This is a genomic window from Flavobacterium cellulosilyticum, assembly GCF_004349355.1.
GTDB lineage: Bacteria > Bacteroidota > Bacteroidia > Flavobacteriales > Flavobacteriaceae > Flavobacterium > Flavobacterium cellulosilyticum.
Genome location: NZ_SMFK01000002.1, coordinates 57,672 through 173,014, shown reverse-complemented (window position 1 = coordinate 173,014; position 115,343 = coordinate 57,672). Strand labels below are relative to the sequence as shown.

107 protein-coding genes (2 of these 107 cut by a window edge) are annotated in these 115,343 nt (G+C 31.8%); 33 read left to right on the top strand and 74 right to left on the bottom strand.

Annotation, left to right across the window (positions count from 1 at the left end):
* The 32 genes from E0F76_RS04740 to E0F76_RS04585 all read left to right on the top strand — a co-directional run.
* Nucleotides 1-2,096 carry the 3' portion of a response regulator gene (locus E0F76_RS04740; protein WP_132002102.1) on the top strand. It extends 1,681 nt beyond the left edge of the window, so 2,096 of the gene's 3,777 nt are visible here — the last part of the coding sequence; the start codon falls outside the window, past its left edge; it ends in the stop codon at nucleotides 2,094-2,096.
* 7 nt (nucleotides 2,097-2,103) lie between these two features.
* Nucleotides 2,104-4,506, top strand: coding sequence for a response regulator (locus E0F76_RS04735; RefSeq protein WP_246021982.1), 2,403 nt, complete (start codon nucleotides 2,104-2,106; stop codon nucleotides 4,504-4,506).
* 559 nt (nucleotides 4,507-5,065) lie between these two features.
* Nucleotides 5,066-5,899 (top strand): ice-binding protein, encoded by an 834-nt coding sequence (locus E0F76_RS04730; protein WP_132002099.1) that lies wholly within the window; start codon nucleotides 5,066-5,068, stop codon nucleotides 5,897-5,899.
* A gap of 202 nt (nucleotides 5,900-6,101) precedes the next feature.
* The gene (locus E0F76_RS04725) at nucleotides 6,102-6,296 is read left to right on the top strand and encodes a hypothetical protein (RefSeq protein ID WP_132002096.1); all 195 of its coding nucleotides are present in this window, start codon (nucleotides 6,102-6,104) and stop codon (nucleotides 6,294-6,296) included.
* Nucleotides 6,297-7,115: 819 nt separating this feature from the next.
* Nucleotides 7,116-9,455 (top strand): glycosyltransferase, encoded by a 2,340-nt coding sequence (locus E0F76_RS04720; protein ID WP_220398898.1) that lies wholly within the window; start codon nucleotides 7,116-7,118, stop codon nucleotides 9,453-9,455.
* A 291-nt stretch (nucleotides 9,456-9,746) separates the two neighbouring features.
* A complete protein-coding gene (locus E0F76_RS04715) occupies nucleotides 9,747-10,082 on the top strand; it encodes a hypothetical protein (protein ID WP_132002093.1) in 336 nt (111 codons plus the stop codon).
* 404 nt (nucleotides 10,083-10,486) lie between these two features.
* A complete protein-coding gene (locus E0F76_RS04710; RefSeq protein ID WP_132002090.1) occupies nucleotides 10,487-10,870 on the top strand; it encodes a hypothetical protein in 384 nt (127 codons plus the stop codon).
* 55 nt (nucleotides 10,871-10,925) lie between these two features.
* Complete coding sequence (locus E0F76_RS04705) at nucleotides 10,926-11,153, top strand: hypothetical protein (protein ID WP_132002087.1); 228 nt, start codon at nucleotides 10,926-10,928, stop codon at nucleotides 11,151-11,153.
* 167 nt (nucleotides 11,154-11,320) lie between these two features.
* Nucleotides 11,321-12,079, top strand: coding sequence for an MlaE family ABC transporter permease (locus E0F76_RS04700; RefSeq protein WP_132002084.1), 759 nt, complete (start codon nucleotides 11,321-11,323; stop codon nucleotides 12,077-12,079).
* 4 nt (nucleotides 12,080-12,083) lie between these two features.
* Complete coding sequence (locus tag E0F76_RS04695) at nucleotides 12,084-12,818, top strand: ABC transporter ATP-binding protein (RefSeq protein ID WP_132002081.1); 735 nt, start codon at nucleotides 12,084-12,086, stop codon at nucleotides 12,816-12,818.
* A gap of 18 nt (nucleotides 12,819-12,836) precedes the next feature.
* The gene (locus E0F76_RS04690) at nucleotides 12,837-13,685 is read left to right on the top strand and encodes an MlaD family protein (protein WP_132002078.1); all 849 of its coding nucleotides are present in this window, start codon (nucleotides 12,837-12,839) and stop codon (nucleotides 13,683-13,685) included.
* 137 nt (nucleotides 13,686-13,822) lie between these two features.
* Nucleotides 13,823-14,590, top strand: a complete 768-nt coding sequence (locus E0F76_RS04685) for a DUF4382 domain-containing protein (RefSeq protein WP_132002075.1) — start codon at nucleotides 13,823-13,825, stop codon at nucleotides 14,588-14,590.
* Between the two features lie 239 nt (nucleotides 14,591-14,829).
* Nucleotides 14,830-15,063 carry a hypothetical protein gene (locus E0F76_RS04680; protein WP_132002072.1) on the top strand — a complete coding sequence of 78 codons (234 nt, stop codon included), beginning with the start codon at nucleotides 14,830-14,832 and terminating at the stop codon, nucleotides 15,061-15,063.
* A gap of 33 nt (nucleotides 15,064-15,096) precedes the next feature.
* Entirely contained in the window at nucleotides 15,097-15,315 is a 219-nt protein-coding gene (locus tag E0F76_RS04675; RefSeq protein WP_132002069.1) for a hypothetical protein, read from the top strand.
* Nucleotides 15,316-15,852: 537 nt separating this feature from the next.
* Nucleotides 15,853-16,038 carry a CsbD family protein gene (locus tag E0F76_RS04670; protein WP_132002066.1) on the top strand — a complete coding sequence of 62 codons (186 nt, stop codon included), beginning with the start codon at nucleotides 15,853-15,855 and terminating at the stop codon, nucleotides 16,036-16,038.
* A gap of 12 nt (nucleotides 16,039-16,050) precedes the next feature.
* Nucleotides 16,051-16,512, top strand: a complete 462-nt coding sequence (locus E0F76_RS04665) for a sll1863 family stress response protein (RefSeq protein ID WP_132002063.1) — start codon at nucleotides 16,051-16,053, stop codon at nucleotides 16,510-16,512.
* 18 nt (nucleotides 16,513-16,530) lie between these two features.
* Entirely contained in the window at nucleotides 16,531-16,683 is a 153-nt protein-coding gene (locus tag E0F76_RS04660; protein WP_132002060.1) for a lmo0937 family membrane protein, read from the top strand.
* Between the two features lie 29 nt (nucleotides 16,684-16,712).
* A complete protein-coding gene (locus E0F76_RS04655; RefSeq protein ID WP_132002057.1) occupies nucleotides 16,713-16,991 on the top strand; it encodes a YtxH domain-containing protein in 279 nt (92 codons plus the stop codon).
* A 226-nt stretch (nucleotides 16,992-17,217) separates the two neighbouring features.
* Nucleotides 17,218-18,141 carry a phytochrome family protein gene (locus E0F76_RS04650; protein WP_220398897.1) on the top strand — a complete coding sequence of 308 codons (924 nt, stop codon included), beginning with the start codon at nucleotides 17,218-17,220 and terminating at the stop codon, nucleotides 18,139-18,141.
* Nucleotides 18,142-18,470: 329 nt separating this feature from the next.
* On the top strand, nucleotides 18,471-19,958 hold the full coding sequence (locus E0F76_RS04645) for an Ig-like domain-containing protein (protein WP_132002054.1): 1,488 nt from the start codon (nucleotides 18,471-18,473) through the stop codon (nucleotides 19,956-19,958).
* Nucleotides 19,959-20,041: 83 nt separating this feature from the next.
* Complete coding sequence (locus tag E0F76_RS04640) at nucleotides 20,042-22,066, top strand: OmpA family protein (RefSeq protein ID WP_132002051.1); 2,025 nt, start codon at nucleotides 20,042-20,044, stop codon at nucleotides 22,064-22,066.
* A 195-nt stretch (nucleotides 22,067-22,261) separates the two neighbouring features.
* A complete protein-coding gene (locus E0F76_RS04635) occupies nucleotides 22,262-22,573 on the top strand; it encodes a hypothetical protein (protein WP_132002048.1) in 312 nt (103 codons plus the stop codon).
* A gap of 83 nt (nucleotides 22,574-22,656) precedes the next feature.
* Entirely contained in the window at nucleotides 22,657-23,136 is a 480-nt protein-coding gene (locus tag E0F76_RS04630; protein WP_132002045.1) for a hypothetical protein, read from the top strand.
* A gap of 246 nt (nucleotides 23,137-23,382) precedes the next feature.
* Nucleotides 23,383-23,991 (top strand): uridine kinase, encoded by a 609-nt coding sequence (udk, locus tag E0F76_RS04625; RefSeq protein ID WP_132002042.1) that lies wholly within the window; start codon nucleotides 23,383-23,385, stop codon nucleotides 23,989-23,991.
* A 208-nt stretch (nucleotides 23,992-24,199) separates the two neighbouring features.
* Nucleotides 24,200-24,532, top strand: a complete 333-nt coding sequence (locus tag E0F76_RS04620; protein ID WP_132002039.1) for an FtsB family cell division protein — start codon at nucleotides 24,200-24,202, stop codon at nucleotides 24,530-24,532.
* Nucleotides 24,533-24,720: 188 nt separating this feature from the next.
* Complete coding sequence (locus E0F76_RS04615) at nucleotides 24,721-26,004, top strand: T9SS type A sorting domain-containing protein (RefSeq protein WP_132002036.1); 1,284 nt, start codon at nucleotides 24,721-24,723, stop codon at nucleotides 26,002-26,004.
* A 14-nt stretch (nucleotides 26,005-26,018) separates the two neighbouring features.
* Nucleotides 26,019-27,386 (top strand): methylmalonyl-CoA mutase subunit beta, encoded by a 1,368-nt coding sequence (locus E0F76_RS04610; protein WP_132003124.1) that lies wholly within the window; start codon nucleotides 26,019-26,021, stop codon nucleotides 27,384-27,386.
* Nucleotides 27,387-27,400: 14 nt separating this feature from the next.
* Nucleotides 27,401-27,856, top strand: coding sequence for a hypothetical protein (locus tag E0F76_RS04605; protein WP_132002033.1), 456 nt, complete (start codon nucleotides 27,401-27,403; stop codon nucleotides 27,854-27,856).
* Nucleotides 27,857-27,980: 124 nt separating this feature from the next.
* Entirely contained in the window at nucleotides 27,981-28,214 is a 234-nt protein-coding gene (locus tag E0F76_RS04600; protein WP_132002030.1) for a hypothetical protein, read from the top strand.
* Nucleotides 28,215-28,503: 289 nt separating this feature from the next.
* Nucleotides 28,504-30,666, top strand: coding sequence for a methylmalonyl-CoA mutase (scpA, locus tag E0F76_RS04595; RefSeq protein WP_132002027.1), 2,163 nt, complete (start codon nucleotides 28,504-28,506; stop codon nucleotides 30,664-30,666).
* A 117-nt stretch (nucleotides 30,667-30,783) separates the two neighbouring features.
* Nucleotides 30,784-31,911, top strand: coding sequence for a methionine aminotransferase (locus E0F76_RS04590; RefSeq protein ID WP_132002024.1), 1,128 nt, complete (start codon nucleotides 30,784-30,786; stop codon nucleotides 31,909-31,911).
* Nucleotides 31,912-32,108: 197 nt separating this feature from the next.
* Nucleotides 32,109-32,990, top strand: a complete 882-nt coding sequence (locus tag E0F76_RS04585; RefSeq protein ID WP_165932636.1) for an SDR family oxidoreductase — start codon at nucleotides 32,109-32,111, stop codon at nucleotides 32,988-32,990.
* Nucleotides 32,991-33,191: 201 nt separating this feature from the next.
* On the opposite strand, the gene E0F76_RS04580 is transcribed toward E0F76_RS04585, so the two are convergent.
* The 29 genes from E0F76_RS04580 to E0F76_RS04440 form a co-directional block, all read right to left on the bottom strand.
* Nucleotides 33,192-34,538 carry an O-antigen ligase family protein gene (locus E0F76_RS04580; RefSeq protein WP_132002021.1) on the bottom strand — a complete coding sequence of 449 codons (1,347 nt, stop codon included), beginning with the start codon at nucleotides 34,536-34,538 and terminating at the stop codon, nucleotides 33,192-33,194.
* A 68-nt stretch (nucleotides 34,539-34,606) separates the two neighbouring features.
* Nucleotides 34,607-35,338: a class I SAM-dependent methyltransferase gene (locus E0F76_RS04575; protein ID WP_132002018.1), complete on the bottom strand. Its 732-nt coding sequence runs from the start codon at nucleotides 35,336-35,338 to the stop codon at nucleotides 34,607-34,609.
* A 222-nt stretch (nucleotides 35,339-35,560) separates the two neighbouring features.
* On the bottom strand, nucleotides 35,561-36,919 hold the full coding sequence (locus tag E0F76_RS04570; protein WP_132002015.1) for a hypothetical protein: 1,359 nt from the start codon (nucleotides 36,917-36,919) through the stop codon (nucleotides 35,561-35,563).
* A gap of 34 nt (nucleotides 36,920-36,953) precedes the next feature.
* Nucleotides 36,954-37,955, bottom strand: coding sequence for a glycosyltransferase family 2 protein (locus tag E0F76_RS04565; protein ID WP_132002012.1), 1,002 nt, complete (start codon nucleotides 37,953-37,955; stop codon nucleotides 36,954-36,956).
* Nucleotides 37,956-37,958: 3 nt separating this feature from the next.
* A complete protein-coding gene (locus E0F76_RS04560) occupies nucleotides 37,959-39,503 on the bottom strand; it encodes a glycosyltransferase family 2 protein (RefSeq protein ID WP_132002009.1) in 1,545 nt (514 codons plus the stop codon).
* A gap of 1 nt (nucleotide 39,504) precedes the next feature.
* Nucleotides 39,505-40,650 (bottom strand): glycosyltransferase family 4 protein, encoded by a 1,146-nt coding sequence (locus E0F76_RS04555; RefSeq protein ID WP_132002006.1) that lies wholly within the window; start codon nucleotides 40,648-40,650, stop codon nucleotides 39,505-39,507.
* Nucleotides 40,651-41,637, bottom strand: a complete 987-nt coding sequence (locus tag E0F76_RS04550; protein WP_132002003.1) for a class I SAM-dependent DNA methyltransferase — start codon at nucleotides 41,635-41,637, stop codon at nucleotides 40,651-40,653.
* On the bottom strand, nucleotides 41,627-42,712 hold the full coding sequence (locus E0F76_RS04545) for a glycosyltransferase family 4 protein (RefSeq protein WP_132002000.1): 1,086 nt from the start codon (nucleotides 42,710-42,712) through the stop codon (nucleotides 41,627-41,629). Before E0F76_RS04545 ends, E0F76_RS04550 begins: the two co-directional genes overlap by 11 nt.
* Nucleotides 42,705-44,102, bottom strand: coding sequence for a hypothetical protein (locus E0F76_RS04540; protein WP_132001997.1), 1,398 nt, complete (start codon nucleotides 44,100-44,102; stop codon nucleotides 42,705-42,707). Before E0F76_RS04540 ends, E0F76_RS04545 begins: the two co-directional genes overlap by 8 nt.
* Before the next feature lie 63 nt (nucleotides 44,103-44,165).
* The gene (locus tag E0F76_RS04535) at nucleotides 44,166-45,185 is read right to left on the bottom strand and encodes a glycosyltransferase family 2 protein (protein ID WP_220398896.1); all 1,020 of its coding nucleotides are present in this window, start codon (nucleotides 45,183-45,185) and stop codon (nucleotides 44,166-44,168) included.
* 185 nt (nucleotides 45,186-45,370) lie between these two features.
* Complete coding sequence (locus tag E0F76_RS04530) at nucleotides 45,371-46,369, bottom strand: GDP-mannose 4,6-dehydratase (RefSeq protein ID WP_132001994.1); 999 nt, start codon at nucleotides 46,367-46,369, stop codon at nucleotides 45,371-45,373.
* The gene (locus E0F76_RS04525) at nucleotides 46,366-47,430 is read right to left on the bottom strand and encodes a nucleotidyltransferase family protein (protein WP_132001991.1); all 1,065 of its coding nucleotides are present in this window, start codon (nucleotides 47,428-47,430) and stop codon (nucleotides 46,366-46,368) included. The genes E0F76_RS04530 and E0F76_RS04525 overlap by 4 nt, the downstream gene beginning before the upstream one ends.
* A 4-nt stretch (nucleotides 47,431-47,434) precedes the next feature.
* The gene (locus E0F76_RS04520; protein ID WP_132001988.1) at nucleotides 47,435-48,286 is read right to left on the bottom strand and encodes an NAD-dependent epimerase/dehydratase family protein; all 852 of its coding nucleotides are present in this window, start codon (nucleotides 48,284-48,286) and stop codon (nucleotides 47,435-47,437) included.
* On the bottom strand, nucleotides 48,273-49,415 hold the full coding sequence (gene neuC / locus E0F76_RS04515) for a UDP-N-acetylglucosamine 2-epimerase (protein WP_132001985.1): 1,143 nt from the start codon (nucleotides 49,413-49,415) through the stop codon (nucleotides 48,273-48,275). The genes E0F76_RS04520 and neuC overlap by 14 nt, the downstream gene beginning before the upstream one ends.
* Nucleotides 49,416-49,765: 350 nt before the next feature.
* Nucleotides 49,766-50,089: a GIY-YIG nuclease family protein gene (locus E0F76_RS04510; protein ID WP_132001982.1), complete on the bottom strand. Its 324-nt coding sequence runs from the start codon at nucleotides 50,087-50,089 to the stop codon at nucleotides 49,766-49,768.
* A gap of 442 nt (nucleotides 50,090-50,531) precedes the next feature.
* Complete coding sequence (locus tag E0F76_RS04505; protein WP_132001979.1) at nucleotides 50,532-51,572, bottom strand: N-acetylneuraminate synthase family protein; 1,041 nt, start codon at nucleotides 51,570-51,572, stop codon at nucleotides 50,532-50,534.
* A gap of 59 nt (nucleotides 51,573-51,631) precedes the next feature.
* Nucleotides 51,632-52,330: an acylneuraminate cytidylyltransferase family protein gene (locus tag E0F76_RS04500; RefSeq protein ID WP_132001976.1), complete on the bottom strand. Its 699-nt coding sequence runs from the start codon at nucleotides 52,328-52,330 to the stop codon at nucleotides 51,632-51,634.
* 28 nt (nucleotides 52,331-52,358) lie between these two features.
* Nucleotides 52,359-53,075, bottom strand: coding sequence for an FkbM family methyltransferase (locus E0F76_RS04495; protein ID WP_132001973.1), 717 nt, complete (start codon nucleotides 53,073-53,075; stop codon nucleotides 52,359-52,361).
* A 20-nt stretch (nucleotides 53,076-53,095) separates the two neighbouring features.
* Nucleotides 53,096-53,980 (bottom strand): glycosyltransferase family 2 protein, encoded by an 885-nt coding sequence (locus E0F76_RS04490; protein WP_132001970.1) that lies wholly within the window; start codon nucleotides 53,978-53,980, stop codon nucleotides 53,096-53,098.
* A 7-nt stretch (nucleotides 53,981-53,987) separates the two neighbouring features.
* Complete coding sequence (locus tag E0F76_RS04485; RefSeq protein WP_132001967.1) at nucleotides 53,988-54,998, bottom strand: glycosyltransferase family 2 protein; 1,011 nt, start codon at nucleotides 54,996-54,998, stop codon at nucleotides 53,988-53,990.
* Nucleotides 54,998-55,900: a beta-1,6-N-acetylglucosaminyltransferase gene (locus tag E0F76_RS04480; RefSeq protein WP_132001964.1), complete on the bottom strand. Its 903-nt coding sequence runs from the start codon at nucleotides 55,898-55,900 to the stop codon at nucleotides 54,998-55,000. The genes E0F76_RS04485 and E0F76_RS04480 overlap by 1 nt, the downstream gene beginning before the upstream one ends.
* 4 nt (nucleotides 55,901-55,904) lie before the next feature.
* Nucleotides 55,905-57,053 (bottom strand): glycosyltransferase, encoded by a 1,149-nt coding sequence (locus tag E0F76_RS04475; protein WP_132001961.1) that lies wholly within the window; start codon nucleotides 57,051-57,053, stop codon nucleotides 55,905-55,907.
* Nucleotide 57,054: 1 nt separating this feature from the next.
* Nucleotides 57,055-57,861 (bottom strand): glycosyltransferase family 2 protein, encoded by an 807-nt coding sequence (locus E0F76_RS04470; RefSeq protein ID WP_165932635.1) that lies wholly within the window; start codon nucleotides 57,859-57,861, stop codon nucleotides 57,055-57,057.
* Between the two features lie 13 nt (nucleotides 57,862-57,874).
* The gene (locus tag E0F76_RS04465) at nucleotides 57,875-58,654 is read right to left on the bottom strand and encodes a glycosyltransferase family 2 protein (RefSeq protein WP_132001955.1); all 780 of its coding nucleotides are present in this window, start codon (nucleotides 58,652-58,654) and stop codon (nucleotides 57,875-57,877) included.
* Nucleotides 58,654-59,670, bottom strand: coding sequence for a glycosyl transferase (locus tag E0F76_RS04460; RefSeq protein ID WP_132001952.1), 1,017 nt, complete (start codon nucleotides 59,668-59,670; stop codon nucleotides 58,654-58,656). The genes E0F76_RS04465 and E0F76_RS04460 overlap by 1 nt, the downstream gene beginning before the upstream one ends.
* Entirely contained in the window at nucleotides 59,670-60,485 is an 816-nt protein-coding gene (locus E0F76_RS04455) for an FkbM family methyltransferase (RefSeq protein WP_165932634.1), read from the bottom strand. Before E0F76_RS04455 ends, E0F76_RS04460 begins: the two co-directional genes overlap by 1 nt.
* Entirely contained in the window at nucleotides 60,451-61,074 is a 624-nt protein-coding gene (locus E0F76_RS04450) for an acyltransferase (protein WP_132001946.1), read from the bottom strand. The genes E0F76_RS04455 and E0F76_RS04450 overlap by 35 nt, the downstream gene beginning before the upstream one ends.
* On the bottom strand, nucleotides 61,058-62,314 hold the full coding sequence (locus tag E0F76_RS19565; protein ID WP_246021981.1) for an ABC transporter ATP-binding protein: 1,257 nt from the start codon (nucleotides 62,312-62,314) through the stop codon (nucleotides 61,058-61,060). The genes E0F76_RS04450 and E0F76_RS19565 overlap by 17 nt, the downstream gene beginning before the upstream one ends.
* A 278-nt stretch (nucleotides 62,315-62,592) precedes the next feature.
* Nucleotides 62,593-63,462, bottom strand: a complete 870-nt coding sequence (locus E0F76_RS04440; RefSeq protein ID WP_132001943.1) for an ABC transporter permease — start codon at nucleotides 63,460-63,462, stop codon at nucleotides 62,593-62,595.
* A gap of 339 nt (nucleotides 63,463-63,801) precedes the next feature.
* On the opposite strand from E0F76_RS04440, the gene E0F76_RS04435 reads away from it, so the two are divergent.
* Complete coding sequence (locus tag E0F76_RS04435; protein WP_132003115.1) at nucleotides 63,802-64,542, top strand: tyrosine-protein phosphatase; 741 nt, start codon at nucleotides 63,802-63,804, stop codon at nucleotides 64,540-64,542.
* 74 nt (nucleotides 64,543-64,616) lie between these two features.
* Here E0F76_RS04435 and E0F76_RS04430 read toward each other — a convergent pair whose 3' ends face one another.
* The 45 genes from E0F76_RS04430 to gmd form a co-directional block, all read right to left on the bottom strand.
* Nucleotides 64,617-66,554 (bottom strand): polysaccharide biosynthesis protein, encoded by a 1,938-nt coding sequence (locus E0F76_RS04430; protein ID WP_132001940.1) that lies wholly within the window; start codon nucleotides 66,552-66,554, stop codon nucleotides 64,617-64,619.
* Between the two features lie 239 nt (nucleotides 66,555-66,793).
* On the bottom strand, nucleotides 66,794-67,663 hold the full coding sequence (gene rfbA, locus E0F76_RS04425) for a glucose-1-phosphate thymidylyltransferase RfbA (RefSeq protein ID WP_132001937.1): 870 nt from the start codon (nucleotides 67,661-67,663) through the stop codon (nucleotides 66,794-66,796).
* A gap of 66 nt (nucleotides 67,664-67,729) precedes the next feature.
* On the bottom strand, nucleotides 67,730-68,581 hold the full coding sequence (rfbD, locus tag E0F76_RS04420) for a dTDP-4-dehydrorhamnose reductase (protein ID WP_132001934.1): 852 nt from the start codon (nucleotides 68,579-68,581) through the stop codon (nucleotides 67,730-67,732).
* A 1-nt stretch (nucleotide 68,582) separates the two neighbouring features.
* Nucleotides 68,583-69,134, bottom strand: a complete 552-nt coding sequence (gene rfbC, locus E0F76_RS04415; RefSeq protein ID WP_132001931.1) for a dTDP-4-dehydrorhamnose 3,5-epimerase — start codon at nucleotides 69,132-69,134, stop codon at nucleotides 68,583-68,585.
* Between the two features lie 53 nt (nucleotides 69,135-69,187).
* Complete coding sequence (locus E0F76_RS04410) at nucleotides 69,188-70,333, bottom strand: DegT/DnrJ/EryC1/StrS family aminotransferase (RefSeq protein WP_132001928.1); 1,146 nt, start codon at nucleotides 70,331-70,333, stop codon at nucleotides 69,188-69,190.
* On the bottom strand, nucleotides 70,326-70,970 hold the full coding sequence (locus E0F76_RS04405) for an acetyltransferase (RefSeq protein WP_132001925.1): 645 nt from the start codon (nucleotides 70,968-70,970) through the stop codon (nucleotides 70,326-70,328). The genes E0F76_RS04410 and E0F76_RS04405 overlap by 8 nt, the downstream gene beginning before the upstream one ends.
* Before the next feature lie 77 nt (nucleotides 70,971-71,047).
* Entirely contained in the window at nucleotides 71,048-71,776 is a 729-nt protein-coding gene (locus tag E0F76_RS04400; RefSeq protein ID WP_132001922.1) for an SDR family NAD(P)-dependent oxidoreductase, read from the bottom strand.
* Between the two features lie 26 nt (nucleotides 71,777-71,802).
* Complete coding sequence (locus E0F76_RS04395) at nucleotides 71,803-72,033, bottom strand: acyl carrier protein (RefSeq protein ID WP_132001919.1); 231 nt, start codon at nucleotides 72,031-72,033, stop codon at nucleotides 71,803-71,805.
* Nucleotides 72,034-72,046: 13 nt separating this feature from the next.
* Nucleotides 72,047-73,051, bottom strand: coding sequence for a ketoacyl-ACP synthase III (locus tag E0F76_RS04390; RefSeq protein ID WP_132001916.1), 1,005 nt, complete (start codon nucleotides 73,049-73,051; stop codon nucleotides 72,047-72,049).
* A gap of 1 nt (nucleotide 73,052) precedes the next feature.
* Nucleotides 73,053-73,655, bottom strand: coding sequence for a sugar transferase (locus E0F76_RS04385; RefSeq protein ID WP_132001913.1), 603 nt, complete (start codon nucleotides 73,653-73,655; stop codon nucleotides 73,053-73,055).
* Nucleotide 73,656: 1 nt separating this feature from the next.
* Entirely contained in the window at nucleotides 73,657-74,805 is a 1,149-nt protein-coding gene (locus E0F76_RS04380; RefSeq protein ID WP_181954031.1) for a glycosyltransferase family 4 protein, read from the bottom strand.
* Nucleotides 74,806-74,831: 26 nt separating this feature from the next.
* The gene (locus E0F76_RS04375; protein WP_132001907.1) at nucleotides 74,832-75,995 is read right to left on the bottom strand and encodes a hypothetical protein; all 1,164 of its coding nucleotides are present in this window, start codon (nucleotides 75,993-75,995) and stop codon (nucleotides 74,832-74,834) included.
* A gap of 2 nt (nucleotides 75,996-75,997) precedes the next feature.
* Complete coding sequence (asnB, locus tag E0F76_RS04370; RefSeq protein WP_132001904.1) at nucleotides 75,998-77,905, bottom strand: asparagine synthase (glutamine-hydrolyzing); 1,908 nt, start codon at nucleotides 77,903-77,905, stop codon at nucleotides 75,998-76,000.
* 75 nt (nucleotides 77,906-77,980) lie between these two features.
* Nucleotides 77,981-79,042, bottom strand: coding sequence for a glycosyltransferase family 4 protein (locus E0F76_RS04365; RefSeq protein ID WP_132001901.1), 1,062 nt, complete (start codon nucleotides 79,040-79,042; stop codon nucleotides 77,981-77,983).
* A gap of 9 nt (nucleotides 79,043-79,051) precedes the next feature.
* Nucleotides 79,052-79,879, bottom strand: a complete 828-nt coding sequence (locus tag E0F76_RS04360) for a glycosyltransferase (protein WP_132001898.1) — start codon at nucleotides 79,877-79,879, stop codon at nucleotides 79,052-79,054.
* A 58-nt stretch (nucleotides 79,880-79,937) separates the two neighbouring features.
* Nucleotides 79,938-81,179 (bottom strand): O-antigen polymerase, encoded by a 1,242-nt coding sequence (locus tag E0F76_RS04355; RefSeq protein WP_132001896.1) that lies wholly within the window; start codon nucleotides 81,177-81,179, stop codon nucleotides 79,938-79,940.
* The gene (locus E0F76_RS04350) at nucleotides 81,167-82,447 is read right to left on the bottom strand and encodes an oligosaccharide flippase family protein (RefSeq protein ID WP_132001893.1); all 1,281 of its coding nucleotides are present in this window, start codon (nucleotides 82,445-82,447) and stop codon (nucleotides 81,167-81,169) included. The genes E0F76_RS04355 and E0F76_RS04350 overlap by 13 nt, the downstream gene beginning before the upstream one ends.
* 94 nt (nucleotides 82,448-82,541) lie before the next feature.
* Nucleotides 82,542-83,603 carry a Wzz/FepE/Etk N-terminal domain-containing protein gene (locus E0F76_RS04345; RefSeq protein WP_132001891.1) on the bottom strand — a complete coding sequence of 354 codons (1,062 nt, stop codon included), beginning with the start codon at nucleotides 83,601-83,603 and terminating at the stop codon, nucleotides 82,542-82,544.
* Between the two features lie 61 nt (nucleotides 83,604-83,664).
* Nucleotides 83,665-86,091 carry an SLBB domain-containing protein gene (locus E0F76_RS04340; RefSeq protein ID WP_132001888.1) on the bottom strand — a complete coding sequence of 809 codons (2,427 nt, stop codon included), beginning with the start codon at nucleotides 86,089-86,091 and terminating at the stop codon, nucleotides 83,665-83,667.
* Between the two features lie 400 nt (nucleotides 86,092-86,491).
* Nucleotides 86,492-86,962, bottom strand: coding sequence for a UpxY family transcription antiterminator (locus tag E0F76_RS04335; RefSeq protein ID WP_132001885.1), 471 nt, complete (start codon nucleotides 86,960-86,962; stop codon nucleotides 86,492-86,494).
* Nucleotides 86,963-87,010: 48 nt separating this feature from the next.
* Nucleotides 87,011-88,057: a dTDP-glucose 4,6-dehydratase gene (gene rfbB / locus E0F76_RS04330; protein ID WP_132001882.1), complete on the bottom strand. Its 1,047-nt coding sequence runs from the start codon at nucleotides 88,055-88,057 to the stop codon at nucleotides 87,011-87,013.
* A gap of 147 nt (nucleotides 88,058-88,204) precedes the next feature.
* Nucleotides 88,205-89,488 carry a nucleotide sugar dehydrogenase gene (locus tag E0F76_RS04325; RefSeq protein ID WP_165932633.1) on the bottom strand — a complete coding sequence of 428 codons (1,284 nt, stop codon included), beginning with the start codon at nucleotides 89,486-89,488 and terminating at the stop codon, nucleotides 88,205-88,207.
* A 98-nt stretch (nucleotides 89,489-89,586) separates the two neighbouring features.
* Nucleotides 89,587-90,570: an SDR family oxidoreductase gene (locus E0F76_RS04320; protein WP_165932632.1), complete on the bottom strand. Its 984-nt coding sequence runs from the start codon at nucleotides 90,568-90,570 to the stop codon at nucleotides 89,587-89,589.
* 24 nt (nucleotides 90,571-90,594) lie between these two features.
* Nucleotides 90,595-93,063, bottom strand: coding sequence for a polysaccharide biosynthesis tyrosine autokinase (locus tag E0F76_RS04315; RefSeq protein ID WP_132001879.1), 2,469 nt, complete (start codon nucleotides 93,061-93,063; stop codon nucleotides 90,595-90,597).
* A gap of 13 nt (nucleotides 93,064-93,076) precedes the next feature.
* Complete coding sequence (locus E0F76_RS04310; protein WP_132001876.1) at nucleotides 93,077-93,865, bottom strand: polysaccharide biosynthesis/export family protein; 789 nt, start codon at nucleotides 93,863-93,865, stop codon at nucleotides 93,077-93,079.
* A gap of 800 nt (nucleotides 93,866-94,665) precedes the next feature.
* The gene (gene recR / locus E0F76_RS04305; protein ID WP_132001873.1) at nucleotides 94,666-95,286 is read right to left on the bottom strand and encodes a recombination mediator RecR; all 621 of its coding nucleotides are present in this window, start codon (nucleotides 95,284-95,286) and stop codon (nucleotides 94,666-94,668) included.
* Between the two features lie 363 nt (nucleotides 95,287-95,649).
* Complete coding sequence (locus E0F76_RS04300; RefSeq protein WP_132001870.1) at nucleotides 95,650-98,040, bottom strand: GumC family protein; 2,391 nt, start codon at nucleotides 98,038-98,040, stop codon at nucleotides 95,650-95,652.
* A gap of 4 nt (nucleotides 98,041-98,044) precedes the next feature.
* Entirely contained in the window at nucleotides 98,045-98,839 is a 795-nt protein-coding gene (locus tag E0F76_RS04295; RefSeq protein ID WP_132001867.1) for a polysaccharide biosynthesis/export family protein, read from the bottom strand.
* Between the two features lie 101 nt (nucleotides 98,840-98,940).
* Nucleotides 98,941-99,486 (bottom strand): sugar transferase, encoded by a 546-nt coding sequence (locus tag E0F76_RS04290; RefSeq protein WP_132001864.1) that lies wholly within the window; start codon nucleotides 99,484-99,486, stop codon nucleotides 98,941-98,943.
* 116 nt (nucleotides 99,487-99,602) lie between these two features.
* Entirely contained in the window at nucleotides 99,603-100,154 is a 552-nt protein-coding gene (locus tag E0F76_RS04285; protein ID WP_132001861.1) for a sugar transferase, read from the bottom strand.
* A gap of 92 nt (nucleotides 100,155-100,246) precedes the next feature.
* Entirely contained in the window at nucleotides 100,247-100,675 is a 429-nt protein-coding gene (locus E0F76_RS04280; protein ID WP_246021980.1) for a cupin domain-containing protein, read from the bottom strand.
* Between the two features lie 165 nt (nucleotides 100,676-100,840).
* Nucleotides 100,841-102,043 (bottom strand): glycosyltransferase family 4 protein, encoded by a 1,203-nt coding sequence (locus tag E0F76_RS04275; RefSeq protein WP_132001858.1) that lies wholly within the window; start codon nucleotides 102,041-102,043, stop codon nucleotides 100,841-100,843.
* Nucleotides 102,043-102,885 carry a sugar nucleotide-binding protein gene (locus tag E0F76_RS04270; RefSeq protein ID WP_132001855.1) on the bottom strand — a complete coding sequence of 281 codons (843 nt, stop codon included), beginning with the start codon at nucleotides 102,883-102,885 and terminating at the stop codon, nucleotides 102,043-102,045. Before E0F76_RS04270 ends, E0F76_RS04275 begins: the two co-directional genes overlap by 1 nt.
* A gap of 7 nt (nucleotides 102,886-102,892) precedes the next feature.
* Nucleotides 102,893-104,014: a non-hydrolyzing UDP-N-acetylglucosamine 2-epimerase gene (gene wecB / locus E0F76_RS04265; RefSeq protein WP_132001852.1), complete on the bottom strand. Its 1,122-nt coding sequence runs from the start codon at nucleotides 104,012-104,014 to the stop codon at nucleotides 102,893-102,895.
* A 16-nt stretch (nucleotides 104,015-104,030) separates the two neighbouring features.
* Entirely contained in the window at nucleotides 104,031-105,068 is a 1,038-nt protein-coding gene (locus E0F76_RS04260) for a polysaccharide biosynthesis protein (RefSeq protein ID WP_132001849.1), read from the bottom strand.
* Nucleotides 105,059-106,084 (bottom strand): glycosyltransferase, encoded by a 1,026-nt coding sequence (locus E0F76_RS04255; protein WP_132001846.1) that lies wholly within the window; start codon nucleotides 106,082-106,084, stop codon nucleotides 105,059-105,061. Before E0F76_RS04255 ends, E0F76_RS04260 begins: the two co-directional genes overlap by 10 nt.
* Nucleotides 106,085-106,092: 8 nt before the next feature.
* Nucleotides 106,093-107,109 (bottom strand): glycosyltransferase, encoded by a 1,017-nt coding sequence (locus E0F76_RS04250; RefSeq protein WP_132001843.1) that lies wholly within the window; start codon nucleotides 107,107-107,109, stop codon nucleotides 106,093-106,095.
* 2 nt (nucleotides 107,110-107,111) lie between these two features.
* On the bottom strand, nucleotides 107,112-108,185 hold the full coding sequence (locus E0F76_RS04245; protein WP_132001840.1) for an EpsG family protein: 1,074 nt from the start codon (nucleotides 108,183-108,185) through the stop codon (nucleotides 107,112-107,114).
* 77 nt (nucleotides 108,186-108,262) lie between these two features.
* A complete protein-coding gene (locus E0F76_RS04240; protein WP_132001837.1) occupies nucleotides 108,263-109,702 on the bottom strand; it encodes an oligosaccharide repeat unit polymerase in 1,440 nt (479 codons plus the stop codon).
* 4 nt (nucleotides 109,703-109,706) lie between these two features.
* Nucleotides 109,707-110,702 carry a CgeB family protein gene (locus tag E0F76_RS04235; RefSeq protein ID WP_132001834.1) on the bottom strand — a complete coding sequence of 332 codons (996 nt, stop codon included), beginning with the start codon at nucleotides 110,700-110,702 and terminating at the stop codon, nucleotides 109,707-109,709.
* Nucleotides 110,703-110,716: 14 nt separating this feature from the next.
* On the bottom strand, nucleotides 110,717-111,613 hold the full coding sequence (locus E0F76_RS04230) for a glycosyltransferase family 2 protein (RefSeq protein WP_132001831.1): 897 nt from the start codon (nucleotides 111,611-111,613) through the stop codon (nucleotides 110,717-110,719).
* A complete protein-coding gene (locus E0F76_RS04225) occupies nucleotides 111,585-112,652 on the bottom strand; it encodes a hypothetical protein (RefSeq protein ID WP_132001828.1) in 1,068 nt (355 codons plus the stop codon). Before E0F76_RS04225 ends, E0F76_RS04230 begins: the two co-directional genes overlap by 29 nt.
* A 3-nt stretch (nucleotides 112,653-112,655) precedes the next feature.
* A complete protein-coding gene (gene glf / locus E0F76_RS04220; protein ID WP_132001825.1) occupies nucleotides 112,656-113,756 on the bottom strand; it encodes a UDP-galactopyranose mutase in 1,101 nt (366 codons plus the stop codon).
* Nucleotides 113,729-114,997: a flippase gene (locus E0F76_RS04215; RefSeq protein ID WP_132001822.1), complete on the bottom strand. Its 1,269-nt coding sequence runs from the start codon at nucleotides 114,995-114,997 to the stop codon at nucleotides 113,729-113,731. The genes glf and E0F76_RS04215 overlap by 28 nt, the downstream gene beginning before the upstream one ends.
* Before the next feature lie 285 nt (nucleotides 114,998-115,282).
* On the bottom strand, nucleotides 115,283-115,343 hold the final stretch of the coding sequence (gene gmd, locus E0F76_RS04210; RefSeq protein WP_132001819.1) for a GDP-mannose 4,6-dehydratase. Its footprint extends 1,034 nt past the window's final position; 61 of the gene's 1,095 nt are visible here — the last part of the coding sequence; the start codon falls outside the window, past its right edge; its stop codon occupies nucleotides 115,283-115,285.

Genomic DNA, 115,343 nt, shown 5'->3' with positions numbered 1-115,343 from the left:
ATGAAGAATTGGAAGAGCAAACCCAATCATTGGAAGTGAAAAATAGAGAAGTTGAAGCTTCAAAAAATAATATTGAACAAAAAACAAAACAACTTGAAATAAGTAGCAAATACAAATCGGAATTTCTCGCCAACATGTCGCATGAGTTGAGAACACCACTCAACAGTTTGCTGATACTCTCTAAAGATTTATCCGAAAACAGAAAGAAAAATCTGGATGATGTTCAGGTCGAAAGTGCCGAAATAATATATAAAAGTGGTCATGACCTTTTGGTATTAATCAATGAAGTGCTGGATCTTTCCAAAATTGAAGCTGGAAAAATGGCTGTCAATGTTGAAAATGTACCTTTGAAAAAATTCACAGACAATCTTATTCGCAATTTTAAACATCATGCAGAACAAAAAGGGTTAAATATAATTTGCAAACTAGGCAAAACATTACCCGAATTCATTCGTACAGATGAACAACGTTTGAGTCAGATATTGAAAAATCTTATATCCAATGCCATAAAATTTACCGAAAAAGGAAGTGTAAGTATTCTTGTAGACCGGAATACAGAAAACACCTTGATTTTTTCTGTTATCGATTCTGGAATCGGAATATCGGAAGACAAACAAACGGCTATATTTGAAGCTTTTCAACAAGCTGAAGGGGGAACTTCCAGAAAATATGGAGGAACTGGTTTAGGCCTTTCCATTTCTAGGGAACTGGCAAAATTATTAGAAGGTGAAATTACAGTACGCAGTAATTTAGACGAAGGAGCTACTTTTTCTCTAGTTATACCTTTAGAAATAAATCCTGAACAAGAATCAATAAGTACAAAAATTGTAAAACCTTTTGTATATAAATCGCACCCAGTAAATGACATTAATTTTCTAGATTATCCTGGAATAAAAGATGACAGGGAGACCCTAGTTGCAAAAGATAAAGTAGTACTTATTATCGAAGACGATTTGAAATTTGCTGCTATTCTTTTGAAACAAGCCAATCAAAAAGGGTTCAAATGTTTGACAGCTGCAACTGGAGAAGATGGTTTAGTGTTAGCTTCAAAATACAAACCACAAGCGATAATTCTCGATTTAGGTTTGCCTGGCATCAGTGGACATTCAGTCCTGCAAGATTTAAAAGCAAATCCAGCAATAAGACATATTCCGGTACATGTTATTTCAGCAAATGACCGATCGCTCGAACCAATTAGAGAAGGAGCTGTAGAATACTTGATGAAACCAATCTCTAAAAATGAACTTGAAGAAGCTTTTAACAGAATTGAAAATTTTGTAAATAGGAAAATAAAAAATCTTTTGATTATTGAAGACAGTGAAAACTCCAGAAAAGCAATGCGAATACTCATTGGTAATGGTGATGTACATTGTTTTGAAGCAGCAACTGGAAAAGAAGCGATGGAAATATACGAACAAAATCACATTGACTGTATTATACTTGATATCGGTTTGCCTGATATAAGTGGTTTTGACCTTATTCAAAAACTCGAAATGATAAAAGGGCGTCACATCCCTCCTATTATAGTTTATACTGGGAAGGAACTTTCAAAAGAAGAAAATGAAATGCTTCATAAATATGCAGAAAGCATTATCATAAAAGGCATAAAATCTGAAGAACGATTGCTCGATGAGACCGCTCTTTTCCTTCACAGGACTATTAGCAATTTGCCGAAATCAAAACAAATGATTATTAATAGTTTGCACGATAAAGAAGCTATTTTCAATTCTAAAAAAATACTATTAGTAGATGACGACATGCGAAATGTATTTGCTTTATCTAAAATATTACAAGAACGTGGAATCGAAGTAATAAAAGCTGAAAACGGCATAAAAGCTTTGAAAATGCTGGAGGTTCATACTAATATTGATATGGTTTTAATGGATATTATGATGCCTGAAATGGATGGTTACGAAGCAATGAAACACATCCGTTCCCAAATAAAATACAAGAAATTACCGATAATAGCACTAACCGCAAAAGCGATGAAGGACGATAAACAAAAATGCATTGATGCTGGCGCAAATGATTACATCACCAAGCCAATAGATGTGGAACGTTTACTGTCATTAATGCGCGTATGGCTAAGCAAATAATTAAAAAATGAAAGTAAAAAACCTTATTAAAATATTATTGGTTGATGATCTTCCAGAAAATTTGTTTGCTTTAGAAGTAATTCTTTCCAACAAGGAATATTTGTGCGTGAAAGCGAATTCAGGTAATGAAGCATTAAAGATTTTGCTCCACGAGCACGATTTTGCGATCATTTTAATGGATGTGCAAATGCCCGAAATGGATGGATTTGAAACTGTAGAATTAATTAGACAAATCGAAAATCTTCAACATGTTCCAATTATATTTTTGACGGCAAGCATGGATAATTCCGTTCAAATTTTCAAAGGATATCAAACCGGAGCTGTAGATTATATGATTAAACCACTTTCGCCAGAAATATTAAAAGCAAAAGTGGCCGTATTTGTAGATTTGCATAAAAAAAACCAAGAATTATTAGTTCAAAAGGAAAAATTGAAAGCGCTTTATAGCGACGTTAAAACTCAAAAATCACTTTCCGATTATTCGCTAAGTCTTATCGAAGCGAGTCACGATCCATTGTTTGCGATTAGCCCTGAAGGGAAAATAACTGATATAAATAATGCCTCCATAAAAGTGACTGGTCTTTCACGACAAAATTTAATAGGTACTAATTTCTTCGATTATTTTACGGAACCCGAAAAGGCAAGTAAAGTATATCAGGATGTTTTTGCCAATGGATTTGTAGCCAATTCTCCTCTTACTATTCGCCATAATGAAGGCAAACAGACCCAAGTTTTATTCAATGGATCTGTTTATAAAGACGACCGTGAAAATGTACTTGGAGTTGTAATTGTTGCCAGAGATGTGACCGCTCAAAAAAGATTTGAAAATGAATTGATCGAAGCAAAAACAAAAGCAGAAAAGGCAAGCAAAATCGCTGAAAATGCTGTGAAAGCAAAGCAGCAATTTTTATCAAATATGAGCCATGAAATTCGTACTCCAATGAATGCGATCATAGGATTCACAAAAGTGGCGTTAAAAACAGAACTGACTAGAAATCAAAAGGAATACTTAAATGCCATAAAAGTATCGGGTGATGCATTAATCGTGCTCATCAACGACATTCTCGATTTAGCAAAAGTAGATGCTGGAAAAATGGTTTTTGAACAAATTCCTTTTAAATTATCGGCCTCTATTTCTGCGATGCTTCATGTATTTGAAACTAAAATAAAAGAAAAAAACATTGAATTAGTAACAGAATATGACGACAGTATTCCAAAAGTAGTACTAGGTGACCCAGTTCGATTGCATCAAATAATATTAAACTTGGTAAGTAATGCTATTAAATTTACTTCAAAAGGAAAAATTACGGTGTCCATTCGTTTGTTGCATCATAATGAAGAAAATGCCACTGTAGAATTTGCCATTACCGATACAGGAATAGGTATTGAAGAAAACAAAATTGACACTATTTTTGATGACTTTCAACAGGCAACTAGCGGAACCTCTCGATTATATGGCGGAACCGGATTAGGATTGGCCATCGTTAAACAATTAGTAGAACCGCAAGGAGGCACCATTACCGTAACCAGTAAAATTAATGAAGGTTCCACATTTAGTTTTGTATTGAGTTTTCCCAAAACAAATGCCGTTACTGAAACAGATATCGCAATTTCGGAATTAGACAATAAAAACAAAGGCATAAAAGTACTTGTGGTAGAAGACATTCCTTTGAATCAATTATTAATGGAGACGCTTTTGGATGATTTTGGTTTTGAACGCGATATTGCCGAAAATGGGGAAATCGCCATCGAAAAACTCAAAAAAGAAACCTACGACGTCATTTTGATGGATTTGCAAATGCCCGTAATGAATGGGTTAGATGCTACAAAATACATTCGGAATACAATGCATTTAAAAACTCCAATTATTGCTTTAACTGCTGATGTTACCACAGTTGATTTGGCTAAATGCAAAGATGTCGGAATGAATGATTATATTGCAAAACCCGTTGATGAGCGAATATTATATAGCAAAATTGTAAGTTTAGCAAAAAAAACTAAGCGAATAAAATCAAGTAATACTGATGCTATGGACAAAAATAGAAATGATAGTGAAAAATGTATCAATTTGGATTATTTAAAATCCCGAACAAAATCAAACCCCAAATTGATTACGGAAATGATTGCGCTTTATTTAGAACAAACTCAACCAATAGTAACTACTATTAAACAAAGTTTGGAAGATAAAAACTGGACTTTGTTAAGCGCTGCAGTTCATAAAATCATCCCCTCATTTACAATTATGGGAATTAATTCGAAATATGAAAATATGGCCCGAAGTATTCAGGAATGTTCAAATGAGGAACAATTCACTGAAGAGATAACAACCATGGTCATTCAGGTAGTTTCCATTTGCACGCAAGCTTGTGAAGAACTGAAAATAGAATTAAACTTACTAAAAAATACATAAGTAAATTGAAAGTTTAAAAGTCGTAAAGTCAAAAGAATCAACATTAAGTAAAACAGCATCAAATCAGCTCATTACATATTTTTACCCTGATTTTAAAATACGACATTATACCATTGTTACTACTTAACTAAGGAAAACGGAAATAAAATAAAGAGTTTTTGATAGGTGGTAAAAAGTGAAACTGCTGTTTTGCGTTTGCAAAAATTATTGACGCTACTTTTCAACAAAAAATAATGGAAAACGAATTAAGTTGATAAATGGATAGAATGTAGTCACGCCATTTTACAAGACTTTTTGATTCATTTTTTATTTACAATATCATTAATGCAATTTATTAATTAGATTGCATTATTTTTTTACCAATACTTTATTTTATAGAAAAATACAACTGATATTTTCTGTAGGTAACTAAAAAATTTTGTTATTCTAAAATTTACTCTGATTTTAGTGTTAAATATGTGAATTATGTAACATATATCCTTAATTACGTACCTCTTACGGGAATTAATAAACCATCTTTGTTATGTGATAATTAAATCACATCCCAAATTCACATAAAATGAAAATTAAAAATTTTTTATCAATTTTAGCAATGCTAATGATGGTGTTATTGACAAGTTGTAATAACAATCAAGAAAGTTACTCCTCTCCTACTGCTTCCGCGACAACACCAGAATCGTTAGTAACAGCAGCATTAACAACCAAAAGTACTGGAGATTTATCCTTAAAAAATGCCAATCTTCTAAAAGGTGTGGATCTTGGAGTTGCAGGTGATTTTGTTATTTTATCAAAAACAGGAATTACTGACGTTTATAAATCGGCTGTAGTAGGAGATATTGGAACAAGTCCAATAACTGGTGCCGCTATTTTATTAGAATGTTCTGAAGTAACAGGAGCAATTTACACCGTTGATGCTGCTGGTCCACTTCCATGCAGTATTACAGCTCCTTCAAGATTAACTACGGCTGTTGGTGATATGCAAACTGCCTATACCGATGCAGCAGGCCGATCTAATCCTGATTATTTAAATTTGGGTGCTGGTGACATTGGAGGAAAAACGCTAACTCCAGGTTTATATAAATGGACTAGCGCACTTAATATCCCAACAGATATTACGATCTCTGGTAGTCCAACTGACATTTTCATTTTCCAAATTGCTGGTACGCTTAAAATGAGTTCTGCCGCTAGGATTACACTTGCTGGTGGAGTTCAAGCCAAAAATATCTTTTGGGTAGTTTCAGATGCTGTTACTTTAGGAACTACGAGTCATTTTGAAGGAAACATTCTTGGAATGACAGGAATAAACATGCAAACAGCAGCCACAATTAACGGAAGAATGTTGGCACAAACAGCAGTAACCCTTCAAATGAATTCGGTTACACGTCCACAATAAATAACGACCTACAATTTCTTAAAGAGGCATTCGAAAGAGTGCCTCTTTTTTATTGTCTAAAAACTAACTTTTTAAAATAGGTGTGAATATTATAACTCTTAAACAAAATTATGTAATAGAATTTAAGGCAAATTAAGCCAACTTTGGGTCTTGTATTATAATAATTAATTTTCAAAACAATAATCCTTAAAAATAAACCATCATGAATTTAAAAAGAATCTTTGGAGCATTGCTCACAGCTTTAGGAATCGGAGCTCTCATCTATACTGCTGTAGTTTTTACGAATACTTCAGGTAATACAGGAGATGTAAAAGAACTAATTATCTATGGTGTTCTTGGACTGGTATTTTTTACTTCAGGAATCAGCCTAGTACGTACTACAAAAGACGAATCATAACTAAAATAACATCGTATAAAAAAAAATAACGACTACTTATTTTTTCTAAATTATTGCTGTTACACTTTCAAATGCATGGCTTAAAAAGCTGAAAAAGAATTTGAAATTCAAAGCAAGCCTTTAGTATCTACATCCGTTATATATTTCAAATTCTAGGAATAGAATTCCGGGCTCTTGAATTTCTGAAATAACTGTTGAAATTTAATTGAACAACTTTCCAATATAAGAATTGGAGATTTTTTTTTGGTTTTTGTTTGGAGGCTGTTTTTTTTTAAAAGACAGCCTCTTTTTTTATACGAATTTGTATTGAATTTTTTGAGTCCATATATGTAAATAATATAAATTATAAACAAAGTTATATAAATACTTTATTTATAAAAAACAGACCTTTACCATTCATTTTCAGCAAGTTAATTACTAAATTTAAAAAATTATTAATGCAAAAATACCTTGTTTTTTTTAATGAAAAATTAATTAAAAGTGCTATAGGTGCTGGTAGTCTACTTGTAAAACTGAATTTGAATAGTTTGTCATTTGTAACGTAATTTTCAGTAACTAAAAACAAGGTTAGTTACGCTTTTATAAATAAAATGAGTATAGAAAACTCTCAATTATCAATTGCCCGATTATCTTATTGTTTTTTAAACCCGAGGAAATTTGGTAATTAATAGGCGAATAAAATAATGTAAGCTTTCCAATTGGAGTTGTAGTTTATGATGATACACTATTAATCTATTGTTGAGCTCCTATGAAAGAATAGTATGCACTTTTATAAGTGAATCCGAATAATTAAAATACTAATGAGAAATAAAAAACAAGATGAGAAATAGCAATAGTAACTATCCCACTAAATTTGGATCAATAATAAATCAGGAGAATTATCAAAATTTTCAGAGAACAATAAGCAAGTTGCCTGAAATTTTAATTATCACCACTTTTCCTCCACGAGAATGCGGAATTGCAACCTATTCTCAGGATTTACTATTGGCTTTAAAAAACAAATTCAATAAATCATTCACCTTAAAAATAGTCGCTTTAGAATTAGAAAAGGAGAAACACATTTATAAAGAAGATATTTATGCTGTTTTAGAAACTGACAATCAAAATTCATATTCAGAATTAGCTGAAAAAATTAATAAAAACACCTCTCTTGAGATCGTTTTAATTCAACATGAATTTGGCTTATTCAAAACCAATGAAGCCGATTTTATCACCTTTTTAGAAGCAATTCATAAACCCAAAATAGTGGTTTTTCATACTGTATTACCCAATCCAGATCAGCAAATTAAAAAGCAAGTGCAGCAAATAAACAATGCTGTTGATTCCTTTATAGTAATGACAAATACTTCTGCAAAAATAGTAGAGCAGGATTATGGCATTTCACAAGATAAAATCAATGTAATTCCACACGGAACACACTTGGTTGAACATTCGAACAAGGAAGTTCTTAAAAGAAAATACCAATTATCAGGACGAAAAATTATTTCGACCTTTGGATTGTTGAGTTCTGGAAAATGTATTGAAACTTCAATTAATGCTTTGCAAATCATTGTTAAAAAACAACCGGAAGTACTGTTTCTAGTTATCGGAAAAACACATCCAATGGTGGTAAAAAACGAAGGTGAAATATACCGAAATTCACTTGAAGCCCAAATTATCGCTTTAGGGTTACAAAAAAATGTAAAATTCATCAATCAATATCTACCTTTAGACACGCTGCTAGAATATTTACAGCTTACTGATATTTATCTTTTTACATCCAAGGATCGCAACCAGGCAGTAAGTGGCACTTTCTCTTATGCCATAAGTTGCGGTTGCCCTATTATTTCTACTCCAATTCCGCATGCAATTGAAGTATTGCAAAACGAAACAGGAATCATTATCGATTTTGAAAATCCAAAACAATTAGCAGAACAAGTGATTCGATTGCTGAAAGATGAAAAATTACGTAAAAACATTGCTTCTAATGGCATTCATAAATTAGCCCCGACCGCTTGGGAAAACACCGCAATTGCACACGCTATTTTATTTGAGACTATAGCCGATAAAAAAATTAAATTAAATTTTAAAATTCCCGAAATCAACCTCAACCATTTCAAAAACTTAACGACTCCTTTTGGAATGATTCAGTTTTCGATAATCAACCAACCTGATTTAGAATCTGGTTATACATTAGATGACAATGCACGTGCCTTGGTAGCCGTTTGCCAACATTATGAATTAACAAATGATCCAGCACAACTAGGTTACATCCAACTTTATTTCAACTTTATAAAATTCTGCTTGCAATCTGATGGCTATTTCTTGAATTATGTCGATAAAAACGGAAATTTTACAAGCCAAAACAGTGAAAACCTTGATGATGCAAATGGAAGGGCTATTTGGTCTTTGGGATATCTAATTTCGTTAGGTGAAAAATTACCTGCAGAAATATATGAAGAAGCTATACTGACAATGGAATTAGCTTTGAAAAATGTTCGTGAGATGAATTCTACCCGAGCCATGGCTTTCATAATAAAGGGCATATATTACAGTAAATTGAAACATAATTCTATTTCAAATGTACTTGTAATGCAACATCTTGCTAACAAGTTAGAGCAAATGTACAAACACATAGCAAAAGACAACTGGCAATGGTTCGAAAGTTACCTTACCTATGCCAATAGTATACTTCCAGAGGCGATGTTATGTGCCTATTTGACAACAGGCGAGAATAGATATAAAGAAATTGCAAAAAATTCTTTTGAGTTTTTATTATCAAAAATATATAAAAAAAACAGTATAAAAGTAATTTCAAATAAGGGATGGTATACCAATGGTGAAGAATTAAATCAAGAAAAAGTAGGCGGAGAACAGTGCATAGATGTTGCATACACTATTCTTGCTTTGAGCAAATTTCATACTACTTTCAACGATAAAAAATATTTAAAAAAAATGAAAATAGGTTTCGACTGGTTTTTAGGAAACAATCATTTGCACCAAATTATCTACAATCCTTGTACAGGAGGGTGTTATGATGGCTTAGAGGACAAGTATATTAATTTGAATCAAGGTGCAGAATCAACCGTGAGTTATCTAATGGCAAGACTAACCATGGAAAAACATTTTAAATTTAAAGCAAAAAAAAGGCAGACAAAATCTTTATTCCAAAAACGGTAAATTAAAATTAGGTTTTAATAGCTTAACATTATAACCTTATAAGGTAGGAATTATATAAATTATCGCAAAAGTTTTATAACAGTTTAACGCTCCAAATTATTGAATTTTACAAAGTAGAAAATTAATAGCAGTTAATTACTAAATAAAAACAATCAATGTTGTTTAGTCAAGAGAAGAAGATATTCACCACAAATTAAATTGCTGGTACTAACAAATGACATTGATTATTATTTTTAAAAAATTAAATTTCTAAAAATCTATACAATTGAAATTAATTAATAATTAAGCAAAATGAACTCTAATAAACATGTTGTGTATGATAGTCGAAACTCTTTTGCTAGATTCTTGAAATATGAATTTAGAAATAGTTTTGATTTTGACTCTTATAGAAAGTTTGATTCCTTTGAAAATGAAATAGATAATTATTCCACAATTCTCTTTGTAATCTATTCAGAAGAAGATCTTGATTATTTTATGAAAATTTATAAAAAAGGTGTTAAAATATTAGCCTGCACCTTCAATTATGAGCTGTTTTGTAAAATACAATCTATTTACGAAATACCCGTATTTGATATATCAAAACTTAAATCGGAAGTAAGACTCGAACTAAATCCCCATTTGGTTTAATTAATTTTTCTAAAGTAAAGATTAAGTGATGTTAGTTTGAATTGAATTCCTTTTAAAAATTATATTGAAAAGAATCAGTGTTGTTTAGTCAAGAGAAGAAGATACTCACCAAAAATTACAATTGGTACTAACAAATGACATTGATTATTTTTTTACTGTTTTTAAAAACTACATTTAAAATAAACAATTTGAATCAATTTTTGTTTATTCTGTTTCTTAATGAGACAGCTTTTTTCGAATTTATTCGTCGTATTTCTCAAATAAAAAGGTGTGAATGTTATAACTTATCTCTAAAGTTATATAACATTTTTTCAGGCAAATTAGATCACCTTTATCCATACTAAAATAGATATTTTTATCAATTATATTTTTAAAATAAATTCAGAAATAATAAAAATAAAATTATGAACTCAGCAAAAAAATTAGGTATATGGATGGATCATTCTTTCGCTTATTTATTAGACTATTCTAAAAATCCATTAGAGACTAAAACAATTGAATCAAAATTCACCTTTGATAAAAAAATGGAAGCTTTAACTAAAAGTGAAAGTCTGATGCATAATAAAAGACAGCAGCTACAATCCAGCTATTATAAAGAATTGGGTGCCATAATTAAAGATTATAATCATGTATTGCTTTTTGGCCCAACTAATGCAAAAGTGGAATTGTTTGCAAATTTAAGAGAAGATCTCCATTTTGCTAACATAAAAATCAAAATCAAAGAAGCAGATCAAATGACAGAAAATCAAAAAGCCGCTTTTGTAAATAGTTATTTTTTGACTGCATAATTTTACTTTATAAAAGCAATTTATTGTACAAAACAAGTTTAAAAACCAGAAAAAAATGAATACAAAAACACTTGGAATAGCATTGGTTATACTAGGAATATTAATGACAGTATATACTGGATTTAATTATGTAACCAAAGAAAAAGTGGTCGATATTGGTCCAATTGAAATAAATGCAGAAAAAAATCATCCCGTACAATGGACACCTATTATAGGTGTGCTAATAATTGTGGGAGGTATCATAATAATAGGAAGAAGTACTTCAAAAAATAATAGAATTTAATATAGAAACGCTACAGTTTCGAAGGTATCAATTAGGAAAAAAAACAAATATTTTGCTATCCTTATGTTCTTCAATCACTCTTCTTTTTAATTCAAAAAAAACAAAATTAGAATTGAAGCATGACAATGGTTTAAAAACAATTAATTAACCTCCAAAAAAATACAATTTTGACATTCTATCTGAAAAATATTTTTAATGAAGCAGGTAATATAACCCTATTTACCTTGCGGTTTTTTAAAGCACTTACTGAGCCTGCATTTCAATTCAGGGAATTTGTAAGACAGTGCTTTGCTGTTGGTTACAAAACATTGCCATTAATAAGCATCACAGGATTTATAATGGGTTTGGTGTTAACCATTCAATCTCGCCCAACCTTATTAAAATTTGGAGCGGAATCCTGGTTACCAAGTATGGTTTCCTTGTCCTTAATCAGAGAAATTGCACCTGTAATTACTGCTTTAATTTGCGCTGGAAAAATCGCCTCTGGAATTGGAGCTGAATTGGGTTCCATGAAAGTGACTGAACAGATCGATGCAATGGAAGTTTCGGCTATAAATCCTTATAAATATTTAGTAGTTACACGAATTTTGGCTACCACTCTTATGGTTCCTTTATTGGTAATTTATGCTGATTTTATTGGGGTCTATGGCGGTTACATTGGATACAACATTCACGGAAGCATGAGTCTATTTCGCTATTTCTCGGAAGTGTTGGAACATCTTGAATATTTAGATTTTATGCCGGCATTTATTAAAACCTTCTTCTTTGGATTCTTCATAGGATTAATTGGATCTTACAAGGGTTTTAATGCCTCAAACGGAACGGCAAGTGTCGGAATTGCTGCAAATGAAGCAGTAGTTGCTGCCTCACTTTCTGTTTTTATTATTGATATGATGGCCGTACAATTAACTGATTTATTTTTCTAAAATTATGGAAACACAACCTATAATAAACATTAAAAATCTACACAAATCTTTTGGGGAAAATAAAATTTTAAAAGGAATTAATCTTTCAACAAACAAGGGAGAAAGTGTAGTGATACTTGGTCGTTCTGGATCAGGAAAATCAGTTACCATAAAATGTTTGGTAGGATTAGCCAAAGCGGATAAAGGAAGCATTTCAATTTTTGGAAAAGAAATTACCTCATTGAACAACAACGAGCTCAATGCTATTAGAGTGCGGATTGGTTTTATGTTTCAAAATGGTGCTTTATATGACTCTATGTCCGTAAGACAAAATTTAAGATTTACATTGAAACATCATACTCAGGATTTAGCTGAATCAGACATTGAAAGTAAAATTATGGAAGCTTTAGACAATGTTGGTTTAAAAGAATCCATTGACAAAATGCCATCGGAACTGTCTGGGGGGATGAACAAAAGAATTGCCTTGGCAAGAGCCATTATCATCAAGCCCGAAATTATTTTGTATGACGAACCAACTTCCGGTTTGGATACTATTACAGCAAGAGAAATCAGCGAATTAATTTTATCTCTTCAAGAAAAATACAAAACCACTTCTATAATTATTACTCACGATATGGCTTGTGCAAAAATGTCAGGTAACCGAATATTAATTCTCAAAGATGGCCTAATTAATGCCGAAGGGACTTATGAAGAACTGGAAAAAAGTAAAGACGAATGGGTTCGTTCTTTTTTTATTTAAACAAAAAAAAATCTAATCATGAATAAAGATACCGGATCAAATTGGAAATTAGGAATGTTCGTAATAGTTGGTTTAATACTATTCGTTTTTGTTATTTATTTTATAGGGAAACAGCAAAATTTATTTGGCTCCACCTTTAACTTAAAAACACAGTTCAAAACTGTAAGTGGACTGTCAGTAGGGAATAATGTGCGCTTTTCAGGAATTAATATTGGCACTGTAGATGCAATTGAACAAAAAACCGATTCCAGTGTAATTGTAGTTATAAAAATTGAAAAAGATGTACAAAAGTTTATTAAAGCGGATGCTATTGCCACTATTGGATCTGATGGTTTAATGGGAGATAAAGTTATGACTATTTCTCCAGGTACTTCATCCAATCAAATTGTAAAAGACAATGATTTTATAAACTCAAAAAGTGCTGTAGAAATGGAAGACCTGATGAAAAGTTTAAAAGTCACCATTGATAATGCAGGGATAATCACCTCTCAATTAGCTCAATTTACCTCTAGTATGAATAACAATAATGGTACTTTATCAAAACTGATGAACGATGAGCAACTTGCCAACAGTCTAAAAAACACGCTTGCCAATCTGGAGATAACCACAAATCAATTTTCTAAATTCACAACAAGTATGAATAGCGGTAAAGGGATGTTATCCAAATTAGTCAGTGACGAAAGATTAGGTAAAAAATTAGATTCTACTATGACTAATCTCCAATCTGGAACCAAAGGATTGAGTGAAAACATGGAAGCGGCAAAAGAAAATTTTTTATTAAGAGGTTATTTTAATAGGAAGAAAAAAGCCGAAGCTAAAAAACAGGAAGAAATACAGAAAGCTCAAGAAATTACTCCTGAAAAATAATCTATTCGGTAGGGCTTAGAAAATGACAATCTGTAAATATTGCAACTTAATACTAAAGTTCTATAACAGCCCGTTTAATAAATGTAATGACCTTTACATAGTTGCAAAAATGAATTTGCAACGCTAAATAAATTAAAATGAAAAAAATAAAATTAATTTTGTCGATTTTTATGGTTGGATTAATTATGAATTCATGCAGTAGTAATGATAGTGCAAATTCAACATACCCTGTTGCCATAAAAATGACAGATGCCCCAGGTCCATATAGTGCAGTATTCGTTGACTTACAAGGCGTAGAAGTTACTGGAAGCGGCGGAGCGACAGTTGCATTAAATGTAAAAAAAGGTATTTATAACTTACTGGATCTTACTAATGGGGTAAGTACAATAATTGCTACTGATACTCTAGAAATGGCAACAGTAGAGCAGATAAGACTTATACTTGGATCTAACAACTCCGTAATAGTTAATAACATGAGCTATCCTTTGAGTACACCGAGCGCAGATCAAACTGGTTTAAAACTTCAGGTACACGAAACATTACAACAAGGTATTTTATATTCTATACTTCTTGATTTTGATGCTAACAAGTCGATTATACAATTAGGAAATGGAGGCTATAAATTGAAACCAGTTATCAGAACCATTCAAACTGCTATCAGCGGCTCTATAAAAGGAAAAATTTCACCAGTTGGATTGGCGGTTGTTAGTGTTGTGAATGTTGTTAATCCTACCCTTTCATTTTCAACAAATGTGAATGCAGAAGGAGGTTTTACGGTTATGGGAGTTACTCCAGGTACTTATGAAGTGACCATTACTCCTGTATCTCCTTTGCTTCCTGTTGTAAAAACTAACATTGTAGTTAGTGCGGGAATTACCACAGATATAGGAACGACAATTTTATAAAGAATTTAAAAAAGCATTTTTCAAAAACATCTCTAAATCTTAAAAAGTAGAGGTGTTTTTTTTTTTGTATCGACATTAAAGTGTTTTTTTTAAACTACATTATAACAATAATTACTGTTCATTCTAAAACATGTGAATATTATAACTTATGATAAAAGTTATGTAACACATTCATTCTTAAAACACGCCACCTTTGTATAGTCGAGATAACACTTTCTCTATAGAAACAAAACAATAAAATGAAAGCAGCCAATAACGGAACCATAGGAGACACCTCTCTTGATACTTTAAATAAAAATAAAGATCGAATTGCCAGTAGAACCAGTAATTCAAAATGCCACAAAGAAGTTGCTATGTCTTATCATGAAGCTTCTACTCGATTAGAACAAGAATATTATAATAAAGCGAGTGGATGTTCCGTGAAAGCCCAGGAGGACAATTTATTTGACTATAAATTTGGAATCAAATATTAGACATCATTTTAGTAACTTTTTAATAAATTTATAATGAAAACTGAAAAAGAAATCAATGAGGCTATATTTAAAATTACTTTGAAAATAAAGGAACAATTTCCTGAATTATCAAAATATATCGAAGAAATGCCCATCACAGTTCCCATTAATGAAGATCCCCAAATAAATAGTAAGACATTATTAGAGTATTATAATTCATTGAACATCATGTTAAAAGATTATAGTGAAAATAACAATATAAAACCAAAATAGAAAAACATTCGGCTCCTTTGAGATGCATTAATAAAAAGAAACAACAATAAAATTTGTATTTCTTGGAAACGCAAACATGTTCATTATAGCTCTTTGTTTGGAGAATTTAAAGTTATAAACATCTTTTTTGCCATAAGTTGAGAACCTGAAATTATTAAATAATGTTTTAACTCTTTGTTTTAAGTTTGATTATCATTCTAAAAATATAAAAGTATTAAACTTTATAAACCTTTCAAGGTGTAGCGATCAAAATAAAACTATACTTTTTTGTAATTTCAGTAGAATTAACGGCATTATAAATAACAGTACTAAATAAAGAAAATGCCTAAAGATAAGTATTAGTGAGAGAATCAATAAAAACAATTGACTTTCCCGATTCTAAATATTCAAGCATGAAATCTTCCTTTTTTGCCCCATAAAAAAGTGATAAACAGTAAATATTACAAATTATTCAAAAAGTTATGTAATACTTTCCACCCCAAAAGAGACCAACTTTGTAAAGTTATGAAACAACATTCACTATTAATATAATAGAAAATGAAAACCACACAATTATCTGGAAACTGGGAAGAGCAAAAGAGCAAATTGAAACAAAAATTTGCGGCTTTAACAGACGGTGACTTTTTATTTATAAAAGGCAAAAAAGAGGAAATGATTGCGAGACTCCAAAAAAAATTGGGTAAAACCAGAGAGGAATTATTAAAAATAATTCAAGCATTATAAATCTGAATAAACATGAAAAAAACAAGAAAAATGAATAAAATATTTTTTTCTATAGGCTTCTTAACGTTTATGGTTGGATTACTTCTGGTAGGCTGCAAACCGGAAACCAAAGAAGAAAAAGAGGCAAATGAAAATGTATTAGAGGCAAATGACACTTTAACTTTAGCCAAAAAAAATGATAATACAAAAGAATGGCAAGCTTTTAAAATTAGTACAGATTCGATAATCAATGAGAATGAAATTCGAATCACTGAATTAAAAACAAAAATGAAAAATACTGGCAAATCTATTGACGCAAAGTATGAAAAAAATATTGATCTCCTGGAGCAAAAAAACAGCGATCTCAAAGTCAAAATAGAAAAGTATAAAAAACAAACAAATTCAGATTGGCAATCCTTTAAACGCGAATTCAATCACGATATTAACGAAATAGGGAAAGCATTAAAAGACTTAACAATTGATAATAAAAAATAACTTAAAAAAACAGAAATCATGAGCAATCTACTTTACACCGTGGCAGTCATTCTAATCATTTTTTGGGCCATCGGATTCTTCGCTTACAGCGCAGGATCAATCATTCACATTCTTCTTGTTATAGCAATAATTGCTATTTTATTTAGACTTATTCAAGGAAGACGATTATAAATTAAACAATTAAAATAAAAATAAAGATTATGAGTTCAACTAAAGTAATATTAGGACTATTGGGCGGTGTTGCCGCTGGAGCATTATTGGGAGTTTTGTTTGCGCCTGCTGAAGGTAAAAAAACAAGAAAAAAAATTATAAATAAAGCAAACGATAGTGCAGACGTTTTGAAAGATAAATATGAATCCATTGTGGAAGCAATGAATAATAAATACGAAGACATGTTGCATAAAGAAGAAAAATTAATTTCGAATGGAGAAGCAAAACTAAATTCCTTAAAAAAAGAATTTAAAAACTTAGACCTTTAAAATCTTTGTAAAAAAACTAAATATCTCTTTTGGTTTAAAATAGATTTCTGATACGTTAATTGTTGAAGCTAAAAACACTAAGTAAAACAGTTATATTGTAAGAGAAATCTATTTTTTCTATACGAATATCCCTATTTTAATTATTACATCCGCTTTTCCTAACTAAGTTGAGTCGTAAAAAAACTCTTTGGATTATATTTTACTAATAAATCAATAGCACGATAAAATGAAAGAGATAATCGAAACTGATATATTAAAAGAATCCATCGCTTTGATGGAAAACAAGCTTGCTAGTAAATTAGTATTAACTGACAAAAAATTAGCGAGTAAAAATGCGGAAATAGAAAAAAGTGCTAATGAGTCAATCTCTGCATACAATGAACTTCACTTTCAATATAAAGAAAGAAGTGATCTTGCTACCGAGTTAATCCTAGCAAATAAAGAACTAGCCTTTCAATATGAAGAAAAAGCAAAACGTGCAGCCGAATTAGTTATTGCTAACGTTGAGCTTATGTTTCAGAGCAATGAGAAAGAAAAAAGAGCTTCGGAGTTGGTCATTGCAAATAATGAACTCAATTTTCAGAATAGAGAGAAAGAAAAAAGGGCATCAGAGTTAGTCATTGCAAAAAATGAACTAGACTTTCAGAACGAGCAGAAAGAAAAAAGAGCGTCAGAGTTAATAATTGCTAACAATGAACTTATCTTTCAGAATAAAGAGAAAGAAAAAAGGGCTGTGGAATTAATTATAGCCAATAGGGAACTGGCTTTTCAAAAACTGGAAAAAAACATTAGAGAAGCGGAGCTCGCTATTGCCAACAAAAAATTAATTTTTAAAACTCAGGAGAGAGAAATTAGAACTGCTGAATTAAACATTGCCAATAGAGACCTTAAAATTGCAGAAGACAAACAAAAAAGATATATAATTGGACTAGAGGAGATGATGTTCATCACTTCGCATAAAGTAAGACAACCTATTGCTAATATTTTAGGTTTTTCACAAGTGCTGGATCAATCCATAAATTCTCCAGATGATATTAAACGATGTGTAGCACACATAAAAGAATCAGCTATTATACTTGATACATTAACAAGGGAATTGAATGCTTACATTTGCAAATTAGGGCAAAGAGACGATTTCAAAGAGGAATAGAAACTTTTATAATTACGTCTTTTGAAACTATATTTAGTTAAAAAAAAAAATCGAGATTTAAAAATCTCGATTTTTTTTTTAACTTTTTTTAACAAAAAACCTATTTCTACTATAAACATTCCCTATGTAGGTAAATATTGAAAACAACTTTTTTAATTAACTTATATAAAAACAAATAAATATAATTCATATTAACATTCATTTTACTTCAAAAATAAGTGAATTATACAAATCTTCGATTGAATTGTGTAATTAAAAAGGTCTGCAACTGATCAACCTTTGTAATGTTAAATATTAACATATTATTATTAATAAACCCCAAATAAAAAATGAAAACAAAACAATTACTTTCGACAATCGCAATGCTATTTATGGTATTGATTTCGGGCTGTGCTAATGATGATTTCAATGAAATCGTTGGCGTATGTCCAGTTGTAACAACAACAAATCCGATAAATGGTGCCATTGGAGTACCATTGAACCAGATAATTACTGCTACCTTCAATGAAGCGATGAATCCGGCAACTATCCAGACATCATTTACTGTAACTGGTGGATCAGCTGTTTCTGGAGTAATATCCTATTCAGGAAATACGGCTACCTTTACTCCAAATGGAGTTCTATCTCCTAACACTATTTACACCGCTAAGATTACAACATCGGCCAAAGATGTAGATGGTAATGCTTTGCAAACGGATTATGTTTGGACATTTACTACTGGAATTTTACCATTTGTACAATCAACTGATCCTGTTAATAATGCTATTAATGTTCCTCTTAATAAAATTATTAGTGCAACCTTTAACATGCCGATGAATCCATTGACTATAAACGGACTCACATACACTGTAAAAGAAGGTGCTTCTATAGTTGGAATTGGAGGATTAATTTCAAATTCAAATGCTGGAAAAACGTTTTCTTTTACGCCAACTCTTCCTTTAATAGCGAATAAAGTATACACAGTTACAATTACAACTGGAGCCAGAAATGTTTCTGGTACCGCGATGGCTAATGATTATGTATGGAAATTTACAACTTTCAATCTAGTAAATAGCAATCCACCACCTGTGGTTACAACAACCGGTTTGGGATTTGGAGTATTTGGTGGAAATGCCGGAATAACGAATCAAGGATTACTTACTGTAGTGAATGGATCGATTGGTACCACCGCAGCTTCGACTTTGGTAACAGGCTTTTTAGATGGTACAAGTGGTGATGGTTATACAATAACGCCATTGAATAATGGACTTGTAACCAATGGAATATATACTGATGCACCTGCACCTGGAAATGCTAACAAAGCAGCAACTGCATTAGCTGGTTTGAATGCAGCCAGAGCACTTTACCTTAGTATTTCTCCTGCTCAAATGCCAAATTTAGGAGTAGCTCCTTTTGTCAATCCTGGAGCAGGTGAACTAGGTGGATTATCGTTAGCTCCTGGTGTTTATACAGCCTCAAGCTCTTTTAAAATAACTAACGGAAATCTTACATTAAATGCTCAAGGTGATCCTAATGCAAAATGGTACTTTCAAGCACCTTCTACATTAACAGTAGGTGATTCAGCTCCAAGTAGTGTTGTCTTTTTAAACGGAGTAGGTAATCCTAACAATGTTTATTGGTATGTGGGTACTGCAGCTGTCATTAACTACGCCGGTGGTGGAGTAATGGTCGGAAACATTATCGCTAATTCTGGAGTGACTTTATCTTCTCCAGCTAATAGTACTAATCCATTGTTAACAGTTCTAAATGGTAGAGCAATATCACTGGTAGCATCTGTTACGATGGTGAATACGATTGTTAATGTACCTACTAATTAATGATTTAAAATCAAAAAAAATACATCCCGTCTCCGGGCTGGATGTATTCAAAAAAATAAATAAAAACATAAAACATAAATAAAATGAAAACAAAAACTAATTGTAAAGAGGTTTTGTATGTATCAATAGCCCCTAATAACCTACTCAAAAGCATTCTAATAATTGCTATAGCCTGGCTAAGTATTCAAACACCTATTCAAGCCCAAGAGCTAAATTATACAAAACCATCATGGTGGTTTGGTGTGGCTGGTGGCGCCAATTTTAATTTCTATCAAGGTTCAACACACCAGTTGAACGCTGATTTTACTCCACCTGTTACTTTTCATGACGGAAAAGGAGTTGGTCTTTTTATTGCACCTCTTATGGAATTTCACCGACCGGATTCACGATGGGGCTTTATGTTGCAAGCTGGATACGATAACCGTAAAGCAAAGTTTGACCAAGTAATTTCTCCTTGTGACTGTCCTGCAGATTTAAAAACTAATATCAGTTACATTACGGTAGAACCAAGTTTGCGTTTGGCTCCGTTTAAATCAAACTTTTATTTATACGGTGGTCCACGTTTGGCTTTCAATATGGATAAATCTTTTACTTATCAATTAGGAATTAATCCTGCTTTCCCTAATCAGACACCAAGTCCTGAAGTAAAAGGAGATTTAAGTGATATCAAAAAAACTATTATTTCAATGCAAATAGGAATGGGATACGATATTCCATTGTCCTCACAAAATAATAAAACACAGTTCGTTCTTTCTCCTTTTGTCTCTTTTCAACCTTACTTTGGACAGAATCCACGATCTACAGAAACACTTAACATAACTACTCTAAGAGCAGGTTTAGCATTAAAATTTGGCCAAGGTCATTTAATTCCTATGCCAGTGGAAGAAGTAAAAGCGAAAGATGCAGAAGTTCAATTTTCGGTTAACGCTCCCGCTAATACTCCAACTCAAAGAAATGTAAAAGAAGTTTTCCCTTTGCGTAACTATGTTTACTTCAATACTAGTTCAACCCAAATACCAGATCGTTACGTAACTCTTAGTAAAGAAGAAGTAAAATCTTTCAGGGAAGACCAATTGGTAATGGTAACTCCAATAGACCAATCAGGTCGTTCAAAAAGACAAATGAATGTGTATTATAATGTGATCAACATCCTAGGTGATCGTATGATCAATAATCCTTCAACAACGATTACCTTAGTAGGATCCTCAGAAAAAGGACCAAAAGAGGGTAAGGAAATGGCTGAGTCAGTTAAATTTTACTTAGTAAACACATTTGGAATTAGTGCTTCAAGAATTAAAACCAAAGGACAATCTAAACCAAATATCCCATCAGTACAACCAGGCGGAACACTTGAACTGGATCTACTTCGCGAAGGAGACAGGAGAGTTTCTATTGAAAGTAATTCACCAGTTCTTTTAGCTGAATTCCAAAGTGGCCCAAGTAAATCTAATACTACAGAAACTGTAGTTCCACAAGAGGCTCCGATTGAAAGTTATGTGGTTTTTGATGTAAAAGGTGCAGAAGAAGCATTCTCTGTATGGACAATTCAACTTATGGATGAAAATGGAAAAATTCAATCCTTTGGACCGTATACTCAAGAAAGTGTGAGTTTATCTAGCAAATCTATTTTAGGAGATCGACCAGAAGGTGATTTTAAAATTACATTGACTGGTCAAAGTAAAAGTGGTACTGCAATAACCAAAGAAACTACATCACATATCGTGCTTTGGGCTCCAGCCACAATAATAGATGGAATACGATACAGTATAATTTATGAATTCAATGAATCAAAAGCGATATCTATTTATGAAAAATACCTAAATGAAGTTGTAGCCCCTAAAATTCCAATTGGTGGAACGGTTATTATTCAGGGTCATGCTGATATTATTGGAGATGATGCATACAATTTAAAATTATCTCAAGCTCGTGCAGACGATGTGAAAAACACACTAGAAAGTGCCTTGGCAAAATCGGGTAGAACTGATGTTAAATTTAAAGTTAATGGTTATGGTGAAGATGTAAATCATTCTCCTTTTAATAATAAATTTCCTGAAGAACGTGATTATAACCGTACTGTTATTATTGACATTTTCAACGCAGCTAAATAAAAAGACATAATTATCAATTAAAACCTTTGTTTTAATTACAAAAGGACAGGAACTTTAATTCCCTGTCCTTTTTTTTTGGGCAAAATTCCTGCTTTCAGAATATGTGAATTATGTAAATTGTTCTAATAAATGTATAACATATTACAGCTAATTACAGTCCACCTTTACATGATAAATAATTTAAAAAAAATCAATATGAAAAAATCAACTTTTTATTTAATGATGATCGTGTTGTCATTAAGTATGTTCCCGAACACAAGTATTGCTTCCGAAAAAAACACTGTTGCAATCGAAAACAAGGTAATGCCTCTAGAAGTCAAAGTGATGTTAAATCGATTAGAGGAAATAAAAGCAATGGATAAATCTGAAATGAAATATTCTGAAAAAAGAGAACTCCGCAAAGAAGTTCGTTCCATTAATACAGCTTTAAGATCTTCTAATGGAGGAGTATATTTATCTGTAGGTGCTATTATTATAATTATCCTTTTATTGATTATTCTTTTATAGGTCTTAGTTTAAAAAAATGGCATAATTGTTGGATTGAGCAAAATGTTGGATTAATTAGAAAGAATGAAAAAATTAAAAAAAAAATGAAAAAATTAAAAATGATTGCCATTGGAGTAATGATGTTATTTGCATCGAATTCAATAACTGCTCAAGTTTCAGTAAATGTAAATTTAGGTTTACAACCTTCATGGGGACCAGTAGGATACACCTCTGTCGATTATTATTACCTACCGGATATTGAAGCGTATTATGACATACAAGCTACTCAATTTATTTATTTTAGTGGAGGAAATTGGGTTCGAACTAGAAATTTGCCAAGACAGTATCGAAATTACGATTTAAATCACGGTTACAAAGTAGTTTTAAATGACTATCATGGTTCAAGACCCTACTCAAATTACAAATACGATAAAGTAAAATATTACAAAGGATACAAAGGAGCACCGCAAAGATCTATCGGTCATAGAGAATCCAACCATAAAGACTACGACAACCATGGGAACAATGGGAACAATGGGAATCATGGAAATAAAGGGAAAGGAAACGGAAAAGGGAAACATTAGTATCTAGCTATTACAGAAAAAAGTAATTTCTTTTCAGACAACCCATTAAAAAATATCGAGAAAATATCTCGATATTTTTTTTTATATAAAAACAAAAAAAAATTAATCCAATAATTTAATTTACTAATCAAAAGCCAGTTTAGGAGGCAAACCAAAAACTATTTTACTTTGTAATTTAGATTAATTCCTAAATCTAAAAAGATAAATCCCTATTTTTGTTCCAATAGAAACAAAACACACATTTTCATGCTAATCATAGGAATTGCAGGCGGAACAGGTTCAGGAAAAACAACCGTTGTTCATCAGATTATGAACGAATTACCACATACTGAAGTGGGGGTTATTTCACAAGATTCGTATTATAAAGAATCAAATAACCCAAGCTATGAAGAACGTTCCAAAACCAATTTTGATCATCCTAGAGCGATTGATTTCGAATTATTAGCATCCCAACTCAAAGAACTTAAAGCAGGAAATACCATCAACCAACCCGTATATTCCTTTGCAACACACAATAGAACAGATGATATCGTAGTGACACATCCTAGAAAAGTAATGATTGTCGAAGGCATTCTAATCCTGTCCAATCCTGAACTTCGGGACTTATTCGACATCAAAATATTTGTACACGCCGATTCTGATGAGCGATTAATCAGACGTTTAAAAAGAGATATTGCAGAACGTGGTCGCGACATGGACGAAGTACTAAACCGCTACCAAAACACGCTAAAGCCCATGCACCAGCAATTTATCGAATCTACAAAAGCATTTGCCGACATCATTATTCCAAATGACAAATTCAACACCGTAGCCATCGATGTAGTCCGAGCAGTAATAAACCAAAGGATTTTATAATTTTTTTGTAACTTTATTGCAAAATTCAAAAGTACAAATAGTGTCATCCTTTGTGCAATCTAAGGAAGGAGCTATTTCCCGCTATCCGTTGCAACAAAGTTCACTGAACTCAAAAAGACTAAAAACATTGTGAAGTAATCTTTCGTGCCGAACGCCGGCACAAAAGGATTTCCACTCCTATCGGGGCTAAAAAAACACAGAATTTCAAATGAAAAACTCACATAAGGACAAACCTTGGTTCAAATTTATAAGCAACAAATACATTTGGGTATTGTTGTTTTTTTCAACTTGGATGATTTTCTTGGATAACTATTCCTATTTCGACCATCGATTTTTAAATGACCAAATCAATGAACTCGAAGACAACAAAGCGTATTATCAAGAAGAAATTTTGAAGGATCAAAAAAGCATAAAACAACTCAAAAATCCCGAAGAAATAGAGAAATATGCTCGAGAAAAGTACTATATGAAAAAAGATAGTGAAGATATTTACATCATCGAATTCGAAGGTGACACCATCGAAAAAAACGAAAAAAAATAAATACTTGAATAAACTGTAATCAAAATTTATTTGATGACATCCAAAAAGCGACAAATTGAATGGCAACTTTTTTTTCATAATTAAAGGGGTTTCAAGAATGTAAAACAGAATATTACATCCAACGAAGTCAATGTGAATTTCAATTGGTCTATCTTAGCCATAATAAATAGTAATCTAAAATTGTTAAAATGAAAAATCATAAATACATTGGATTACAAAATAACATTAAAAACATAAAATTCAACCTATTCTCTTATCAACATAAAACTTCAAAAAACATTCTAATTTTAATATTTTTATTACTTTTCAAAATTGTCACCATAGCTCAAGTAGCTGGGTGTAATGATCCATTAGCATTAAATTATAATGCAAATGCAACCGAAAATAACGGTAGCTGTTCGTATAATTCTACAACTATCACAGTTAAATCCTCAACTGCGTTAGATGCTTCAATAAAGGAGACCTCAGGTTTGTTAGAATGGAATGGCTATCTCTATACCCACAATGATGGCGTAGATACTAACTTATACAAACTAGATAAAAATACTGGAGCTATTCTAAAAAGCATACCATTACCAAGTATTCAGAATATGGATTGGGAAGAAATCTCTCAAGATGACTCTTATATTTACATTGGTGATTTTGGAAATAATTATAGTGGAAACCGAACGGATTTAAAAATTTATAAGATTCTTAAAAGCACATTAGAAAGTTCCCCTCAAATAGAAATTATAAATTTTAGTTATTCAAACCAAACTGACTTTAGCACTAAAACTAATAATAAGACAGATTTTGACTGTGAAGCGTTTGTTGTTACTAAGAACGAAATTCTGCTTTTTACAAAACAATGGCTTAGTGAAAAAACGAGTGTATATAGTCTTCCTAAAAACGCTGGAACTTATGTAGCCAATTTACAAACTACCCTAGATGTGTCTGGACTTATTACAGGAGCTACATTAAAAGAAAATTTAAGACTAATTACACTTTGTGGCTATAGCAATCCAGTACAACCCTTTGTGTTTTTAATTTATGATTACAAAGACAATAGTTTTTCTACTGCCAATAAAAGAAAAATAAACATCTCACTACCCTACCATCAAATCGAAGCCATTTCAACAAATAATGGATTAGATTATAATGTAACTAATGAATCATTAAGTATTTTTACTCAAAAACTACATCAATTCTCTTTAGAACAGTATTTAGGCAATTATTTAAAATCCTTATCTTTAAGAAATGCTTCAACAAAAAACAACATACCGATACTATTTCCAAATCCAGCAGGAAGTGAAATTCATATTGGAAATATAGATTTAATTAATACTGATTTTGAAATTGTAAGTTTAAATGGAGAAATAGTTCAAAAAGGAAAACTTAAAGGTACTACTATTATTATTTCAGATTTAGAAAAAGGGGTTTATCTAATAAAGTTTATTGATCAATTTCAAGTGTATAAAATCATAAAAAAATAAAATAGCTCTTTATGATAAAATCATCTCTCTTCAGCGAATTTGAATCCGTTTCAGCAAAACAATGGAAACAGCGTATTCAGTACGAACTCAATGGTGCTGATTACAATGAAACCTTACTTTGGGAATCTCCAGAAGGCATTAAGGTAAAACCATTTTATACTTCGGATGATTTAGAAAGTGGTTTTGACAGTAATACAAAAGCTTCCCAATTCAAAATAGTCCAGAACATTTTTGTTCACGATCTCGAAAAATCAAATAAAAGAGCCATAGACAGCATCAATCGTGGTGCCGAAAGCATTCGATTTACTATCGATAACGAAACTATTGATATCCAAAAGTTATTAGTAAACATCCCAATAGAAAAAATAGCGATTTACTTTAATTTGACCTTCCTTTCCATCGATTTTATTAAAAAATTAGATCAAATTGCACAGAAAGAAAAGGCTCTGTTTTTCTGTAACCTAGATCCTATTGGACAATTAGCAAAAGAAGGAAACTGGTTCTCAACCAAAGAAAAAAATAATTTTGAGTCCCTTAATTTAATTTCTAATACCGCAAAAAAGGTTTCTTATATTGGGATCAATTTGGGTTTATATCAAAATGCTGGCGCCAATATGGTGCAACAAATTGCCTATAGTTTGGGACAACTCAATGAATATTTTAACCGATTAGATTCTATAAATCAACCCATTGTTTTCGAAGTTTCGGTGGGAACAAACTACTTTTTCGAAATCGCAAAACTTCGTGCCTTGCGTTTGCTTTTCAATCTAATTGCAAAAGAATATGATCATACTCTGGATTGCCATATTCTGGTTTCAACTACAAAACGAAACAAAACAATTTATGATTACAACGTTAACATGCTGCGCACCACAACCGAATGTATGAGTGCTATCCTTGGTGGCGCCGATGCCATAGCCAATTTACCATATGACGCCTTATTTCACAAGGACAATGAATTTGGCGACCGTATTGCTCGAAACCAGTTGTTGATTCTCAAACATGAAAGTTATCTTGATAAAGTCAATAATCCAGCTGACGGAAGTTATTATATCGAAACACTAACACAACAATTGTCTGAAAAAGCACTCGCTTTATTCAAAGACATTGAAGCCAAAGGTGGATTCCTCAAACAACTTAACGAAGGAATCATCAAACGAAAAATTCAGGAAAGTGCAGACAAGGAACAGGCTTTATTCGATTCAGGAAAAGAAATTCTATTGGGAACTAACAAATATCCCAATAAAAAAGACAAGATAAAATCCAATTTAGAATTATTTCCATTTCTAAAAACAAAACCCAGAAAAACCTTGATTACACCCATTATCGAAAAAAGACTTTCCGAAAAAAGAGAACAAGAACGCATCAAGGAAGAAAATTAAACCGAATCATAATAATGAAAAACGTACTATACATTTTATTATTCCTTTGTTCTTACAGTGTTTTTTCACAACAAAAAGCAATTGAAGTTACAAACATCATAACTGGAAAAATAACAGTTTACGAAATAAACCAACGCATCAAAATAAGAACCTTAGACGGAAAAAAAAGCATAGGAAAACTTAACTTTTCGGATAATGAAACTATACTGATCAACAAAAAATCCATAAAATTTGACAGCATACAAAGTATTCAAAAACAACCAAAAATCTTTGGCACTCTTAAAACTATAGTTTTAGCTGCAGGTTTATCTTTGGTTGGAACGTCATTAGTAGCTGCTTCAAATGGGAAAGAATCCGCTTTTTTATTCTTTACCATAGGCTCAAGCATATCTATTAGTTCGGGATTATTAGAAAGAATCAACGCAAGCAATACCAATAGAAAATGTGTTTTTAAAATTATTGAAAAGTAATTTGGAAAGGCTAAAAGAACTAGATATAACAGCTTAAAATACTACTATTTACAATTTAAACAGCAAAATTAAAGAGAAGATATTTAAACAATAGTATTATATTTACTTTTCAAATTAAATAATTATGGAAGCAATAAGACAAATCGTTAAAGTAAAAAATCATAAAATAAAAATTACACTTCCTAATAATTTTAATGCAGATGAAGTTGATGTTACTATTTTATCATCTTCAAAGAATTGTGAGATTTCACAATGGCAAAATGAACAAGTAAGAGAACGAACTGAAAAATATTTAAAAAATCCTGAAAGTGCAACTGACATAGACGATTTTTTAAAAGGAATAGACAATGAATTATAAAATTGTCATTGTTGAAGAGGCCAAAAATGATTTAAGAGAATCCCTTATGTGCTATAAACATGTGGATCCAAAATTAGCCAAAAGATTTTAACTTTCATTTAAAAAAAGTCTGGCGATTATTAAGAAAAACCCTTTTCACTTTCAATTAAGATATGATGATGTTACAATAATAATATTAACTACATTTCCTTATTTAATTCATTTTAGAGTAGATAAAAACAGCATTGTAATCAAAGCTATTTATCATTCTTCAAGAAAAAGTAATTTAAATGTATTATAAAAACCAACTTTGAGAAAAAATCTCCAACATATCAAATTAGTTAGTCTTAAGCCAACCCAAGGCGAAGCTAAAATCGATGGTCAAAAGGAAGGAACCTACAACACACAACTCATAACCCACAATTTCCTAACCGCTGAAGGCATAGAACTCAAAAAATCCTATTCTGAACTGGATATTGAAAACCTTGAACATCTGGATTTTGGAGCTGGATTTGTACCCAATTTACGAGGACCTTACACTACAATGTACGTACGTCGTCCGTGGACAATTCGGCAATATGCGGGGTTTTCGACTGCTGAAGAAAGCAACGCCTTTTACCTACGCAACTTGGCCGCGGGACAAAAAGGCTTGTCCATAGCTTTTGATTTACCTACCCACCGAGGTTTTGATTCCGATCACGAGCGCGTAGTGGGTGATGTCGGAAAAGCGGGTGTTGCCATCGATTCTGTTGAAGATATGAAGATGTTATTTGACCAAATTCCTTTGGATGAGATGTCGGTTTCCATGACTATGAATGGTGCCGTTTTACCCATAATGGCTTTTTATATAGTTGCTGCAGAGGAACAAGGTGTGAAGCCTGAACAACTTTCGGGAACGATTCAAAATGACATTCTCAAAGAATTTATGGTTCGGAATACCTACATCTATCCACCAGCACAATCCATGAAAATTGTTGCCGATATATTTGAATATACGAGCAAAAAAATGCCAAAATTCAATTCCATTTCCATTTCAGGATACCACATGCAGGAAGCTGGAGCAACAGCCGATATTGAATTGGCTTACACCCTGGCCGATGGTTTAGAATACATCAAAACTGGATTAGCAACAGGAATGAATATCGATGATTTTGCGCCACGGATTTCCTTTTTCTGGGCCATTGGAATGAATCATTTTATGGAAATCGCCAAAATGAGAGCGGGCAGAATGCTATGGGCAAAATTGGTAAAACAGTTCAATCCAAAGGACGAAAAATCAATGTCTTTAAGAACCCATTGCCAAACAAGTGGTTGGAGTTTGACTATGCAAGACCCATTCAATAATGTAGCTAGAACCTGTATTGAAGCCGCTGCAGCAGTATTTGGAGGAACACAATCTTTACATACCAATGCCTTGGATGAAGCTATTGCTTTACCAACAAATTTTTCAGCAAGAATAGCCAGAAATACACAAATATACCTTCAAGAGGAAACCAAAATCACCAAAACTGTTGATCCATGGGCGGGTAGCTATTATGTAGAAAGTTTGACCAATGAAATTGCACAAAAAGCTTGGAAACTTATTGAAGAAATCGAAGAACTGGGCGGAATGACCAAAGCCATCGAATCTGGCATTCCCAAATTACGAATAGAAGAAGCTGCTGCTAGAAAACAAGCACGAATAGACAGTGGCCAGGACAGTATTATTGGCGTCAACAAATACCGATTGGAAAAAGAAGACCCTTTGCAAATTCTGAATGTCGATAACCAAATGGTGCGCCAACAACAAATGGAGCAATTAGCGCATATTAAATCAAACAGAAATAAAGAAAAAGTTCTATTTTCACTTGATAAATTAACCCTTTGTGCTCAAACTGGAGAAGGTAACTTGCTGGAATTTGCCGTTGATGCAGCCCGTAATCGGGCTACCCTTGGAGAAATCAGTACGGCCTTAGAAATTGTTTATGGAAGATATAAAGCACAAATTAAATCCTTTAGCGGTGTGTATAGCAAAGAAATAAAAGACGACGAAAGCTTTGAGAAAGCAAGACAACTAGCCGACCAATTCGCTAAAACAGAAGGACGTCGCCCCAGAATTATGATTGCCAAAATGGGACAAGACGGACATGACCGAGGTGCTAAAGTAGTAGCCACAGCTTATGCCGATCTTGGATTTGATGTAGATATAGGTCCCCTTTTCCAAACCCCAGCAGAAGCTGCTAAACAAGCCATTGAAAATGATGTCCATATTCTAGGGGTGTCCTCTCTTGCGGCGGGTCATAAAACCCTGGTGCCACAAGTTATAGCTGAACTCAAGAAATACGGTCGTGAAGACATTATGGTCATTGTGGGAGGTGTGATTCCTGCTCAAGATTATCCCTTTTTATTTGATGCAGGTGCGGTGGCTGTTTTTGGTCCCGGAACCAAAATTAGTGAAGCGGCAATTAGCATTTTAGAGATATTGTTAAATTAAAAATCCCCATCAAACCTCTTTTAAAAAAAGAGGTTGGTTTGATAAAAGGGAATTATATTTGGCAATTTTGAAAATGGATTTACAACCCTATTTACAAATTTAAACCCTATTTTGAATATGTCCAAACTTCCAAATACAAGCACTTCCATATTTACAATCATGTCCAAAATGGCGACCGAATACAACGCTATTAATCTTTCGCAAGGTTTTCCTAACTTTCCAGTGGATCAAAGATTGACGAAAATCATTGCAAGTTTGGCAAAAAAAAACGTTCACCAATACCTTCCCATGTCGGGTTATCCTCCGCTATTACAAAAGATAGGATCACTAGTTTTGAAATCCTATCAGAGAACCGTCCAGCCCGAAAATGAAATTTTGATAACAGCTGGTGCAACCCAAGCCATTTTTACCACAATTATGGCAATGGTTAAAACAAATAATGAAGTAATTATTCTCGATCCGAGTTATGATTGTTATGAAGCACCCATTTTACTGTGCAATGCAATAGCTGTTCGGGTAGATTTGAATGACGATTACACGCCCAATTGGAATCGAATTGAGAAAGCCTTTTCTTCAAAAACCAAAATGATTATCATCAACAATCCCCACAATCCTACAGGGAAAATATGGACTAATACCGATTTTGAATCATTAGAAAAACTCTTTGAAAAATACCTTGATGTTATTTTGTTATCAGATGAAGTTTATGAATTCATCACTTTTGAACAACACCATATAGCAGTTCATACACGTAAAAAATTACGCCATCGCAGCGTTGTCGCATCCTCTTTTGGGAAATCATTTCATATAACAGGTTGGAAAGTGGGTTATCTCGTGGCACCGGAATACTTGATGCTGGAAATTAAAAAAGTCCACCAATTTCTGGTTTTTAGCGTCAATAGTATTTGCCAAGTAGCTATTAGCGAATACCTGGATTTGGTTTCAGTTAATCAACTTGGAGCATTCTATCAGGAAAAACGGGACTACTTTAGAAAATTGCTCGAAAATAGCCGATTCAAATTATTGCCTTGCGAAGGAACGTATTTCCAAGTGGCTTCTTATGCCTCAATTTCTGATGAAAATGACGTTGATTTTTGCAAACGATTGGTGTTGGAATACGGAGTGGCAGCCATACCTATATCATCCTTTTATGCCAATGGAAAAGATATTAAATGCATTCGATTTTGTTTTGCAAAAGACAACAAAACGCTTGAAGAAGCCGCTAAAAGATTGTGCATGGTTTGATAGTTGTCTTGTGACAAAAAGCTACAAAATAGCAGAAGAGCTAAAACAAGCACATGAAAATAGTTTCCAATCTGTTTAATCCGAAGTAAAAAACAAATAGCAGTCCAGCATGTAAACTGCTTATGTGTTTTCTTGTTTTACTATGCGTGCATAATAACTATTTTTCCTTATATTTACATCTCTAAAAAAATAAAATTATGGATTTCTCAGCAAAAATGCTTCGTGATGATGCTCTAATTGACAAAGTAATTGTAGTAACTGGTGGCGGTAGTGGCTTAGGTAAAGCCATGACGCGCTATTTTATGGAATTGGGTGCAAAGGTGGCTATTAGCTCTAGAAATTTGGAGAAATTGCAAAATACAGTTAAAGAACTCGAATCCGAAACGGGTGGAACTTGTCTGGCAGTACAATGTGATGTTCGGCATTATGACCAAGTTGAAAATATGCTTCAAGAGGTTATAAAAGCTTACGGCAGAGTAGATGTTTTACTTAACAATGCCGCAGGGAATTTCATCTCTCCAACCGAAAGATTATCGGCCAATGCTTTTGATACCGTTCTGGATATTGTTCTTAAAGGGTCTAAGAATTGCACGTTGGCTCTTGGAAAACACTGGATTGAAACCAAACAAAAAAGTGCAACCGTTTTAAATATCGTTACGACCTATGCTTTCACAGGTTCTGCCTATGTAGTGCCAAGTGCTGCAGCAAAAGCGGGAGTTTTAGCCATGACTAGAAGTCTAGCTGTGGAATGGGCAAAATACGGGATTCGTACCAATGCTATTGCACCGGGCCCCTTCCCAACTCAAGGTGCTTGGGATCGCTTATTACCTGGGGATCTCGCCGAAAAATTTGATATGTCCAAAAAAGTACCATTGAAACGCGTTGGAAATCACCAAGAATTAGCCAATTTGGCTGCCTATTTGGTTTCTGATTTCTCCGCTTACATAAATGGAGAAGTAATCGTAATTGACGGAGGAGAATGGCTCAAAGGTGCCGGTGAATTTAATATTTTAGAAGCTATTCCAGAAGAACTTTGGGATCAGTTAGAAATGATGATTAAGGCAAAAAAGAGGGGGTAATTGGTTAACTGGTTAATTGAATGTAACATTCAAAATACGATTAAAGAGTTAACCTTTCCGCTTTCCAACTAACCCATAACCTTTTAACCCATAACCAATTAACCTTTTCTCTAACCAATTAACCTTTTACTAACAAGTCAACTCCTAACCAGTTAACCCCTAACCAATTAACCTTTTACTAACCAGTTAACCACTAACCAATTAACCTTTTTCTAACCCCTTCCCCTTCTTCTCAAAATAAACATTAAGAAGCGATAAGGAATAGACAAATGCAGGTGCGGCAGTTCGCATGGCTGCATGGTTGATCGTAAAAAACCAGAAAGCAACAAAACACAGCAGGAACATATTGAATTTGTTGTCCAGATACAAAAACAAGGGAGTAAAAAACAGGATCAGTAAACCAAAAATACCCAAGGTGCCATGCTCAGCAAGCATACGGGTAATTTCATCATGAGATAAGGTGCCATTTCCCGTATCAGCAAGGCGTATTTCGACCGCTTTACCCACTCCCACTCCAAAAATGGGGTTATTTAAGAATGAATCAATTTCATTGAGTGCCACTTCTTCTCTTCCTGTAAATTTTGATTCTTTAGTTCTTCCTTTGGCATCCTGATTGGCATAACGCTTGTCAATTAGTCCACCCGTTTGAAAAGAAATATAGGTCCATGTCAACATCAAAGCAGTAGCAATCAACACAATTACATAATTCAATTTCACTCTACCAGTATAATTGGATTTATAATAAAGAAAAAACATCAACAAAATAATCATCAAAAAACCAGTTATCATCCCACCCCGCGAAAAAGTCACTAAACCACGATAGCTCATATTAATGGCTATTAGGAAATTGATAGCAAGCATAAATTTTGTCCTAGACTCCAAAATGGCCCTAGAGAAAAAAATAAACATTCCTAAACCCAAAAAAGTGGACACCTGGTTCGGACCAAATCCGCCTGAAGTTGTTCCAGTAGATTGGGTACTAGTAATCACATCCCGAATGTTGGGTGTGTAAAAAATTAAATACACCATACATGTCACAATAGGTAACCCTATACTGAGCAAAATAGAATTCATTTGATCTAATGGAATTTTTCGCCTAAAAGTATACAAAGAGGCTATCCCTAAACAGACAGGACCTGAGATATTGAAGGCAATGGAATTCCTTATATTAGTATCGAAATTGAGGACAAAGGTAGAGAGAACTACACTAGGCACAAGGAGGAGTAGAAAAATCCAATAAGGTGTCGCTCCTTTAGAGAAACCACTAAAGTACATTCCCAAGAAAACAAAAATAATCACCCCGTATTTGGAAATTTCATACAAAGGGTTTCCATTTGTCATCCTAAGAAAAACCTCGCTCCCAACAACATAAGCAGCAACAATCAAGGCTTCGTTGTTTTTGTTTTGTTTTTTTACAACGTAATAGATTCCAAATATTAAAATGGCATAGCCATATATTTTAGACATAAAAGGAAACAAATATACCAAAAAACCAATCCCGGCATGGAAGAGAATTAAATAGAGATAGTCAAAGTCTTCTTTTTTCATTTAATAATTATTATAATACCCAATTGTTAAGTTGGTTTGTAATCGGTACTTTTGAATGTTATTTCAATTCACTTTTTTTTTGCGATGCAAAAGGTACTAACCCCAAAAGGGAAATTCACAAACTTAAGCAGCCAGTTTTCAAGCAAAAGTAACTTCAATAAAATAATATTGGTCATTGCACCATCAATGATATGTCCTTCTTTCTTTTTGTTTCCCGATAAAACGGCATCAATTTTTCTGAAAATATAAAGCGGAATAAACAAAAAGAAATTCCAATAACTGGATTTCAAAATAGTCAGTTTCTCTTTTTGCAATATAACCTTTAATTCTGTACTGGTATATCTTCTAAAATGCATGTTTACCTCGTCATGTGAACTCCATAAAGATTGAAAAGCAGGAACAAACACATAAATAACTCCTCCTATTTGCAATAAATCGCACCAGTTCTTAATTGCCTTTGTATCATCTTGCAAATGTTCCAAACAATCTGAAGCCACAATGATATCAAATTTTTCAGTTAAAGTAATATTTTGAGCATCCATGACAAAGACATTTTGTAAACCATTATTTTTACAATTTTCTATTGCTTTTTCACTAATATCAATTCCATAAAGCTGCTCCATTTTGAAACCAATACTTGCTAGTTCTTTTAAAAAAATACCAGAGGAACATCCAATATCTAGTATTATGCTATCTTTTGGTACATTTTTAAGGGCATCAAGTAAAAACTTTCGTCGGGAAACAAACCACCAATTATCCCTTTCCACTTCGTGGTATTTTTTTTCGTACTCTATTTCCATCCCTCTTATTATATATACCGTCTTAAACCGTTTTGATGTAATTATTAAAAACATCGATTTGATTTATTTTAAACAAATTAAATCCTTTTGTTACAAATGAGTTAATAAATTACTTATATACTCTTCACTTTCAATCCAAAATTTCACAATCACTAAATAAAAAGATTTATTCTTATCAAATATTTATTCTTATCTACCACTGATTACTATTACAAATCCTTATTAAGCTTCATTTTTCTTTGGAAATACATACATTGAAATTTTATCTATTATTGCTTTTATCCAAGAAATTCGATACAATCCCGCGGCACTCATTAGATATAAAGCAACCTTAGATGGAAAAATATACCGGGGCTCCATATAGGTTAATCCGTGAAAAATAACTAAGCCAATCCAAATTCCCCAAAAAACCCAATATTGAATTAAGTTTTTTTCTTTAATAAAAAATAGTGTTACCCCTACAAGAACAAGAATGTTAATCGAATTGATAATCAATAGAAAAAACCAAAAACCAAAAGCCCCATTTAAGGGTCCCAATTGAAACTGATTGGGTTGCACTTTGCTGATAATATTAATATGTCCATAAAAACTCCGAACGACTAACTGCCTAGCAAACCAAAATGGATGTTCCAACACGTCGTTAACAATAAACGTCCTATAGACTTCATTATAAGAATGATTCGAATTGGTAATAACTGCATCCAATTCATTTCCACTTCGTATCCAATTTTGATAATCTTTGCTATCAGGCCGAATATCACTTTCCCAAAATCGCAAATCAGTAGGCTCTTCTCTAAACTGAAACCTTCCTATATGTGCTACATAATAGAAATAAGTTTCTTGATTTCCTCCGGACTGAGTTCCACTTATCTTTTTGGTCAATTGATGAGTTCCAATTCCTAAAATAAAAACACCCAGAAAGGTGTACATTAATTTTTTTGCATACTTATTATAGAATTCCTTATTGTAAAAAAAGGCATACACAATTACTAAAAAAAGAACTCCAAGAAGTAAGACAGCATTAGGCCTATTCATAATTAGAAACCACATTCCAAACACTAATAAGGCGCAACCCCTTTTTTTATTGGGTTCGTAATATACAATAGACCAACCATATAAAGCCAAAGCCAAAGAGAAAAAAGCAGGCATTTCTGCCAATATTCCTAGTGAATAATAAATATGTATGGGAAAAGCAAAAAACAATAACACACTCAAAAGCCCCACTTCTTTAGAAAAAAAGCTGGCCCCTACTTTAAAAATAAGTATTAAACTGATTGTACCAATTATAAAAGTAAAGACCACTCCATATACCCATAATTGATCATCAGTTGCATGTACATCTGCAAGTAAATAAACTGGAGTATAAAAAAGTATCGGACCTGGAGCTTTGGTAATGAATACTTTATTCGAAGCAACTTCTCCCTTTAGAAACAAGGCCAAATTTTTTGCCTCTTCGTGAAAGGTCATATCCCCAAAACGGTTTGCTTTGAAAGGGAAATTTAGAACCATAATCATCAACAAGGTCGAAATGAACACAATGGCCAGATTAAGTCTTCTGGTAGAAAATTCTATTTTATTCATAAACTCACATAACTTTAAAAAACTTTAAAAAACTTTAATTCTTGATTTTAGGTTTATTAAACCATAAACTCCACCAACCCACCGTTCTTCCCATGGCTTCGGTAAAAGCTTGATTTTTTTTAATGCTGGTAAATGTATTACTAAATCGTATGAATGTCAAAAGCAAACTAATAGAATGCCATTTCAGTTTGTCCTTTAGAGAAGGTCTTGGATTCTTGATTCGCCATACATACCACCCATTTCTGACTACCATTTTGCCATATTGGTATTGGTTGGGTCTTCCACAAACAACATGAAAATGGTTCAATTTGGCTGCCGTATTAACATACAGCTTCCCGATTTTCGCGACTCTCAGAGTAAAATCTGCATCTTCATACAAGCCATACCCTTCGAAATAAGTGGAGAATTGTAGGGTACGAAATATAGTTTTTCTAAAAGAAGATACACCTCCCATAAGCATTTCAACTTTATATATTTTCCCACTAGGAGGCAAAAAACCAACACTACGCCCATGGGAATACTTAGAAGAATATCCCGGAGGACAATCGCTATCCAATCCCAACCATTTCCGGAGAACAAAGCGACTACTGTCCTTTCGCTTCCAACCGTCGTAAAAATATTCATTAATGTGGGGATGATAGTCTTCCCCTACAAATTCGGATTCGGATTCATTGCTAATATAACCACCAACACCCAAAGCATCCGGATAGATTTTATAGGCATTGAGTAATTGTTCAAAATAATCGTGTTCCAAAATGGTGTCATCATCGAGAAAACAAACCACTTCCATTTCATTACCCACTCTTTCTATTCCATAATTTCTTTGTCTAGTTAAACCGCGATGTTCAGCAGGCACCATAAAATAGTGCAAATTACGAAACAAATTTTCTTTCAAGATTCTCTCTGTTTTATTGTTGGTCGAACCATCAATAATCAGAATTTCATCAGGATACGTTGTTTGCTCCTGAATCGATTGCAACAATTGGAGCAAAGGTTGGGGACGCATGTAGGTACAGATAATGAGAGAAAATTTCATGTTTTATTGGTGTCTTATGCCTAGAGTCCTTAGTTTTCGAGCATAAAAAATCGATTTTTTAAATTGCATATTCTTATACGGAAGTCTCAATAACCGATACAGAAAAGTAAGTTTTGGTCCATCAAACAGATAATAACTAAAATGCTTGTATTTATATTCAAATAATTGCTGAGGTGTAAACTGTTTCATAATGCCATACAAAATGGTTGGACTCGGAACTGGCCGGACCCATTTTACTGGAGTATCCAGTTCCCAAGGCTGCTTTTTACGTTTTTTGCCCATCATCTTGGCTTGGCTTCCCCAAAAACGATAGCCTCCACTTGGCGGTTTTAAATGTAAATTCACCGAAAAGGGGTTTTGTAAAACGGTAACTCCAATTTTCGTCAATGACATTCCAAAATCACTATCTTCGCCATAACCCCCATCAAAGTTGACATCGTTCCCTCTTAATTGGTCAACGTATTCTTTTTTTACGCAAGAATTGGCATTGCTAAAGGATTGGGCATTTCCAACGTAGAATTTTTTATCTTTTAATTTTTCTATTATATTTTTTAAATCATTCAAATCTTGGGTGTGGATATCGGCACGGATATCCAAACCATTGCAAGCACCTGTATTGTAGGTTTGTAAAAACCTAATGTGGTTTTCTATGAAATCGGGTAGGATTCGAATGTCATCATCTCCAAAAACAATATAATCGGAAGTACATAATGCAATCGCTTCATTTCTCGCCCTGCAACTGCCCTTGGTGGTTTGCCATTTAACGATTAATTCAAAAGGATATTTCTTAGCTTGGTACAAAGTTTCGTGTCTTTCAGATACGGGAGTGGCATCTACTACCACAACTTTTCTTGGTAAATAATTTTGATTAGACAAATCCTCCAACAATTGTAACGTATAGTCTTGCCGATACATTGTGGGAATAATATAAGCAACTGATGGTTTTCCTTGAATTTCATTAAGTTTTCTTGGTGGAATTATGATGTCGGCATTCCTTTTTTGAAAATTATTTATAACAAATAAAAACGCTTTCCACTCCGAAATTTTCCAGAAGCCGATCCTGTACATCATAAAAATGGCGTGGCTGATTTTATAATTTTTTCTAAAGAAAAGATGGCGATCTTTTGGTGAAATAATTACTTTTTCGGTAATTACAGAAGGAAATAAATTTTGTACATAGAGAGTAACTCCACCCATAAAACGGTTCAATCGAATTCCAAAATCCAAAGCCTGCATTTGAGGATTTTCAAAATCGACATCAAAACCTTTGGTCAATTCCCATACCGATTTACGAACGGCAAACGCATTGGGATTAACTCTCCAACTTACGCTTTGTTCCAAGTTATTAAAATCATTCAGGTACCAAAAAAACACTGCCGTTTGATAGACCAATTCCGGAAATGCATTTTTATACCCCTGATCCAATGAACTATGCCAAATATCTCCAGGTCCTTTTGACAATTCCTCTAATTTATCCAAATTGGGATGGCCTCTATAGAGAATGATTTCCTCCGATGCAGTAGTATATTCATTTAACTCAAAACTCATTTTATTTTTTTATGATAGAACGGTATAACTCCATATTCCTCTTGCGTATTACTTCAACACTAAATTGCTCTTCTACTTTTTTACGAGCAGCTTCTCCAAAAGTAAGTAATAAATTCGAATTGTTTAAAAAGGTGTTGATTCGGGCAGCATATTCTTCGTGATGCGTTGGATGCACCAAAAAACCCTCTACACCATCTTCAATCATTTCAGTTGCCCAACCTATATCAGATGCAACAATAGGTTTTTGCATAGCCATGGCTTCCAGCCATGAAACAGGTAAAGCTTCTGCAAAGGAAGGGAAAACGCAGACTGTTGCCTTGGCAATTTGTTCTTGTATTTCCGAATAAGGAACGCTACCTAAATAACGCACCTTTGACAATGTTTCTTCTGTAAATAGCGATTGCATCATTGCCCAAGTAGAAGAATTTCCAGTAAGAATATCAGCCACATCTTTCCCTATCAAAATAAGTGTAGCCTCAGGATTCTTTTCAACTACTGCATTAAAAATAAATGGTAATTCTAAAACTCCTTTTTTTCGAATCAGGCTCCCGAAATACAAAATAGTTTTATTACCATTGCTTTTGCAATTGCTATTAAATAAATCAACATTAATCGAATTGGGTATGATAGTAAATTCTTTTTCCAACCCAAAAACTTCATTGGTCAAATCAGCGGTGAATTGACTTACCGATAACAACACATCAGCCTTTTCTAGTGCTCTTCGTTCATGGTATTTATTTATCCATTTAACAGGACGATGATCCAAATGACAAAAATAAGTATCAGAACCATGCAGTCGAATAACAATGGGGCATTTTCGAGCTTTGATAAAAGAAGTAATTCCTGTCCAATCGGGTGCTTCCACTAAATCAATTTCCTTAGCTGTATACAATTGATTGATGAGACGCTCCAACTTTTTTCGGGTCAACCACCAAGACAAACCCATGAATTTCAAATTCTTTATTTGTTGAACTGTAATCCCTTTATCATCAAAAACACCTTCCTCCTTTTGACCATAAACCAATATCCGAACCGAACAACCTTGCTGCAAAAGTCCAACCGCCAAATTTTTAATACTCGTGCCAATACCTCCTGAACTTTCAGTTTTTGCATGGGGATATTCGGGAGTTAGAAAGGCGATTTTCATTTATTTGTTTTTTATCCAAATGCAAGAAATATTTCTTCCACTTAATAAATTATCTGATATGAATCCCTCTTCACTTTTTCTATATTTCTCATTCAAGTCGCTTTTTAAAGCTCCATAAAAACCATAAGATCTTTGATTAATTAATTTAAAATTTATTAGTTGTTTCTGCAAAAACTGAAATGAAATTCCTTTGGTAATTGAATTGTGTTTATTTTCGACATGAATATCGGTCACACTCCATATTTGGTCAGCTGACATTCTTTTCTTAATTACATTTTCGGCAATCAATTGATCATTTATTTTATCAATATATGTTTTCCTTCCTAATTGTCGATTAATATACCGTTTCCATTTTTTAGGAATCATATCTGTAATGTTTTTATTTTTTGGCATAGAATCCATTTCATTTTTATAAGCCCTTATTCTTTCTAAATAATTGGCATCATTAAGATAATCCCCATTTGGGTCTTGCAGGTGAATTAAAATTCCACCAGGATTAAGTACATTATCAACTTGATTCAAAAATAGTGTCAAATCCGGTATATGATGTAGCACTGAACAAATAATTACAACATTGTGTTTTTCAGTTAAATCCGATACATACGAATTTACAGTTGTATATTCTTTATTCCAGTTTTTAGCTTTTTCTTTCGCATGTTTTAACATATTAGAAGAAGTATCCAAAAGTGTTATGTAATCAATATGAGATCCTAATTTAGAATTCAACAATATTTGAGTGCTTAATCCTGTGCCACAACCAATATCCAACAAATTAAGTTTTTTTATTTGAATGGATTCTTTTTGAAACAAATCATCTATCAATAAATTAATCTGTTCTTGAAGGCTTTCCCACATATCCCTATGCATATTATCATAATGGCTCGCTTCGTGATCATGAAAAACAATATTAACTCTTTCTTGAAACATCTCAGGAGACAATTGACTTCCAGTCTTCTTTATTAACGGTAATAATAGGTTATAGCTCATAATTAATAAGAATTTTTATATATTGGTCAACCATTTTCCCTAAATTGAAATCATTTTCAATTTGAAAATTCACTTCATTATTGATTGCATTATTTCCTTCAACTATGTTTTTAATTATTTCAGACAAAGCCAAATAATCTTTCGGTTCAAAGATAAAGCCATTTTTATTATGCTCAACAATTTCAAGATTACCACCAACGGAAGTAGTGATTACAGGCACATTGGCTGCTAAACTTTCCAAAATAGAAAGACTGAAACATTCCATATAAGTGGGTTGTAGCAAATAATTGTAGTTGGACAATACTTCATTGAGTCTGGAAGAACTGCCTTTAAAATGAATTATGTTGTTTAAATCAAAATCATTGGTCATTGTCCTCAATTCTATTTCATAAGGACCTTCCCCAAACACATCTATCATGATTTGATTTTTGATATCACTTTTTAAAAGTGACAGTGCTTTCAGTAAATCCTGAATTCCTTTCGAATAACGCAAATGAGAGCATACCACAAATTTATTTTTATTTTCTTGGGTTCGTTTTACAAAAACTGAAGTATCAATCCCATTATAAATAACATTTGTTTTTCGAGCCAAAAAAGAACCATAATCCTGAAGTATGTGTTTTCGTGTGTAATCGGAAACACCTATAAATTGGTCAATATACGGGGAATACAAAATTCCTTTGATTTTGTTTTTAATGATTTTAGAAAGCGGAAAACCTTCCAAAGGTCTTGGATTATGATCTACTGCTATTAGCTGCTGGATTCCTGTAGCTCTTGCTTTTTTAAAAAAAGAGGTACACAAAGCTAGAAAATGAGTAACTAATACATCATAGTGTAAATGTTCCTCACGTACTTTTTCTAAGAAAAACGATTCTACATTTTGGTTGTTAGCACTATAAATGGTCAATCCCGAGTAGAAATCAAAAGCATTGTATTCTAAGAAATACCAATCGATATCATACCCCAACTCTTTTGCTTTAGTGTCATAGGCTACATAAAATCGATCCATACCTCCAATCCGGATGGGATTTAAAACATAGTTGCAAACAATGGCAATTTTCGTGGGTTTAATCATTCAAATGAGATAATGTTTGGGCTATTCTTTTACTGGTATCTATTAAGGGTTCACTTATTTGCAAGTCAATCATGGCACGCCTTTGGGTAGATTTCTCCTTTGGGTTATTCAAATTTTGATTGATTTGTTCAATTAATTCCTCCTCATTTTTCGCTATGGTTACAGATTGGCTATCAACCACTTTTTTAAAATGATCGTAATCCAAAAAGCGTTGGTCGTTATACAAACCATTTTCTATATTACCAAAAACGGTATTGATTACTGGGGTATCAAACAACATAAAATCGAGACTCATAGTAGAACACATATTAATATTCAAATCGGAATATTCTAATATGGCTCGTAAGTCGCTAATATCTTCTTCTGAAGGGATGCGTTGCGACCAACTTTCTGCATGATTTTCTCGGATCAAAATCCATTTTGGAACGTTCCATACAATTTCTGGGAACTCCTCTTTGACAGCTTTGAATCGTGTGTCATTTTCTGCAGGAGAAGTCCTTACTAATAATTGCACGTGGGCTGTAATGGCATTATTTCGTATAGCATGCGCAATAACCTTGATTACTAATGGATCATTTTGACCAATGGAAACATCGGCACAGCTGTAGCAAATAGTTTTCAAATTAGCAGCCAACTGAAATTTTGTAAAAAACGTTTCAGCTGAAATTTTGTATTTAGACATTACATAAGGCTCAAACTGTGGGGTCCCTACCACTTTTACCTTTTCGGTTGAAACATTTGAATAAAAATACAACAACTCAGCTTTCATCAAATGACTCCAAACCAGAAAATAATCAAAAGCACCCAGCATTCTGCCTTTGGAAGCAAGATTGTCCCAACTGAAAATAAAGGTACTTGAAGGTATTTTTAACTTATTTGCAGCGTATAAAAAAGGTGCTAAAAAAGGCGGTCTTTGGTGGGTGAAAAAGACGTGGGTCGGTTTGTCCTCTTTTAATAATCGAAAATAGGCATAGGTAATTTTATTTTTAGAAAAGGATAAGTATTGTAATTTTTCGGCAAAAAGAATACTGGCATCGGAATGGATAAATCGAGTAAAAAAATAGATCAATTTTACTAACAATGCCCGTGATGAATTGTTTCGGGGATAACCTGTAAGCAGATTATCTTTCATTCCATAAAAAGAGTAATGTTGTTTCAAATGCGCTACTTCCTTCCATTTTCTAAAAAACCAGGTCAGTTTTCCTTCCACAAAAACATCCAGTTCTTTTACACTAATTTTGTTTTGGCAAAATGAAGGAAAAACACTTATCGGCAAGCCAGAATAGATTGTTATTGTATCAAATTGATTGGCGGCTTCCATAATGAAATCACTCATAATGAAATTTCTATACCCAACACCATCAGTAATTACTATTCCAAGTTTTTTCATTTCTTTAAATATAATCTACTTTGTGATAAAAAACTTGTCAATTGAGTAAAAAAAATGCTATTATTAAAATAATCTCGATTCAATATCCTTTTTTTTAACTTCCTTTTTATCTACAATTAATTCCTTAATGATAAACAAAGGACGTTTTTTTACTTGAAAAAAAACGCGGATTAAATATTCGCCAATAATGCCTATCGAAATCAACTGCACCCCACCAAAAAGAATAATTAAAAATACTATTGCCGTAAAACCATCCGGTACATAATCACTTGAAAACCGCTTAATCAATGTAATGATAAAATAAATCACTCCTATTGACATGGTGGAAACGCCCAAGAAAGTAATGAATTTGATGGGAAACTCACTAAAATTGAAAACGCCATTCATAGCCAATTTTAAAAGTTGTATCAAACTGTATTGTGTGTTACCCGCTTGTCGATCAGGGCGAGAGTATTTGTACCCTATTTGTTTAAACCCAACCCAACTTCTCATTCCTCGCAGATACCTGCTTTCTTCCGGCATGTCATTCAAAACATCTACCACTCGACGACTTAGGAGAGAGAAATCTCCTGAATCTAATGGGATATCTATAGAAGCAATTTTTTGGAGAATACGGTAAAATAATTTATAAAACCCTACTTTAAAAAAACCTTCTTTTCGGGTTTCTCGTACTGCATAAACTACATCATAGCCTTCTTTACATAACGTAAACATATCTTCCAACATTTCTGGCGGATCTTGTAAATCTCCATCAATTATGAGTACTGCTTCAGAAGCATTTACTCTTGATAAAGCTGCAGTTAATGCCAATTGATGACCAAAATTCCGAGATAAAATCATACTTGAAAATCGCGCATCTATAAATGAAAGTTGCTTCATTAAAACAGCAGTAGCATCGCTGCTTCCGTCATCCACGAGTAGTACAGATATGGATAAAGTACTTTGATCTAATAATTTGCTAATTCTTTTTATTAGCAATGGAAATACTTGCTCTTCATTGTATAAAGGGATAATTATATTTATTTCAGGAATCATCATGATAAAATTTAATGAAAAAGAACCAATTCTATTGAATTGTGCCAAGAATTTGAGTTTACAAAGTAAGCCTTTTTTTGTATTTTGTAGTTAGTTCTTTATAAATTATTCCGTATCGATTTTTCAAAATTAAATTTTATTACTTTATAATTATTTATGAAATATTAAAAGCATCGTCCCTTTGTCTTTATATTCTTCTCGATTGAACTAGTTTGTACAAGTACTAATTCTAATTAAATAACATATTTATCTGAATTAAAACTTGAGCTGTTTTTTTGTATAAAATCAATACTCTGAATCAATCCTTCAGTTAATGTTACTTTTGGTTCCCAATTTAAAATTTCTTTTGCCTTTCGATTATCACAAATTAACTTAAAAACTTCACTTTTTTCGGGTCTTACTCTTTCACTGTCAACTATTACCGTTTTATTTGTACCTACAATTTCTTGAATTAAATTTACAATCTCACCAATTGTTACACCAGTTCCAGTTCCAACACTTATAACTTCACCATTTGAATGAGTAGACAAGCCTGCTTTTAGAAAACCATTTGCTGTATCCTTAACAAAAACCATATCTCGTACTGGCGATAATGAGCCTAATTTGATTTCATTTCCTTCTTGAAGAACTTGGGTGATAATGGTTGGTATTACTGCTCGCATCGATTGTCTTGGCCCAAAAGTATTGAATGGCCTAAAAATACATACAGGCAATCCAAAGGATAACCAATAGCTTTCTGCTAATTTATCCGCTCCTATTTTTGTTGCGCTATAAGGCGATTGCCCTTGCAATGGGTGTTTTTCATCTATTGGCGCATAAAGAGCTGTTCCGTAGGTTTCGGAGGTTGATGTCACCACCAATTTACTTACATTGTTTTTTCGACAAGCTTCTAATAAATTCAAAGTACCATTAATATTCGTTGCTACATAAGCTGCTGGAGCCACATAAGAATAGGGAATACCTATTAAGGCGGCAAGATGCAATACAATATCTTTATCGCGGGTTAAATACTCCATTTGAAATGCATCGGTTATATCCCCAAATACAATCGTTACTTTACTTAATATTTCAGAATTGATATACTTCAAATTAGCAATATTTGAGTTGGAATTATAATGTACAAGAGCTGTTACAATAGCTCCATTATTTACTAATTCTTCAACTACATGACTGCCAATAAATCCAGCAGCACCTGTTACAAACACTCTTTTTCCTATATAATTCGTTTTCATAATTTGAATAATTGATTGTAATCTTCATTTGCTTTTAAAAAATCATTTGGCATTCCTATATCCAACCAATATTCTTCAATTGGAAAAGCAGTTATAACTTTCTCTTGTGCAATTATTTCTTCCATCAGATCAGTTATGTCAAAATACCGATCATAGGGAATTAAATCCAGAAGTTGGTGGTTCAAAACATAAATTCCCCCACTTACTCGGTAAGAATACGTTGGTTTTTCCAAAACCCGTTTAACCCTTACACCTTCAGTTTCAATAACACCATAAGGCACTTTGGATGTGTAATTGGAGCACCCAATGGTCATTACACTATTATTATTCTTATGGAAGTCTAGGATGTTTTTATAGTTTAGTCCCGTTAGCAAATCCCCATTCATGACTAAAAATGGTTCTTTCAATTGATTTTCTACGTTTTTTACTGCGCCAACAGTTCCAAGTTTATTTTTTTCTTTGTAAAAAGAGATGTTTAATCCAAAATTAGAACCATCTCCACAAAATTCTTCAATAGCTTCTGACAAATGGCCCGTACATAAAATAATATTTCTAAATCCAAAATACTCCAATCGTTCCAAAATCGTTTGTAAGATGGGCTTACCTCCAACTTTTAAAAGTGTTTTTGGGGTAGATCGTGTCAATTCACCTAACCGAAGTCCTTCTCCTCCAACCATAATCACAACAAAATTTGAAACAGCTTCAAATCGATGTCCTTTTTCAGAAGTTTGAATGCCAATTAAAACGTTGCAACTATCTACAATTGGCAATAGCGTAATTTTCTTTTCAATTAAAATTTCAAAAGTTAATGCATCCGTTTCATGGTCTAAACATTTTATTGGGCTTGTATTATAACTCAAATTAATAGCATCGTCTATGCCCTTTCCAGCAAGAAATGCTCTTCTTATATCTCCATCGCTAATACTCCCAAGCAAGAGGTAGTTTTCATCAATAATAATTAAGCCTCCTTTTTTATTTTGTTCTATTCTTGCCATACAGGTTTTAATAGAATCATTGGGACTAGCTGTATACTTTGAAAAATCTTCCTTATTTCTAATCATAACTTTAAATAGTTTGGAGGTACGACCTTACATTCATTTTCGGCAAATAATCAAAGAGTTTCCTTATTTTTTTGTCAGAAATCGCTAATGCATTATCGTAGGGTTTGGCAATATCCAAATTTATTTTAAATTTCAGCTGTTTAATTTCTTCAAAAAGCTGAATTAATTGCAGTATGGAATAGTGGTCTGTTCCTATAACATTATAAATCCCCGTTGAATGTTGAATGTGATTGCGAATAAATTCGACTATTATGGCCGCACAGTCATTCGTGTGAATAAAAAATCGAACTAAGGAACCATCGTTATTAAAATCTAGAATTTGGTCTGATTCTGCAGCCTTATTCAAATACGCAAAAACACCCTTTAATTGCTTTTCTCCATAAAGATTAGACACTCTAAATATTACCAAACGATCCGCATTCAATTTGCTTATTAACAATTTTTCAGCTTCACATTTAGCATTTGAATAAGGTGTTTCGGGATTCAGCTCACTAAATTCATCTGCAAAATCACAGCTTCCATAGACTCCTACTGTTGAAATTTGAATTAACTTACAATTTGGACTGTTATGAATAATTTGAATCAAATTTTCAATTCCAACTGAATTAAGTGCTAAACAATCAGCAATTGGTTTGGTAATTTGTCCTGTCAAATTAATAATTAAATCGAAATTAAAAGCGGTTAATATCCTAACCAAATCCAAATCTAATAAATCTCCCTGAATATGATTGACTGAATTACTACTTACTCTAGAACAAGTAAAAACAGCCGTAAATTCATTTTTATTCAACTCCTTTTGCAAACTTTGGCCAAGAAGTCCATTACCTCCAATCAATAATATTTTAGAGTCCTTCATAAAATACTTTTTGAATGCTCACCTCATCAAAGTCAATCGTCTTTAAAAGAGTCACAATTGTTTCTGCTGAATTCCCAGTACCATAAGGATTTTCAATTCCTCTTACAAAATTTCTAAAATCGGTATCAAAAAGTGCTTTCTCTATAGCTTCTTCAATTAATTCTTGGTCATTTGGCACATCTATTACATTAGCAGCTCTTTCTCGGCCCATTTGACGGTTTCCAATATTAATAGTTGGAATTTTAAGGCTTGGCGTTTCATGAATGCCAGATGAAGAGTTTCCTATTAATGCCCAAGCATTACGATACAAGTTAACAAACTTAATCGTTGATAAAGAGGGAAGCCATTTCAACCCTGAATTTTTAATTTCTTCAATTATTTGAGCATGACCTGCATCATTATTTGGCAGTAAAACTATGGCTTGTACTCCTTTATTTTTGATAGCATTTATCGTTTCTTTTATCTGGTCTAATGATGATTTCGCTTCGGTTGTAACTGGATGCTGAATCATTAGCAGCAAAGGTTTGGAAAAATCAACATCAAATTCTTTTTCTAATTCTTCTTTTGGCAAATAGGGAGTGTTTACTAAAACATCTATCGACGGACAGCCTGTAACATAAATATCTTTAGGATTTTCACCTAATCGAATTAATCTGTTTTTGGCATCCTGAGTAGCAGGAAAATGAATATGAGAAAATTTACTCATCGCATGACGAATACTTTCGTCAATACTACCAGTAACTTCACCACCTTGTATATGTGCCACAGGAATATTCATATGTGCTGCGGCGATAGTTACTGCAAAATTACCTCCTATATCAAATCCTGATAAAACAATATCCGGCTTTGAAGCTTCTAATTCATTGGTTACACCTTCTAGAACCCGAGCCATTGACCTTACCATTTCAGCTCCATTATCTGGATTTCCTGCTTTGAACATGGGTATTTTCGCATTGATAACAAAGCCATCTTCTTCTATATAATTCACATCTTTCCCGTGCAAATCAAGTAAGCAAGCTCCTGTAACCACTAGATAAATCTCGAAAAATGAATCTTCTTTCATTTTCGCTAGAATTGGCCTGTAACGCGAATAATCGGCTCTTCTTTCAATTAATACAAAGACTTTCATGTTTCTTTTTTTATTCCTTTATTATTTAATTCTTAAAAATCACAATTATTATTTCGTTCCGAAAATGATAATCAATTTTCGATACTTTTTGTACACTAAGACTACAGTCAGTCATCCCGAGCGCAGTCGAGGGAAAAATTACGATGAACAAGACGTAACTATTTTTAAAAACAATCTCGACTGCGCTCGATTTGACAGTGTCTAATTCTTTACTACTGCTTTTTGTCACGTCGAGCGCAGTCGAGACGCTCGTGATTTATATAATGTCAATCGTGTCATCCCGAGCGCAGTACCGGATCGAGACGCTCGTGTTTTCAAAACAATCTCGACTGCGCTCGATTTGACAATTACTACTTTCCTTTATTTGGATTATATTTATGATGTGTTGCATTTCTGCATTCAGACAAGTCCTGCAATTTATTAAAATTTTCATCTATCAAACACTGTTTTTTTGCTCTACTCCATTTTTTTATTTTCTTTTCAAATTCAATAGCTTGATTGGCTTCTGTAAAATCTTGGTAAAAAACAAGTATAACAGGTCTTCGAGAATGTGTATAAGCATCTGGATATTTTCCTGCATTATGTTCCAATAATCTCCTTTCAATATCAGAAGTAATTCCAACATATAGAGAATTATCATTGCATTTGAGAATATATACGTAATAGAATTTCATATAAACATTGAATTTAAAATAAGAATCTCGACTTAAACCTGTCTTGAGCGAATTCGAAAGGCTCGATTTGACAGTGTCTGATTCTTTCCTACTGCTTTTTGTCACGTCGAGCGCCGTCGAGACGCGCGTGATTTATATTATGTCGAGAGAGTCATTCCGAGCGCAGTCGAGGGAAAAATTACGATGAACAAGACGTAACTATTTTTAAAAACAATCTCGACTGCGCTCGATTTGACATAAGTCATTTATGTCAGGTAGAGCGAGACATCTCAGGCCCAGTCTATGGACGAGACGCTCGTGTTTTTAAAATAATCTCGACTTAAACCTATTTGAGCGAATTCGAAAGGCTCAATTTGATAACCGAATTGTTAAATTAATCCTTATATCATCACGAGTGTGTCAAGTTGAGCGCAGTCGAGACTATTTTATTAAATTACTTTAATCATTTAATGTCCTCCCAACTTAATTGCTCATCATTTTCTATATTTCTAGTGGCCCTTTTTCCTAAAATTGAGTCAAAATGTTCGGCTAAAATCGCTCCTGTACCAGGTCTTTTGACCCAGATATAGTCTTTGGTATATAACTCTCCTTTTTTTATTGGAGCTATAGTACAAACTGTAGCAAAAGCAAAATCAATAGTAGCCTGTTCTTCTTGTGCTGGAGCTTTGACTCCTCCGCGCATTTGCCAGATTTCATTAGAATTTATAACAAGTTCTTTTGCAGCTTGTTCATCCATACTACAAACAATATCAGGTCCTATACGGTGCATAGTGTCCGTAAAATGACGCTCCAATATACTTGCGCCCAAAGCTACTGCTCCCAAACACGCATTGTTGTTCAAAGTATGATCGCTCAGTCCAAAAATTTTATCTGGAAAAGCAGCGTGCATTTCCATCATTGCACCCAAACGTACCAAATGAATGGGCGTTGGATACAAATTAGTAGTGTGCAAAAGCGCCACTGGAATTTTATGTTGATCAAAAATAGCCACCGCTTTCCGAATACTTTCTATGGTATTCATTCCCGTACTCAAAATAACTGGTTTGCCAAATGTGGCAATATGTTCTAATAAGGGATAATTATTGCATTCGCCAGAACCAATTTTATAAGCTGGAATATCAAATTTTTGCAATCTGTTGGCTGCAGCTCGGGAAAATGGAGTCGAAATAAAAAGCATCCCTTTGTTTTCCACATAGTTTTTTAGTTCCAGCTCATCGGCTTCATTAAGTGCACAGCGTTCCATAATTTCATAAATGGAAACATCGGAATTGCCTGGAATTACTTTTTTTGCGGCAGCACTCATTTCGTCTGCTACAATATGGGTTTGATGTTTTACAGCTTCTACTCCTGCTCTATGTGCTGCATCGACCATTTCCTTGGCTATGACCAATGAGCCTTCGTGATTAATTCCGATTTCGGCAATGACAAATGGTGGGGAATCTAAGCCTATTTTTCGCCCTGCTATTGTAATGAATGGGTTCATAGTAAATTATAAATTATGCTTCTCGACTACGCTCGAGTAGACAAATAAATTGAATGTAGTTAGCTCGATTGCTCCATACCAAACGCTGTATGGGTTTGTGATCCTTTGTTATATAAATATTCTGCATAATCCAAATCAGCTTGCGAATCAATATCAACACATGCAAAATTTCGCTTCACTTCAAAAGGAAAAGCTTGTTTTGAAATAATTATATTTTCTAAAATCAAATTCACTTTGCTTATGTACAACAAACCATTTTCATAATAAAGTGGTTCTAAATCTTGACTACGTTGCCCAATTGTATAATTAAAAGGGATAAATTGATTGTTCTCAATTTTTCCTAACTTTTGGTGATTCCTAGTTACAGTAAATAAACTATCATAATTTTGAGTCTGAAATTTATTAAATGCTTGTTCCAATAAATTTGCTTCACGAAGTGGATTCGTAGGCTGCAATAAAATTACATTTTCAATAGTACCCTCTATTGATTGCAAAACATGACGAAGAGCCGAAACTGTAGGTTCAAAATCCCCAGCTAACTCCTCTGGCCTATCAATTACTTTAACACCATAGTGCAAAGCAATTTTTTTAATATCTTCATCATCAGTTGAAACATAGATTTCATTGATAATGTCACTATTTTCCTGAGCATAAACTATACTATGTGCAATCAAAGGAATACCTCCTAACAAAAGTTTATTTTTATTGGGCAACCTTTTGGATCCTCCTCGAGCAGGAATAATAGCTATTGTTTTCATTTTGAAGTTTACTTATTGTAAAAACACTTTAGTTTAATTTGAACTTTTTATTAATAAATAATGCATCTGTTTTTGAAGCAAGGCCTTCATCTGTATAATTGACATCATAAAATCGTACTAATTCAAAACTATTTTCTAATAAATAGTTGTAAATATCACCAAATGAAGATTGATTGATATAATTCTCGTTAAAAAAAATCTCAACATATACGAACTGAATCATATTTTTTTTCATCATTTCTGAAGCGCCTTTCAAAACATTAAGTTCATAACCTTCAGTATCTGTTTTTAATAAGTTCAAATAGGAAATGCTATTATTTTGGCAAAATTGATCAATTGTTATAACCTCAACAAGATATGTCTCAATGATTTTTGCAGTCCCATAAGCTCTCTCTAAAAAAGAATTCATTGCACTCCAGGAATATTCATTAAATACATAATACCCACTATTAGAACCCATAGCCAAATTATGAAAACTAACATTAGTAATATCACAATTAATTTTTAGAGATTCAAAACATTTTTTGCTTGGTTCAAAAGCATAAATTGATGCCTTTGAATAATAATTGCTCATCTTTTTAGTCGTCTGACCTAAGTTGGCGCCTATGTCAAAAAAAACGACATTCTCCGCAGGTAATTTATTTTTAATGGCAACAAATGGATTATCATCAACTAACAATATTTTACTTATTTTAGAGATTTTATATCCAAAACCTTTAAATATTTTTTTTAATATTTTTATCATTTTATTTTTCCTTGTATTGGTTAAAATTCTAAGTTTTTTAATTGCCCCATGTTTTTTAAGATAGCATTATCTACTGGTTTCCTATATCTCATTATTTTGGGTAAATACCATATTGCTTCCAATATAGTCTGAAAAAATATCTTAAAAAATGTAACATCGGTTAATGCATATTTTTTAAAGTTATGCAAATACAATTTAAAAATTTTAACTATGGGAAAAGGATAATAGACCAAATAATAATAGGTTGTATTTTTTAATTGATTGCCAAATCTAAAGTAATTCTTTCCTGAAATTTTTCGCAATTCCTTATTTACTCTATGATTTACTTTAATTGTATTGGAATATAGTATATCATATCCTTTAGCGATAACTTCCAATGCAACGCAAGACTCTTCTCCATAGATATCTATCCAAACTGGAAAACCATTCGTGGATTCATATACCTTTTTGCGAATCGAAAAACCACATCCGATAAATTCGTTAGTGTAGTATTCCTCATCCGGAGATTGCGTTAAAGCCAGGGCCTCTGCATCTAAAGCATAAATTCCTTTTACTTCTTGAAAAGCAATAATACCAACATTGGAATGACTATCAAAAAGACGAATAGTTTTGTCAATAAAATCAGCATTTAAAGGGTGAGCATCATCATCAAATCCAAATAATATTTCTCCTTGTGCCATTGGATACAACTGATATCTAGCAGCTGATGCTCCTATGCTTTTCTCGGAAGAATACCATCTCACCCAAATAATATTATTTTCTAAAATGGAAGAATCATCTGTACAACCATCCAGAAAAACCAACACTTCATGTACTGATAAATCAATCACTCGAGCCAATACAGTTAGTGTAAACTCCAGTTCTTCTTTTCTGTTTTTGGACACAATAAGTATTGATGCTTGCATAAATCAATTATCTAATTATACTTTTAAGTAATTTAATTTTGTTCATAAATGTCACCTCTTTTAGTATTACTTTCCAAATTAATAAATCAAATCTGCTTACTTGTGAGCGTTTCCAAAAATCTAAAATTCTTCTAACCATCATGTAACTAAAATTCTTTCTTTCAGCTATAACAAAATTGTTTTCAGTATTTGCATAAAGTAGGTTAAATGTCTTTATTAATACACTTAATTTTATAATAAAATCGCATGGAGTCATTGTTTTATTCCCATAATAATAGTCATAAACCTGTTCTGGCTTAAAACTAATACCAAAATTAGTCCAATAGCTGGAAATAATCATAGACCTTTCCTCTAAATGCCTTTTGGTATTTCCTGAAGAACGATGATTGCTGTTTTCTAGAATTCGATACTTCATAACAAAATCAGGTAAATTGGCAACGTGCCCCATTTTTGCTACTCGAATCCATAAATCCCAATCTTCACAGGTTGAAATATTTTCGTTATATCTTAAATTAAATTTATCAAAACTAGCACTTCTAAATATTACGGAAGAATGCCCAAATGAAGCTGCAAAAAGCATATAAATCTTAATATATGCTTCACGAGTTGGATATTTCCAAGCTGAAATTGGATTTTGATTAATGTCTTTCAGCCAATAACCTTGTGTGCCACACATCACGATTTCTTGATTTTTATTCAAAAAATCCATTTGTTTTTCAAATCTTTCTGGGTAACACCAATCATCGGCATCCATTCGGGCAATGTATTCATATTGTGGAAGCAATTCTTCTAAACCTTTGTTCAAAGTTTTGGCAATACCTAGATTTTCTAAATTCTTTCTATAATAAAGCCGAGTATCCTTGTATTTCGAAACAATATCTTCAGTATTATCAGTAGAGCAATCATCATAGACATACAAATCAAAGTCAGTGAAAGTCTGATTCAATACTGAATCAATACTTTCTGGCAGGTAATCCACAGCATTATAAGTAGGTAATAAAACTGCTAATTTTTTCATTAGTTTAGAATGGTTTGAATATAATCAATTGCATCCCCGTTATTGGCACGGTTAAATTTTCGAGCAAATAAAGTCGATTCTGTGTTATTGTTTTGAATCTCTTCAATAGATAAGTATTGAGGATTGGCATTGACACCTTTAAAAATAATCAAATGTGTTGGACTATTTTCAATGAATACGCTTTCCGCTGTCAAAAAATTTTGGATAAGTGTTATAATGTAAAGTTCATCTGGTAGGAGGACCTGTTTGAAAAGCTTTTTGAATCCTTGTTCATTATTTGATTTTTCGATAACTTTATTCATCAAATTTTTTGAAAAAACCATCCACTGACTGCTGCCATATAGTACCAAATCAGGATATTGCTTTTTGATTCTATTGATTGGAAACAAAAAATTAAGTTTCAATTTTCTGATTGTTTTGTTTAACCAATAATGCATTTTTGGATGTTTATTAAAATCAAAAATATACAGCGATTCAAACCTAAAAAGACCTCCATTCCACCATTTGTCATAAGGCAATTTCCAATGATATATAAAAGAGGTATCTTGCTTTTTTTCTAAAAAATCATGGATTTTTGTATTGGCTTTTAGAGGCAAATCTTCTCCAGATAAAAAAATGCAATGGTAATTTTCAGTATTGTGATTGTTTATCATAAATTCATGAATCTCCATCATACCATTTAATGTAGCTTGTACAATACCAAACCCTCCCCAACGGCCTTGCTCTCTCCCTTTTATGAAATAACAATGCTCCATCTGTTGGATCGACTCAAATAATTCAATAGTTACATTTTTATCTAAATGAATAAAAAAATAAGATTTTCTATCTTGTAGCAAAGAAATCAAGGCTTTAAGTTGGGCTGGTTTTTTATGTGCAAGAATAAAATAAACTTTAGAATACATACAATCAATTTTTACTATTCAAAATGGCAATCAAAGAATCGGCAAAAACCAAGGCCGGATTTTCTGGAAGACTTTTAATTATTTCTTGCCGCGCCTTTTCTCCTATATGCTGCCAGTTCTCACGAACCTGCCAGGCTCTATCCATAGCTTCATCGACATATTCTGGTCTTGGTGCAGCTGCAATAAAACCAGTTTCATTATCTATTACTAACTCTTGATTTCCACTAACATTGGTTACAATTACCATCCGTTTACAAAGCATCGATTCAACAATTACAAGAGGCAAGCCTTCAAAGCGCGAACTTAATAGCAAGCCGTGATTATTTTTCCAAATATCAACCGTTTTAGTATGCGGATGAACTATGACTTTCTTGATTTGGTATAATTGAATCAGATCTTTAAGATTATCGATATCATTTCCTTCTCCATAAAAATTCACGATAAGGTTGCGTTGTTTCCATTTTTCTTGAGCTAAAACCCTCAACAACACATCTTGTCCTTTAGCATAAAAGTTGTATCTGCCTACACATGCCAAATGATAGATATCCTGCTGTGGAAACATTAAATCTATACTAAAAGGAACATTAAATGGATTCCTCACAACTTCGCTGTTTAACAATCTAAAACCTAATTGTGCCTCTGTAACTTCAAGATTGTCCTGACTTACAAAATAATTTTTTTGGCTGTAGCTATAGCCTTCAAACATTTTATTTCTCAAGTTCAAGTCTGGCCACATTCCTTCGTTGACAGCATGAGAAATGGTGACATAATTAATTCTGGATTGATGAGCAAAAGCCATTAGATCGACCCCATTGAAATTGAAACCTTGATTGATAACCAATAAATCAGGGCTGAATGCTAAAATAAATTCCTCACGTTTATCTTTCTGAATCATTCGGAATTTGTAAGGCAGAATTTTATTTAGTGTTCTTTTTAACTTTGATAATTCTGAAACTGGTGTCCTATAAATGCTGATTTGCTTCTCGGATTCAAGAATAGTAATCCAATCCGGAAGATGTAATTTTTGATTGACATAAATACTGATGATACAATCCTGATTTACCATTTCTAAAATGGTTTTTGTCCAAAGCAATTCACTACCGCCCCAAGAAACATTTTCAGTAGTAAATAGTATTTTTTTAGTGTTCTTCATTTTAAAATTTCAGGTTCCTTTTTATTTTTTTGAATAACTGTTCAAAAATAGCTGATACAGCAGGTTCCTCTTTTAACTTTTGGTTTTCAATCAGGCAATTTCGAAAAGTCAATAAATAATTTAATTCTTTTTTATTAAAAATATAGTCCAGCAATAGTGGTCTTTGTTCCCAAGCATCAGAAAGCATTGAATTGTCACGTACCCGATAATCAAAAAAAATAGCATCTACATATTGAAATTGACAGCCTATTACTCCCATTCGCAACCATAAATCCCAATCTTCAAAACCCATTACTGGCATATTTTCGTCATAGCCTCCCAATGCTGACCAAACTGATTTTCTGAAACCCGCACAAGCATCTATATAATTATTTAATACCATTTCGGCAATATCAAACGGTTTCCCTTTCCATAACGAATCTTCATTCCCAAAAATTTGCGCATTTCCATAAACAACATCAATACTATCATTTGAATCTAAAATGGCAATGGTTTGCCTTATAAATTCAGGACGCAATTTATTATCTGCATCTAAAGGAATAATGTATTTCCCTTTGGCTAATTTAACACCGTTATTTCTGGCTTTTGCCAAACCAATATTGGGCTGATGGAGGACAATTATAGATTTTTCCTGTTTCTCTATTTTTTTTAAAATTTGAAGAGTTGATTCATCAGTTGAACCATCATTAACCAAAATGATTTCATAATCACTTGAGGGTGAATATTCCTCGATGCTCGCAATAGCTTCTTCCAGATAATTTCCTAGATTGTAACAGGTGATTATGATGGAGAGTTTGGGTTGTGTCATAAATTCATTTTTTTTAAAATTCATTCAATAACCCAAATTTTATTAACCAATTTATTTTGCTAGATTTCCTCAGATTATAGACAATTTCTTTTAGCCTAAAATATTCCTTTGTTTCATCCCTAAAAATTGAAAAGTCTGAACTAATAACAAATTCCTTTTCTTTTAACATTTTTTGATAATTATCAATATGCGAACTAATTCCACCTATATAAAAAGTGGAGAAATCATCATCAACATATAAATAAGTCGCATTGTATTTACCCAATGCAATAATAAAGAATTTCCAGTCCGATACAATTTTTAATTGTTGATCATACAATCCAATTTTTTCAAACAAACTTTTCCGAATAAAAGTGGATTGATGCGGAATTGAATCTTTAACCATATATTCAAAGGTGATTTCTATAGGACATTTTTTTATACTAATTGAATTATCCCTGACTTCTTTAATATTAAAACACACTATTTCTTTGTCTTTTAAATGAACATAATTTTTTTTCAAGACTGATGAATCATTTAAATGATCCCCACTATTCAAAAAAAGCAAGTATTCTCCAGTAGCTTTTGCAATTCCTTTGTTCATAGCATGATAAATCCCTTTATCGGATTCACTTATCCAATAATCAATATCCGTGTTTTGTTTTTCTATATATTCAGCACTTCCATCAGTAGATCCTCCATCAACGATGATATACTCAAAATCTTTCCAAGTTTGATTGACCACACTTTCAACAGTCCTTTTCAGACCTTTGAGATTGTTGAAGTTGATAGTAATAATGGATAGTTTAGGCATTATTTATTCAATTTAAATATATTCTTTATTATTTTATTGATGAATGGCGGTAAAATATTATATAATATGACTTTATAAAAACTCTTCTTTTTAACCACCTTCTCCTCGACTTTAATATAATGACATTTAATTTCTGAAAAAAAAGTTATTTTATTTTGTATTAAATTATTATGATATTGATTATATAATTCAAATATTTCCTTTGACAGTACAATAGAATTATACCTATCATAGTGTTTTGAAAACAACTCTGGTTTTTTGTAGTTATAGGAGCTAAAATGATAAAATACTAATTTAGAGTTATCTTTCATAATATACTCGTCATCATTTTTATGTACCGAATTTCTTTCGTGTAAATTCCATGGTGCAACATTAAAACCATATTCCTGTAAGACCTTTACATTATTAAAAAATATGGGCGCCAAATTAATCCATAACTGATCTACAAACAATCCATCTGAAACTCTGTTAAAACCAATTTTTAAGGTCTTATCTTCCCACCAATCTAATAAACTTAATGCGTTTTGACTTTTTGAATTAAGAGCCAAAAACCCTAAATTATAAATACCATAATTTAAAAATAAATTTTCTGAAGGAGTTAATTCATCTACAATTATTGGATTTAAAATATGAGGCGTTAATAAAACATCATCTTCCTCTAAATATTTTTCTAACAAAATTAAGTTTTCAAAAATTTGAATATCCGGATCAAAATAAATAATAGTCTCCAAATCCTTATACTGACTTATAAAATATTTGAAAAATGAAGGCTTGATTGAAGTATTAAGTTCTATTAAATCATATTTTTTTATTAATTCATCAAAACAATAAATATTAATTTGTGAAACAGGAACAATTTCAATATTTCCAAAAAAAGAATAGTCAATATCATCTGACAATTCATCACATAAACCAATAATAAACTTGTAATCGATATTTTTTTCGATCAAAGAATCTCCTAATATTTTGGCTTGAGCTAAATAATTATTGGAGCATATAGTAAAGGCGATTTTCATTATAGTCTGTATCCAAATATGTTTAATTGTAAATCAAAATAAGTCCCTTTTTTTTCAATATAAGGGTTCTTCATGTTATTCCAAGCTTCTTTTACATATACTTTGAAACCTGCATTTTTTAATATAACTAATAATTCTCCTATCATCTGAGGGTTTTCAGAAAAACTATGATATTCAACAAATATATTATCAACATTTTTCAATGATTCTCCACAATCTTTCAAAATATCATATTCTGAACCTTCAATGTCAATTTTTAAGAAATCAATTTTTTTACATAAAAAATCTTTTAAACGGACAGTTTGAATTTCTATTGTATTTTCTGATTTTTCTTGAACTATATGGCCGCTCAAAGAACCTGTTTTAGCAAAAACTAGGGGCTTTTCGTTAATCCATACTGCTTTTGGAAAAAGTTTCACGTCATTAATACCAAATTGATTCAAATTATATTTAGAAATATTGAAAATATCATTATCGGGTTCAAATGCAATAATTTCAGAATCTGGGTACATCCTTTTAAAAAAAATAATACTTAAACCAATGTTTGATCCGCAGTCTATAATTTTAGGAATACTACTATTTGAATTAAATTTGTAAACTTCATCAATAAACAACTCATTTAAACTATGTAAATACCAGAATGAATCGGTAATTTTTATTTCCTTTCCAAATAGGATAGAGATTCTTTTATTTGATTTTTTTTTTAATTCAGAAAATTCAAAATATGATAAGCCAAGTGATTTATATTTTCTAAATTCTAGAATTTTTTTTATAATATTTTTAATTAATTTCATCTTTCCAATAGCTATTTTCAAAATCATAAGTCTTTATTAATCTTGCTGGAGATCCAGCTATCATTGAATAATCTGGAAAAGATTTAGTTACAACAGAATGTGATCCTATAACACAATTCATCCCGAGTTTTACACCAGATAGTATTGTTGCTCTGTATCCAATAAAAGTATTTTCTCCAATCTCAACTTTACCTTTAGAAAAAAGAGGTTGATCCTTAGGTGACTTATTTAATGCAGGATCAAAACCATGATAATGATCTGATATATATACATATTCGCTAATCAAACAACCATCTTTAATTAATATTTCATCTATAGCAGTAATACAAGCATAATTACCAATTCTCACATTATTTAATATCATAATTTTAGGTGTAAATGTTTGATTAATATATTTATCAAACGCTCCTAACCATGAACTATGACCAATACTTGAATTATCTTTCATTTCAATGAATTCTGCTCCATCTATTTTTTTTGGTTTTTCAATAAAAGAATTTAAACCAATTATAATTCCTAAAGAGTTATTTTTATTATAATATTTAGGTTCTATTTTCAGGAAAAAATTGTACAAATAATTAACCACCTTTCTTTTAATAAAGTTCATCATAACTGAAAAATGTTTTTAAATTTAATTCTCCTCTCCATTTTCTATCAAGAACAGATTCAAATTTGTTTTTAACGATTAAATTTGTTTCTGATACCCATTGGTCAATTATATTGTTATTACTCACTAAAGCAATATCAATTTCATATTTTCCATCTATAATAGGTAGAACTAATTGTATATTAAAAATGTATTTTCCTTTCTTAACATCAAAATAATCTCCTTCAAAATCACGACTATTACATCCAAAAAGTATTTTACCTTCAAAATTTCTAATAACAAGTCCTAATTCACAATTTTTCATACTCCCGTTAGAATCAAATTCAAAACAAATATTTTCTTTTTGATCAGAAGAAATGATGAATGAATCATTATCTTTAATGTACCATTTTGTAAAAAACCCTAATGAATCATTTATAATTTCAATTCTCTTCCCATGTTTAACTAGCTGAACTTCTTGAAAATAATTCTCTATTGCATCATCAGTTCTTCCTTCAAAAACCACAGCCCCATATTCTAATACTATAGCTTTAGAACACAATTGTTTCACTGCCGCCATATTATGACTCACAAACAACACTGTTCTTCCTCCTTTTTTAGAAATATCCTGCATTTTGCCAATGGCTTTTTTCTGAAACTCAGCATCACCTACGGCGAGTACCTCATCGATAATCAGGATTTCAGGTTCAAGAAATGCTGCCACAGCAAAAGCAAGTCGCACCGTCATCCCGCTGCTGTAGCGCTTCACGGGCGTATCTATATAACGCTCACAACCCGAGAATTCAATTATTTCGTCGAGCTTAGAAGCGATTTCCTTTTTGGTCATGCCCAGAATAGCTCCATTTAAGTAAATGTTTTCACGCCCCGTCATTTCACCATTAAATCCCGTACCTACTTCTAATAAGGAAGCTACTCGCCCTCCAAATTTAATATTCCCAGTTGTAGGTGCGGTAACCCGAGATAAAATCTTGAGTAAGGTAGACTTTCCTGCGCCATTTTTGCCAATAATCCCCAATACTTCTCCTCGTTCTACTTCAAAATTTATACCTTGTAAAGCCCAAACATAGTCGCTTTCCCCTTTTGTAGAACGGTCATTGGTATCGCCAATTTTGAGATACGGATTTTCTTTGCCTCGTATTTCGTGCCACCAGCGGTTCAGGTCATGACTGAGCGTACCCGTTCCTACCTGCCCGAGACGGTATTGTTTGGAGATGTTTTCGGCTTTAAGTATGATGTCTTTCAAAAGAAGGAGAATTGGTTATGTGCTTAAACGGTTCAACGATTAAACAGTTAATCTATTTTGTCACAAACGAGCGACAGCGAACTGACGAAGTAAAGTCACAAAGACACAAAGTTATTTAATTTTCTCAAATGAACTAATAAGTCCTCTGATGGTTTACTCCTTTTAACATTAAAGGTATTGGTATGGATTATTTGTTATCGGTAAAAACCTTTTTAAATTGAAATTGCCATTGAAATTGATTTTTTTTCGTTGACAATTAACCCAAAACCCACAACTTATCATACCGTATCTATAAAACTCTTCTCTGTCTTATTAAAAATAAGTACTCCGAATAAAAATACAACAAGAGTAACTAAAAATGTATACCCCAATCCGAAAATTGAAATGTGTCCAATATCGAGCAACATGTATCGCGAAGTTTCTATAACATAAGCCAAGGGATTATATTCTACCAGCCAACCGTAGGAAGGTAATTTTTCTTTTATCAATGCCATGGGATACATAACTGCTGATAAATACATCAACAATTGCACACCAAAACCAATCAGATAAGTAAAGTCTCTATATTTGGTGACCAAAGAAGAAATAATCATTCCCAAACCCAAGCCTAAAACACCCATTAAAGCAACTAACAGTGGAAAAAACAAGGTTGCTCCATTGATACTGATTGCGGCTCCATTCAGATAATAGACAATGTAAAAAACTACAAAAATTATAAATTGGATGCCAAATTTCAACAAATTCGAAATCACTACTGATAGTGGCATGATGATCCTAGGAAAATAGACCTTGCCAAAAATAGCCGCATTACTGGCAAAAGTATTTGAAGTACCATTGAGGCAGGCTGTAAAATAATTCCAAACCGTGATTCCGGCCAAATTGAACAAAAAAGGAGGCACAGTTCCTGTGTCTATCCCAGCTACTTTATTAAAAATAATCGTAAAGGTAATTGAGGTAAATAAGGGCTGTATCAAATACCATAAAGGTCCTAAAACAGTTTGTTTATAAACCGTAACAACATCACGTTTGACAAAAAGCAATAGTAAATCACGATATTGCCAAACTTCCTTAAGATTAAGTGAAAAAAATTTGTTTTTTGGCGTTATTTCAAACAACCAATCGGACTTCGAATTTTCTGTAGTGTTCATTAGTTATGTTATGTTCCCTTTTTCGAACAAAAAAAGAATAGTCGTAAACGAAATAAAAAAGGTAAAAATGGACCTTTGTTGCTTCGCAAATATAATAATTTATAACCCATTGTTAAAAATACATTTTAGAATATTCTTAACAACAAAGGAGATAAATAAAATTTAATGGCCTATTCAATTGGATTTACTTTTTTATCAGCCTTTTAGAGCCATTAATATAAATTTTAAATTCTAAAACTAATGGTTCTCACTGGGTAAAATCAATATTTTAAATTAAAATGATGATGAATTCGAATTGGCTATACTCCAAATAAATATCAAATGATGTACATTTGTGTTATGTTTAATTTATTCAAATCAAAACCCGCACTCAAAGATCTTATCCCCGATAATTATGTCGATATCCATTCGCATCTTTTGCCTGGAATAGATGATGGTGCCAGAACTTTTAAGGATACCCTTCGATTGACTCAAGCACTAATGGACTTAGGTTTTTCGGAATTCATCACTACACCACACAGTATTCAACATGTTTGGGATAATAGCACTAGTGATATTAAAAAAAGTGAAACTAGTACACTGCTTGAATTGGAAAAAAACAAAATTACAGTTCCTTTTCGGGCAGCATCTGAATACATGATGGATGATCAATTTGTAAAATTATTTAAAGAAGGCGATTTATTGACACTCAAAAAAAAGCATGTATTGGTCGAAATGTCTTATATCAATCCTCCTATCCAGTTGTATACTATTTTATTCGATTTACAGGTTGCGGGTTATATTCCGGTTCTAGCACATCCCGAACGCTATATATTTTATAACCAAAATTTTGAGCATTACCAAAAACTAAAGAATGCAGGTTGCCTGTTCCAGTTGAATTTATTGTCTGTAGTGGGCTATTATGGAGAAGGAATTGCCAATATTGCTGATAAATTACTCCAAAAAGGAATGTATGATTTCACTGGTTCTGATGTACATCATGACAAACATGTAGCCTCTTTTAATGAAAAAATAAAACTTAAAGATTGGATGCCATTGAAAGAAGCCATTAGCAATAACCAATATTTTAAAAAAGACTAGTTATTTTCGAAAAAAGAATAAACTATTCTTAATGAAATATCTGGATTAATGCGAATCCAAAATCCAAGAATCGTTTATTTATCCAATAATGCATAACTTGAATTCATGGAGATAAACTCAGGTACAATTTTTTTCATTTTGGACACAATATCCTCGTTATCAAAGAAGTCTGCAATTCCAATCAGTTCTTCAATATCTGTATGTAAATCTTCAAATTCCATTTGAATTTCTTCAGCAATCATAATTTTCTCATGATAGGTTGTTAACGTTTTTGAAGTGTCGTTAAGCAATTCTTCATATAATTTTTCCCCTGGTCTCAATCCCACTATTTTAATTTTGATGTCTCTTTCAGGAATAAACCCTGCTAATTTGATCATCTTTCTGGCCAAATCAATAATTTTGACTGGTTTCCCCATATCAAAAATATAAATCTCGCCTCCATTACCCATTGATCCCGCTTCAAGTACCAATTGGCAAGCTTCAGGAATAGTCATAAAATATCGGATAATATCAGGATGGGTAATAGTAATGGGCCCACCTTCAGCAATCTGTTTAGTAAATAAAGGTACAACTGAACCATTGGAACCCAAAACGTTTCCAAAACGAGTAGTAATAAACTTAGTTGCATGCAAGTCGTTTAATCCTTTGCTTTTTAAATATAAGGACTGTACATATTTTTCGGCGATTCTTTTACTGGCTCCCATAACATTACTTGGGTTTACAGCTTTATCTGTCGATATCATCACAAATTTATGGACCTTATATTTACAAGATAAATCGGCTAGGTTTTTAGTCCCTTCTACGTTAGTGAGTATCGCTTGAGAAGGATTTTCTTCCATTAATGGGACATGCTTATAGGCTGCTGCATGGTAAACCATTTGAGGCTGGTACATTTTAAAAATACGTTCTAATGCAACTTTATTTCTGATATCGGTTATGACAGTATGAATAATAGTATCTGATTTGATGTTTTCAACTTCTAAACAGATATGATGTAATGGTGTTTCAGCCTGATCTAATATTATTACTTTCTTGGGATTGAAACTCAAGACCTGACGTACAATTTCACTACCAATAGAACCTGCAGCTCCTGTAATTAAAATTGTTTTATCTTCTAATTGTTTAGAAATAGAAATACTATCCAATTTAATGGCTTCTCTTTCCAATAAATCTTCAATTTGGATGTTTTTTACTTTTTGAGAAATTTCTTTTTGATCTTCCCAATCAGTAATCGTAGGAATATTATAAACTTTATAATTAAATTCTAAACATTGTTCAATTAATACTAATTGTTCTTCTTTAGACAAACTTTTATCTGCAATAACCAGACCTTCTGCTCCAACAGAACGCATTAAAGCAGGAATTTTTTTCCTTTGAATAAGTATAGGTAAATCCAACATTCGTTTAGAAGCATTTTGATTATTTTTATCAACAAATGCAACAATTTTAAAACGAGAAGGAGTTTCAAGTTTCAACGATTTAGCAACTGAAATTGCATTGGCATCGGTACCATATATTACAGCCTTAATTAATTTATTTTCGTTTTTCTCAATAAAATAGAGCTCAAAAGTTTGTTTTACAATTACACGATATAAAAACAAACCGCAAAAAGAAAGGACAATATTTATAAAAAGGGCCGTGTTTAAAATTGCCTTTTCTTTATATAACATTTCAAATAAAAAATTAAAAAAAAGAAAAAACACCAAAACTGAAGTTTGCGAAAATAAAAGCTTGACAGCATCAATATAAGACGAATGTCGAATAATTCCCGAATATGTTCTAAACAACCAAAAGAAAAATAAATTTACTCCAAAAAATATAATAATAAAAGTAAAATATTTTTTTGTGATAATATAGTCTAATTGGAATCCTATAAATAATGAATAAGTAAGCAAGAAAGACGTAATCAGGACTGAAAAATCAATAATAACAATTATCCACCGCGGCAAATAACTTAAGTTATGTATATTAATTCTAAAGTTAGTTTCCGTAAAATTTATTAATTTCTTCATACTCGCTTTTTCTACCAACCTACATTTAAATATATGTGTATTCACTATTCAACAAAAATACAAATTAATCGTATTATTTAATACTTTTCAAAAATACATTTGACCATAATAGATGAAATGCTTTTAAAATCAGACTAATAACAAGTATTCATTTTATTTCCTATTTTTTTATTAGGAATAAAACTACTATATTTAAGTGCTTAGTAATTAGTGCTTAACTAAATTAATTTATTATTATTTTAAAATTTTTGTTTCAACAATTGCAGCAAATAATCGCCATAACCGGATTTTAATAATGGTACGGCTATACTTTTAAGTTGTTCATTACTAATAAACCCTTGTCGCCAAGCAATTTCTTCGATACAACCCACTTTTAATCCTTGACGTTCTTCTATTACCTGTACAAATTGTCCTGCTTGCATCAAACTATTAAAAGTCCCTGTATCTAACCAAGCTGTTCCCCTGCTTAAAATCCCTACTTTTAATAGTCCTTTTTCTAAATACACTTTATTCACATCGGTAATCTCATATTCACCTCTTGCACTCGGCTCGATATTTTTAGCGATTTCTACAACCGAATTATCATAGAAATACAATCCTGGAACAGCATAATTGGATTTGGGTGTTTTTGGTTTTTCTTCAATGGAAATCGCTTTCAAATCAGCGTCAAATTCCACTACTCCATAGCGTTCGGGATCAGAAACATGATAGGCAAAAACGACTCCACCTTTAGGATTGTTATTTGATTTCAATAACTCATCCATATTTGCTCCAAAGAAAATATTATCTCCTAATACTAGTGCTACACTATCATTACCAATAAACTCTTCCCCGATCACAAAAGCTTGTGCTAAACCATTAGGAATGGCTTGTTCGGCATAACAAAATTTACATCCAATCTCTGATCCATCGCCCAATAATTTTTTAAAATTAGGTAAATCATGAGGTGTTGAAATAATTAAAATTTCATTAATGCCTGCCAACATCAAAGTAGACAACGGATAATAAATCATGGGTTTGTCATAAACTGGCATCATTTGCTTGCTCATTGCCATAGTCAGCGGATGCAATCGAGTACCGGATCCACCGGCGAGTATTATTCCTTTCATATTTTTATTTTGAGTTATGAATTGTAATTAAAACCGAATTACAAAAAAAAACAGCTAACACTTTTCTTATAATCTTGCCATCATTTTCTTAAGACTTATTTTATAATCTACTGGATCTATATCATATACTGCTTTAATTTTAGCTTTATTCAATAATGAATAAGCAGGTCTTTCGGCTGGAGTAGGATAATTGGAAGCTGGAATCCCAATTATCTCACATGATTTATTTGCAATTTCTTTTATGTCATTTGCAAAATCAAACCAACTTATTTCTCCATGATTTGAATAATGATAGGTACCAGGCTCCCATTTTTCATTGTCTAAAATTGTTAAAATTACCTGTGCTAAATCTGCTGCGTATGTTGGAGAACCAACTTGATCGTTAACTACACTCAATGTTTCTCTTTCCGTCATTAATCGCAACATAGTTTTTACAAAATTATTTCCAAATTCTGAATAAACCCAAGCTGTTCTAATAATAATACCATCTGGACATTCTCTTTGACAAGCAATTTCACCTGCTAATTTGGTCACTCCGTATACACTTTTTGGATTAGGAATATCTTCTTCCTTATAGGCTATTGCTGATGTTCCGTCAAAAACGTAATCTGTAGAAATATGTATCAATTTAGCATTAGTCTCTTTACACAATTGAGCTAAAGTTTTAATGGCTAAATGGTTAATAGCATTCGCAGTTTCCTGATCTTGTTCTGCTTTATCTACAGCAGTATAGGCTGCGCAATTAATCACAATATCTGGTTGAATTTGGTTGAAATTGGCAACTATTTCAGCCTCTTTATCTAATGGAAAATCGGCAATATCTGTGAATATAAAATCAAATTTCGAATAATGAACCGCTAATTCTTTTATTTCTGAACCCAATTGTCCATTGGCTCCAGTTACAAGTACTTTTTTCATATTATTCAAATGACCAATTAACTTCATTTAAACTAGGCAATATCAAATCCTTTTCAGAAACTATCACTTCTTCCGGATTTATTTGCCAATCGATAGCTAAAATAGGATCGTCGTATCGAATCCCTCTTTCGCTTTCTTTATGATATATTTGATCCACTTTATAAAGTACAGATGCCGTTTCGCTCAATACTGAAAAACCATGCGCAAAGCCATGTGGAACCATTAATTGTTTTTTATTTTCTGAGCTCAATACTACGCTGAAATGCTTACCATAGGTAGGTGAATTTTTTCGAAGATCTACCGCTACATCTAAAATTTCTCCTTCTAATACACGTACTAACTTGGCTTGTGCAAAAGGATTGATTTGCAAATGCAAACCACGTATGACACCTCGTTTTGAAAAAGATTGATTGTCCTGTATAAATTGATATTCAATCCCATTTTTATTAAATTTAGACTGATTATAGGCTTCAAAAAAATAGCCTCTTTCATCATTGTAAATTGAAGGATTAAGTACTACTAAATCTGCTATGAAAGTTTTCTCTATGTTCATTTATTTATAAAAAATTGGTGAATATTAACTTGTTCAATCCTATTACTGAAACTCTAATTAATCGCGAATAAATTATAGATTACATTTTTTATTCTTAATCTGTCTTCATCTGATAGACTGGAACCTGATGGTAAACACAATCCTTTTTCGAATAAGGTTTCTGCAACTTGGTTACCATAATAAGGATATTTTTCGAAGATAGGTTGTAAATGCATTGGTTTCCATAAAGGTCGGCTTTCAATATTTTCAGCTTCGAATGCAAGTCGAACAGTTTCCCTGTCAATCCCATTAGTCAATTTGGGATCAATTAATATAGAACTCAACCAATAATTGGCATAATAATCTTTATCATCTACAGTAAATAAGGTTACTCCATTTATATCTTTGAATAAATCTTCATAAAAATGATGCATCTCTCTACGTAAGTTGACGCGTGATTCTAAAACTTCCATTTGTCCTCTTCCAATACCTGCACTAACATTGCTCAACCTATAATTATACCCTATTTCGCTATGTTGATAATGAGGTGCATCATCTCTGGATTGGGTTGCAAAAAAAATAGCTTTTTGTTTTAGAACATTCGTTGATGTTACAATAGCACCACCTCCCGATGTGGTTATGATTTTATTTCCATTAAATGACAGTACACCAATATCGCCAAAAGTACCACATTTTTTACCTTTATAACTACTTCCAACAGCTTCGGCACTATCTTCTAAAATTGGAATATTATATTTGTCTGCCACCAAACGAATGGCTTCAATTTGGTAAGGAATTCCATAAAGATGCACCGCAATAATTGCTTTAGGTTTTCTTCCCTTTTCTTGCATATCAAAAATAGCTTCGTCCAATACCTTTGGACAAAGATTCCAAGTTTCGAGTTCACTATCTATAAAAACTGGAGTAGCACCTAAATATAAAATTGGGTTTGCTGAGGCCGAAAATGTCATACTTTGACAAATCACTTCATCACCTGCTTTTACTCCTAACAAAATAAGTCCAAGATGAATTGCCGCTGTTCCAGAACTTAAAGCAGCTACAAACTTCTTTTCTTGAATATAGTTTTCTAAATCACTTTCAAACCCACTGACATTTGGACCCAGCGGAGCAATCCAATTGGTATCGAAAGCTTCTTGTATAAATTTTTGTTCACTGCCTCCCATGTGAGGGGAAGAAATAAATATTTTTGGTTTATTCATGGTATTTAATAGGTTTTGCAGGAATTCCTAGTGCAGTACAGTTTTTTGGTAATGTTTTAACAACAAGAGAACCAGCTCCTACTATCGTATTCTCCCCTATATTCAATTGGTTAATAATTACAGCTCCAGTTCCAATATAGACCCCTTGTTCTATTATTACTTCTCCTGAAATATTAACTGATGGCATAAAGGAACAAAAGTCATTTATAATTACATCATGTCCAACAGTACACATCAAATTTAGAATAACAAAATCTCCTATGGTAACATTAACAGTGATAATGTTTGATGCGCATATTATGCATCCTTTTCCAATAGTTACCCCATCATTATCAAACTGTACATTTGGATGAATTAAAGTAGGAAAAACAACTTTTTTGCTATTGATCTTATTTAAAATATTCTTTTTGGTGTTTGGATTTCCGATTGCTATAACTATAGCAATATCGTAATTAATGGTGTTAATATCGTCTATATTTCCTAATACAGGAAAACCATTCACCAATGAGTCTTTTTCAATTCCATCATCAAAAAAACCTATAAACTCATACTGCTTATGTTTTAAGTTTATCTGATCAATAAGCATTTTAACCTCTCTTCCAAAGCCCCCAGCTCCTATGATAGCAATTTTCATCATTTTTTTATTTGTATGGGTTTTAACAAATTATTTTCAATTAAACTCCAAAAGAGTTCTAAAATTACTATATATATTATTTACTTAACAGAATAACCACCATCAATTATAAAGCTTTGCCCTGTAATCCATTTTGAATCTTTAGATATTAAAAAAAGAATCATCGGAACAATATCCTCTACTTCACCTAATCCTAAAGGATGCATGTCTGTAATTTGTTTTATGTTCCCCTCATCTAATTGTGCAAATAAATTTTGTGTCATTGGAGTATTAACTACACCTGGCAAAACGGCATTAACCCTAATTTTCCTTTTGGAAAATTCCAGTGCACTTGCTTTAACCATCCCTAAAACGGCTGCTTTAGAAGAACAATATCCAATTTTTCCAGGTTGCCCAAGAATCCCCATAACAGATGACATAAAAACAACACTCGAACCCTCGTTACTGTATTTCTTTTTTGTAAAATGTCTTAATAATTCTATTCCTGCAAAAACATTAATATCATAAATCTGTTTTATTTTATCAGGAGTATATAAAGTCAATGGTAGTGTCTCTTCAATTCCAGCACAATGTATCAACCCATCCAACTTATCTTTTGCTAACTCAAATTTAGAAAATAAATCTTCAATATCTTGAATGTTTTTAAAATCAAAAACATACTTTATTATATGATTTTTATTGTCCTCAATATAGGCATCGATTTTTGAAAAATCTCTTCCAATTGCAAAAACAGTATGTCCGTTTTCTACCAATTGCTTTAAAGTTTCAAAACCTATTCCCGAAGTAGCACCCGTTAAAATAATATTCATTATATACTATTAAATAAATAAAGCATTTAATTAAATTTTTCCATACCTATTCTGCTCATAAGAGAATCAATTGTAGTCATTTCTTTAATGTCATCTGGATTAAGAATTACATCAAATTCATTTGAAACAAATCCAATCAAAACCATAGTCACCATAGAATCCCACTCATCTAATTCTTTTAATTCTACAGAACCCTCAAGAGTAGCTTCTAATTCTAACTCTTCTTTTAATCGTAACAAAAAATCTTGTTTTATCATTGTTATATCCCTTTTATAATTTTCTATTTATTTTTATTAATCCTCCACACCATGATAAACCTACACCAAACCCAACAACCAGAATGTTTTCATTTTCATTTATAGATTGGCTATATTTTTTCAAAGCTATTGGGATTGTACAAGAAACTGTATTTCCTCCGTCTTCCATATCAATGAAAAAGGAATTGGATTCTATTTTTAATCTTTTACGCATAAAATTTAGCATAAAAGCATTCGCCTGATGAAACACAAATTGATCAATTTTATCTAATGCCATTGCGTTTTTTAATACAATTTCTTTAGTGAAATTTGGTATTACATTATTAGTAAAATCGAAAACTTCTGGACCATTCATATACAAATGATTGTCAGAATAAATGTTATCTGTTCCATACTCAATTTCTTCAACTTCAGCATTAAATGGTGATTTACTGCACCCATTTTTAACTATTAATTTATCATATCCAGCACCATCAGTTCCAAATAAAAATTCACCTATATATTCCTCTATGGAAAATGAAATTAAAGTAGCTGCTGCTGCATCGCCAAAAATAGCTCTATTGGAACGGTCTTTCGGATGTAAATATTTTGAATATGTTTCAGCGGTGACCAACAATATGTTTTTTGCTTGACCAGAATTTATCAATCCTTTTGCAAGACTAAGTCCATACGTAAAACCCGAACATCCAAGATTAAAATCCAAAGCACCAATATTTTTTTTTAACCCTAAATGGTTTTGCAAAATACAGGCTGTTGTCGGCAAAAAATACTCTGGGCTTTGAGTACAATATAAAACATAATCAATATCGTCCTTATTGATTTTCTTAAATAATTCATTGCACGCTTGCTTTGCTAAATCAAAAGCCGTTTCGTTTTCCTGAACCCAGTACCTGTTTTTTATCCCAACCTTTTCTTCAAATTTAGAAAAATCATATTCTGGGAATTGATTTGACAAATCTTCATTACTTATTTTTTGTTTCGGATATACATATTCTATCGCCGTTATTATAGCTCCCATTTTAATTCCCTTTAAAAGCTTCTGTTGTCACTTGTCCTATACTGTTTATCCCTTCTCGAACAAATACTTTATTTAGGGTCCATAAAAATATTTTTAAATCCATACCAAATGAAATGTGATCAACATACCAGACATCAAATTCAAACTTTTGTTGCCAACTAATCGCATTCCTTCCGTTCACTTGTGCCCAACCTGTTATGCCGGGTTTTACTTCATGACGTCGATTTTGTTTTTTATTATACAAAGGCAAGTATTCCGGCAATAATGGTCTTGGCCCTATCAAACTCATATCTCCTTTAATCACATTTATCAATTGAGGTATTTCATCCAAAGATGTTTTTCGCACAAATTTACCAATTTTCGTCAACCTTTTTTCATCTGATAATAAATTACCTTCACAATCTTTTTTCTCGTTCATGGTTTTGAACTTGATAATCTTAAAAATCTCACCATTCAATCCGGGACGCAGTTGAAAAAAAAACGGTTTCCCGTGATTGGCAATAAACAAACCTACTGTTGCAAAAATAAATATTGGGCTTAATAGCACTAAACCAATAGTGGCAAATATAGTATCAAATAATAATTTAAAAAAAATTTTATACACCTTATTCTAATTTATTATATTCCGATAAAATGGCTTTCCAAACTACCTCTTGTTGATAGCGTAAAACTATCATTGGCCTTGCATTACTCCTCATTTCATGAAGATTATTTGGACTTTCAAACATTTGAATCATTGCATTTAGCAACGCACTTTCGTTTTTTACTGGAATAATTAATCCGTTTTTCCCTGATTCAACAATTTCGTTGCAACCATTTATATTGGTAACAATACTAGCTAAGCCCATGGCTCCGGCTTGCATCACGACATTTGGAAAGCCTTCACGATAACTTGGAAATACTAAAACATTAGAAACCGCAAAATAGGGACGAACATCGTTTTGATGTCCTACGCTTATTATATTCGGATTCGAATTTATCTGATTAGAAGTTTCTGATTGCAACGGATCCAGTTCAACTTCCTTAGAACCCACCAAAAGTAATTTTACAGAAGGATGTAAAACCTCCATTTTTTGAAAAGCAGCTACCAATTCGTTAATCCCCTTATCCCCCACTAACCGACCTACGAAAATAAACACAAAATCATCTGAACTAATCCCTAGTTCGGATTTTAAATTAGCTTTATCTGTTGGAGAAAATAAATCAGGATTAAAAATGGTTGTATTGATTCCGTTTGAACTGCCATTACCAATCACTTTTAATTTTTCAGGTTTGCAAAATTTTTCTTGAATGATAATCTCTTTCAAACCAAAGGAATTGGGATAAATCATTGTGGCTGCAGCATAAGTCCATTTTTCAACTAGATCCAATAATTTACGTTTATTCCCAGTTGTTTCTAGTAATGGAAGTCCAGCGATGGTGTGAAGTCTATGGGGAACACCTGCCAACTTGGCCGCAATCATGCCCAAAGTTCCTGCTTTTGGAGTATGTGTATGCACTATAAATGGTTTTTCATTTTTAAAGAATCGATACAATCTCCAAACCGCAATTACATCTTGAATAGGAGTTATCTTTCGGGTCATTTCTATTGAAAAAACCGGAACTTCTTGCATTAATCCCACCTTTTCTAAATAAGGTGCATCTGAAGAAACTGCAATTACATCATAATACTGTTTCATATAACGCAATTGGTTCTCGAGAAGTTTTTCTAAAGAAATGGGAACCGTCGTTATCCTAATTATTTTTTTCCTCATCAACTACTTATAATTTAACCAATGTTTTATTTTTTGAAAAATGGAAAAATAATATGAATTTTATTTTTATCTACATTGTTACAATAAATTTGATGCAACGCATAAAATAAAAAGGGCATAATCATTAATCGCATTCGACTCGCTAACCCTAAATTATAAATATAAACTGAAATCAACAGTAGATTACAAATTGCTATTAGAAAAGCCATTTTAACTTCATTAGCCATCTTAATTTGTTTTCTCTTGGCAAATAATCCAAAACTGATTAAACTGACCATCAATAAAACAACACAGTTTTCTATTGAAATAAAATATTGATTGTCCGTTTTTGCATCATAAAATAAAGGCCGAAACAATAGCAACCCAACTCTTCCTATATAAGATAATTCAGATAAATCAATACCACTACCGCTGTGCAAAGCAAACCAATTAATTTCTTTCCATTTTTCTAAAATAGTTCCTAAAGTTAAATTATTAATTTTTTCAAAACTCGCAATTATTGAAATTGAAATACTTAAAATTCCCAAAGCTAAAATTGACATTTTTATTTTCAATTCCTTAGCCACATCTTTTTGAGTGAAAAAATAAATTATTACAGCCACAAAAACTGCCATAAAAATATGAAGTCGAAGCAACAGAAACAATAGTAGGGCAAAAATATGTAAAAAGTGAATCGAAGCTTTATTTTTAAATTCAAATAATAAGTAGGTCAAAATAAAAAAAACCAAAACATCTTTTCCTAGAAATCCTGACCAATAATGCAAAGAAGGCAGTAAAAAAAAGAACTGGCTTATGGGTATTCCATAAAAATGTAAATTATTTGTTTTTGACTTCCTCATTTCGCCAAATAACAACAAAAATGCTTGGTAACTTATGGTCGCAAACAGTAACGTTAGAACAAACAAATTCACTCCCGCTTTTACCAACGGATAAATTAAAAAAGTCATGAAAGTACTTCCTAGTCCAATTAATTCAACCCAAGAGTCGGCCTCAACCGCATTTTTATAAAAATTAAAGGCATCACATCCTGGAAAATCAATAGTATCTTGATAGGCGAAACACATTGATGTATAATGACCTATTAAAAGCACCAGTAAAAACACTTTTTGATTCGTACTACACTTTATAAAAGATAACTTAGTGGTGTAAAAAATAAAACCAATAATTAATAATGATAAAATTATGTTCATTATTAATTTAATGTAAGTTGATTTTGAAATGTTTTTTTATACCACAATTGAAAACAATAAAAAGTCCAAACTCTAAAAGTATTGTCAATTTTACTTTCTAGATGATTGTTCACAATTTTCGAAATCGTATCATAATCAAATAATTGTTGGTCTTCAATAAATTTTTTATCTATAAAAGACACTAATTCTTCTTTTAGAACGCCTCGCAACCAATCGCCAACAGGTACTCCAAAACCTTGTTTGGATTTGTTTAAAAAATCTTTTGGGAAATATTTTTTAAACGATTCCTTAAGCAAATGCTTTTTATCCCATCCGTTTATCAAATAATTTTCAGGTAAACTGCTGGTAAAATCCCATAATGTTTTATTGAGAAAAGGCGCTCTGCATTCTAATGAAGTCAACATTGCCGCTCGGTCTACTTTTACCAATAAATCACCCTCTAGACTTAATAATCGATCTATATTTCTAAAATCCGTCAGTGATTTATTTTTTGAACCAATCTTCTTTTTATAATAATCCAATGGATTTGGCATATAATTAGGACTTGTAAAAATCTCTTTTAGTTCGTTTTCCAAAAAAGCAAGTGAAACTATATCATAATAAAAATCACCTTCATAATTCACCGCTTTCATGAAGCGTTTGGCTTTAAATAACAATCCTCTTTGATCCTCTTTTGAATGCCAAACCGTATTTAAAATATGTTCTGAAAAATTATGTATGGATTGGGGCATGAATTGGGTATAATTTCTATTTAATCGACCCATATAATATTTGTTGTAGCCTCCATAAACCTCATCTCCACCATCACCTGTAAGTGCAACGGTAACAAATTCTTTGGTTTTACTGGCAACTAAATAAGTAGGCAAAGCCGATGAATCTGCAAAAGGCTCATCGAAATTAAGAATTATTTTCTCAATATTTTCTGCTAAATCGGTTTCAGTTAAAATAAACTCGTGATGATTACTGTTGATTAACTTAGCAACTGCACGTGATTTATCCGTTTCATCGAAAGTTTTTTTATCAAAGCCTACAGAAAAAGTTTCTATTTTCCTTTCGGATTGTTGCGCCAAACATAATGAAACAATTGAAGAATCAACACCTCCAGATAGAAATGTACCAATAGGCACATCGGAAACGGAGCGACTATCGATACTTTGATAAACTAAATCATGATTGACTTTTATAGCTTCTTCCTTAGTTAATTTTGCCTTTTCAATCGCATTGTTCGAATTAATTTCTTTTATTTCAAATTTCAAAGTGGCACAATCTAATGCTAAATAATGATTCGCTTCCAGTTTTGAAATGGATTCGTAAATCGTGAATGGAGCAGGTATATAATTCAACTGAAAATACACATTTAAACCTTGTTTTGAAATTTCGGGTTTCTCAGCTAAGACTTTCAACATGGATTTTAACTCAGAACACCAATAAAAACTGTTGTTATTTAGGGTATAATACAATGGTTTTTCTCCAAAAAAATCACGGGCAATAAATACTTTATTTACTGTTTTATCATAAATACTAAAGGCAAACATACCGTCGAGCATGGCAAATGATTGTACTCCGTATTTTTCATACAAAGCTAATATCACTTCGGTATCGGAACTTGTTTTGAAATTATATTGGGATAAATGATCGCTTTTTAATTTCTTATAATTGTAAATTTCTCCATTAAAAACAATTACCTTTTGATTATCCGAAGAAAAAATGGGCTGTTTCCCTGTTTTTAAATCAATAATTGACAATCGTCGCATGGCCATTCCAATGGAAAAATCCAAATCATTTTCAACGAAAAACCCATCCTGATCGGGACCTCGATGCACTATTTCCTGATTCATAGCGTCAAGAATACCATTTATAGATTTTGTTTCTAATGATATTTGGGATACAAATCCGTTTATTCCGCACATACTTTCATAATTTTTATTTTCCGAAGCTCAATTTAAAACTATAGTATTGAAGCTATTAACACAAAAAAGCTTTTATTAATTTGATTTTAATTTTTTAAAAACTTCAATATACCGTTCATAATTACTTTCAATGGTATAATATTTTAAAAAATCATTGTAATTGGCTAAACCAACTTCTCTGTAATACGACTGATTTTCGTATACTTTTTCAAAAGCATCCATCCACTCTTGATTAGAAGTGGCGTGAAGATTTTTTTTGTTTCTATTAATTTTCAAATTGGCTTCAAGTGGGGAAGAAATTGTAGGCAAGCTACACCCCATATATTGCACTAATTTAAATCCGCATTTCCCCTGATTGAAAGCTGTGTTTTCTAAAGGCATTATCCCTACATCAAATCTTTTTATTTGGTCGATTTCAGTCTTGGCATCCCATTTTATAAAATGTACATTTAAATGTTGCAACTTACTAGATAGCTGCTCGTCAAATCCAATTAAATTCAATTGAAATTCAAATTTCGAACTTAATTTTTCAAATACAGGCAGTAGCGATAAGACATTGACACTCGTTGTTTTTGATCCAATCCATCCAATTGTAAAAACATTATTTACCTTTTTTTCAAATAACTGATGGTATATTGTACTGCTAACGGAAGTTGGAATTTCAACACAATTGGTATTCAATTCACTAATGTACTGTGTCAAATAAGGACTTCCACTTATTACATAACTAGCGTTTTTTATAACTGAATCAATTTTATTGGAAAGCATTAATCGAATAAACCCATTTTTAGAAGTATTGTAATGGTGAAAAATAGCATCATCATAATCCACAATGTATTTAACCTTTAAAAGCTTAAATAACTTTTCGAATAACGCTGGAAAATAAGGGAACAATTCGTATTCAACATAAATAATATCGTAGTTGAAAACATTAAGTAAACTAAGTTTTCTACGTAGATAACAATACAAAGTATAAACGATTTTAGCACCTAGATTGTTAGTAAAGTATCTAGATCCAAAAAAAGGCATTACATCAACCTGAATTCCAGCTTTTTCAAAGGAATCGATGTACTGATACACCCGATACCTGCTGCTAGGTCCTAATTCATTGTATTTTGTGAAAAATAAAATTTTCATTTCTAAATTTTATATATAAAATAATCCATGCCAAATCCCTTTACAAATCATTTTAAATTTCTCAGCTCTAAACTTCTCAAAAAAGAGAATAATAAAAATAGTTTTAAAGAAGGATCCTATATCTCTCAAAATAAAGATAGGAAATGAGAAAAAATAGTTTTTATATATATAAACTTTATTTCTAGCGTAATAAAACCTTCGAAAAGGGGAATGGTTTGTGCAAATAAATGGAATATTAAAAATATATTCAATACGACTATCGCCCAACTGATGGCATAAAACACTCTTCTGTGATTGCAAAATTTTATACCCGCTTTTTTGAAGTCGTAAACAAAGTTCAAAATCTACATAGTCGATGAATAATTTAATATTAAATCCTCCAATTGATTTTAAGTGTCTTACACTACATAAACAACCTGAAGTAATTGCTACAAAAATTTCTTCATAAATCTGAGCAACAGAATTAAAATTGTTGCTATTCATATCTTTTAAGCTTGGACAAACTATAGCAATTGATTCTTCGTTGAAACCTGTAATCAAATAGGACACCGTATTTTTTTCAAAATAGGAATCTTGATCCATGGTTAAAATATAATCAAATCTATTTTGATGCGCATAATTGAGACCAATATTTAAACCCTCTGCAATGCCCAGATTTCTTTCATTATTGACAACTTTGATTTTATTATTTTCAAAAGACAACAACTCAATTTTATTAATAGAATTATTATCAATAATAAGAATCTCATCGGCAATATCAATAAAGGAGGAGATGTTCTTATTTAATAAAATTATGTCCGGATTGTAAGTAATTATTATCCCTAGAATTTTTTTCATCTTATCGTTGCGCTATTTTAAATTCAATTAATATAACACAATAAGTGTATTGAAGTAATCATGACTTCTCTTTATTTAGAATCCCAACTTTTATATAATACTTGCCAAATAGGACTATCATAAATATGTAAATCCAAGTAGGCAATAAGGAGAAATATTGTTCTTGAAAAAAAGACATAAACAGTGGATACAACATAATGGCGTATATTATCGAAGGAGCAAATTTACGTTCTCTAATCGCTTTTAGATAAAAGTACGTATGAACAAGCCCAAAAATAAATAGAAGAAATATCATATATATAAATCCGAAATCTTGAAAATAGATTTTATATATAGTATACACGTTAGTATCAAAGGGTATTGAAACATATTGATCTACTAAATCCCCAGGTTTCGATTCAATAAATCCAAACTTATACAAAAAAGAGAAAACGAAACGAAACGAATTTTCTCCAACTGTATTCACATAATGAGAATGAAGAAAAGCGTCAAATGCACTTAGACTTCCAATAAAATAAATCACAAAACTTTCAACAATTCCTGAAATATTTTCTTGTAGATTATTTTCTGTAGAACCTCCTTTATTCAATAAAATACCGATTGTTGAAAACAAAACTAATATCCCTGAAATTCCATAATAAATATACTTTTTTTTAAATTTTTGAAATACAATTAATAAACCATAAATTAAACTAATATAAAATATAAAAAAAGTTCTTCCTGTTGAAAAAACACAAAACAATAACAAGACTATCGCCGATAGTATAAATTTTAATTTATTATTTCTTAAACTGAAATACTGATATCCTTGCACAAAAAAACTTACAAATGAAATTATAATACCATATTTTGAAAAACCTATGTCCTGTTCTTGTACAAATGAATTTCGTAATCCTGCGAATAAGCTATCAAAAATCATATATTCGACGGCTAATTTATAACTGCTAATTAGAAAAAAAGGCAAGAAAATTAAAGAAATAATTATTAAAACTACATCAAATTTATTTTTAATTCTAAAATCAATATCCTCTGGTTTTATAAATACGTCATTGTTTGACTTCAATTTAACGGCTAAACCTCCAAAGGTAAACATGACTACTCCAAGAGTATAGATAAATAATGCTTTAAATGATAACACAAAAATGGTTACCAAATCGAAAGTCACACATATAAAATGACAAAATATAACACCAAACCACAACAAACTAAATAAAAATGGTGGATAGCCAGACTTTTTATTTAAGTAATAATTAAATAATACATTGAGTCCTATAATGAACAAAAAAACTATGTACCACATACTTTCCTTTTACTTTTAAAACTAATTGCAATTACAATTAAAATCAAATAAACCAATGCACTCAAAAAAGTGGAATATGCTGCAAAAACAATTCCGTATTTAGGAATAAATATAAAATTGAGTACCAAATTAATTACTAAGGCTATGATACTGAATAAAAGCATTTTTTTTGTTTTAAACTCAAATTCTAATGGCTTGTGCACTAACATTGCCAATTGCCATACAAATGCTCCAATTATTATTGGAAAAACTAAATTAACATTTTGATTGTCAATACGAATACCAACTATGTTCTGGATAAAAAATATTTTTAAAAAATAGGCGAAAACTAATATTATTGTGATAATTAATACTTCAAAAGCTATCAGTTTTTTCAAAAACTGTATAGCTCCTTTTTTGTCTCCTGAATTGTATTTTTTAGACATAATTGGAAATCCTGCAACTAAAATTGGAGCATAAATAAGTGAAATTCCTTTATATAATAAATCATAAATTGCAGAATAGGTACCTAAATCTTTCTCTGTAAGATAATACCCAATAATATATCTGTCAGAAACATTTAATATCGATGATATAGTAAACCACAAGGCTAATGGCCAACCGTATTGAAACAAATACTTATTTTCTTTAAAAAGTATTTGAACATAATGCATGCTACATTTATTTAAAAATAATTGCATGGATGTCTTTAAAAATTTAAATTCTATTTTAAGTAGAAAAAAAAAACTTGCTAAATAGCTTATAAAAAAGCTTACTATTAATTTTAGTATTGTATAACGCTGATATAAAACAAAATTTAAAATCAAAACCATCGAAACAAATACAATAATTCTAATAAAATCAAAATAAAAAGATTTTCGAGCATTAAATTTCGATTGGTAAAAGACAACTGATAGCGCTACTAAACTACCTAAAAACATTGTAGCAGTTCCTATGAGCGAAATAAAAAGGCTCAATCCCATAAGCAATAACACTGCAAAGCAAAAAAAACTTATTGGAATAAATGCTATCAAATACAACTGAAAGACTGTAAACTTAAATCGAGTACTATAATCATTGAATCGTAATACACATTGATTTAACCAACCTCCACCAAATGATATGAGGACCAAAATTACATTTTGAACTAAAGAAAAAGTACCATAATTTTGAATTCCATAATATTTTACGATTAAAGGTATCGTGATAAAACTTATTAAACCACTAGTAATAAGACCTATAAAATAAATAGAAAAATTATTTAAAAATAACCGGTTTGACTTAAACATTTAAAAAATATAAATTACTGCCAATAAAGACAATGAAAGAGCACAGAATATTAAAAGGTTTATAAACTTGGCAATAGTTTTATTTAAATACTTTTTACAAAAACAGTTTTTTAAACATTAAGATAATAGCTAATAAAAGACCTGCTAGGAAACCACCAGACACAAGACCTTTCAACTTACCCAATTTTTCTACTTCCAAAGGCAAAATAGGACTGTCAATAATTTGAATTAATGGCGTTTCTCTTCTTATAGTTACTTTAGCTAATTCTGTTTGTTTAACTAATTCTGTTAGAATAGCTGTATTAGCCTGTACATCTACTTGTTTTCTTGCAGAAGGTACTCGACGGATATTAATCGAGGGATTCAAATTAAAAACATTATCATTAGCCGCTGCTACTCCAGTGATAGCATGGTTCAATTCTCCCCGAATGGAATCAGTTTGCCTTTCTAAAATAGCCATATTCATTCTAGCTTTTTTACTTTTAGTCATAATATAAAATTCACTTACTTCATCAGCTAAAGCTTCACAAAAATATTTAGCAAATAATTCATTATTAGATGACATATCAATGTTGATAATCGAAATCTTTTTATCCTTTTGAGAAACCGACAAACTATTTTTTGTTATGATTTTATACATCACTCCTAGTATACTGTCTTGAGTTCTGGTAAACAAACTCCGATTGGCATTAGGTGAAAATTGAATTTTTGCCAATTTTGGTTTTTTATTCCAAGCTTCACGCCATTTTGCATTTTGAATGAACATTTCGGCCAGAGAAATAATTTTCCCCTCCACTTTTACGGGACTTAAAAAAGTTTTCTCAACCATGGAACGTGACATAAACAACTCATTCAAGTTCGCACCTGAAAAAACATTACCACCACCCCCACCTAAATCTAATCCAAAAGAACTAGCTAAACCTAGAACACTACCAATTCCACCACTAGATTTTTCATCTTCAACAACAAATGTTAATGTCGCTGTATAAATTGGCTTGTTAATTATAGAGTATCCTAATCCTATTAGTGCTCCAATTACAACTACAATTATTATTAAAATCTTATGAGAATAAAAATAGCGATACCAATCTATCACTTTATCTATGAGTATTTTTATCGTAATATTATCATTAGACGCCTGCTCGTTACTTATCATACTGTTCAATTTTTCCAATTAATCCAAAATCTGAAATTATATTAAAATGCAATACTTAAAATCACGGTTTAAATGCAGTTACAATCAACAGCGCAATGCTGGTGATCACACTACCAATACTAACCCATTCTCCTGTACTCATTTTTCGAGTTTCTGGCTTTTCTGGCACTACAATCTGTGATCCAGGTAATACCTTTGGATAGGACCGGATAAAAAAGAAAGAGCTAGAAACTGCCGCTTTACCATTTGGATAAATAATATAGGTTTTTTTCTTCCATCCTTTTGCATTAGTACCTCCTACAGCATCTAAATAGTAACCAAAACCTTTTCCTTTACTATATGGAATCTCAGATGTTAACAATACATTACCTATTACTTTTACACTTTCATTATAAACCGAAACTTCTATTTCATCTCCAGGAAATAAGGTGACATTCGTATTGTCATTAGGATCTTTCAAAATCTTTCTCCATTCCACTGGAATGGTTGAATATTTCAAATCTTCTTTTAGCTTTTTCGTCAACTTTTTTTGAATACTATCTTTCTTACCTAAATTCAAATCCACATTTTCCAAATCTTCAATTTGTTTGGCTTGAATAGGTCGTTTTATTTTTACTCCGTCTAAATTGGCTACTGCTGTAAGTCCACCAGCTCTTTGTATAATATCATATATTTTTTCTTTTTTACTGGCCAAAACATATTTCCCACTATATTGTACGGCTCCTGATATACTCACCATTTCCGGTTTATTATACACTGGCATTTTACGTATATTAATTGCATCAAAAGGTTTTAATACAAAAACATTTAATTGTTCATTATTTTCTGGCGTTATTTCAAGGGTAAACAATTCTACTCTTTCTGGATTGGAGTCATCAATTATTTTTGATTTTCTCATACGGGCGATTTCTACTCTATTCGAAGCAGCCCCAGACAATCCACCAGCTTGAACTATTAAATCATTCAATGTAAGATTATCGTGATAGTCATATTCACCAGGGTTTTTAACTTCCCCATCAATTGTTATTTTATATATTTCTTTAAAATCTAATATAGAATAAACGGTTACAATATCTTCTCTTTTTAAACTAATGTCAGCATTTAAATCCCCCGCTAATACTTTATCCAAATTTACATGGGTCACTTCGGTAGTCAGATCAGAATTTAAACGAATTATTGTGGCTCTATTGGTATAGGCATCTTCTTTTAACCCCTCTGCCTGTTTTATTAAATCCGAAACCCTCATACCGTCATAATAAGAATAGATATTGGGTCTAAAAACAGCTCCTTCAATTTTAATGCGATTTTCGAAACGATTTAAAATTTTGGAAACCCGATATACGTCTCCAGCAAGTGGCTTGTATATCCCATATTCGGACGTTTGAATGTCTTTTACTTTAAATTCCTTATTGGTTTTTTGCAAAATATTCACAGAAGCCGTATAAGCAAAATCATTAAATCCTGAAGCAAATGTCAATAAATCTTTAAAGGTTTCTCCTGCTTTCATCTCAAAAATGCCGGGACGTCTTACTTCACCTTCAATAGTAACCCTATGCGTATAGGCCGGAATTCGGATCACATCATTGTCTTTCAAACCTACATTATCGGATTGATTACCATTCACCAAAAACTTATAAATATCTATGTTTTTGTACACTTTGTTATTACGCAAGAGTTCGATATTTCTGTAACTTCCATTTTCCCCTGGACCTCCTCCTAAAAACAAAGCGTTGTACACTGTGGCCAATGATGAAACCGAATAGTTTCCTGGTTGTTTAGATCCAATTAGTGTTATTTTAATTGTTCGAATGCCACTCAAACTTACTTCAACTTGAGACTGACCTGATCTTACAGTACTGTAAACACTTGCCAAAGCTGCTTTAATTTTTTGGGTAGCTGCCTCAATTGTCATCCCTGAAACAGGAATTTGGCCTACATATTGTATATCGACCTTACCTTCAACAGTTATTGGAATAGTCGCATTAAATTCCTGAACTCCATAAACACTTACCTGTATTTCATCTCCAGGCCCCAAAACATAATTTACTGGAGTAGCTAAATTTAAATTAGGTTCAAAATTAAGCGTTGGATTATCAAATAATTCCGATCCAAAAACTAAGGCATTTACTGTGTCTTTAATTTTCTTGTTGACAATTTTTTCTTGCTTTCGTGCTGTTTCCCTAGCATCTATTTTTTGATTATCCTTTGTGGAGGTAACATTCATAGTGGTTTGTTGACCCCCTAATCGTATCTTTAATTTGTCGAACTCAGTTTCCGACATTCCTTTGGCTAATGCCATAGGTTTTACTTGATCAATAGTGGCATTGTTACTTTGTAATTGTAATTTAATTTTTGCTATATCACTATCTGATAAATAATCTACTTTTAGTGTGCTTAAATCCGTACTTTTTAATAAGTCTTGCGCCTGTATTATACCCGATTGAAAAAAGACTAACAACAATAAAATGACAGTAAAAATTTTTCTCATAATGCAATAATATATAATATTTTGTAAATGTAAACGAAAAAATAAAGGTTGAAAAATTTATTAAATTCTGATAATTTGTGATTATAATATTTTTTTAAGACAAATAATTGTACAAAAGTAACTCATGAGAGAGTAAAAAATTTAATTATAAATTTAATATTTGACAATTTTCCACGGCTTCGCTTTAGTGAATCCCATTACAGTTCACTATCACTACCGATATTTACAAATTTATATTAAATTAAAAAGAGTATGCATTTTTTATTTAGACAATATTGTTTCGTAAATCAACAGCTACATCTTGCATACACAGCCTATCTATTGATTTAAAAACAACCTACCAGCGCTATAAAAACCAATATTCAGCAATCTTATTTAAACTAATATTCTATTAAAAAGATTACAACTCGTTTTTAGTTATTCGAAGAACACAACCTAATGATTCTAAAATCAAAAGATAATGGTTTTGTTTCACTTCTTTAATGATAGCAGAATGATTGACAAAGGGCCCCGACTCCAATACAATTGTATCTCCTTTTTTCCAATCATCCAACTCCAAGTTATATGTTTCAGGAGCTGAAAGCCAATTCTGAATAGCTTCAATTTCAAAGTTCTTTACTATGGCCGGTTTCCCTAACCAAAACAGATAACGAACAACACCCGGCACTTCAAATACCCTATTCCGCTCTTTATCTTCTAATTCAACAAAAATATAGGAATTAAACAAAGGGACACTTATCTTTTTTTTTCGATCTGACCATTGTCGCTCCCTAATAATCATAGGACAATACGTATGTACACCAATTGCATTCAATCGATCCGCTATTTTTTTTTCCCATTTGGGTTTAGTGTACACTACATACCAATTCATAGACTGTTTTATTTCAATTTCTTAAATTTTCGACTTACTAACCACTTTTTAAGAGTACATCGTCTCGTAATATTTTTCGTAATCACCAGAAGTTACACTATTGAGCCATTCCTTATTACTTAAATACCAATCGATGGTAATTTCCAGTCCTTGTTCAAAAGTCACCGACGGTTTCCATCCGAGTTCCTTGCTTATTTTATTCGCATCAATGGCATAACGCAAATCATGACCAGGTCTGTCTTTTACGTAAGTAATTAACTTTTCAGATTCCCCTTGGTTTCTACCTAATTTCGTGTCCATAATTTGGCACAATACTTTTACCAAATCGATGTTTTTCCATTCATTAAAACCTCCAATATTATAGGTTTCGTGATTCTTCCCTTGGTGGAAAACTAAATCAATAGCAACGGCATGATCTATAACAAACAACCAATCTCGGGTATAATTTCCATCTCCATAAACAGGCAGTGGTTTATTATTTATAATATTATTTATAAATAACGGAATCAATTTTTCGGGAAAATGGTTTGGACCATAATTATTAGAACAATTGGTCAACACATAAGGCATACCGTAAGTCTCGCCATAAGCTCTTACAAAATGATCTGAACTTGCCTTAGAGGCAGAATAAGGAGAATTCGGGTCATAAGGAGTAGTTTCTGTAAACAATCCTTCGGCACCCAAAGAACCATAAACCTCATCCGTACTTACATGATAAAAACGTTTGTCTTCTGAATTATTCGCCCATTGTTTTCGGGCAGCGTTAAGCAAGTTCACTGTTCCAATCACATTTGTTTTCACAAAAGCCATAGGATCTTCAATCGAACGATCCACATGAGATTCTGCAGCTAAATGAATGACTCCGTCAAACTGTTGTTCTTCGAATAAATTGGCTATAAATTGTTCGTCGGTAATATCTCCTTTTACGAAAGTATAATTTGCTTCCTTTTCGATATCGGTAATATTCTCCAAATTTCCAGCATAAGTCAAAGCATCCAAATTAAAAATTTGGTAATTCGGATAATTTTTCACAAAACGTCTTACCACATGAGAGCCAATAAATCCAGCACCTCCAGTAATTAATATTTTTTTCATCTTCTTATTTTTTATAACTTTATTTTTAATCTAACCTAAATACTATCTGAATATTTAACATTATCGCCTTCTGCAAACTATTTTCTGTACACTAATCACTGACCACTTAACACAGATTTCTACTTTCTGATCACTGATTGCTAAAAACTAAAGCTTCCCATCGACAATAGCACCCAAAACTCCTTTTACATCATAGAGAATACTGCTATCATTACGTAAAGAATTCATGTCCAGAGTCAAAAATTCCTTGTGAGCAACTCCCAAAACTACGGCATCAAAAGTGGTTGTTGGCAGCTGATTTGAAGTTGTTATACCATACTCCTTCATAACTTCAACAGGATTTGCCCAAGGATCGAATAGACTCACTTTAATACCATAATCCTCTAAGGCGCTGATCACGTCGACTATCTTGGTATTGCGTACATCGGGACAATTCTCTTTGAAAGTAATCCCCAACATTAAAAGACTCGCTCCATTAATAGCCACTCCTTTTTTTATCATCAACTTCACCACTTGCGAAGCCACATAATCTCCCATACTGTCATTCAGGCGGCGCCCTGCCAAAATAATTTCAGGGTGATAACCGTTTTCTTGTGCTTTTTGTGCCAAATAATAAGGATCTACCCCTATGCAGTGTCCGCCAACTAAACCCGGTTTGAAAGGAAGAAAATTCCATTTGGTACCTGCCGCTTCCAAAACAGCATGGGTATCAATATCCAAAATATTGAAAATCTTGGCCAATTCGTTGACAAAGGCAATGTTAATATCTCGCTGAGAATTCTCGATTACTTTAGCTGCTTCGGCCACTTTGATTGATGGCGCAAGATGTGTTCCTGCTGTGATGACCGATTGGTATAATAGGTTTACTTTTTGTCCAATTTCTGGCGTGGAACCCGAGGTGACTTTCAATATTTTATCGACCGTATGTTCCTTGTCACCCGGATTAATTCTTTCAGGCGAATAACCTGCAAAAAAATCAACATTAAATTTTAATCCTGATATTTTTTCCAATACCGGAACACATTCTTCTTCAGTTACTCCAGGATAGACGGTGGATTCGTAAATAACAATATCACCTTTTTTCAATACTTTAGCCACTGTTTCGCTGGACTTGTATAATGGAGTTAAATCAGGGCGGTTGTTCTTGTCTACAGGTGTTGGAACGGTAACAACATAATAGTTACAATCAGCTATATCTTCAAGGGATGACGTACAATATAAACCTACGGCTTCACTTGTACGATCAACCAATACTTTTTTTAAACTGTCAGCATCAATTTCGAGCGTACTATCATTCCCTAATTTTAAAGCATTGATTCTGGATTCATTAATATCAAATCCTACAACAGCGTATTTGGTAGCAAACAATCGTGCCAAAGGCAAACCAACGTATCCCAAACCGATAACGGCTATTTTTATCTTTGTATTCATTATTTAATATTATTTATTTTCAGTGAAAACGATTAATGTTTGAAAATAGTTAGGAGAAATGTCAATTATCAGTAAAGACGAATTTAGTAAAAGTAGTCTTATTTCAAATGCTCCCAATACCAACTTACTGCTTCTTTTAATCCTTCTTGCAAAGAAAATTTAGGATCATAACCCAATAGCTTTTTTGCTTTTTCAATACTAGCCAAAGAGTGAGGAATATCACCTGCTCTATTAGGTCCGTATTCAATAGCTATTCCTGCTATTTTTGGATCATATTCCGCTAAATTATCTTTTAAATAGAACACTAAATCGTTCAAAGTGTTTCGATCACCATAAGCGGTATTAAAAACAGTATTGATGGCTTCAGGGTTTTGAGTCAGCATTGCCAATTCGTTCATTTGAATCACATTATCGATATAGGTAAAATCACGGGAATAATTACCATCGCCGTTTATCAAAGGACTTTCAAGTTGCATTAATTGCATCACAAATTTTGGAATTACAGCAGCGTAAGCTCCTTTTGGGTCTTGTTTTCGTCCAAAAACATTAAAATAACGCAAACCAATCGTTTCTAAGCCGTAGGTTCTACTGAAAATTTCGGCATACAATTCATTTACATATTTGGTAATCGCATAAGGTGAAAGTGGTTTCCCTATTACTTCTTCTACTTTTGGCAATCCTTGAGAATCGCCATAAGTAGAGGAACTTGCCGCATAAACAAATCGTTTTACCTTGGCATCACGAGCAGCAACGAGCATATTCAAAAATCCAGAAACATTCACCTCGTTAGTGGTAATTGGATCTTTTATTGATCTAGGCACGGAACCCAAGGCTGCTTGATGCAAAATATAATCTACACCCTTAACTGCATTTTGACAATCTTCTAAATTTCGAATATCTCCTTCAATCAAACGAAAATTGCTATTATCAATAAAATCTTTAAGATTATGACGGTGACCCGTTGCAAAATTATCCAAACAAACTACCTTATATCCTTTTGACAAAAAATAATCACATAGATTCGTTCCAATAAATCCTGCACCTCCCGTAATTAATATACTTTTTTTCGTTTCTTCTATCATTCTATTTATATTTATAACAATGTCTTATGAATTGCGCATTTTACGTATTTTTTGAACTAATTTTTCATAAAAATTCCTTGGCTTATCCTCGTCATGATAGCCGCTAGAATACACCCCGTAACCGTAACCATAGCCATAACCGTAGCCGTAGCCTGCTCCATACTTCGCTTTGTTTTCAAAACTATTCAAAACAATGCTCACATTGCTTAGTTCTCCACGTTTGACCCGGTTATTCAGTTGAGAAATCATCTCCTTTTTAGAGAAGTTTTGTCTTACAATATACAAAATAACGTCACAGTATTGAGCCAGTTCCATTGCGTCTGAAACCAAACCAACAGGAGGCGTATCCAGAATTATATAATCGTATTTTTTCTTTAATTCTGCTAGTAAATCTCCCATTCCATCACTCATAATCATTTCGGCCGGATTAGGAGGAATAGGACCAGAAACAATTACATCAAGATAGGGAACTTTTGTTTTTTGCGTAATTTCTTCAATTGTTTTCTGGTTGATTAAGTAATTAACTATCCCCACTTCATTGGTCAAATCGAATTCTTCAAATAACTTTGGTTTTCTTAAATCGACGCCAATAATAACCGTCTTTTTTTCGCTTAATGCAAATATCGTTGCAATGTTAATGGAACAAAATGTTTTTCCTTCCCCACTGACTGATGAAGTAATCATGAGCGTTTTGCCTCCCGCTACTTTTTGTTGTTTGTATAAAAATTGAAGCGAGGATCGAAGTGCTCTAAATGATTCCGATAATGCTGATTTTGGTTTGTCGAAAACTGCTAAATTAGTTATTTCCCTATTGACACCTACCACACCTATTAACGGAATTTGTGTCAGTTTATTAATATCATCCGTATTTAGAATCGAATTATTAATCAAGAATATTCCAAATACAAAAAGTAATGGAATAAGTAATCCCAAAAAAAACGCTAATACATAGTTCACCTTTGTTTTAGGTCCTATTTGTCCACCACCTATATCTTTGGCCGGATCTATAAAATGGATGTCCGATAAGTTAGCTGCTTTTACAATATCAGCCTCACTTCTTTTTTGAAGAAACGTACTGTATATATTATCGCTTAAATCGTATTTTCGTTTGATTTTAATGAGCTCTTGTTGATCGTCAGGCAATTGTTTTATAGTACTTTCAGTGGAACTTATTTTGGCATTGACCGCCGCTAAATCATATTGCAAAGAGGCTTTGGCAGTTGTAATATTTTCCAGAAGCACCTTCTTGATTGCTTCCATTTGATTGTCAAAATCCCGAAATATTTTATCGCTTTTTACGGCATAGGCCATTTCAGATCTTTGGGTCGAAAGTGAAATTAATTTTGAAATATTCATTACGATATTAGGGTCATCAATTCCTGCAACAGACGGTGCCGGAAGTTTGGCATAGTCTACACTGTTTTTTAAATACGATTTTAGGGAATTATAATAGGCAGTTTTACGGGTAATTTCATCTTTCTTGACATCAAATTCCATAATTTGACCCGAAAAATTAGCCCCATTATCTTCGATATCGTAGATTTTTTTTCCTCTTTTAAACGATTTTAATTCGTTTGTCGTTTCTTTTAATTGCGATTCCATTGCAACTAGTGTACTGTCAATAAATGCAATCGTATTGGTGGCAAATTGATTTTTATCATCCAATTGCCTTTTAATAAGCATTTTAACAGTTTCATTCAAGTATTCAACCATTCGTGCCTTGTTCGCACCCTGCATTCCAAGGGTAATTATGGAACCACCGCGATCATCTGATTTTACATTGATACCTCGGTAACCTGCAACAGTACCATCAAAATCATTGAATAGTACAAAATATTCATTCCCAGTATAAAAACCTGGTTTGTCTTTTATTTGTAATTTCCAATTTAAAAAAGGGAGGCTCACCTGTGCACCTACTTTGTATCTTTTGACAAATTCCCCTTTAGCTACAGCTGTTGTACTATAGGAATTATCAAAATAAGAAATTAGAGAAACACTATTCCCTCCAAAAGGAATCCGGATTTCATATTCGTTTTCGCTCAAAAATTTAATTTTGATAAGACTTCCTGCTAATTGCCCTTTTGTTTTATCAATAGTTACATAAAAAGGAACCGCTCCGTAAGCGTCCACAATATTGTATTTTCCTTGTGAGAGGTAGCTAATATAATATTGTAATTTCCCAACAACTAACTCATTATGAGATCTGGATTGTAATGTAGTTGCTACTGTTTGAACTTGATCTGAAGTTCCACCCCAATTGAAAACCAAACTGGTGGTAGAAGTAAAAAGCGGATTGCTTTCTTCTTTTACAGATATGAGCGTTTCCATAGCGTAAATTTTCTCTTTACGTATGTTGACTTGATATGCAATCGTAAAAGTGATGATTAGACTTAATAAAAACCATTTCCAATAACTCCCGATTTGAACTAATAATCCTTTAAAATCGAAACTAGCTTGGCCTTCAAAAATCGAAAAATCTTTTATATCTAACATTTTTGGATTTATATTATAATTTTAATATTAAAATTGTAGTCGTTATCAGCGAAATTAAGGTCATTATGGATCCTAGCGATTCTATCCCTGTTTTCCCCGTTCCCCAACTTTTTTGTCTTAATGGTTTTACGTAGATAAAATCATTGGGTTGTAAATTAAAATAGGGCGATTTTAAGGCATTAATATTTGTTAGATCAATGTTGTGCATCTCAATTCCTGAAGGCAATTGACGAATAATTGTCACTGCTTTTCTATTTCCTGTTAGGGTAATATCACCCGAATTAGCAATGGCTTCCATAATATTGACATGATCTTGAAATAAAAATTTAGTACCTACACTGCCTACCTCACCAGTAATCGTATACTTAAATCCAGCCAGTTTTACTGTAACAAAAATGTTAGCCTCTTTTTTGAAATATTCCGACAGGAGTTGTTTCTCAATTTTATTTTGCAATTCCTCAACGGTAAATCCAATCGCATTTATGTCTCCTAAAACAGGAATTCTAATATTCCCATGATCGTCTACTGTAAAACCATCAAAATATAATGCTGTGCTTGATTTACCTGCTTCCCCTTGGTTTGTAGTATTAAAAATAGTTACTAATTTTGGATCATTGGCTTTTATTGAAATACTTAAAACATCATTAATTTGAAGTCTATAGGGCTTTTGCATTACTTCTGAAATGGGTGCTGCCGTTTCGGTTCCGTTTTTATTTTGTAAATAAATAAGGTCTTTATTAGGAATACAAGAAACGAATAACATACTGATTCCTAACACTAAATATAAAACGGCGTTGTTCATTTTTCTTATTTTGAAACAAATATAGCTTTTCATTTAACAAATTAAAAATATCGCGATTTAATAAATATTTTTATACTTTTTTTACTAATTAAAACCGTTCTCGATACAATCCCGCTCAAAAGCAGGATTACGTAAATTAACGTAGGAGTGGCTTTTATTAAAACAAACTAAATTCCTTACTAACTCTCAATTCCCGTCTCTTCGAGTGTTTTTAATAATAATAATGCGACAGCTTTACTAGTAAAAATGAATCAAGAAGTTTTTAGATAACGCATGGTTCTCGATACAATTTTTAAAGCTATACTATTATTTTTATTCATCAACATTTGTGTGGCTTTAAAAACCACTACCATTGACGTTTTTGTTTAATGTATTGAAAATCAATAATTTAACAAAATAAAAACATAAGAATAATACGTTATTTTATATTGCTTTTTTTGGTAAAAAAAATTCTACCTCGAACTGACGAACTAAAACCTGATCTTTTATATAGAGCGCGACCATCTTCTTCGAACGGATGAACCATAGTATCAATATCCCCTTTATGTTGTTTCAGCACGTCACTTCGTTTTTACTAGTAATGCGACAGCTTTACTTTTAAATTTGCCCAATTTGGTGCTCGTCCAATGTCATTAAGTTAAGAAAAAAGCGGCTCCTACAAGTTGCTCACTCCTCATTTGTCGCGCTGTAAAGCGTCTCACACAAGTTGCTCACTATAATTGAGATTGCTTCGCCCGTTCGCTTTCGCTCGTGTCCTACAGAATGACAAATTAAACCGCTTAGTAACCAACGGCTAAATTTTAATTATTCTTAAAAAACTTTTCAAAAGGTACTCTTTGCAAAATACTTCTGCCCAAGGTTACCTCATCAGCATATTCTAATTCGTCTCCCACAGATATACCTCTGGCAATTGTAGAAGTTATAATATCGCACTCTTGAATTTGTTTGTAGATATAAAAATTGGTGGTATCCCCTTCCATGGTAGAGCTTAATGCAAAAATAATTTCGGAAACGGATCCTGACTTTACTTTTTCAACTAAAGTATTGATGTTTAACTGGCTCGGTCCAACACCTTCAATGGGTGAAATTTTACCTCCCAGAACGTGATAAATTCCTCTAAATTGGCCTGTATTTTCGATTGCCATGACATCACGAATGTCTTCCACAATACAAATAATTTGCTGGTTTCTTTTGGTATTGGCACATATTTCGCAAACATCATTATCCGAAATATTATGACAACTCCTGCAAAATTTGACTTCTTCCCGCATCGTTGTTATTGCTTCCGTTAAAAAACGGGTTTGCTCTTTGGGTTGTTTCAATAAATGCAAGACCAATCGCAAAGCAGTTCGTTTGCCTATTCCGGGTAATTGTGCCATTTCATTGACTGCTTTTTCCAATAGTTTTGATGAAAATTCCATAACGACAAATGTAGTAATTTGTTTGAGAAGGTAAATCAGTTAGGGGGTTAATTGGTTAGGAAAAGTTTAATTGGTTAGGAAAGGGTTAATCGGTTAGGAAGGGGTTAATTGGTTAGGGAAAAGGTCAATTGGTTAGGGAAAAGTTTAATCGGTTAGGAAAAGTTTAATCGGTTAGGAAAGGGTTAATCTGTTAGGAAGGGGTTAATTGGTTAGGGAAAAGGTTAATCGGTTAGCAAAAGGGTGAACTGGTTAATCGTAATCTCGTACCTAAAAAACGATTAAGCAGTTAAACAATTAAACGATTAAACAGTTAACCCACAAAAATACAATCTAAACAAAAAAAGAGGCCAAAGCCTCTTTTAATTATTGATTAAAAATTTTTTTGAACCAGGGTTTTTCTTCTTCTTTTATTCCATAACCATAACCGTAGCCATAACCATAGCTTTTACTTAATACTGTATCATTAAGTACAACAGCCATATTTTTTAATTTACGCTCTTTATACAAAGTTTTTGGAATATGCAACATCCTTTTATCTAAAACATTGGCACGTATCACATATAAAGTAGCATCTGCAAATTTAGACAACATCAAAGTGTCTGAAACCATACTCACTGGAGCCATATCGACAACTACGTAATCATATTCCTTTTTGAATTGGTTAAATAATTCTCCAATTTTTTTACTCATTAATAATTCCGTAGGATTTGGCGGAATGATTCCCGCAGGAAGAATGGATAAATTCTCGAATATTTTTGATTTAAAAATATAGTCATTAATTGAAGCTTTATTGGAAGATATATAATCTGTCAAACCATGTGCGCTTGGAGCTTCTATATATTCCCCTAATTTTGGATTCCGTAAATCCATTCCTACCAGTAATACTTTTTTTCCAGATAATGCCATCGTTGCAGCTAAATTAACCGACAAAAATGTTTTTCCTTCTCCTGGTACTGTCGAGGTAAAAAATACAACTTTCGCTTCCTCTTCGGGAACCTGACTCAACATAAAGTCCAAATTTGTTTTCACAATTCGAAGTGCTTCGGCGGTACCAGTCCTGCTGGTGGCATCAATCATTTCACTAGGAGTAATTGATTTTGGAATATCTCCTAAAAAGGGAATGTCAAATTTGCTGGTAATATCGAAACGACTTTTAATTTTAGTATCTAATAAATCAATCACATAGAGAATACTAAAAGGAATTAGCAATCCTAACAACAAGGCTGCCAAATAAATAATACTCTTTTTGGGAGAAACTGGTATTTTAGATGCCTGAGCTGAATCAATTACTCTGGCATTAGGTTCGGTTGCTGCTAACGAGATGGCTGTTTCTTCCCGTTTTTGTAATAAATACAAATACAATTCCTCTTTTACTTTTTGCTGGCGGGCAATCACTCTGAATTGACGCTCTTGAACCGGAATATCACCAATTTTTGAATCTAACAATCCTTCTTGCCCTTTCAAATCTCTCTTTTGAATGGTCAAATTCGTTTGCATTCTAGCCAAACTTTCTCTCACATTCAATTTCAAGGAAGCGAGTTGTTGATCTAATTTAATTACAGTAGGATTCTCTACTGTTGCCGATTTTAAAATTCGGTTGCGTTCCAACACCAATTGATTATAGGATCCTATGATACTAGTCTCCTCTCCTTTACCTGCAATCATATTAGCAGGCAGTAAGTCCGAAGGAGCACTTTTCTTGATAAAATCTGACATTGAAGAAACCATATTCAATTGAATTTCGGTTTCTATTCTTTTTTTATTGTATTCATCAGCTCCTTTAATAAACAATTGGGCTTCGGTCTCAATATCAGTCAATTTATTGGTGGTTTTAAAATGTTGAACATCTTTCTCCACACCATCTAATTCCTGTGTAATCAATAACAATCGGTTGGCAATAAATTTTGAAGTACTTTCTGAAATAAAACTTTTATCAGTAGCGGCTTCTTCATTATAAATTTGAACTAGATTATCCAGAAAATCTTCCGCCCTTTTGGTAATAGGATCCGTAATTGAAATTTCTACTACACTACTGGTTTTACTGACTGGATTAATTTTAATTCTACTCAAATAACTTCCAACTACGTCATTTAATGGATTTACCATTATGGTGTATGATCTATTCGTTTCTTCGGAAAGGTTATTTAATTGTTTCTCTTTTGTAATAATTAAATCGCCGTTTGGCGTTGGAATTAGTTCCCCATAGTGAAATACTTTTTTATTTTTTAAGGATAAAGGCTTGCTTACTTCGCTAAAATTAAATTCCAATTCAAAAGTAGTTGGCGTTAATTCTACTAACTGAAAGACCATTTTATCCGTATAAAAAGAAGGTTTCTTATTTGTGAAATTTACTTCTATTTTTTTATCCAGATATAGTTCACTCTTTTTAACATTCCCTTTTTCAACAATTATAACATTTAAATCCAGCTTCTTGATTGTTTTTTCGATCAAGGTTCTCGATTTTAGAATTTCGGTTTCATTGTCCAAATTACTTTTAACCCCACTTCCGCCTATCCCTAAATCTGTAAAAGCAGATAATTCCGATAGCATCCCCCCTTTTCTATCATCTTTTACCAAAATGGTTGTAGAGGCTTGGTATTGAGGTGTTGCATAACGTAAATAAGTATACGCTATAAATACGCAAATACAAGCTGTCAATACAAACCATTGCCATTGATTAAGATATAACTCTAAAGTATCTCTTAAATTAAAATCTTCGTTTTGATCTTCGTCTGAAAAATTATTATTATCCATAAATCTATTTTGAAGTGGTAACAATTAAAGTTATTAAGGTGATTATTAAAGAAGTAATAGAAATGATGACCCCAGTATTGGCTCCCACTGCCGCTCCATTGATTCTGGTCTTATTGGGCTCTACATACACAACATCATTTTGGGAAAGATAATAAAAAGGAGAGTTGATAAAATCCGCTTTAGTAATATCGACGCGATTGTACGATTTTGTACCGTTAAGATCGCGGATAATGAGAATGTTGTTTCTTTTACCGTAGATGGTCAAATCCTTCGCCATGCTCAAAGCTTCGATTAAAGTCACTCGATCCGAATTAATTGGATAAGTTCCGGGATTATTTACCTCCCCTTGAACCGAAACTTTAAAATTCATGATTCGAATGTTAATAATTGGGTTTTTGATGTATTTGGCAATTTTCCCTTCCAAAAGTTCTAATAATTGGGAACGTGTCAAACCACTGACTTTCAATTTTCCTAAAATTGGAAAATCAATAGTACCTGGAGCATCAACTAGATACGATTGCATTGTTAGCTGCCCTTGACCTGCGATTGAACCATTTGCTAATGGCACACTGACGGTCGATAAATTAAAAGGGAGCGCTGTTTCGGGATCATCAGCTGCCACAATTATCATCAATAAATCATCAGCTTGTATTTTAATTTCGTAAGAATTAGCTTTTTCTGAATTGGCTAATCCATCAATATTTTGATAATAAACATAATCCTTTCTTTGCGCACAAGAAAACAAAAGAAAAATTAATAGGAATGGGATTGTTTTTTTTAAAACAAAGAAATACTTCATGTGATACACTTTTTAAAGTTGGCAAATATAGGGAATTACCCCTAGTAAAAAATATGTTTTATTGATGATTTTAGATTTTATTAGAACAATCAAAAGTCAAATTATCCATAAATTGTTTTCCAAAGTATGTTAAGGTCTCCAAGAAAACTATGATTATAATAGTATTCTAAATTTAATTTTACTTTATCTGGAAAAAGAATTTCGTCATTGTATTGCATAGGATTGTCTACCTGTGCCAATAGGACTTCCTCATTATAATATTTAAGTGAAGCTGTACTTGTTAAACCAGGTTTTAATTCTAATATTTTCCGGTCTTCCCCTTGCAAAGTATCATAATAGCCCACAATATCGGGTCTTGGACCTACAAAGCTCATATTACCTATGAAGATATTCCATAATTGTGGTAATTCATCCATCTTAGAATTCCGGAGAAACGAACCCAAAACTGAAATCTTAGCTGTTAGAGGATGCATCGTCTTTAGTTTGACTATTTTAAACGGTTTCCCAAATTGGCCGATACGTTCTTGTATAAAAAAACCATTCGATTTGGTGTCAAATGAAGCTAAAATCCAAAGGATTAGGATAAGCCAACCCACAACAAAAAGCCCAAGTAAGGAAAAAAAAATGTCGAATAGGCGTTTAGTCATTGGTGAACTGGTGAATTGGTTAGTTGGTTAAATGTTTAACTGGTTAAGTGGTTAATCAATATTTAGCATCCTATTTTCGATTAACCGATTAAACTTTTCCTAACCGATTAAACTTTTCAATGCTTCACCCCGTGGGTATTCAGTACCTTTGCAAAAGTAAGGACCCCAATTTTGAGGTCGAAACCAAATGATTTTCGTTCCAAATATTCTTTCTCCAACGCTACTTTAGCTTCTAATGAAATTTCATCTCTGCCATTTATCTGTGCCCATCCTGTAATACCGGGTTTTAATTTTTCTACTCCAGCCTTTACACGCAATGCCATTAAATCATCTTGATTATATAATGCTGGTCGTGGCCCAACAAAAACCATATCTCCTTTTATTACATTAATGAGATTAGGCAATTCATCCAAACTCAATTTTCGAATAATGCCTCCAATTTTTAAAATATATTGGGATGGATTATCTAATAAATGGGTGGCTACATTCGGTGTGTTTTTCCTCATGGAACGAAACTTGTAAATTTCGAAAAATGTATAATCCTTTCCCACTCTTTTTTGTTTAAAAAAAACAGGAAAACCATCTTCAAAAAAAATAAATAATGCAGTTACTAAAAAAAGGGGCGAAAACAATACTAAAAAAAGTAATGATAGTACTCTATTAAACATATACTTATGTGTTTTAAGTGTTATTTTTTGCAAGTAGTTAAACAAAAAAAAGTGAAACCTTTAAAAAAATATTTTTTATATTTTATTCCTAATTAATCAAAATAATCATCAACGAAACGATATTCATCATTAATCTCACCAAAGCTATAATCAGCCATAACCAACAACTTCGAATTCTTTTCAATAGCCTGAATACTGCTTACATATCCTGCAGGAACATGCAAAACATCTAATTTATCCGAAAGCAAAACAAACTCTATTTTATTTAAATTATGCAGCGGTTGTTCCCAATTATCTATAAATATCAAACGTATCTTAAAAGTACCTTTTATAACTGAAAACCATCGTTGTTCTATTTTATGTCCTTGCCATGCGCGAATTAAATTTGTGTCTCTATTTTCTAAAAGATAGATTTTTTTTATGGAAGTTGTATCAAATTCATTGTTATAAAACAAAATACCTCTTGAATCGGAATGAAAGTTCCCTTTTATTATTGTTGGCGTCATTTTAGTGGTAATCATTTTTAGCTAATATTAAATAAATAGTTTAAAATAAAACATTTCTAGAAAGGGACTTTTTACAAAAAGAATGTGCGAAATTCTTATAGATATTATTTAGTAATAACTTTCTTAGAATAATGAGTATTTTATATTCTCATTTCGCAATTTATGTGATAGTCTTTTAGTTTATTCTAGAAATATCCCAATTAATTTATCTATAACAATTGTCTTAGAAAAATTAGCATCATAATATCTTTTACCGTTAACTCCCATCTCAAAAAGTTTTTTTGAATCTAACCTATATGCTTTAATTACATTTTCTGCTAATGAATTAGGATTTCCTGCCATACCAACATAACCACATTTTGCATTTGTAATTACATCAGAGCCGATTCCATTTAACATTCCAATGATAGGTTTACCAAAAGCCATATAAGATTGGACTTTTGATGGTATTGTTAAGGCAAAGATATCTTCATTTTTCAATGTCAACAACATAATATCAGCGTGTACAAAAAAACTTGGCATTTCTTCAACTGGATATCGACCTACAAGAAATATTGTTTTTTCTAACCCTAATCGAACTATTTCTAATTCCAACCAAGCTCTCTTCCTACCATCACCAACAATAACCCATTTTATTTCTGGTATATTTCTAGTAAGTTCTGCAGCTTTAACGATAGAATTAAAATCTTGAGCTTCACCAATATTTCCAGCAAACATAACTTTAAACCCACTAGGAATAACTTCTTTATATTTATCAATCTGGATATTAGAACTATCACTATATAAATCTTCTGCCCAATTGGGTATATAGCCAATTTGCCCATCTGTAACTCCTTTTTCTTTTACAGACGAAACAAAACCTTCTGATTGCAATAACACTCTATCAGATTGACTATATATATTTTCGACCATTTTAGTTAAAACTTTTTGAATAAATTTTGAACTAATTTTACTTGCAGCAATTACACTTTCTGGCCAAAGATCTTGAACCCAAATATAAAGCTGAGTTTTATGACGTTTTTTATATACAATTGCAGGGTACAATGCTGTAATCGGAGAGAAATTTACTGCAAATATTTTATCGTATTTTATTTTATGAAAAATTGCAAAAAGTGAACCCGCAATGACAAATGACAAATAATTAAGAATTAGAATTAAACTATTATTACCTCGTGGAATAATAGGCACACGATATATTTTAATTCCTTTATAATTTTCAATTTTATAATTATAGCCATACCCTTTAAAAAACTTTCCTTGTGGATAGTTTGGATTTCCTGTTAACACAGTAACTGTATTCCCTCTTTTAACTAAATCAATAGCTAAATCATTAATGCGAAACTCTTCTGGCCAAAAGTATTGAGTAACAATTAAAATATTCATTAATAATTATAACTATTAGTATTAATCCAACTTTTCATCTCCAAAATCATTTCCTCATAAGTAGGAACCTTGTAATTAAAATCCATTCTTATGCTGTGCATGCTTTTATCAACTTTATAGCTAGGGTTTTCTGAAATAATTAATTTATCATTTTTAAAAACTTTATTGAAAATTTTCAGTAAACTAAACTTATCTATTTTCTCTACTCCTGCAACTATAATTAATCCAGCTATATTTTGTTGAATCGTTTGATGAATTACTTTGGCCAATTCAATAGTGGTAATCCCTGACCAAAAGGCTTGTGAATAGCCACTAATTTCATTATTTTGTTGCATAAACCAATGAAACAAACCTATTCCTTCTTGATTTATTTCAGGTCCAATAATAGATGTTCTAATAGTACAATCTTTATCATTCACAATTTCTCCCAAAGCCTTAGATTGCGCATAAAACCCAATACCATCTTTAAAATCATTTTCAGAATAGCCTCCTCTTTTCCCAGAAAAAACACAATCTGTACTGATACTAATTACTTTTGTTTTAGTGTTTTTTGTTAATGATTCTAAAAGATGTGGAAAATAACTATTGAACCATATTGCTTTATGTGGATTATCCTCGGCGTCTTTATTTAATATCCCAATACAATTTACAATTACATCAAACTCTAAATCGATTAGCTTTTTTAATCCTACAGTATCACTAACATCAAGATTAAACAATCGATCAGTTGGCTCAATATTTCTGGCAACACCGTATACTTCATATTCACCTAACTGAGGCAACGATTGAAGTACAACATGTCCAGCCATACCTTTACTGCCAATTACTAATATTTTTTTCATCCTTTTATTATTTGTCCCAAATTACTTTATTAACAATTGGAGTGTAACTTTGAATTACTTTCACTACTCTTTCAGATGTGTTAGTAACAAGGTATTCCCAAGGCAATTGTGTTGTTTCATTGATCGCTAGGCCTTTTGTTATTTCTATTGCATTAAGCATACTGTCCGTACTTACACCTCCTAAAACGATAGTTCCAGCATCAACCGCTTCAGGTCTTTCGGTACTTGTTCTAATACTTACAGCCGGAAAACCCATCATTGCAGACTCTTCGCTAATAGTACCACTATCCGAAAGAACTACATAAGCATTTTGCTGTAATTTAACATAATCAAAAAAGCCTAATGGCGCTATACTTTTAATTAAGGGATTAAAAACAAAATTAGATTTTTGCATTCTGTTTTTTGTTCTTGGATGTGTTGAAAAAATAATTGGCATTTTATATTTTTCCGCTACAGCATTGAGCGACTCAGCCAAAACTTCAAATTGATTTTTCAAATCAATATTTTCTTCTCTGTGTGCACTTACTACTATATATTCCCCTTTTATTAAATTTAATTTTGATACTACATCCGAACTTTGAATTTTATCCTCATTCTTTTTCAATACTTCATACAAAGGAGAACCAGTTACAAAAACATGGTCTTTTCGAAAACCTTCACTTAGCAAATACCTTCTACTATGTTCTGTATAAGTTAAATTTATATCCGATATATGATCTGAAATCTTTCTATTAATTTCTTCTGGTACATTTTGATCAAAACACCTGTTTCCGGATTCCATGTGAAATATTGGAATTTTCAATCTTTTAGCCGCTATAGTACTCAATACACTGTTGGTATCTCCTAATACCAAAATGGCATCTGGCATTTCAGACGAAAGTACTTCATACGACTTTGAAATAACATTCCCAATAGTTTCTCCTAAATGTTTTCCCGCAACATTTAAGAAAAAATCAGGTTTTCTTAAATTCAAATCTTCAAAGAAAATCTCATTCAATTCATAATCATAATTCTGACCTGTATGAATTAAAATATGCTCAAAATAAGTATCACAAAGCTTAATACATTCGGCTAATCTAATTATCTCTGGACGAGTCCCTAATATTGTTGCTACTTTTAATTTTTTCATTTTTAATGTTTTAATATTAACCTGGCATTTGTGCTACATCTTCTCCAAATACTTCTTTGCGAATTAAAGGTAATGTTGACAATAATTTTTTCATTCCCTCTATTCCTAATTGTTCTGTATTATGCGAATGATAATCTTCAATTAACGCTATATCTTGTTCTCCTTCAAAGAAGTACTTCGCATAATTTAAGTCTCTATTATCCGCAGCTATTCGATAGAAATCACCCATATCTTCCGCTTTCATCATTTCTTCTCTAGTACACAAAGTTTCATACAATTTTTCCCCATGTCGAGTTCCAATAACTTTGATTTCATTATCCGCCTTACATAATTCTTTTAGCGCTTGTGCTAAATCACCTATGGTACCTGCCGGTGCTTTATTTACAAATAAATCCCCTGAATTTCCATGTTCAAAAGCAAACAAAACGAGTTCTACCGCTTCATCTAATGACATCAGAAAACGTGTCATATTAGGATCTGTAATGGTTAAAGTATTCCCTTCTTTTATTTGTTTTAAAAATAAGGGTATTACAGAACCTCTGGAAGCCATAACATTCCCATAACGGGTCAAACAAACCGTAGTGTCAGTCAAATTCCTCGAAGCTGCAATGGCTACTTTTTCCATTAATGCTTTTGAAATTCCCATAGCATTAATTGGATATGCCGCTTTGTCTGTACTTAAACAAATCACTTTTTTTACCTTGTTAGCACTTGCAGCATCAATCACATTTTGAGTACCAAAAACATTAGTTTTAGTCGCCTCTAATGGAAAAAACTCACAGGAAGGCACTTGTTTTAATGCAGCCGCATGAAATACATAATCTACGCCACGCATGGCACGTTCTACACTAGCATAATCACGTACATCTCCAATATAAAATTTGAGTTTATCACTTTTCAATTGATTTCGCATGTCATCTTGTTTCTTTTCGTCACGCGAAAAAATACGGATTTCTTTGAAATGATCAGTTTTTAAAAATCGGTTTAAAACAGCGTTCCCAAAAGAGCCTGTTCCTCCGGTTATAAGTAAGGTTTTATTTTGAATTAGTTGCATTGGCTATTTTCTAAAATATTAATTAATTCATTAATTTTATTATTAATTTTTGGCGTACTTAAATTTGTGTAATAATTTAAACTAGTCTCAAAAGCTTTAAAAATACTTTCTTCTTTTAAAGGATCAAATACAACAGATGGTTCACAAACCGCGTAAGTATAAGGCAAATCTGCTGCAATTATTTTACATCCACATTCTATTCCTTCAATTAAACCTAATCCAAAACTTTCTGTTAAAGAAGGAAAAATAAGAAACTCGCTTTTTTGATATTCTTTTTCTAACTCTTCTCTGTTTACAAAACCAATATTTTTAATTGGGTATCCAGATTTTTGTTTTAAATCAATTAATGCTAAAACTTCAGGGAAATACTTATTCACTGTTAGAATCAATTGGCCTATTTTATATTTTTCATAAAAAACACAAAATGCATTAATTAATCTTGTGTGGTTTTTGTGAGGATTAGCATTACTAACATATAAATAACTATTCTTATTTTTAATAGAAACTACATTTAAAGAACTAAAATGAGGATAAAACGGAAGTACTTTAATAAGGTTTTCATTGAAAGAAAATTTTAATCCAAATTTATTTTTTGTCAAATTAGATTGAACTATCCAAAAATTAGTGTTTTTCGCGAAAATCTTAAGTATAATTCTTTTTAATCTGAATTTAACCTGATCTAAAAAAGAAAATTCTGTAGGTATATTTATATATATTAGTTGATGGAAATACGTGTAAACTTCAGTATTTAATCTTATTGTTGGAGGTAAATTAGCAAAACAAAGAACTTTTGAAAAATCATTTTTATGTACTTTGTAAAAATGATGCCTTTTAAAAATATTACCTTGTAGAAAAGAAACTTTATTACAGATAGAAATTTCTGGAATAGTATTCTTGATTCTGTCATCTAAAAGATAATGCACTTTTAGTCGTTTCTTTTCAATTTCTTCAATTAAATAATCAAGCAGAACTTTACCTCCACCATTATTTATAAATAAAGCGTCAATTAGAATCATGGTGTTTTTTAAATATTTTCATTTCGAATTGTTTCATAAATTTTATTATAGGATTCGAAAAAAATATGCTCCGAAAATCTTTCAATATTTTTATAACCTTTTTCTTTTAATTCTTCAAGATTTATTTTACCGTTTACGAATAATAATATTGACTCTTTTATAGACTCAATAGAATATGGATCCACTAAAACTGTACCATCTCCTGCAACAAAAGGCATAGCCGTAGTATTGGAGGTAATAACAGGAACCCCCAAAGATTGTGCTTCTAAAATTGGCAAACCAAAACCTTCTTTTGTAGAAGCAAAATAAAGGATATTTGAACAAATATATTCATAAAACAATTCATTCCTAGTTAAATCACATGCAATAGAAAAATTAATATTTTTATTTTTAAATTTAATTAATAATTCATCTGGTTGTTTTCCAATTAAGCGTATTTTAATTTTATCAATTCCCTCAACAGCATCTATTAACCTTTCAATATTTTTATTTTCAGTATTACCAACACATAATATCTGAAAATACAAATTATTTTTTTCAGGATAACTGAAATTTGGTGTTTCAAATTTTAAAAAAGAATTTGGTATAATTATTATTTTATTTTCATCAATCTTAAAATGATTTTGAAGTTGTTTTTTTGTATATGGAGATATTGCAACAATTTTATGAGCAATTTTTAAAGGCAAATAAAACCAAATAAACCCATAAATTATTTTTTTTAATCCTTTTAAATTTTCATAATGATTTAAATCATGAATAGTTATTATATTTTTTTTCCAGAAGAGTAGTATAGCAACATAATGAACATCACCCGTTATATGAATCACTTTTTGTTTTATCTTCAATAAAAACACCCATAATTTAAAAAAATTATATATTGAATTTAAATCTTCAGGCAATATAATTTTTTGAATATTTACTTGCTTATCAAAGGGTTTAAATAGCGTTTCAATGCTATAGCGTTTATTTTTCTCAGACCGATAAACTAATGCAATTTCTTTATCCAACATTTGCGACCTTTCCATATTTAATGACTAAATACTGACTTATAAGGAATAAATAACTCAGGGTAAATGGCAATAGATCGAAAAAATATAACAATACACATAACTGTATAAAGCAATAGTGCTGTACACTTTTCTTTAGAATTATATAAAATCATAAAAAACCAGGAATAAACAACACATTCAAAAACAGAAAAATAAATAATCATTCGACCCACCAAAAACTGTAAATTATTATTGAAAAGCACGTAGCAAAGGAATGCCAGAACTAAAATATTAAATATTATGTTGAAGTATCTATTTTCAAATCCTTTTCCTTTAATGTAAATCAAAAGGCATATGGGCAAGCCTTTCCTCATTAACCCAAAAAAAGTTCCTAATAGCGAATTCTTAAAATTATCATTATGAAATAAAAATGCTTTTGCCTGTTGTTCAAACAATGAGGGTAATAATTTTTGTGTGACAATTTCAAAAATTCCCATTACGCTATTCGAGATACTCAATAGGATACATATTACCAAACTTACCATTAATACTTTATTATTAATCTTTCTGTCTAAAAACAATATCACTAAAAACACAATCGATGTTTTATGAAAACCGAAAGCTAATACCATTAAACCCAAAAAAACCCACCATTTTTTTTCCACGATAAAACGAATGGAAAAAAAACATATTGCTACTGCGATTAGTTGCCTATTGCAGCCTAATAAACCAACCATTGAAACATATAAAAAGGAAAGTGCTAAAATAGTATATTTCGTGTATTTTTTTAAGGCTGTAATGTATAATGAATAAATGATTGTGGCATGTAGTAAAAGAAAAAAAGTATAGGAATGCGATAATAACCTAGAAAATTCAACCAATTTTTGGTATAATATTTCAAAATTTTTAGTTTTATTCGTTTTTATATTGGGAAAATTGAAATGATCTAAATAGACCTGAAAATCCGTTCCCATATTCCAACGTAAGCCATCATGCAAAACAAACAACAATCCTAACGAAAAATAAAAATAATTTTTTTTTCCCAAAGAAACTAAGTTATAATTCTCTATTAAAACCAAAAGAAAAATTATTATTAAAACTGCTATATACATTCCTAAATTAAATTAATCAGATTCTCTAGCATATAAAATAATTTAAATTTCATTGTATTTTCTCCATTATAAAAATTTTACATATTATTTCCGTTTTCTATTTTCTTAAAAAAAATCTTATAATAAATACTATAAATAAAAACACTTTGAAGAATCTGTGCTAACAAAAAATAAACATCATTCTCAACCACAAGCATTTGGACTATCAAAGTAGAATAAAAAATCAAGAAAAATATAGTTTTCTTATTTACAACATATTGAAAAATGCTAATCACAATTCCTAATAAAAAAAATTGCAAAAAAGCATAAATCAAACCACCTTCTAAATAAGCCCATCCATAAGCCGTAGGTGTAATTGAATTGTTTGTATCTTGAAAAATTAAATTTTGAAATTTTGAACCAGTATCACTTGTAGGTTTATTAGAAAGTAGAAACCTTGGAATGAATGAAATCGGCAAATAAAAATACCGTTCCATATTTTTATAAACATCCCATTTATTTTCTAGTTCAAGTGATTTAACTAAATAAGGAAACATTGATAACCGCTCATTGTAACTCGAGGAACTTTTTTCTCCAAAATCCTTAATTTGAAATGCACTATTAATAGCTAGACCCAAAGCAACATCTTTACTAATGTTTTCGTTATGCGCTAATATTTCTCTATATTCTGTATTAATTGGATACAATAAAAAACCTACAACTAAAATTGAAACAATCCAAGATTTTTTTAAACTTCTCCCACTGAAATAAAAAGGCAATAAAATATAAACAATCCCAAAAATAATAGTTCCCTTCATCCCAGAATACAATCCAAATACAAAATATAAAACACAGTATAAAATATAATAAAAGTTAAATTTTCTTGTATCAAAATCATATAAATACTTCAATATAGCGTATGTTATAAAAAAAAGACCGCTAAAACTACTTAAAAATTGCAAAACAAAAGAATACTGATTTTCAGCATAGTAGGTAGAATCAGCACCATAACCTATCAACCCTGCAAACAAAAGATAGAATTGAATACTTATAAAGAAAAAAGATATTGATATAAAAACATTTAAATTCTTTAAAACTACATTTTTCACTACTGGAAAGGTAACATTATTTTTCTCGTGAAATTTCAAACTAAACATTTTATCGGCTATCCCTATAGCCAATAGACAAATAAAAACACAAAATAATGATTCGGTAACAAAGTCTTTATTGATTAATAATATTCCATAAATACCAACTCTTTCCTCATTTAATTGATCTGCAATATTTAAATAATTTAAGGGTAAGAAAATGAAGGACGAAAATCTAAAAAAATCAATGATTTTTGGAAAACCGAATTTATAAATGTTTTTTATAAAAGGATAAACAGAAATTTGAAAAATACACCCAACCAAAATCAAATCAATAAAAACGGAGTATTCTGTTACAGACGTAAAAATCGAAATCGAACGAAATATTAATAATCCCCATAAGATACTTAATATAAGATGGTACAATCTTCTTGATAATTTAATCCCCATAATATTAATCAATATACTTAAATAATTGTTTTATCCTGTTTTCATAAGTATGATGATCTAAAAAATGTGCCCTCTGAATACTTGCCATTACATGTCTTAATTCTGGTTTATCAAGATAATATTGTATCAAATCTACTGCTTCCCCAATAGATTTGTAGGTATATTTTTCTACCTCTATAGCTGAATATTCTTCTAATGTTGGTTTGTAATCGCATATTTGAAAGCCACCGATTCCAGCTATTTCAAAAAACTTAACATTAGCCGATTGAATTTCGGCATAATGAAAATTATTAAAAACAACTTTTGAACCATACAAAATTTCTGATTTTCTATCTCCTGTAATAAATTCATTTTTAAATTTCAGATTAATTTCTGGCTTACTAAAACGCCTATCTGGAGTACCAAATATGCTAATATCAATTCCTGAATTCAATAACTGTCCAATCATATTAGTCCGATAGGGATACATCGTTCCAAAAGCAACCACATCTATATTGATTTTTTTTTCCAGTTCGTTTCTGTCAACCACAGGTGCTTTATGCACCCGAGGGTTAAAAGCCTCAGGAAGGTAAAAAGTATTCAAACCCATTTTATTCTTCATAAAATCAACCATAAAAGGATCTTTAGTAAAATAGGCGTCATAGGGTGAAGCAAAAATTTGCTGATAATCTAATGTGCATAATTGGTCTGGATTAATATGTACAACTTTAACCTTAGGCATAGCTTGTTTAAGCATACGGATGCATATAGGGTGAATAAACCGATAAGTACAGACAACTAATTCTGGTTGAGATTCAATTATTATATTAGCTATCTTTTTAAATAAATATTCATCGTATTGAGGAATAAATTTAATAGCATAATAATTGTATTTATAGGGAATGGTAAATACATCCTTGACATCCAAATGAAACACATCATTTCCTGAAAAAACTAGTGAATCATTGAGATGGTATTCTAAACTATCAAAATCTTTGCTTCCTAAAAGAGCTATTTTCATATTTTGTTTTTAAATTAATAAGTACTAAGAATCTCTTTAAAATAATTAAAATTTTCTTTAAATGAATATTTAAAATTAAAAAAATTCAGAAACAGGATAATGAAATCAAGAATAGCATATTTCGAGAAATTTTCTTTATCATTTCTCTTTAAATAAATGTTTTTGCTTTTATGGACTATTGTTCTTTTCCTATTAGAATACTTTTTTATGCTTTTGCCGCTACCATCTTCAAGATGTATTATTTTAGTATTTGTGGTTATATACCTCTTAAAGCCTAAATTATCCATTCGTTTCTGTAAGTCGGATTCCTCATAATACATAAAAAACTCTTTCGAAAAACCATCTAATTTTTCAAAAAAATCCTTTCGCATCAACAAATCGGCTCCAATTATATAGTCAATCTCAAAATACTCTTTCTTGATATCATATTGGTGATTTTTAGAAAATGAAATTAATTGACCAATAAGAGGTATTTTTTTTAAATTAATCGCATTTTCCTCTTTACAACTTGGAAAATGACTTCCAAAACCATTAGTTTGATTAGCTTCATCAATTAATACAGTTCCTATGGCACCTATATTTAATTTATGCTGATATTTTTGAAAAAAATCCAACATAATCTTTATTGAATTTTCCACAAGTACGGTATCAGAATTAAGTAAAAAAACGAATTCCCCCATGGCCGATCTAACTCCTAAGTTATTTGCCAATCCAAATCCCCTATTGTCAGGAGATTCAATAAGCTTGACGTCGGGAAAAAGCCTTTTTAAGGCTTCTTGTGAACCATCAGCCGAAGCATTGTCAACAACGATAATTTCGTATTCTAAACCAGTTGTAAATTTCTTAATTGACTCAAGACAATCAATAGTTATTTTTTTAGTATTATAGTTGACTATTATTATTGAAACCATTATCTAATTTTAAAATTTTAATTATATCATCAACTTCACTTTCAAATTTGAATTTAGAATTCTCTATTAGTTTTAGATACTCTTTAAAATTAGAATATTCTTTCTCATAAGAATTAAAAATATTATTAACCACCATTTCAAACTTATCAAAATCAAAATTTAATTCATCAAATTTATACTTAGAATCTATTGATACATCTTCAAAATAAAATGCTGAACCTTGAATACCTGTTATAATACACATACCACTTAAAACCGCTTCTCTAGGCAACCTGTCTTTACCTGGGTGGTTTCCAAAATCTACATACAACTTCGTACTTTGCATTAGTAAGTTAACCTCTTTATAAGTCATGTTTTCTATCGGAACCCATTTAAAATCCTTAAATTTATTAATCAAAATTTTCGTGAATTCTATTCCTTTTTTAGGATTGTATAAAATTACATTATCACGATTACTTGCATTTTGATTAGAAAAATCATTATTTAAATAATCTGATACAAAATATAAATTTTTAAAATTATTTTTGTTTAAAAAATCATAAGCATATTGAGATTGAACTAAATTTAAATTTTCTTCTGAAAACAGATAATTGTAACTTAAATAACCAGTTCGATCAGAGTTTAAAATTTTAAAAAAATATTTAACTTTAATTCCTAAAACTCTTAAAAACAATTTAGGCCATAATTTCAAATAAATCAGTGGTGACAAATTTAACTGTGATAGTATAAAAAAATTATCAACACTTAACCACCAATGAATTTTCTTTAATCTTTTATAAATATATCCTAAATCAATTAATGCTTCTGGCACAATTAAATAATTACCTTCAACATCATCAATCTCCTTACTTATATTTAAATTATATTTTTTATAAGGAGATGGAGTTATTGAATTTGAATCTGGATGATAAACTATATATGTATCGCAACCTTTATTATTTAAAGTATCACAAATTTGATGCAAAAGTTCAGTCCCACCAGTCACAACATTTGAAGGGCAATAAACATAAATTTTACTATTTGTATTTACACTAACCATCTTTTAATTTTTAAAATGTTTAAGAGCCGAAGCAATTACTTGATGCATATCATAATATTTATACTCAGCTAACCTCCCCCCAAATATGACATTCGCTTCTTTCTCAGCTAATTTATTATATTGTTTAAATTTAAGAGAATTTATCTCATCATTCACAGGGTAATAACTTTCCATACCTGATTTCCATTCGGCAGGATATTCATGAGTTATAACGGTTTTGTCTTGTTTGCCAAATTCAAAGTGTTTGTGCTCAATAATTCGGGTATAAGGAATATGGGCTTCCGTATAGTTTACTACTGCATTTCCTTGGTAGTTTTCTATGTCTAAAGTTTGGTGTTCAAAATGTAAACTACGATATTCCAATTCTCCAAATCTAAAATCGTAATACTCATCTATTTTACCTGTAAAAACTACAGTGTCACACAAGGATTCATATTCTTGTTTAGAAGCAAAAAAGTCAACTCCTAATTTCACTTCAATTCCTTCCAATAAGCCTTCGGTCAGTTTATTATATCCACCAATAGGAATACCTTGGTATTTATCATTAAAATAGTTATTGTCATACGTAAATCGAACAGGCAAACGCTTGATTATAAAAGCGGGTAATTCAGTTGCTTTACGTCCCCATTGTTTTTCAGTGTATCCTTTTATTAACTTATAATAAATATCCTTTCCAACTAATGAAATGGCTTGCTCCTCTAAATTTTGAGGATCAGTAATGCCTGATTCTTTTACTTGCTCTTCAATTTTATCCATGGCCTCTTGTGGCGTTTTCACACCCCATAATTGATAAAAAGTATTCATATTAAAAGGTAAATTATATAATTTATCTTCATGAATAGCTACTGGTGAATTAGTATATCTGTTGAATTCAACAAATTGATTTACATAATCCCAAAGTCCTTTGTCATTCGTATGAAAAATATGAGCACCATATTTATGCACATTAATTCCTTCAATATTCTCACAATGGATGTTACCTCCAGCATGGTTTCTTTTATCGATTACCAAACATTTTTTTCCTTGTTTAGTGGCTTCATGTGCAAAAACACTACCAAATAAACCTGCACCAACTATTAAATAGTCGTACTTTTTATTGTCCATAAATTATTTTTTAAACAGTAATAATACATTAAAAAAGAAACAAATAACTCCGTTACAACTGTAATTGTACAAAGAGAATAAATCGTAATAAAATTAAATATCCAAAGAAATAAAAATTGAAGAATAAATATAACTCCCGAAAACATAATGATTTTACTAAATAGTTTATTCAATCCAAAAGGAATCATAACTAGTATCCCGAATACATTACTAATAGCTACAATAGGCAATGTTAATCCTAATATGATAACAACTCCTTTTGCAGGTAACATTTGTACGCCCCCAAGTATTCTTATTATCATATCTGAAAACACAACCAATAATAAAAACAAGGCCGTATTAAAAGCTAATGAATATTTAAAAACTTTATTAATAAACGAAATATTTTTATCTAAAGAAATTTTAGGAAAAACAGATTGGCTGATAATGCCTTGCGGAATCCTTAAAATATTCAATATCTTTTCACCCAAATCATAATAAGATACCTCTGTCATGCCTAAAAAGGAACCTATCAAGACTTTATTGGTACTCACATATATTTGAATCGAAATATTAGATAAAAAAACAGGAATTGCCTCCTTAAAATAAAATTTCAAGACTGCAAATTCAGGTATGTAAAATCTAATTTTATGTTTATAAAAAACGATATACATTGAAGACATTCCTGCTAAAACTGCCCCGAACAAATTAAGCAGAGGCACATATAAATAATCTGTTTTATTGTGAATAAAAACAAAAATCAATGCAACAAAAATACATCTTACGATTAATGATATAATAGATACGTATTTCATTTTTTCGATTCCTTGAAAATAAAAAACCGGAAACATTATTTCATAAATACATAACCACAAAGTCATAAAATACAAAACCTTGTTCTCTGCAACTTGATTATAGAAAAACAATAAAGGAAGAAAAAAAACAAAAGAAACAATTAAAAGCAAAGTCTTTATAACAAGAACACTGCATACAATCTCACTTAACTTTTCTTTGTCCTCTCTATGAACACTAATTTCCTTAGTTGCAGTAATACTAAAACCAAAACCTACTAAAAGAGCTAAATATCCAATAATAGCTTGTGCAAAAATAATTTTACCATAAATCGATGTACCTAGCACTCTAATAAGATAGGGATAGGATAGCAAAGGCAAAATCATATTAAAAACCTGAAGAACTGATAAATAAGAGAAATTTTCAATTATTGACTTATGCTCTTTAAGTTTGTTTTTTATTTTTTTCAATTAGTTTTAACGTTTTCTTATACTATTATAAAGATGATATATTAAACTTTCCTATTCAAAATAATTCAAGGTAGTATACCCACCCTCTTTTAAGTACTGGTCTTTTTGCATCAATCTCACATCCGGCTGCATCATGTCTTGGAAAAAAGTCGCTTAACTGGTTAACTGCTTAATTGGTTATTTGTTTAACCGTTTAATTTTATAATCTATGGTAACATTCTATTTTCGACTAACCGATAACTGATTAACCTTTAACTACTCTTCTATTCAAAGTAGCCTAATCTTTTATCTATTTCTTTTTAATATTTCAAGATCACTTGCTACCATTTCTTTGACCAATCCAGCA

What these genes read in the sequence shown, in the direction of transcription:
- E0F76_RS04460 (WP_132001952.1), bottom strand. Translation starts at nt 59,670, where the DNA reads ATGAAAATCGCCTTTACTATATGCTCCAATAATTATTTAGCTCAAGCC.
- E0F76_RS04660 (WP_132002060.1), top strand. Translation starts at nt 16,531, where the DNA reads ATGAGCAATCTACTTTACACCGTGGCAGTCATTCTAATCATTTTTTGG.
- E0F76_RS04545 (WP_132002000.1), bottom strand. Translation starts at nt 42,712, where the DNA reads ATGATTAAACCCACGAAAATTGCCATTGTTTGCAACTATGTTTTAAAT.
- wecB (WP_132001852.1), bottom strand. Translation starts at nt 104,014, where the DNA reads ATGAAAAAATTAAAAGTAGCAACAATATTAGGGACTCGTCCAGAGATA.
- E0F76_RS04730 (WP_132002099.1), top strand. Translation starts at nt 5,066, where the DNA reads ATGAAAATTAAAAATTTTTTATCAATTTTAGCAATGCTAATGATGGTG.
- E0F76_RS04280 (WP_246021980.1), bottom strand. Translation starts at nt 100,675, where the DNA reads ATGATTACCACTAAAATGACGCCAACAATAATAAAAGGGAACTTTCAT.
- rfbD (WP_132001934.1), bottom strand. Translation starts at nt 68,581, where the DNA reads ATGAAAAAAGTACTTGTAACTGGAGCCAATGGACAATTGGGTTCAGAA.
- E0F76_RS04735 (WP_246021982.1), top strand. Translation starts at nt 2,104, where the DNA reads ATGAAAGTAAAAAACCTTATTAAAATATTATTGGTTGATGATCTTCCA.
- E0F76_RS04655 (WP_132002057.1), top strand. Translation starts at nt 16,713, where the DNA reads ATGAGTTCAACTAAAGTAATATTAGGACTATTGGGCGGTGTTGCCGCT.
- E0F76_RS04665 (WP_132002063.1), top strand. Translation starts at nt 16,051, where the DNA reads ATGAAAAAAACAAGAAAAATGAATAAAATATTTTTTTCTATAGGCTTC.
- udk (WP_132002042.1), top strand. Translation starts at nt 23,383, where the DNA reads ATGCTAATCATAGGAATTGCAGGCGGAACAGGTTCAGGAAAAACAACC.
- E0F76_RS04500 (WP_132001976.1), bottom strand. Translation starts at nt 52,330, where the DNA reads ATGAAAACAATAGCTATTATTCCTGCTCGAGGAGGATCCAAAAGGTTG.
- E0F76_RS04450 (WP_132001946.1), bottom strand. Translation starts at nt 61,074, where the DNA reads ATGATGAACTTTATTAAAAGAAAGGTGGTTAATTATTTGTACAATTTT.
- E0F76_RS04375 (WP_132001907.1), bottom strand. Translation starts at nt 75,995, where the DNA reads ATGAACATAATTTTATCATTATTAATTATTGGTTTTATTTTTTACACC.
- E0F76_RS04570 (WP_132002015.1), bottom strand. Translation starts at nt 36,919, where the DNA reads ATGAATAAAATAGAATTTTCTACCAGAAGACTTAATCTGGCCATTGTG.
- recR (WP_132001873.1), bottom strand. Translation starts at nt 95,286, where the DNA reads ATGGAATTTTCATCAAAACTATTGGAAAAAGCAGTCAATGAAATGGCA.
- E0F76_RS04540 (WP_132001997.1), bottom strand. Translation starts at nt 44,102, where the DNA reads ATGAAAAAACTTGGAATAGTAATTACTGATGGTGTTGGGTATAGAAAT.
- rfbA (WP_132001937.1), bottom strand. Translation starts at nt 67,663, where the DNA reads ATGAAAGGAATAATACTCGCCGGTGGATCCGGTACTCGATTGCATCCG.
- E0F76_RS04285 (WP_132001861.1), bottom strand. Translation starts at nt 100,154, where the DNA reads ATGTTTAATAGAGTACTATCATTACTTTTTTTAGTATTGTTTTCGCCC.
- E0F76_RS04435 (WP_132003115.1), top strand. Translation starts at nt 63,802, where the DNA reads ATGTTTAATTTATTCAAATCAAAACCCGCACTCAAAGATCTTATCCCC.
- E0F76_RS04510 (WP_132001982.1), bottom strand. Translation starts at nt 50,089, where the DNA reads ATGAAATTCTATTACGTATATATTCTCAAATGCAATGATAATTCTCTA.
- E0F76_RS04325 (WP_165932633.1), bottom strand. Translation starts at nt 89,488, where the DNA reads ATGAATACAAAGATAAAAATAGCCGTTATCGGTTTGGGATACGTTGGT.
- E0F76_RS04560 (WP_132002009.1), bottom strand. Translation starts at nt 39,503, where the DNA reads ATGAGTTTTGAGTTAAATGAATATACTACTGCATCGGAGGAAATCATT.
- E0F76_RS04630 (WP_132002045.1), top strand. Translation starts at nt 22,657, where the DNA reads ATGAAAAAATTAAAAATGATTGCCATTGGAGTAATGATGTTATTTGCA.
- E0F76_RS04530 (WP_132001994.1), bottom strand. Translation starts at nt 46,369, where the DNA reads ATGAAAACGAATTATATAGGAAAAAGAGTGTTTGTAACAGGTGCTGCT.
- E0F76_RS04495 (WP_132001973.1), bottom strand. Translation starts at nt 53,075, where the DNA reads ATGATAAAAATATTAAAAAAAATATTTAAAGGTTTTGGATATAAAATC.
- E0F76_RS04650 (WP_220398897.1), top strand. Translation starts at nt 17,218, where the DNA reads ATGAAAGAGATAATCGAAACTGATATATTAAAAGAATCCATCGCTTTG.
- E0F76_RS04235 (WP_132001834.1), bottom strand. Translation starts at nt 110,702, where the DNA reads ATGAAAATAGCTCTTTTAGGAAGCAAAGATTTTGATAGTTTAGAATAC.
- E0F76_RS04490 (WP_132001970.1), bottom strand. Translation starts at nt 53,980, where the DNA reads ATGCAAGCATCAATACTTATTGTGTCCAAAAACAGAAAAGAAGAACTG.
- asnB (WP_132001904.1), bottom strand. Translation starts at nt 77,905, where the DNA reads ATGTGCGGAATAAACGGATTTGTATCCCAAATATCATTAGAAACAAAA.
- E0F76_RS04685 (WP_132002075.1), top strand. Translation starts at nt 13,823, where the DNA reads ATGAAAAAAATAAAATTAATTTTGTCGATTTTTATGGTTGGATTAATT.
- E0F76_RS04260 (WP_132001849.1), bottom strand. Translation starts at nt 105,068, where the DNA reads ATGCAACTAATTCAAAATAAAACCTTACTTATAACCGGAGGAACAGGC.
- E0F76_RS04680 (WP_132002072.1), top strand. Translation starts at nt 14,830, where the DNA reads ATGAAAGCAGCCAATAACGGAACCATAGGAGACACCTCTCTTGATACT.
- rfbB (WP_132001882.1), bottom strand. Translation starts at nt 88,057, where the DNA reads ATGAAAAAAATATTAATTACTGGAGGTGCTGGATTTATTGGCTCTCAT.
- E0F76_RS04640 (WP_132002051.1), top strand. Translation starts at nt 20,042, where the DNA reads ATGAAAACAAAAACTAATTGTAAAGAGGTTTTGTATGTATCAATAGCC.
- E0F76_RS04475 (WP_132001961.1), bottom strand. Translation starts at nt 57,053, where the DNA reads ATGAAGAACACTAAAAAAATACTATTTACTACTGAAAATGTTTCTTGG.
- E0F76_RS04390 (WP_132001916.1), bottom strand. Translation starts at nt 73,051, where the DNA reads ATGGGAGCTATAATAACGGCGATAGAATATGTATATCCGAAACAAAAA.
- E0F76_RS04380 (WP_181954031.1), bottom strand. Translation starts at nt 74,805, where the DNA reads ATGAGGAAAAAAATAATTAGGATAACGACGGTTCCCATTTCTTTAGAA.
- E0F76_RS04405 (WP_132001925.1), bottom strand. Translation starts at nt 70,970, where the DNA reads ATGATGAAAATTGCTATCATAGGAGCTGGGGGCTTTGGAAGAGAGGTT.
- E0F76_RS04270 (WP_132001855.1), bottom strand. Translation starts at nt 102,885, where the DNA reads ATGAAAAAAATATTAGTAATTGGCAGTAAAGGTATGGCTGGACATGTT.
- E0F76_RS04365 (WP_132001901.1), bottom strand. Translation starts at nt 79,042, where the DNA reads ATGAAAATTTTATTTTTCACAAAATACAATGAATTAGGACCTAGCAGC.
- E0F76_RS04720 (WP_220398898.1), top strand. Translation starts at nt 7,116, where the DNA reads ATGAGAAATAGCAATAGTAACTATCCCACTAAATTTGGATCAATAATA.
- E0F76_RS04615 (WP_132002036.1), top strand. Translation starts at nt 24,721, where the DNA reads ATGAAAAATCATAAATACATTGGATTACAAAATAACATTAAAAACATA.
- E0F76_RS04505 (WP_132001979.1), bottom strand. Translation starts at nt 51,572, where the DNA reads ATGAACCCATTCATTACAATAGCAGGGCGAAAAATAGGCTTAGATTCC.
- E0F76_RS04620 (WP_132002039.1), top strand. Translation starts at nt 24,200, where the DNA reads ATGAAAAACTCACATAAGGACAAACCTTGGTTCAAATTTATAAGCAAC.
- E0F76_RS04360 (WP_132001898.1), bottom strand. Translation starts at nt 79,879, where the DNA reads ATGAAAAAAATTCTAGGGATAATAATTACTTACAATCCGGACATAATT.
- E0F76_RS04710 (WP_132002090.1), top strand. Translation starts at nt 10,487, where the DNA reads ATGAACTCAGCAAAAAAATTAGGTATATGGATGGATCATTCTTTCGCT.
- E0F76_RS04590 (WP_132002024.1), top strand. Translation starts at nt 30,784, where the DNA reads ATGTCCAAACTTCCAAATACAAGCACTTCCATATTTACAATCATGTCC.
- E0F76_RS04240 (WP_132001837.1), bottom strand. Translation starts at nt 109,702, where the DNA reads ATGGGGATTAAATTATCAAGAAGATTGTACCATCTTATATTAAGTATC.
- E0F76_RS04255 (WP_132001846.1), bottom strand. Translation starts at nt 106,084, where the DNA reads ATGATTCTAATTGACGCTTTATTTATAAATAATGGTGGAGGTAAAGTT.
- E0F76_RS04335 (WP_132001885.1), bottom strand. Translation starts at nt 86,962, where the DNA reads ATGAATTGGTATGTAGTGTACACTAAACCCAAATGGGAAAAAAAAATA.
- E0F76_RS04725 (WP_132002096.1), top strand. Translation starts at nt 6,102, where the DNA reads ATGAATTTAAAAAGAATCTTTGGAGCATTGCTCACAGCTTTAGGAATC.
- E0F76_RS04550 (WP_132002003.1), bottom strand. Translation starts at nt 41,637, where the DNA reads ATGAGCTATAACCTATTATTACCGTTAATAAAGAAGACTGGAAGTCAA.
- E0F76_RS04605 (WP_132002033.1), top strand. Translation starts at nt 27,401, where the DNA reads ATGAAAAACGTACTATACATTTTATTATTCCTTTGTTCTTACAGTGTT.
- glf (WP_132001825.1), bottom strand. Translation starts at nt 113,756, where the DNA reads ATGGACAATAAAAAGTACGACTATTTAATAGTTGGTGCAGGTTTATTT.
- E0F76_RS04315 (WP_132001879.1), bottom strand. Translation starts at nt 93,063, where the DNA reads ATGTTAGATATAAAAGATTTTTCGATTTTTGAAGGCCAAGCTAGTTTC.
- neuC (WP_132001985.1), bottom strand. Translation starts at nt 49,415, where the DNA reads ATGAAAGTCTTTGTATTAATTGAAAGAAGAGCCGATTATTCGCGTTAC.
- E0F76_RS04290 (WP_132001864.1), bottom strand. Translation starts at nt 99,486, where the DNA reads ATGACTAAACGCCTATTCGACATTTTTTTTTCCTTACTTGGGCTTTTT.
- E0F76_RS04520 (WP_132001988.1), bottom strand. Translation starts at nt 48,286, where the DNA reads ATGAAGGACTCTAAAATATTATTGATTGGAGGTAATGGACTTCTTGGC.
- E0F76_RS04600 (WP_132002030.1), top strand. Translation starts at nt 27,981, where the DNA reads ATGGAAGCAATAAGACAAATCGTTAAAGTAAAAAATCATAAAATAAAA.
- E0F76_RS04320 (WP_165932632.1), bottom strand. Translation starts at nt 90,570, where the DNA reads ATGATAGAAGAAACGAAAAAAAGTATATTAATTACGGGAGGTGCAGGA.
- E0F76_RS04355 (WP_132001896.1), bottom strand. Translation starts at nt 81,179, where the DNA reads ATGTGGTACATAGTTTTTTTGTTCATTATAGGACTCAATGTATTATTT.
- E0F76_RS04410 (WP_132001928.1), bottom strand. Translation starts at nt 70,333, where the DNA reads ATGAATAAACCAAAAATATTTATTTCTTCCCCTCACATGGGAGGCAGT.
- E0F76_RS04350 (WP_132001893.1), bottom strand. Translation starts at nt 82,447, where the DNA reads ATGTTTAAGTCAAACCGGTTATTTTTAAATAATTTTTCTATTTATTTT.
- E0F76_RS04675 (WP_132002069.1), top strand. Translation starts at nt 15,097, where the DNA reads ATGAAAACTGAAAAAGAAATCAATGAGGCTATATTTAAAATTACTTTG.
- E0F76_RS04635 (WP_132002048.1), top strand. Translation starts at nt 22,262, where the DNA reads ATGAAAAAATCAACTTTTTATTTAATGATGATCGTGTTGTCATTAAGT.
- E0F76_RS04690 (WP_132002078.1), top strand. Translation starts at nt 12,837, where the DNA reads ATGAATAAAGATACCGGATCAAATTGGAAATTAGGAATGTTCGTAATA.
- E0F76_RS04695 (WP_132002081.1), top strand. Translation starts at nt 12,084, where the DNA reads ATGGAAACACAACCTATAATAAACATTAAAAATCTACACAAATCTTTT.
- E0F76_RS04565 (WP_132002012.1), bottom strand. Translation starts at nt 37,955, where the DNA reads ATGAAATTTTCTCTCATTATCTGTACCTACATGCGTCCCCAACCTTTG.
- E0F76_RS04245 (WP_132001840.1), bottom strand. Translation starts at nt 108,185, where the DNA reads ATGTATATAGCAGTTTTAATAATAATTTTTCTTTTGGTTTTAATAGAG.
- E0F76_RS04430 (WP_132001940.1), bottom strand. Translation starts at nt 66,554, where the DNA reads ATGAAGAAATTAATAAATTTTACGGAAACTAACTTTAGAATTAATATA.
- E0F76_RS04585 (WP_165932636.1), top strand. Translation starts at nt 32,109, where the DNA reads ATGGATTTCTCAGCAAAAATGCTTCGTGATGATGCTCTAATTGACAAA.
- E0F76_RS04645 (WP_132002054.1), top strand. Translation starts at nt 18,471, where the DNA reads ATGAAAACAAAACAATTACTTTCGACAATCGCAATGCTATTTATGGTA.
- E0F76_RS04525 (WP_132001991.1), bottom strand. Translation starts at nt 47,430, where the DNA reads ATGATTAGAAATAAGGAAGATTTTTCAAAGTATACAGCTAGTCCCAAT.
- E0F76_RS04715 (WP_132002093.1), top strand. Translation starts at nt 9,747, where the DNA reads ATGAACTCTAATAAACATGTTGTGTATGATAGTCGAAACTCTTTTGCT.
- E0F76_RS04225 (WP_132001828.1), bottom strand. Translation starts at nt 112,652, where the DNA reads ATGGTTAGTGTAAATACAAATAGTAAAATTTATGTTTATTGCCCTTCA.
- E0F76_RS04310 (WP_132001876.1), bottom strand. Translation starts at nt 93,865, where the DNA reads ATGAACAACGCCGTTTTATATTTAGTGTTAGGAATCAGTATGTTATTC.
- E0F76_RS04470 (WP_165932635.1), bottom strand. Translation starts at nt 57,861, where the DNA reads ATGACACAACCCAAACTCTCCATCATAATCACCTGTTACAATCTAGGA.
- E0F76_RS04705 (WP_132002087.1), top strand. Translation starts at nt 10,926, where the DNA reads ATGAATACAAAAACACTTGGAATAGCATTGGTTATACTAGGAATATTA.
- E0F76_RS04575 (WP_132002018.1), bottom strand. Translation starts at nt 35,338, where the DNA reads ATGGAAATAGAGTACGAAAAAAAATACCACGAAGTGGAAAGGGATAAT.
- E0F76_RS04580 (WP_132002021.1), bottom strand. Translation starts at nt 34,538, where the DNA reads ATGAAAAAAGAAGACTTTGACTATCTCTATTTAATTCTCTTCCATGCC.
- E0F76_RS04395 (WP_132001919.1), bottom strand. Translation starts at nt 72,033, where the DNA reads ATGATAAAACAAGATTTTTTGTTACGATTAAAAGAAGAGTTAGAATTA.
- E0F76_RS04295 (WP_132001867.1), bottom strand. Translation starts at nt 98,839, where the DNA reads ATGAAGTATTTCTTTGTTTTAAAAAAAACAATCCCATTCCTATTAATT.
- E0F76_RS04300 (WP_132001870.1), bottom strand. Translation starts at nt 98,040, where the DNA reads ATGGATAATAATAATTTTTCAGACGAAGATCAAAACGAAGATTTTAAT.
- E0F76_RS04480 (WP_132001964.1), bottom strand. Translation starts at nt 55,900, where the DNA reads ATGTATTCTAAAGTTTATTTTATTCTTGCACATAAAAAACCAGCCCAA.
- E0F76_RS04465 (WP_132001955.1), bottom strand. Translation starts at nt 58,654, where the DNA reads ATGCCTAAACTATCCATTATTACTATCAACTTCAACAATCTCAAAGGT.
- E0F76_RS04485 (WP_132001967.1), bottom strand. Translation starts at nt 54,998, where the DNA reads ATGAAAAAATTAGCAGTTTTATTACCTACTTATAATGCTGTGGATTAC.
- E0F76_RS04400 (WP_132001922.1), bottom strand. Translation starts at nt 71,776, where the DNA reads ATGAATATTATTTTAACGGGTGCTACTTCGGGAATAGGTTTTGAAACT.
- E0F76_RS04345 (WP_132001891.1), bottom strand. Translation starts at nt 83,603, where the DNA reads ATGATAAGTAACGAGCAGGCGTCTAATGATAATATTACGATAAAAATA.
- E0F76_RS04275 (WP_132001858.1), bottom strand. Translation starts at nt 102,043, where the DNA reads ATGAATATTTTAATTGTTACTCAATACTTTTGGCCAGAAGAGTTTCGC.
- E0F76_RS04250 (WP_132001843.1), bottom strand. Translation starts at nt 107,109, where the DNA reads ATGGAAAGGTCGCAAATGTTGGATAAAGAAATTGCATTAGTTTATCGG.
- E0F76_RS04555 (WP_132002006.1), bottom strand. Translation starts at nt 40,650, where the DNA reads ATGAAAATCGCCTTTCTAACTCCCGAATATCCCCATGCAAAAACTGAA.
- rfbC (WP_132001931.1), bottom strand. Translation starts at nt 69,134, where the DNA reads ATGAACATAGAGAAAACTTTCATAGCAGATTTAGTAGTACTTAATCCT.
- E0F76_RS04670 (WP_132002066.1), top strand. Translation starts at nt 15,853, where the DNA reads ATGAAAACCACACAATTATCTGGAAACTGGGAAGAGCAAAAGAGCAAA.
- E0F76_RS04340 (WP_132001888.1), bottom strand. Translation starts at nt 86,091, where the DNA reads ATGAGAAAAATTTTTACTGTCATTTTATTGTTGTTAGTCTTTTTTCAA.
- E0F76_RS04440 (WP_132001943.1), bottom strand. Translation starts at nt 63,462, where the DNA reads ATGAACACTACAGAAAATTCGAAGTCCGATTGGTTGTTTGAAATAACG.
- E0F76_RS04230 (WP_132001831.1), bottom strand. Translation starts at nt 111,613, where the DNA reads ATGGTTTCAATAATAATAGTCAACTATAATACTAAAAAAATAACTATT.